The organism is Huaxiibacter chinensis (assembly GCF_022171985.1).
GTDB classification, from domain to species: Bacteria; Pseudomonadota; Gammaproteobacteria; order Enterobacterales; family Enterobacteriaceae; genus Enterobacter; species Enterobacter chinensis_A.
In genome coordinates this window covers 1,026,550-1,141,892 of record NZ_JAJVHF010000001.1, presented here as the reverse complement: position 1 = coordinate 1,141,892, position 115,343 = coordinate 1,026,550, and the positions used below count along the sequence as shown (strand labels likewise).

General features: G+C 54.6%; 104 protein-coding genes, 1 other RNA gene and 2 pseudogenes (2 of these 107 only partly in view). 62 read left to right on the top strand and 45 right to left on the bottom strand.

Annotated features, from left to right (window positions below; translation table 11 throughout):
* The 3 genes from yaiA to ppnP form a co-directional block, all read left to right on the top strand.
* Positions 1-74 carry the 3' portion of a protein YaiA gene (yaiA, locus tag LZP96_RS05475; protein ID WP_064324994.1) on the top strand. 118 nt of this gene lie to the left of the window's left edge, so 74 of the gene's 192 nt are visible here — the last part of the coding sequence; the start codon falls outside the window, past its left edge; its stop codon occupies positions 72-74.
* A gap of 239 nt (positions 75-313) precedes the next feature.
* Complete coding sequence (locus tag LZP96_RS05470; RefSeq protein ID WP_064324995.1) at positions 314-991, top strand: AroM family protein; 678 nt, start codon at positions 314-316, stop codon at positions 989-991.
* Positions 992-1,062: 71 nt separating this feature from the next.
* Positions 1,063-1,353 carry a pyrimidine/purine nucleoside phosphorylase gene (gene ppnP, locus LZP96_RS05465; protein ID WP_064324996.1) on the top strand — a complete coding sequence of 97 codons (291 nt, stop codon included), beginning with the start codon at positions 1,063-1,065 and terminating at the stop codon, positions 1,351-1,353.
* 43 nt (positions 1,354-1,396) lie between these two features.
* On the opposite strand, the gene rdgC is transcribed toward ppnP, so the two are convergent.
* The gene (gene rdgC / locus LZP96_RS05460) at positions 1,397-2,308 is read right to left on the bottom strand and encodes a recombination-associated protein RdgC (RefSeq protein ID WP_064324997.1); all 912 of its coding nucleotides are present in this window, start codon (positions 2,306-2,308) and stop codon (positions 1,397-1,399) included.
* Positions 2,309-2,431: 123 nt separating this feature from the next.
* On the opposite strand from rdgC, the gene mak reads away from it, so the two are divergent.
* Positions 2,432-3,337, top strand: coding sequence for a fructokinase (gene mak / locus LZP96_RS05455; protein ID WP_064324998.1), 906 nt, complete (start codon positions 2,432-2,434; stop codon positions 3,335-3,337).
* 166 nt (positions 3,338-3,503) lie between these two features.
* Here the strand turns inward: mak and sbcC are convergent, their stop codons facing one another.
* Positions 3,504-6,635, bottom strand: coding sequence for an exonuclease subunit SbcC (sbcC, locus tag LZP96_RS05450; RefSeq protein ID WP_258925723.1), 3,132 nt, complete (start codon positions 6,633-6,635; stop codon positions 3,504-3,506).
* Entirely contained in the window at positions 6,632-7,837 is a 1,206-nt protein-coding gene (gene sbcD / locus LZP96_RS05445; protein ID WP_064325000.1) for an exonuclease subunit SbcD, read from the bottom strand. The genes sbcC and sbcD overlap by 4 nt, the downstream gene beginning before the upstream one ends.
* A 182-nt stretch (positions 7,838-8,019) precedes the next feature.
* Between sbcD and phoB the strand changes: the two genes are divergently transcribed.
* The 8 genes from phoB to LZP96_RS05405 all read left to right on the top strand — a co-directional run bounded on the left by phoB (position 8,020) and on the right by LZP96_RS05405 (position 18,491).
* Positions 8,020-8,709, top strand: coding sequence for a phosphate response regulator transcription factor PhoB (gene phoB, locus LZP96_RS05440; protein ID WP_006176854.1), 690 nt, complete (start codon positions 8,020-8,022; stop codon positions 8,707-8,709).
* Between the two features lie 21 nt (positions 8,710-8,730).
* A complete protein-coding gene (gene phoR / locus LZP96_RS05435; RefSeq protein WP_064325001.1) occupies positions 8,731-10,026 on the top strand; it encodes a phosphate regulon sensor histidine kinase PhoR in 1,296 nt (431 codons plus the stop codon).
* A gap of 409 nt (positions 10,027-10,435) precedes the next feature.
* A complete protein-coding gene (gene brnQ / locus LZP96_RS05430) occupies positions 10,436-11,755 on the top strand; it encodes a branched-chain amino acid transporter carrier protein BrnQ (RefSeq protein WP_064325002.1) in 1,320 nt (439 codons plus the stop codon).
* Positions 11,756-11,834: 79 nt separating this feature from the next.
* Entirely contained in the window at positions 11,835-13,208 is a 1,374-nt protein-coding gene (proY, locus tag LZP96_RS05425) for a proline-specific permease ProY (protein ID WP_064325003.1), read from the top strand.
* A 139-nt stretch (positions 13,209-13,347) separates the two neighbouring features.
* Positions 13,348-15,165 carry a maltodextrin glucosidase gene (gene malZ, locus LZP96_RS05420; protein ID WP_064325004.1) on the top strand — a complete coding sequence of 606 codons (1,818 nt, stop codon included), beginning with the start codon at positions 13,348-13,350 and terminating at the stop codon, positions 15,163-15,165.
* Positions 15,166-15,365: 200 nt separating this feature from the next.
* Positions 15,366-16,007, top strand: coding sequence for a hydrolase (locus LZP96_RS05415; protein WP_064325005.1), 642 nt, complete (start codon positions 15,366-15,368; stop codon positions 16,005-16,007).
* Positions 16,008-16,054: 47 nt separating this feature from the next.
* Positions 16,055-16,600 (top strand): antibiotic biosynthesis monooxygenase, encoded by a 546-nt coding sequence (locus LZP96_RS05410; protein WP_064325006.1) that lies wholly within the window; start codon positions 16,055-16,057, stop codon positions 16,598-16,600.
* A 22-nt stretch (positions 16,601-16,622) separates the two neighbouring features.
* Positions 16,623-18,491, top strand: a complete 1,869-nt coding sequence (locus tag LZP96_RS05405; protein WP_258925722.1) for an amidohydrolase — start codon at positions 16,623-16,625, stop codon at positions 18,489-18,491.
* Positions 18,492-18,556: 65 nt separating this feature from the next.
* On the opposite strand, the gene LZP96_RS05400 is transcribed toward LZP96_RS05405, so the two are convergent.
* On the bottom strand, positions 18,557-19,159 hold the full coding sequence (locus tag LZP96_RS05400) for a peroxiredoxin C (RefSeq protein ID WP_064325008.1): 603 nt from the start codon (positions 19,157-19,159) through the stop codon (positions 18,557-18,559).
* Positions 19,160-19,286: 127 nt separating this feature from the next.
* A complete protein-coding gene (gene acpH, locus LZP96_RS05395; protein ID WP_064325009.1) occupies positions 19,287-19,868 on the bottom strand; it encodes an ACP phosphodiesterase in 582 nt (193 codons plus the stop codon).
* Between the two features lie 91 nt (positions 19,869-19,959).
* Between acpH and queA the strand changes: the two genes are divergently transcribed.
* From queA to LZP96_RS05360, 7 genes are all read left to right on the top strand, one after another.
* On the top strand, positions 19,960-21,030 hold the full coding sequence (gene queA, locus LZP96_RS05390; RefSeq protein ID WP_064325010.1) for a tRNA preQ1(34) S-adenosylmethionine ribosyltransferase-isomerase QueA: 1,071 nt from the start codon (positions 19,960-19,962) through the stop codon (positions 21,028-21,030).
* A gap of 55 nt (positions 21,031-21,085) precedes the next feature.
* Positions 21,086-22,213, top strand: a complete 1,128-nt coding sequence (gene tgt, locus LZP96_RS05385; protein WP_064325011.1) for a tRNA guanosine(34) transglycosylase Tgt — start codon at positions 21,086-21,088, stop codon at positions 22,211-22,213.
* A gap of 22 nt (positions 22,214-22,235) precedes the next feature.
* The gene (gene yajC / locus LZP96_RS05380) at positions 22,236-22,568 is read left to right on the top strand and encodes a preprotein translocase subunit YajC (protein WP_064325012.1); all 333 of its coding nucleotides are present in this window, start codon (positions 22,236-22,238) and stop codon (positions 22,566-22,568) included.
* 27 nt (positions 22,569-22,595) lie between these two features.
* Positions 22,596-24,443, top strand: a complete 1,848-nt coding sequence (gene secD, locus LZP96_RS05375) for a protein translocase subunit SecD (protein WP_258925721.1) — start codon at positions 22,596-22,598, stop codon at positions 24,441-24,443.
* A 10-nt stretch (positions 24,444-24,453) separates the two neighbouring features.
* Complete coding sequence (secF, locus tag LZP96_RS05370) at positions 24,454-25,425, top strand: protein translocase subunit SecF (protein ID WP_064325014.1); 972 nt, start codon at positions 24,454-24,456, stop codon at positions 25,423-25,425.
* A gap of 142 nt (positions 25,426-25,567) precedes the next feature.
* A complete protein-coding gene (locus tag LZP96_RS05365) occupies positions 25,568-25,933 on the top strand; it encodes a VOC family protein (protein WP_064325015.1) in 366 nt (121 codons plus the stop codon).
* Positions 25,934-25,947: 14 nt separating this feature from the next.
* Complete coding sequence (locus tag LZP96_RS05360; RefSeq protein WP_064325016.1) at positions 25,948-26,628, top strand: helix-turn-helix transcriptional regulator; 681 nt, start codon at positions 25,948-25,950, stop codon at positions 26,626-26,628.
* A 120-nt stretch (positions 26,629-26,748) separates the two neighbouring features.
* On the opposite strand, the gene LZP96_RS05355 is transcribed toward LZP96_RS05360, so the two are convergent.
* Both LZP96_RS05355 and LZP96_RS05350 read right to left on the bottom strand, forming a co-directional pair.
* Positions 26,749-27,633 (bottom strand): nucleoside-specific channel-forming protein Tsx, encoded by an 885-nt coding sequence (locus LZP96_RS05355; RefSeq protein ID WP_064328072.1) that lies wholly within the window; start codon positions 27,631-27,633, stop codon positions 26,749-26,751.
* A 265-nt stretch (positions 27,634-27,898) separates the two neighbouring features.
* Positions 27,899-28,438, bottom strand: coding sequence for a SadB/YajI family lipoprotein (locus tag LZP96_RS05350; protein WP_064325017.1), 540 nt, complete (start codon positions 28,436-28,438; stop codon positions 27,899-27,901).
* 153 nt (positions 28,439-28,591) lie between these two features.
* Between LZP96_RS05350 and nrdR the strand changes: the two genes are divergently transcribed.
* The 5 genes from nrdR to thiL all read left to right on the top strand — a co-directional run bounded on the left by nrdR (position 28,592) and on the right by thiL (position 32,197).
* The gene (gene nrdR, locus LZP96_RS05345) at positions 28,592-29,041 is read left to right on the top strand and encodes a transcriptional regulator NrdR (RefSeq protein WP_064325018.1); all 450 of its coding nucleotides are present in this window, start codon (positions 28,592-28,594) and stop codon (positions 29,039-29,041) included.
* Positions 29,042-29,045: 4 nt separating this feature from the next.
* Positions 29,046-30,149, top strand: a complete 1,104-nt coding sequence (gene ribD, locus LZP96_RS05340) for a bifunctional diaminohydroxyphosphoribosylaminopyrimidine deaminase/5-amino-6-(5-phosphoribosylamino)uracil reductase RibD (protein ID WP_064325019.1) — start codon at positions 29,046-29,048, stop codon at positions 30,147-30,149.
* An 87-nt stretch (positions 30,150-30,236) separates the two neighbouring features.
* On the top strand, positions 30,237-30,707 hold the full coding sequence (gene ribH, locus LZP96_RS05335) for a 6,7-dimethyl-8-ribityllumazine synthase (protein ID WP_064325020.1): 471 nt from the start codon (positions 30,237-30,239) through the stop codon (positions 30,705-30,707).
* 20 nt (positions 30,708-30,727) lie between these two features.
* On the top strand, positions 30,728-31,147 hold the full coding sequence (nusB, locus tag LZP96_RS05330) for a transcription antitermination factor NusB (protein WP_064325021.1): 420 nt from the start codon (positions 30,728-30,730) through the stop codon (positions 31,145-31,147).
* 78 nt (positions 31,148-31,225) lie between these two features.
* A complete protein-coding gene (thiL, locus tag LZP96_RS05325) occupies positions 31,226-32,197 on the top strand; it encodes a thiamine-phosphate kinase (RefSeq protein WP_064325022.1) in 972 nt (323 codons plus the stop codon).
* Between the two features lie 115 nt (positions 32,198-32,312).
* Here thiL and LZP96_RS05320 read toward each other — a convergent pair whose 3' ends face one another.
* The 4 genes from LZP96_RS05320 to xseB form a co-directional block, all read right to left on the bottom strand.
* Complete coding sequence (locus tag LZP96_RS05320; RefSeq protein WP_064325023.1) at positions 32,313-33,287, bottom strand: aldo/keto reductase; 975 nt, start codon at positions 33,285-33,287, stop codon at positions 32,313-32,315.
* Positions 33,288-33,352: 65 nt separating this feature from the next.
* Entirely contained in the window at positions 33,353-35,215 is a 1,863-nt protein-coding gene (dxs, locus tag LZP96_RS05315; RefSeq protein WP_064325024.1) for a 1-deoxy-D-xylulose-5-phosphate synthase, read from the bottom strand.
* Between the two features lie 23 nt (positions 35,216-35,238).
* Positions 35,239-36,138 carry a (2E,6E)-farnesyl diphosphate synthase gene (gene ispA / locus LZP96_RS05310; RefSeq protein WP_064325025.1) on the bottom strand — a complete coding sequence of 300 codons (900 nt, stop codon included), beginning with the start codon at positions 36,136-36,138 and terminating at the stop codon, positions 35,239-35,241.
* 1 nt (position 36,139) lies between these two features.
* A complete protein-coding gene (xseB, locus tag LZP96_RS05305) occupies positions 36,140-36,382 on the bottom strand; it encodes an exodeoxyribonuclease VII small subunit (protein ID WP_064325026.1) in 243 nt (80 codons plus the stop codon).
* Positions 36,383-36,577: 195 nt separating this feature from the next.
* On the opposite strand from xseB, the gene thiI reads away from it, so the two are divergent.
* Positions 36,578-38,026 (top strand): tRNA uracil 4-sulfurtransferase ThiI, encoded by a 1,449-nt coding sequence (thiI, locus tag LZP96_RS05300; protein WP_064325027.1) that lies wholly within the window; start codon positions 36,578-36,580, stop codon positions 38,024-38,026.
* A 108-nt stretch (positions 38,027-38,134) separates the two neighbouring features.
* Positions 38,135-38,869 carry a GntR family transcriptional regulator gene (locus LZP96_RS05295; RefSeq protein WP_064325028.1) on the top strand — a complete coding sequence of 245 codons (735 nt, stop codon included), beginning with the start codon at positions 38,135-38,137 and terminating at the stop codon, positions 38,867-38,869.
* Positions 38,870-38,896: 27 nt separating this feature from the next.
* Here LZP96_RS05295 and LZP96_RS05290 read toward each other — a convergent pair whose 3' ends face one another.
* The 5 genes from LZP96_RS05290 to panE all read right to left on the bottom strand — a co-directional run bounded on the left by LZP96_RS05290 (position 38,897) and on the right by panE (position 43,998).
* Positions 38,897-39,619 (bottom strand): glucosamine-6-phosphate deaminase, encoded by a 723-nt coding sequence (locus LZP96_RS05290; protein WP_064325029.1) that lies wholly within the window; start codon positions 39,617-39,619, stop codon positions 38,897-38,899.
* 9 nt (positions 39,620-39,628) lie between these two features.
* The gene (locus tag LZP96_RS05285; RefSeq protein WP_258925720.1) at positions 39,629-40,942 is read right to left on the bottom strand and encodes a 6-phospho-beta-glucosidase; all 1,314 of its coding nucleotides are present in this window, start codon (positions 40,940-40,942) and stop codon (positions 39,629-39,631) included.
* A gap of 11 nt (positions 40,943-40,953) precedes the next feature.
* Positions 40,954-42,219, bottom strand: a complete 1,266-nt coding sequence (locus LZP96_RS05280) for a PTS sugar transporter subunit IIC (protein WP_258925731.1) — start codon at positions 42,217-42,219, stop codon at positions 40,954-40,956.
* A 311-nt stretch (positions 42,220-42,530) separates the two neighbouring features.
* Entirely contained in the window at positions 42,531-43,124 is a 594-nt protein-coding gene (gene yajL, locus LZP96_RS05275) for a protein deglycase YajL (RefSeq protein ID WP_230352400.1), read from the bottom strand.
* Positions 43,087-43,998: a 2-dehydropantoate 2-reductase gene (panE, locus tag LZP96_RS05270; protein ID WP_064325033.1), complete on the bottom strand. Its 912-nt coding sequence runs from the start codon at positions 43,996-43,998 to the stop codon at positions 43,087-43,089. Before panE ends, yajL begins: the two co-directional genes overlap by 38 nt.
* A 127-nt stretch (positions 43,999-44,125) precedes the next feature.
* Here panE and LZP96_RS05265 point away from each other — a divergent pair, with 127 nt between their 5' ends.
* The gene (locus LZP96_RS05265) at positions 44,126-44,617 is read left to right on the top strand and encodes a YajQ family cyclic di-GMP-binding protein (RefSeq protein ID WP_064325034.1); all 492 of its coding nucleotides are present in this window, start codon (positions 44,126-44,128) and stop codon (positions 44,615-44,617) included.
* Positions 44,618-44,648: 31 nt separating this feature from the next.
* On the opposite strand, the gene LZP96_RS05260 is transcribed toward LZP96_RS05265, so the two are convergent.
* Entirely contained in the window at positions 44,649-46,010 is a 1,362-nt protein-coding gene (locus tag LZP96_RS05260) for an MFS transporter (RefSeq protein ID WP_258925719.1), read from the bottom strand.
* A 379-nt stretch (positions 46,011-46,389) separates the two neighbouring features.
* Here LZP96_RS05260 and LZP96_RS05255 point away from each other — a divergent pair, with 379 nt between their 5' ends.
* Positions 46,390-47,721: a glycoside hydrolase family 172 protein gene (locus tag LZP96_RS05255; protein ID WP_258925718.1), complete on the top strand. Its 1,332-nt coding sequence runs from the start codon at positions 46,390-46,392 to the stop codon at positions 47,719-47,721.
* Positions 47,722-47,779: 58 nt separating this feature from the next.
* Positions 47,780-49,123 carry an MFS transporter gene (locus LZP96_RS05250; RefSeq protein WP_258925717.1) on the top strand — a complete coding sequence of 448 codons (1,344 nt, stop codon included), beginning with the start codon at positions 47,780-47,782 and terminating at the stop codon, positions 49,121-49,123.
* A gap of 53 nt (positions 49,124-49,176) precedes the next feature.
* Here LZP96_RS05250 and fucA read toward each other — a convergent pair whose 3' ends face one another.
* The 6 genes and pseudogenes from fucA to LZP96_RS05220 form a co-directional block, all read right to left on the bottom strand.
* Positions 49,177-49,824 (bottom strand): L-fuculose-phosphate aldolase, encoded by a 648-nt coding sequence (gene fucA / locus LZP96_RS05245; RefSeq protein WP_064325038.1) that lies wholly within the window; start codon positions 49,822-49,824, stop codon positions 49,177-49,179.
* A 27-nt stretch (positions 49,825-49,851) separates the two neighbouring features.
* Entirely contained in the window at positions 49,852-50,847 is a 996-nt protein-coding gene (locus tag LZP96_RS05240) for a LacI family DNA-binding transcriptional regulator (protein WP_258925716.1), read from the bottom strand.
* A 61-nt stretch (positions 50,848-50,908) separates the two neighbouring features.
* A complete protein-coding gene (locus LZP96_RS05235) occupies positions 50,909-52,498 on the bottom strand; it encodes an FGGY-family carbohydrate kinase (protein ID WP_258925715.1) in 1,590 nt (529 codons plus the stop codon).
* Between the two features lie 11 nt (positions 52,499-52,509).
* The gene (locus LZP96_RS05230) at positions 52,510-53,460 is read right to left on the bottom strand and encodes an ABC transporter substrate-binding protein (protein ID WP_064325041.1); all 951 of its coding nucleotides are present in this window, start codon (positions 53,458-53,460) and stop codon (positions 52,510-52,512) included.
* Positions 53,461-53,506: 46 nt separating this feature from the next.
* Positions 53,507-54,489 (bottom strand): annotated as a pseudogene (locus LZP96_RS05225) (ABC transporter permease).
* A 2-nt stretch (positions 54,490-54,491) separates the two neighbouring features.
* On the bottom strand, positions 54,492-55,991 hold the full coding sequence (locus LZP96_RS05220; protein WP_064325043.1) for a sugar ABC transporter ATP-binding protein: 1,500 nt from the start codon (positions 55,989-55,991) through the stop codon (positions 54,492-54,494).
* Between the two features lie 409 nt (positions 55,992-56,400).
* Between LZP96_RS05220 and fucI the strand changes: the two genes are divergently transcribed.
* The 3 genes from fucI to fucU are packed head-to-tail and all read left to right on the top strand — an operon-like array spanning position 56,401 to position 60,052.
* A complete protein-coding gene (gene fucI, locus LZP96_RS05215) occupies positions 56,401-58,179 on the top strand; it encodes an L-fucose isomerase (RefSeq protein ID WP_064325044.1) in 1,779 nt (592 codons plus the stop codon).
* Positions 58,180-58,227: 48 nt separating this feature from the next.
* Positions 58,228-59,631: an L-fuculokinase gene (gene fucK, locus LZP96_RS05210; protein ID WP_064325045.1), complete on the top strand. Its 1,404-nt coding sequence runs from the start codon at positions 58,228-58,230 to the stop codon at positions 59,629-59,631.
* Positions 59,624-60,052 (top strand): L-fucose mutarotase, encoded by a 429-nt coding sequence (gene fucU, locus LZP96_RS05205; protein WP_064325046.1) that lies wholly within the window; start codon positions 59,624-59,626, stop codon positions 60,050-60,052. Before fucK ends, fucU begins: the two co-directional genes overlap by 8 nt.
* A 39-nt stretch (positions 60,053-60,091) precedes the next feature.
* Here fucU and cyoE read toward each other — a convergent pair whose 3' ends face one another.
* The 7 genes from cyoE to LZP96_RS05170 all read right to left on the bottom strand — a co-directional run bounded on the left by cyoE (position 60,092) and on the right by LZP96_RS05170 (position 67,458).
* Positions 60,092-60,979 carry a heme o synthase gene (cyoE, locus tag LZP96_RS05200; RefSeq protein WP_064325047.1) on the bottom strand — a complete coding sequence of 296 codons (888 nt, stop codon included), beginning with the start codon at positions 60,977-60,979 and terminating at the stop codon, positions 60,092-60,094.
* A gap of 11 nt (positions 60,980-60,990) precedes the next feature.
* Positions 60,991-61,317, bottom strand: a complete 327-nt coding sequence (locus LZP96_RS05195; protein WP_064325048.1) for a cytochrome o ubiquinol oxidase subunit IV — start codon at positions 61,315-61,317, stop codon at positions 60,991-60,993.
* Complete coding sequence (locus LZP96_RS05190) at positions 61,317-61,934, bottom strand: cytochrome o ubiquinol oxidase subunit III (RefSeq protein ID WP_064325049.1); 618 nt, start codon at positions 61,932-61,934, stop codon at positions 61,317-61,319. Before LZP96_RS05190 ends, LZP96_RS05195 begins: the two co-directional genes overlap by 1 nt.
* Positions 61,924-63,915: a cytochrome o ubiquinol oxidase subunit I gene (cyoB, locus tag LZP96_RS05185; RefSeq protein WP_064325050.1), complete on the bottom strand. Its 1,992-nt coding sequence runs from the start codon at positions 63,913-63,915 to the stop codon at positions 61,924-61,926. The genes LZP96_RS05190 and cyoB overlap by 11 nt, the downstream gene beginning before the upstream one ends.
* Positions 63,916-63,931: 16 nt before the next feature.
* The gene (cyoA, locus tag LZP96_RS05180) at positions 63,932-64,879 is read right to left on the bottom strand and encodes a cytochrome o ubiquinol oxidase subunit II (protein ID WP_064325051.1); all 948 of its coding nucleotides are present in this window, start codon (positions 64,877-64,879) and stop codon (positions 63,932-63,934) included.
* Positions 64,880-65,352: 473 nt separating this feature from the next.
* A complete protein-coding gene (gene ampG / locus LZP96_RS05175) occupies positions 65,353-66,834 on the bottom strand; it encodes a muropeptide MFS transporter AmpG (RefSeq protein WP_064325052.1) in 1,482 nt (493 codons plus the stop codon).
* 45 nt (positions 66,835-66,879) lie between these two features.
* Positions 66,880-67,458, bottom strand: a complete 579-nt coding sequence (locus tag LZP96_RS05170) for a lipoprotein (RefSeq protein WP_064325053.1) — start codon at positions 67,456-67,458, stop codon at positions 66,880-66,882.
* 304 nt (positions 67,459-67,762) lie between these two features.
* Between LZP96_RS05170 and bolA the strand changes: the two genes are divergently transcribed.
* The 9 genes from bolA to LZP96_RS05125 all read left to right on the top strand — a co-directional run bounded on the left by bolA (position 67,763) and on the right by LZP96_RS05125 (position 78,131).
* On the top strand, positions 67,763-68,080 hold the full coding sequence (bolA, locus tag LZP96_RS05165; protein WP_064325054.1) for a transcriptional regulator BolA: 318 nt from the start codon (positions 67,763-67,765) through the stop codon (positions 68,078-68,080).
* A gap of 331 nt (positions 68,081-68,411) precedes the next feature.
* Positions 68,412-69,710, top strand: a complete 1,299-nt coding sequence (gene tig / locus LZP96_RS05160; protein ID WP_064325055.1) for a trigger factor — start codon at positions 68,412-68,414, stop codon at positions 69,708-69,710.
* Between the two features lie 260 nt (positions 69,711-69,970).
* Positions 69,971-70,594, top strand: a complete 624-nt coding sequence (clpP, locus tag LZP96_RS05155) for an ATP-dependent Clp endopeptidase proteolytic subunit ClpP (protein ID WP_064325056.1) — start codon at positions 69,971-69,973, stop codon at positions 70,592-70,594.
* Positions 70,595-70,721: 127 nt separating this feature from the next.
* Positions 70,722-71,996 carry an ATP-dependent protease ATP-binding subunit ClpX gene (gene clpX / locus LZP96_RS05150; RefSeq protein ID WP_064325057.1) on the top strand — a complete coding sequence of 425 codons (1,275 nt, stop codon included), beginning with the start codon at positions 70,722-70,724 and terminating at the stop codon, positions 71,994-71,996.
* A 183-nt stretch (positions 71,997-72,179) separates the two neighbouring features.
* A complete protein-coding gene (gene lon / locus LZP96_RS05145; protein WP_064325058.1) occupies positions 72,180-74,534 on the top strand; it encodes an endopeptidase La in 2,355 nt (784 codons plus the stop codon).
* Positions 74,535-74,744: 210 nt separating this feature from the next.
* Positions 74,745-75,017 carry a nucleoid-associated protein HU-beta gene (hupB, locus tag LZP96_RS05140; protein ID WP_064325059.1) on the top strand — a complete coding sequence of 91 codons (273 nt, stop codon included), beginning with the start codon at positions 74,745-74,747 and terminating at the stop codon, positions 75,015-75,017.
* Between the two features lie 212 nt (positions 75,018-75,229).
* On the top strand, positions 75,230-77,104 hold the full coding sequence (gene ppiD / locus LZP96_RS05135; RefSeq protein ID WP_064325060.1) for a peptidylprolyl isomerase: 1,875 nt from the start codon (positions 75,230-75,232) through the stop codon (positions 77,102-77,104).
* 148 nt (positions 77,105-77,252) lie between these two features.
* Positions 77,253-77,633: a helix-hairpin-helix domain-containing protein gene (locus LZP96_RS05130; RefSeq protein WP_064325061.1), complete on the top strand. Its 381-nt coding sequence runs from the start codon at positions 77,253-77,255 to the stop codon at positions 77,631-77,633.
* A 99-nt stretch (positions 77,634-77,732) separates the two neighbouring features.
* Positions 77,733-78,131, top strand: coding sequence for a YbgC/FadM family acyl-CoA thioesterase (locus LZP96_RS05125; RefSeq protein WP_064325062.1), 399 nt, complete (start codon positions 77,733-77,735; stop codon positions 78,129-78,131).
* Between the two features lie 83 nt (positions 78,132-78,214).
* On the opposite strand, the gene queC is transcribed toward LZP96_RS05125, so the two are convergent.
* Both queC and LZP96_RS05115 read right to left on the bottom strand, forming a co-directional pair.
* The gene (gene queC / locus LZP96_RS05120) at positions 78,215-78,910 is read right to left on the bottom strand and encodes a 7-cyano-7-deazaguanine synthase QueC (RefSeq protein WP_064325063.1); all 696 of its coding nucleotides are present in this window, start codon (positions 78,908-78,910) and stop codon (positions 78,215-78,217) included.
* A gap of 65 nt (positions 78,911-78,975) precedes the next feature.
* Positions 78,976-80,675: pseudogene (locus tag LZP96_RS05115) on the bottom strand (SgrR family transcriptional regulator).
* 101 nt (positions 80,676-80,776) lie between these two features.
* Here LZP96_RS05115 and cof point away from each other — a divergent pair.
* Positions 80,777-81,595 (top strand): HMP-PP phosphatase, encoded by an 819-nt coding sequence (cof, locus tag LZP96_RS05110; protein ID WP_064325065.1) that lies wholly within the window; start codon positions 80,777-80,779, stop codon positions 81,593-81,595.
* Positions 81,596-81,635: 40 nt separating this feature from the next.
* On the opposite strand, the gene LZP96_RS05105 is transcribed toward cof, so the two are convergent.
* Positions 81,636-82,682, bottom strand: coding sequence for a PLP-dependent cysteine synthase family protein (locus tag LZP96_RS05105; protein WP_064325066.1), 1,047 nt, complete (start codon positions 82,680-82,682; stop codon positions 81,636-81,638).
* Between the two features lie 115 nt (positions 82,683-82,797).
* Between LZP96_RS05105 and LZP96_RS05100 the strand changes: the two genes are divergently transcribed.
* The 5 genes from LZP96_RS05100 (at position 82,798) to amtB (ending at position 88,728) form a co-directional block, all read left to right on the top strand.
* Complete coding sequence (locus LZP96_RS05100) at positions 82,798-83,256, top strand: Lrp/AsnC family transcriptional regulator (protein WP_064325067.1); 459 nt, start codon at positions 82,798-82,800, stop codon at positions 83,254-83,256.
* Between the two features lie 42 nt (positions 83,257-83,298).
* Positions 83,299-85,071 (top strand): SmdA family multidrug ABC transporter permease/ATP-binding protein, encoded by a 1,773-nt coding sequence (locus LZP96_RS05095; protein WP_064325068.1) that lies wholly within the window; start codon positions 83,299-83,301, stop codon positions 85,069-85,071.
* On the top strand, positions 85,064-86,845 hold the full coding sequence (locus LZP96_RS05090) for a SmdB family multidrug efflux ABC transporter permease/ATP-binding protein (RefSeq protein ID WP_064325069.1): 1,782 nt from the start codon (positions 85,064-85,066) through the stop codon (positions 86,843-86,845). The genes LZP96_RS05095 and LZP96_RS05090 overlap by 8 nt, the downstream gene beginning before the upstream one ends.
* A 222-nt stretch (positions 86,846-87,067) precedes the next feature.
* Positions 87,068-87,406: a P-II family nitrogen regulator gene (gene glnK / locus LZP96_RS05085; protein WP_064325070.1), complete on the top strand. Its 339-nt coding sequence runs from the start codon at positions 87,068-87,070 to the stop codon at positions 87,404-87,406.
* A gap of 35 nt (positions 87,407-87,441) precedes the next feature.
* Positions 87,442-88,728 (top strand): ammonium transporter AmtB, encoded by a 1,287-nt coding sequence (gene amtB / locus LZP96_RS05080; RefSeq protein ID WP_064325071.1) that lies wholly within the window; start codon positions 87,442-87,444, stop codon positions 88,726-88,728.
* A gap of 87 nt (positions 88,729-88,815) precedes the next feature.
* On the opposite strand, the gene tesB is transcribed toward amtB, so the two are convergent.
* Positions 88,816-89,676, bottom strand: a complete 861-nt coding sequence (tesB, locus tag LZP96_RS05075) for an acyl-CoA thioesterase II (protein WP_064325072.1) — start codon at positions 89,674-89,676, stop codon at positions 88,816-88,818.
* A gap of 203 nt (positions 89,677-89,879) precedes the next feature.
* Here tesB and LZP96_RS05070 point away from each other — a divergent pair, with 203 nt between their 5' ends.
* Positions 89,880-90,446, top strand: a complete 567-nt coding sequence (locus LZP96_RS05070; RefSeq protein WP_064325073.1) for a YbaY family lipoprotein — start codon at positions 89,880-89,882, stop codon at positions 90,444-90,446.
* 33 nt (positions 90,447-90,479) lie between these two features.
* Here LZP96_RS05070 and LZP96_RS05065 read toward each other — a convergent pair whose 3' ends face one another.
* Positions 90,480-90,791 carry an MGMT family protein gene (locus tag LZP96_RS05065; protein WP_258925714.1) on the bottom strand — a complete coding sequence of 104 codons (312 nt, stop codon included), beginning with the start codon at positions 90,789-90,791 and terminating at the stop codon, positions 90,480-90,482.
* 230 nt (positions 90,792-91,021) lie between these two features.
* Here LZP96_RS05065 and ffs point away from each other — a divergent pair.
* The 3 genes from ffs (at position 91,022) to LZP96_RS05050 (ending at position 91,863) form a co-directional block, all read left to right on the top strand.
* Positions 91,022-91,118: signal recognition particle sRNA small type (gene ffs, locus LZP96_RS05060), an RNA gene on the top strand.
* A gap of 281 nt (positions 91,119-91,399) precedes the next feature.
* Positions 91,400-91,651 carry a hypothetical protein gene (locus tag LZP96_RS05055; protein WP_258925713.1) on the top strand — a complete coding sequence of 84 codons (252 nt, stop codon included), beginning with the start codon at positions 91,400-91,402 and terminating at the stop codon, positions 91,649-91,651.
* A complete protein-coding gene (locus LZP96_RS05050; RefSeq protein WP_064325076.1) occupies positions 91,648-91,863 on the top strand; it encodes a hypothetical protein in 216 nt (71 codons plus the stop codon). Before LZP96_RS05055 ends, LZP96_RS05050 begins: the two co-directional genes overlap by 4 nt.
* A gap of 52 nt (positions 91,864-91,915) precedes the next feature.
* On the opposite strand, the gene yczR is transcribed toward LZP96_RS05050, so the two are convergent.
* Positions 91,916-93,337, bottom strand: a complete 1,422-nt coding sequence (gene yczR / locus LZP96_RS05045) for a MocR-like transcription factor YczR (RefSeq protein ID WP_258925712.1) — start codon at positions 93,335-93,337, stop codon at positions 91,916-91,918.
* An 84-nt stretch (positions 93,338-93,421) separates the two neighbouring features.
* Between yczR and yczE the strand changes: the two genes are divergently transcribed.
* The 4 genes from yczE to LZP96_RS05025 all read left to right on the top strand — a co-directional run bounded on the left by yczE (position 93,422) and on the right by LZP96_RS05025 (position 98,784).
* Positions 93,422-94,033, top strand: coding sequence for a membrane protein YczE (yczE, locus tag LZP96_RS05040; RefSeq protein WP_258925711.1), 612 nt, complete (start codon positions 93,422-93,424; stop codon positions 94,031-94,033).
* Positions 94,034-94,109: 76 nt separating this feature from the next.
* The gene (locus LZP96_RS05035; RefSeq protein WP_064325079.1) at positions 94,110-95,180 is read left to right on the top strand and encodes a LacI family DNA-binding transcriptional regulator; all 1,071 of its coding nucleotides are present in this window, start codon (positions 94,110-94,112) and stop codon (positions 95,178-95,180) included.
* Positions 95,181-95,283: 103 nt separating this feature from the next.
* Positions 95,284-98,370: a beta-galactosidase gene (locus LZP96_RS05030; protein ID WP_064325080.1), complete on the top strand. Its 3,087-nt coding sequence runs from the start codon at positions 95,284-95,286 to the stop codon at positions 98,368-98,370.
* Between the two features lie 60 nt (positions 98,371-98,430).
* Positions 98,431-98,784, top strand: a complete 354-nt coding sequence (locus tag LZP96_RS05025) for a DUF1428 domain-containing protein (RefSeq protein ID WP_064325081.1) — start codon at positions 98,431-98,433, stop codon at positions 98,782-98,784.
* Positions 98,785-98,819: 35 nt separating this feature from the next.
* Here the strand turns inward: LZP96_RS05025 and pdeB are convergent, their stop codons facing one another.
* Positions 98,820-100,379 (bottom strand): cyclic di-3',5'-guanosine monophosphate phosphodiesterase PdeB, encoded by a 1,560-nt coding sequence (gene pdeB / locus LZP96_RS05020; RefSeq protein WP_064325082.1) that lies wholly within the window; start codon positions 100,377-100,379, stop codon positions 98,820-98,822.
* A 93-nt stretch (positions 100,380-100,472) separates the two neighbouring features.
* Between pdeB and LZP96_RS05015 the strand changes: the two genes are divergently transcribed.
* Positions 100,473-101,192, top strand: coding sequence for a GntR family transcriptional regulator (locus LZP96_RS05015; RefSeq protein ID WP_064325083.1), 720 nt, complete (start codon positions 100,473-100,475; stop codon positions 101,190-101,192).
* Here LZP96_RS05015 and LZP96_RS05010 read toward each other — a convergent pair.
* On the bottom strand, positions 101,180-102,379 hold the full coding sequence (locus LZP96_RS05010) for an enolase C-terminal domain-like protein (RefSeq protein ID WP_064325084.1): 1,200 nt from the start codon (positions 102,377-102,379) through the stop codon (positions 101,180-101,182). The genes LZP96_RS05015 and LZP96_RS05010 overlap by 13 nt on opposite strands.
* A gap of 278 nt (positions 102,380-102,657) precedes the next feature.
* Here LZP96_RS05010 and LZP96_RS05005 point away from each other — a divergent pair, with 278 nt between their 5' ends.
* The 3 genes from LZP96_RS05005 (at position 102,658) to ykgO (ending at position 104,530) form a co-directional block, all read left to right on the top strand.
* On the top strand, positions 102,658-104,034 hold the full coding sequence (locus tag LZP96_RS05005) for a PTS transporter subunit EIIC (protein WP_064325085.1): 1,377 nt from the start codon (positions 102,658-102,660) through the stop codon (positions 104,032-104,034).
* A gap of 92 nt (positions 104,035-104,126) precedes the next feature.
* Positions 104,127-104,387: a type B 50S ribosomal protein L31 gene (locus LZP96_RS05000; protein ID WP_064325086.1), complete on the top strand. Its 261-nt coding sequence runs from the start codon at positions 104,127-104,129 to the stop codon at positions 104,385-104,387.
* A 2-nt stretch (positions 104,388-104,389) separates the two neighbouring features.
* A complete protein-coding gene (ykgO, locus tag LZP96_RS04995; protein WP_003859006.1) occupies positions 104,390-104,530 on the top strand; it encodes a type B 50S ribosomal protein L36 in 141 nt (46 codons plus the stop codon).
* On the opposite strand, the gene LZP96_RS04990 is transcribed toward ykgO, so the two are convergent.
* Entirely contained in the window at positions 104,527-105,237 is a 711-nt protein-coding gene (locus LZP96_RS04990; protein WP_064325087.1) for a GNAT family N-acetyltransferase, read from the bottom strand. The two genes, ykgO and LZP96_RS04990, sit on opposite strands and share 4 nt — an antisense overlap.
* A gap of 100 nt (positions 105,238-105,337) precedes the next feature.
* On the opposite strand from LZP96_RS04990, the gene pdxR reads away from it, so the two are divergent.
* Positions 105,338-106,798, top strand: a complete 1,461-nt coding sequence (pdxR, locus tag LZP96_RS04985) for a MocR-like pyridoxine biosynthesis transcription factor PdxR (RefSeq protein WP_064325088.1) — start codon at positions 105,338-105,340, stop codon at positions 106,796-106,798.
* Here pdxR and LZP96_RS04980 read toward each other — a convergent pair.
* The 6 genes from LZP96_RS04980 to acrA all read right to left on the bottom strand — a co-directional run bounded on the left by LZP96_RS04980 (position 106,770) and on the right by acrA (position 113,494).
* Positions 106,770-107,237 carry a YlaC family protein gene (locus LZP96_RS04980; protein ID WP_064325089.1) on the bottom strand — a complete coding sequence of 156 codons (468 nt, stop codon included), beginning with the start codon at positions 107,235-107,237 and terminating at the stop codon, positions 106,770-106,772. The genes pdxR and LZP96_RS04980 overlap by 29 nt on opposite strands.
* A gap of 117 nt (positions 107,238-107,354) precedes the next feature.
* Entirely contained in the window at positions 107,355-107,906 is a 552-nt protein-coding gene (gene maa / locus LZP96_RS04975) for a maltose O-acetyltransferase (RefSeq protein WP_064325090.1), read from the bottom strand.
* A 92-nt stretch (positions 107,907-107,998) separates the two neighbouring features.
* On the bottom strand, positions 107,999-108,217 hold the full coding sequence (gene hha / locus LZP96_RS04970; RefSeq protein WP_064325091.1) for a hemolysin expression-modulating protein Hha: 219 nt from the start codon (positions 108,215-108,217) through the stop codon (positions 107,999-108,001).
* A 26-nt stretch (positions 108,218-108,243) separates the two neighbouring features.
* Positions 108,244-108,618, bottom strand: a complete 375-nt coding sequence (tomB, locus tag LZP96_RS04965; protein ID WP_064325092.1) for an Hha toxicity modulator TomB — start codon at positions 108,616-108,618, stop codon at positions 108,244-108,246.
* A 507-nt stretch (positions 108,619-109,125) separates the two neighbouring features.
* Positions 109,126-112,275, bottom strand: coding sequence for a multidrug efflux RND transporter permease subunit AcrB (acrB, locus tag LZP96_RS04960; protein ID WP_064325093.1), 3,150 nt, complete (start codon positions 112,273-112,275; stop codon positions 109,126-109,128).
* 22 nt (positions 112,276-112,297) lie between these two features.
* Complete coding sequence (gene acrA, locus LZP96_RS04955; RefSeq protein WP_064325094.1) at positions 112,298-113,494, bottom strand: multidrug efflux RND transporter periplasmic adaptor subunit AcrA; 1,197 nt, start codon at positions 113,492-113,494, stop codon at positions 112,298-112,300.
* Positions 113,495-113,635: 141 nt separating this feature from the next.
* On the opposite strand from acrA, the gene acrR reads away from it, so the two are divergent.
* Complete coding sequence (gene acrR / locus LZP96_RS04950; protein WP_064325095.1) at positions 113,636-114,283, top strand: multidrug efflux transporter transcriptional repressor AcrR; 648 nt, start codon at positions 113,636-113,638, stop codon at positions 114,281-114,283.
* A gap of 103 nt (positions 114,284-114,386) precedes the next feature.
* Positions 114,387-115,343, top strand: partial view of a mechanosensitive channel MscK gene (gene mscK / locus LZP96_RS04945; RefSeq protein WP_087892568.1) — the 5' end (the start) only. Its footprint extends 2,406 nt past the window's final position; 957 of the gene's 3,363 nt are visible here — the first part of the coding sequence; its start codon is at positions 114,387-114,389; its stop codon lies off the right edge, out of view.

Sequence of the window (115,343 nt, the reverse complement as noted above, 5' to 3'; positions counted from 1 at the left end):
TGATCAGCGAACATGAAACCGAGCAAGAAGCGCTGGATGCGAAAAAGCGTTACGAAGACCCTGATAAGTCCTAATAAAAATCTTAAACCCGCCATAATCGTGCCGATATCACACTTTTCATTCATCAGGAATGTTAAGCAAGAGTTAATATTTAGTGATTACAGGCAGTTTCAAAAAGACCGCCAGATCTTTACATTTCGGTGTAGAGATCTGCTGCTAGGCTTTTGTGCTGTTTAACCTAAAACAAGAGCCGCACAGCGCAATTTGCCTGTGTTTATGTGAATGCAGTGGCAGTGATTGAAGGCGATAAACGATGAAGGCGACATTGGCGATCCTCACCATTGGGGTGGTTCCTGTAAGCGAAGTGTTACCGCTCTTAACTGAGCATATCTCTGAACAACAAATCACCCATCTCAGCCTGCTGGGAAAGATGGGCCGGGCAGAGGTCATGGAAGACTACGCGATTGAGGAAGGCGATACGCCCCTGCCGACATTATTAAGCGACGGTGAAATTGCCCACGTCTCACATCAGAAGATTGAGCGCGCCCTGCAGGGCGTGATTGAAGTGCTCGATAATCAAGGATATGACGTTATTTTACTGATGAGCACCGCATCCCTAAGCGGTCTGCATGCCCGTAATGCCATATTACTTGAGCCCACGAGGATCATTCCGCCGCTGGTCGCGTCGATTGTGGATGGTCATCAGGTTGGGGTGATAGTGCCCATTGAAGAGCTGATCGGCAATCAAATCGTCAAATGGAAGGATCTGCCCAAATCGCCGCTGTTTACGCTGGCGAATCCCATTTGGGACAGCGAATCTACGCTGATTGAAGCAGGCCGGGAACTGATTGAAAAAGGGGCGGATGTGCTCATGCTCGACTGCCTTGGTTTTCATCAGCATCATCGCGATTTATTGCAAAAAGCGCTGGATGTTCCTGTCCTGTTATCCAACGTTCTGGTGGCGCGCCTGGCATCCGAATTACTGGTGTAATGATTTTGCGTGACAGGCACCGAGGATGGCCCATATAGTGGATTTTTATCGACAAATATAAGGGCCACCCCATGCTACAGAGTAATGAATACTTTTCCGGTAAAGTGAAATCCATTGGTTTTACCAGCAGCATTACTGGCCGCGCCAGTGTCGGCGTTATGGCGGAAGGGGAATACACCTTTGGCACAGCGGAGCCAGAAGAGATGACGGTGGTGAGCGGGGCGTTAAACGTTCTTTTACCGGGTGAGACCGAGTGGAAGGTGTATACGGACGGACAAACCTTTAACGTACCGGGCCACAGTGAATTCCACCTGCAGGTGGCTGAGCCAACCTCTTACCTGTGTCGTTACCTGAAAGATTAATTCTCCTCCCCCGAACCGGGAGAGGAAAAGGGCGGGCGCGGCGTTAACGCTGCGCTTCGCCGCCTAAGCCTTCAACCAGATTCTTAATCAGCGCCGCCAGCTCACCTGTCATCAGGATAAAGTCGGCATCAAATCGCTGCGCATAATCTTCCCGGTCGATGTCCTCGTTCTGATCGCGTAATTCATCACAGAATTTAAGACGTTTAATCGAACCATCGTCGCACATCACAAACTGAATACGTTGCTGCCAGTCGAGCGCGAGTTTAGTAACCAGCTTTCCGGCTTCGATGTGGACGGCAATTTCATCACAGACCAGATCTTGTTTCTTCGCGCGGATCACGCCGCCGTCTTCGAGCATCGCTTTCAGTTCCGCTTCGTCCAGCAGCTGGAAACCCTGTGCGGCACTACCGCTGCGGACCCATTCGGTTAACGTTAGCTCAATCGGATTTTCCATTGCCAGTGGCACAACCGGCAGCGATCCCAGGCTTTTACGCAGCAGGGCCAGCGTATCTTCGGCCTTTTTCGCACTGGCGCAGTCGACCATGATGAGATCGTTAACGGTATCGATCCACATCATCGTCTGGTTAAAACGGCTAAAAGCACGCGGCAGCAGGGAGTGCAGCACTTCATCTTTCAGCGAATCTTTTTCGGTCTTTTTCAGCTTGCGGCCCTGTTCGGCCTCCAGCTTAAAGATTTTTGCTTCGAGTGCCTGCTTGACCACCGGAGTTGGCAGGATCTTCTCTTCCTTGCGGGCACAGAGGATGATTTGACCATTGGTGGTGTGGGTCAGAGCATCGCTTTGCGAACCCATCGGAGAAACCCAACCGGTTTTCGCCATATCCTGGCTTCCGCAAGGGCTAAAGGTATAAGCGGCTAACTGTTTTTCCATCTCTTCCGCACGCAGCGAAACGTCGCGGCTGAGACGGTAAACCATCAAATTTTTGAACCACAGCATGATAATTTCCACGGCCTTGTCGTTAAATCAGCGGGCATGATAACGAATTGTCGCAATGCTTGCATTGCTAATCGGAAAGCGTGCTTCTACTCTGTTGATAATCAAAAAAAAGAGGAGTGTCCTGTGCGTATTGGTATTGATTTGGGCGGCACCAAAACAGAAGTCATTGCGCTGAGCGAGCAGGGGGAGCAGCTGTTTCGCCACCGTCTGCCCACCCCGCGTGATGACTACTCGCAAACCATAGAGACCATCGCGTCTCTGGTCGGGATGGCTGAACACGCGACGGGGCAGACCGGCACCGTCGGGATGGGGATCCCTGGCTCCCTCTCCCCCTACACCGGCGTTGTCAAAAATGCGAACTCCACCTGGCTCAACGGCCAGCCGTTCGACAGGGATTTAAGCACGCGTCTTAATCGTGAAGTGCGGCTGGCAAACGATGCCAATTGCCTGGCTGTTTCGGAGGCCATAGATGGCGCCGCAGCCGGCGCACAGACGGTTTTTGCCGTGATTATCGGCACAGGCTGCGGGGCTGGCGTGGCCTTTGGTGGACGCGCCCACATTGGAGGCAACGGGACGGCGGGCGAGTGGGGCCACAATCCGCTGCCGTGGATGGATGAAGACGAACTCAAATACCGCGCCGAAGTGCCGTGCTACTGCGGTAAGCAGGGCTGTATCGAGACGTTTATCTCCGGCACCGGTTTTGCGACTGATTATCATCGTTTAAGCGGACAGCCCCTGAAAGGCAATGAGATTATGCGCCTGGTTGAAGCGCAGGACCCGGTGGCGGAGCTGGCGCTCAGTCGCTATGAAATGCGCCTGGCAAAATCACTGGCACACGTGGTGAATATTCTGGATCCGGACGTGATCGTGCTGGGTGGTGGAATGAGCAACGTTGATCGTCTCTATGCCACGGTGCCCAACCTGGTGAAGCAATGGGTCTTCGGCGGCGAATGCGAAACGCCAATCCGCAAAGCGGTGCACGGCGATTCCAGCGGCGTACGCGGCGCAGCGTGGCTTTGGCCGCAGTAGCGATTTTTTCCCTCTCCCTGTGGGAGAGGATATGTCACCGCAGTAGCGATTTTTCCCCCTCTCCCAGTGGGAGAGGGTATGTCAGCGCAGTAGCGGTTTTTCTCCCTCTCCCTGTGGGAGAGGGCCGGGGTGAGGGCATCAGAGCGCACTCACCCACCCAAAAACCTCACTCCACCGCGAACGCCCGGTCCAGCTTGCTGTACCCCAGCCCGTTGATCTTTTTCACCTTGATCTGGACCGGAATCCGTTCTTTCATCGCTTCAACGTGGCTGATAACCCCGATTGTTTTGCCGGTCGCATTCAGCGCATCCAGGGCATCCAGCGCCGTGTCCAGAGTCTCGCTGTCCAGCGTGCCAAACCCTTCGTCAAGGAACAGGGAATCAATGCGCGTTTTATGGCTTACCAGGTCAGAAAGCGCCAGCGCCAGTGCCAGGCTCACCAGGAAGCTCTCCCCGCCCGAAAGTGTCCGCGTATCGCGCACGGCATCCGCCTGCCAGGTATCCACCACTTCTAACTCCAGCGCGTCGCTGGCTTTGCGTTGCAGCAAATAACGCCCGTGCAGGCGATTAAGCTGCTGATTCGCCAGCCAGACCAGATTATCGAGCGTTAACCCCTGGGCAAATTTACGGAAGCGGTCACCTGTGCTTGAACCAATCAGCGAATTCAGATATCCCCAGTCCTCAGCCTGACGGCTCGCCTCTTCAATTTGCTGCATCAATGCCTGCTGATGCTGACGGTTATCGCTGTCCTGCTTAAGCTGCTGACGGATTTCACCCTGACGAGTGGTGTTCTCACGCAGACGCTGTCCCACGCTTTCAAGCTGGGCTTGCAGGGTGACTGCATCTGATTCCAGACCTTCTGGCCGACGCTGCATATGCGCGCTCTGCTGCTGCATCGCCTGTTCGCAAAGTGCCGCGGTTTGTTGTATCCGCGTCTCCAGGGTTTGTTTCAACTGCTCCAGACGCTGGAGGGTGGCCTCGTCCAGCAGGGCCGCCAGAAACGCCTCATCTGTGCTAAAGACGCTGGCGTTCAGCGCCGTGGCCCACTGGGTCTGTAACTCCTGCATACGCGCGTTCTCCAGGCTTTCCTGCTGTTGCAGGGTAGCGAGCTGGCTTTGCAGGGAAACGCATTCATTATGGATCTCACGCCAGTTATCCGGGATAGCGGGTTCTGCCTCCGCGCTGTCTGCTTCAGGCAGCGTATCGAGCAGCGGCGTCAGCGCGTTGATACGTTCCTGTAAAAGCCCTTGCTGGGTCTGCTTTTCCTGCCAGCGCAATACCTCGGCTTCACGTTCGGTAAGCCAGGCGCTTTCGCTGCCCGCTTCAGGCACCGTGAGCGCCTGCGTCGTCAGGGCGTTTTCCAGCGCCAGGCGCGTGGCGGCAAGCTGCTGCTGAGTCTGTTTGACCTGGGTTTCCTGCTCGTTGATCTGGCCTTGTAGCGTCAGGCGCTGGCTGTACTGATACAGCTGACGCTCATATTGTTCCTGCTCGCTCAGCCAGGGGGCGATATCGTCCTGAATGTTCAGACTGACGTTCAGTGAGGCACACACCGTCGTCCACTCTGAGGTGAGCGCTTGCTCTTCCTGAGAGAGCGTCGTTGCCTCGTCTGACTCACGCTGGATCTGGCTGGTCAGCGCATTCACCTGCCCCAGGACTAACAAACCCTCATCTTTTAGCGCAGCGACCTCTTTCGCTAGCCGATCGCGACGACGCTGATTCTCGCTCAGTTCAAGCGCCTGGTAAGCGGAAATGGCCGGATGGGAAGGGGAACCGCACAGCGGACACGGCTGCCCGGCCTGCAGTTGCGCCCGTTCGGCCTCCAGACTTTTGATTTTCTCTTCCTGTTTGCACAGGGTTTCCAGGTCGAGGTAATGCTGATTTTTCTCTTTAAACTGTTGTCGGCGAAGGACAAGCGTTTCGTTGAGCCGGGCCTGTTCTGCCTGGGCTTTTTTGACGCTTTCGCTATTCTGTACCTGCCGCTTTTGCAAAGGCTGATAGCGGGCATGAAGCGTGGTCAGGCGCTGGCGGGCGGCCCGAGCCTGTGTTTGCGACTCCATTGCTGCCACCACGTCTTCCGCGCTGAGCGTTAACGTCGTCTCAGGCAGGCCCGCAAACTTTTGGCGTAATTCCGCCAGGCGGGCGTTTTGCGTCGCGAGCAGGTGGTTATCGCGCGTAAGCTGGGCAAAGTGCGCTCGCCATCCCGCAATTTCTTGCCCCCACTGGCGAACGCGATCGTGGCGGGCAAGCCACTGGGTCAGCGTGGCCAGTTCGGTTTGCCACCGATCGCGAATGCGCAGGGCGCCACAACGAATACGTGCGCGCTGGGCGAGCCTGGACTGTAAGCGAGTATTCACATCCAGCACGTGTTGCCGGGTTTGTGCCAGGCGCGTGGTCTGTTCCTGATGACGTTCCCGAAGCGGGCGGAGAAGCGCGGCGGGCTGAGCCAGCTGGAGCTTTTCCAGCTCGGGCGTGGCGTCCACCAGCGCCTGTTTTGCCTGCTCTTGTGCGGTGATGGCGCGTTGCTGTTCCCGCTGCAGCTCATCATGACGCGTCAGCCACTGAAGTTCGTTCTGATAACGCTGCTGAGCGATGAGCACCGTTTTTTCTTCGTCAGTAAGTACCTGCAAACCTTGATGCAACTGCTGCTGTTGCTCTTCAGTTAGCAGCACTACGCCTGCGATTTGTGCTTCGCGTTTTTCCAGCTCATGGCGAGCCGCTTTGTGCTTCTCAAACACCATGGCCGAAATCTGACCGTAAATTTCAGTTCCGGTCAGTTCTTCGAGAAGTTCGGCGCGATCGCTGGGTCTGGCATTCAGGAAGGCCGCAAACTGTCCCTGAGACAGGAGCATAGAGCGGGTAAACCGACCATAGTCCAGCCCGGTGAGGGTGGCCGTCTGTTCGAGCTTGTCCGTGACTTTATCCGCCAGGATTTTACCGTCTTCACAGCGCGCCAGCTCGACGCGCGGCGCCTGCAGGTTACCGTCCGGCTGATTGCGGGCGCGGTTCTGGCTCCAGAAAGCGCGATAGGCGACGCCTTTCACCTCAAACTCCACCTCGGCCAGGCACTCTGCGGTGTCGCGCGTCATCAGATCGTTTTGCGCCTGCGAGACCTTCTGCAGGCGGGGCGTTTCGTGATACAGGGCCAGACAAATGGCGTCCAGAAGCGTGGTTTTACCCGCGCCGGTTGCGCCGGTAATAGCAAAAAGACCATTGCTGGCAAAAGGCTCGGCGGTGAAATCGATTTTCCATTCACCCTTTAGCGAGTTGAGGTTTTTCAGACGCAAACTCAAAATTTTCATGCGTTTTCCTCTTCATCATTCAGCGCATGTAACGTCTGGCTAAATAGGGTATTCAGGCGGGCGCGTTTCTCCTCGTCGATCTCTTCATGGGCCAGACGGCGGGCAAACACCTCTTCTACACTGAGCTCGCTGAGGGTTTCACGCTGTGCGCCGAGGAGGATTTTCTCGCGCTGTTCGCGGCTACGGCGCACCAGCAAAACCTCAACGGGTAAATCCTCGGTCAGGGCCTGAATTTTACGCTGCATATCCTGGAGATAATCGTCGGTGGTGATTTCGATATCCAGCCAGACGGGCGGGTGTTGCTCTTGCCCGCGCCACTGTTCAAGCTGATCGGTGATGTCGGCCAGGTGGCCTTTCAGCACAGCCAGCGGCTGAGTCACGGGCACTTCCAGCGTCTCGACCGCACTGAGGACGCCGTCGGCGAAAGTCACCAGATGCACGCCCTTGGCTTTGCCCGTCTCGTCAAAACTGAGCGGAATTGGCGAGCCGCAGTAGCGAATATGCTCACAGCCGCCAATAATTTGTGCACGATGAATGTGGCCAAGGGCAATGTAATCGGCAGGCGGGAAGTTCTGTGCCGGGAAGGCATCCAGCGTGCCGATATAGATGTCACGTACCGCGTCACTCTTACTGGCTCCGACGGTCGTCAGATGGCCTGTAGCAATCACCGGCAGGGCATTGTCGCCCCGAAGCGCGCACGCATCTGCATATTGCTGTTGGTAATAATCAGTGATGGCCTGCAACAGATGCTGCTGTTTTTCACCGCCGGATAATCCCGCCTGACTTTGAACGATGTCGCGCGGACGTAAAAAGGGAATAGGGCAAAGCACCGCGCCGGGCGTGCCGTCGCGTTTGGTCAGGATCTGCGGCGCATGACCGGCGCTCGCCACCACGGTCGTATTCAGAAAGGCCAGAATATCGCGGGATTCGTTAAGCGTGGCGACAGAGTCATGGTTGCCCGCCACAATCACCAGATGGCAGCCCGTTTGCTGTAAATTCACGACGAAACGGTTATATAACTCACGCGCATAGCTGGGAGGTGAACCCGTATCAAAGATATCCCCCGCCACGATAATTGCGTCCACCTCGTGCGTCCGTGCGGCGTCAAGCAGCCAGTGGAGAAAGGCCTCGTGTTCCGTTGCGCGGCTCTTGCTGTAAAAATTTTGACCCAGATGCCAGTCCGAAGTATGAAGTATGCGCATAACAGATCCGTGGCGGAAAAAGATGAAGGGGATTATAAACGTTCATGACAGCGAACATAACCGCTGTCATAAAACAACAGTTTGCCATTGATGGTGGTAATGTTTTTCATAAATCTGTCATAAATCTGACGCATAATGGCGCCGCATTACAATCATGTAACTTAATTAAGACAGGGCAAAGTATGGCGAGACGTATTCTGGTCGTAGAAGATGAAGCTCCGATCCGTGAAATGGTGTGCTTCGTGCTCGAACAAAATGGCTTCCAGCCGATTGAAGCGGAAGATTATGACAGTGCGGTGAACCAGTTGAATGAACCCTGGCCCGACTTGATTCTGCTTGACTGGATGCTACCCGGTGGCTCTGGACTGCAATTTATTAAACATATCAAACGCGAAGCCATGACCCGGGATATTCCCGTCGTCATGTTGACCGCACGAGGCGAAGAAGAAGATCGCGTTCGCGGGCTGGAAACCGGGGCCGATGATTACATCACCAAGCCATTCTCCCCAAAAGAGCTGGTGGCGCGTATCAAAGCCGTGATGCGACGCATCTCGCCCATGGCGGTTGAAGAGGTGATTGAGATGCAGGGACTGAGTCTGGATCCCACGTCACACCGCGTCATGACCGGCGAAAATCCGCTGGACATGGGGCCGACCGAATTCAAACTTTTGCACTTCTTTATGACCCATCCGGAACGCGTCTACAGCCGCGAGCAGTTGCTGAATAACGTCTGGGGAACTAACGTCTATGTCGAAGACAGGACGGTCGATGTTCATATTCGCCGCCTGAGAAAAGCGCTGGAACTGAGCGGTCACGATCGTATGGTGCAGACCGTTCGCGGCACGGGTTATCGTTTCTCAACCCGTTTCTGAACAATGACAGGAGTGTGACGCGTGCTGGAACGTCTGTCATGGAAAAGGCTCGTATTTGAACTGATTTTATGTTGTCTTCCGGCCCTCATTTTGGGGGCTATTTTTGGCTATCTTCCCTGGTTTTTACTGGCGGCAGTGACCGGGCTACTCGTTTGGCATTTCTGGAATTTACTCCGTCTTTCCTGGTGGTTATGGGTTGATCGCAGCATGACGCCGCCACCGGGCAGCGGCAGCTGGGAACCCCTGCTCTACGGCCTGCACCAGATGCAGATGCGCAATAAAAAGCGCCGCCGCGAACTGGGTAGCCTGATTAAACGCTTTCGAAGTGGGGCGGAGTCGCTGCCCGACGCGGTGATCCTCACCACCGAAGAAGGCACCATCTTCTGGTGTAACGGACTGGCGCAACAGCTGCTGGGATTACGCTGGCCCGATGACAACGGGCAAAACATTCTTAACCTCCTTCGCTATCCTGAATTCACCCACTACCTGAAAAAACGTGACTTTACCCGCCCGCATAACCTGGTGCTGAACAACGGTCGTCATCTGGAGATCCGCGTTATGCCTTACAGCGATCAGCAGTGGTTAATGGTGGCGCGCGACGTCACCCAGATGCACCAGCTCGAAGGCGCACGCCGCAACTTCTTTGCCAACGTCAGCCATGAACTTCGCACACCGCTGACGGTGCTGCAGGGGTATCTGGAGATGATGCAGGAGCAAACGCTGGAAGGAGCTCCCCGTGAGAAAGCGCTCCATACCATGCGGGAGCAAACGCATCGCATGGAAGGGCTGGTAAAGCAGCTTCTGACGCTGTCAAAAATTGAAGCGGCGCCGACCCTGGCGCTCAACGAGACCATTGACGTGCCGATGATGCTGCGGGTCGTCGAGCGTGAAGCGCAAACGCTGAGCCACCAAAAGCATACGCTGGCCTTTGAGGTGGATAACGCCCTGAAAGTCCTGGGCAGTGAAGACCAGCTACGCAGCGCGATGTCGAACCTGGTGTATAACGCGGTGAATCATACCCCGGAAGGCACCCATGTTCGTGTGCGCTGGCAGCGCACTCCAACCGGGGCGGAGTTCAGCGTGGAGGATAACGGCCCGGGCATTGCTGCCGAGCACATTCCCCGCCTGACCGAGCGCTTCTACCGGGTGGATAAAGCGCGATCGCGTCAGACGGGCGGAAGCGGGCTGGGGCTGGCCATTGTGAAGCACGCCGTTCAGCATCATGAAAGCCGGCTCGATATTCAGAGCGCTCCGGGCCAGGGAACCCGTTTCAGCTTCGTTATCCCGGAACGTTTAATTGCCAAAAAAAGCGCCTGACAGCCGCCTTGTCAGCGTGACGTTACACAGGCCAGCGTAAGCTGGCCTGTTTGCTTTGCAGTCAAGCGAAACGCGAGTGAATATTATACGGTTGCTGCATTTTTGTTCGCATGATTAGCCATGGGTTTTTCTTATACTTAGCGGTTTGTGCTGGTCGTGTTTTTCATGCTGGCATATTGTTCTGGTTTTACGATCCCACCTTGCCTTTAAACGTTATAAGCGTTTAAATTGCCCCCCATATACTGTCAGACCGACTGTATTTGCGTGGTAAATCGAAAAACTATTCTTCGCCACGTCAGCTGGGGAGCATATCCCGCTGAAATTGAGTAAATTTTCCGCTCTATTGTCCCGTTTGGGATGGCGAAAATTTCAACGTTTTCAACACCACATCCACAGGCAGTAAGGTTCTATGACCCATCATTTAAAATCGCGTGACATCATCGCACTGGGCTTTATGACTTTTGCGTTGTTCGTTGGCGCAGGTAACATCATTTTTCCGCCAATGGTTGGTTTGCAGGCGGGTGAACACGTCTGGACAGCCGCATTTGGCTTCCTGATCACCGCGGTGGGCCTGCCGGTTCTGACCGTTATTGCGCTGGCGAAAGTCGGTGGTGGTGTGGACAGCCTGAGCACGCCGATTGGTAAAGTCGCGGGCGTGCTGCTGGCGACCGTCTGCTATCTCGCCGTCGGTCCGCTGTTTGCCACGCCGCGTACCGCAACCGTCTCTTTTGAAGTGGGGATTGCCCCGCTGACCGGTGACGGTGCGATGCCGCTGTTTATCTACAGCCTGGTTTACTTCGCGATTGTTATCCTGGTCTCTCTCTATCCGGGCAAACTGCTGGATACCGTCGGCAACTTCCTGGCGCCGATGAAAATCGTGGCGCTGGTGGTTCTGGCCGTTGCCGCCATTGTCTGGCCAGCCGGCCCTATCAGTGACGCGATGGACGCTTATAAAAATGCGGCGTTTTCGAACGGCTTTGTGAACGGCTATCTGACGATGGATACGCTGGGTGCGATGGTCTTCGGTATCGTGATTGTTAACGCGGCTCGCTCTCGTGGCGTGACGGAAGCCCGTCTGCTGACGCGCTACACCATCTGGGCAGGTTTGATGGCGGGTGTCGGCCTGACGCTGCTCTATCTGGCGCTGTTCCGTCTGGGCTCCGACAGTGCGACCCTGGTCGATCAGAATGCCAACGGTGCGGCTATCCTGCATGCATACGTTCAGCACACCTTCGGTGGTGCGGGCAGTATGTTGCTGGCGGTGCTGATTTTCCTGGCGTGTCTGGTCACGGCTGTTGGCCTGACCTGTGCCTGTGCGGAGTTCTTTGCTCAATATCTTCCGCTCTCTTACCGCTCGCTGGTCTTTATCCTCGGCGGCTTCTCCATGGCGGTGTCGAACCTGGGTCTGAGCCACCTGATTCAGATCTCCATTCCGGTGCTGACGGCCATCTATCCGCCGTGTATTGTGCTGGTGGTGCTGAGCTTTACCCGTCCGTGGTGGAATAATTCGTCGCGAATTATTGCTCCGGCGATGTTTATCAGCCTGCTTTTTGGTATCCTTGACGGGATTAAAGCGTCGGCATTTGGTGGCATCCTCCCCGCCTGGACACAGCGTTTGCCGCTGTCCGAGCAAGGGCTGGCCTGGTTGATGCCAACCGTTGTAGCGCTGGTTCTGGCAATTATCTGGGACCGTGCAGCAGGGCGTCAGGTTACGTCCAGCGCGCATTAATCAACGACAAAATTGTTTAACCACGGGGCTTAAGGCCCCGTGGTTTTTTGTTTTTTTTGAGTTGAATGGCAAGACGTAAATGGAAAGCACTAACAAACTAAAACGTGGACTGAGCACGCGCCACATTCGCTTTATGGCGCTCGGCTCCGCTATCGGTACCGGGCTTTTTTACGGCTCGGCTGATGCGATTAAAATGGCAGGGCCAAGCGTTCTTCTGGCCTATATCATCGGCGGCGCGGCGGCCTACATCATAATGCGTGCGCTGGGGGAAATGTCCGTACATAACCCTTCTGCCAGCTCCTTCTCCCGCTATGCCCAGGAAAACTTAGGCCCGCTCGCAGGCTATATCACCGGCTGGACCTACTGCTTCGAAATTCTCATTGTTGCCATTGCCGATGTCACGGCATTCGGTATCTACATGGGCGTCTGGTTCCCGCTGGTGCCGCACTGGATATGGGTGCTGAGCGTGGTGCTCATTATTTGCGCCGTGAATTTGATGAGCGTGAAGGTCTTTGGGGAGCTGGAATTCTGGTTCTCATTCTTTAAGGTCGCCACCATCATCATTATGATTGCGGCAGGCTTTGGCATCATTATCTGGGGCATTGGCAACGGCGGGCAACCGACCGGCATCCATAACCTGTGGACAAACGGCGGCTTCTTCAGCCACGGCTGGCTCGGCATGGTGATGTCTTTGCAGATGGTGATGTTCGCCTACGGCGGGATTGAAATTATCGGCATCACCGCTGGCGAAGCGAAAGACCCGGAAAAATCCATTCCTCGCGCCATTAACTCCGTGCCGATGCGTATTCTGGTGTTTTACGTGGGCACACTGTTTGTGATCATGTCCATCTATCCCTGGAACCAGGTGGGCACCAACGGCAGTCCGTTTGTTCTGACCTTCCAGCATATGGGCATCGCCTTTGCGGCGAGCATTCTCAACTTTGTGGTGCTGACGGCCTCCTTCTCCGCGATCAACAGCGATGTCTTCGGCGTGGGCCGTATGCTGCACGGTATGGCGGAGCAGGGGAACGCACCCAAAATCTTCGCCAAAACCTCGCGTCGCGGCACGCCGTGGGTGACGGTGATGGTGATGACGGTTGCCTTGCTGTTCTCGGTCTACCTCAACTACATCATGCCGGAAAACGTCTTCCTGGTGATTGCCTCGCTGGCGACCTTTGCAACGGTATGGGTGTGGATCATGATCCTGCTCTCCCAGATTGGTTTCCGTCGCCGTCTGCCGCCGGAAGAGGTGAAAGCGCTGAAGTTTAAAGTGCCGGGCGGGGTGGCGACGACCGTTGTCGGACTGCTGTTCCTGGTCTTCATCATCGGCCTGATTGGTTATCATCCGGATACCCGAATTTCGCTCTACGTCGGTTTTGCCTGGATCATTTTGCTTCTGATTGGCTGGGCGTTTAAGCGCCGTCGCGAGCGTCAGCTGGCACAAATGCAGTAAAATAACAGGCCCTCTCCGTATCGTGAGAGGGCCTGCTTGCTCCTCCCCCGTCCTCCTCCCCCAATAAACCTTTTCATGATGAGTGATCCTCCACTACGCTGTGGCAAGGTGGCCTCAAATTCATCAAAGGGGATTCGTGATGTTGAACGCCTGGCACCTACCGGTTGCCCCATTTGTTAAGCAAAACAAAGATAAACTTGTCATTTCGCTGTGGCTCACCGGGGAAAATCCACCCGAACGCCTCACGCTGCGGGCGGAAGTGGATAACGAAGAAACCACGCTGAAGATGCATAAACAGCGGAGCCAGCCACAGCCTGGCGTCACGGTGTGGCGGGCAACGATTGATTTGAACAGCGGGCAGCCCCGCCGTCGCTACAGCTTCAAGCTGTTATGGAATAACCGCCAGCTCTGGTTCACCCCTCAGGGTTTGAGTCGTTTTCCACCGGCACGGCTGGAACAGTTTGCCGTCGATTTTCCGGACAACGGCCCGCAGTGGGTCAACGATCAGGTCTTCTATCAAATATTCCCGGATCGTTTTGCCCGCAGCGCGTCGCGGTCGGCTGAGCAGGATCGGGTCTATTACCACCATGCAGCAGGGCACGACATCCTTCGCAAGGAGTGGCACGAGCCGGTGACCGCTCAGGCCGGAGGATCAACCTTCTACGGCGGCGATCTGGACGGCATCAGTGAGAAATTACCCTGGTTAAAAGCGCTGGGCGTGACGGCGCTGTATCTGAACCCGATATTCAAAGCGCCGAGCGTGCATAAGTACGACACCGAAGATTATCGCCACGTTGACCCCCAGTTTGGCGGTGACGAGGCGCTGTTGCGTCTGCGTGAGAAGACGAAAAAGGCCGGTATGCGGCTGATTCTGGACGGTGTGTTCAACCATAGCGGCGATTCCCACGCCTGGTTTGACCGCCATAATCAGTGGATGGGCGGGGCCTGCCATAATCCTGAATCCACGCAACGGGACTGGTACAGCTTTAACGACGACGGTCAGGCGCTGGACTGGTTAGGCTACGCCAGTCTGCCAAAACTCGATTTTCAGTCGCCTTCGCTGGTGGAGGAAATCTACGGGGGTGAAGACAGTATCGTGCGCCACTGGCTGAATCCGCCGTGGAACATGGACGGCTGGCGGCTGGACGTGGTGCATATGCTCGGTGAAGCGGGCGGGGCGCGTAACAACCTGCAGCACGTGGCGGGTATTACGCGTTCGGCGAAAGCCGCGCGGCCGGACGCCTTTGTCTTTGGCGAGCACTTTGGTGATGCGCGACAATGGCTGCAGGCCGATGCGGAAGATGCATCGATGAACTATCGCGGCTTCACGTTCCCGCTCTGGGGATTTCTGGCCAATACCGATATCTCCTACGATCCGCAGCTGATTGATGCGCAAACCTGCATGGCGTGGATGGAGAACTACCGCGCCGGCCTGTCGCATCAACAACAGCTGAGAATGTTTAATCAGCTCGACAGCCATGATACGGCGCGCTTCAAGTCGTTATTAGGCAAAGATGTCGCCCGCTTGCCGCTGGCGGTGACCTGGCTCTTTACCTGGCCCGGCGTGCCGTGCATTTACTACGGGGATGAAGTCGGCCTTGACGGTAACAACGACCCGTTCTGCCGCAAAACCTTCCCCTGGGAAGATGAGCGCCAGGACAAGGTCTTGCTGAGTCTGTATCAGCGCCTGGCGACGCTGCGTAAACAAAACCAGGCGCTGCGCTACGGCGGTTGTCAGGTAATGTACGCCCATGACAACGTGGTGGTGTTTGCCAGAGTGTATAATCAGCAGCGGGTGCTGGTGGCCATCAACCGTGGCGAGGCGTGCGAAGTGGTGCTGGATGACTCCCCGCTGCTTAACGTCGAACGCTGGCAGTTAAAAGAGGGCAAAGGCGACATACAGGACGGAATACTCTCTTTACCCGCTCTTTCTGCATCCATCTGGTTCGGTCAATAATTCTTCTCTTCAACGGGTCAGGGATGACCCGTTGCACTATTATTTTCAAAGTCGTTCGGTTTAATTCAACAGAGCAGACAAATATCTTAACTATCTCCTCACGCCATTCTCGCTATACTCAAATTGCTTTATCAGTCAGGGCCCTTTCTCATATAGCACACAATGAAAATTATTTTAACCTGTTGATTAAAGGTGCATTTATGTCTATTCGTGAATTGATTGATCCGTCTAACTCCACGTTGATTTTTATCGATCACCAGCCGCAAATGTCATTCGGCGTGGCCAATATTGACCGCCAGTTATTGAAGAATAATACGGTTGCGCTGGCGAAAGCAGGCAAAATTTTTGATGTACCTGTTATCTACACATCCGTAGAGACAAAAAGTTTTAGTGGCTATATCTGGCCGGAATTACTGGCCGTCCACCCTGATGTAAAACCCATTGAACGTACCTCGATGAACTCCTGGGAAGATGAGGCGTTTGTTGCGGCAGTTAAAGCGACGGGCCGCAAGAAACTCATTATCTCTGCCCTGTGGACGGAAGTTTGCCTCACCTTCCCGGCGTTGATGGCGCTGGATGAAGGCTTTGAAGTGTATGTAGTGACCGATACCTCTGGCGGCACGTCGGTTGATGCCCACGAACGCGCGATCGATCGTATGGTGCAGGCGGGGGCCGTTCCGGTGACCTGGCAGCAGGTCCTTCTTGAATACCAGCGCGACTGGTCACGTAAAGAGACCTACGATCCGGTCATGGATCTGGTTCGCGAGCACAGCGGAGCCTATGGTATGGGCGTCGATTACGCCTACACGCTGGTCCATGGCGCACCTGAGCGCAAGGCATAAATTGTTTCGGGCGGGACGTCCCGCCCAATCACGTTTGGGAAACTGTTATGCCGCAACATTCACATGTCACGCTGGTGATCACCCATACGCTGCTGGCCGGGCAGGCAGAGCGATATGAGCAGTGGCTGGGCAAAATTATGCCCGTCGCTGCTGACTTTCCCGGTCATCTGGGCGCAAACGTCATTCGCCCTTCTGCAGGGCAAGATCTGTGGACGGTAATTATCCGGTTCGATTCGCTGGACCATCTGTACGCCTGGACGCAGTCCGATACCCGCAACCAGCTGGTCAAAGAGATTGAGCCCTTACTGGCAGAAGGGGACAAAACCGAGGTCCGGACCGATGCGGCCTTCTGGTTTACGCCACCTGAACCGCATGTGCGCAAGCCTAAATCGTGGAAACAGTTCCTGCTGACCCTGCTGGTGATCTTCCCCAGCACCAACATAGTGCCGCTGGTGACCGGCCTGTTGTTGCCCGGGCTGAAAGGAACCCTGTTACTGCATTTTATTAACGATGCCTGTGTGGTCGCGCTGGTGGTCTGGTTATGGATGCCCATCGTGACACGACTGTTTGCCGGATGGCTGAAAAAAGCCTGATCGGGCTTCAAGGAGTTACGTTATGTCTCACACTGCCACACTGATCTTAACCAAAGGTAAGATCCATACGCTCGATCGTGAAAACCCGCAAACTGAAGCGGTAGCGATCGCGGATGGCAAAATTCTCGCGACCGGGACGCACGATCGCATCATGAGCTATGCGACCGAAGGCACGCAAATAGTCGATCTCAAAGGAAGTACGGTGATTCCTGGTCTTAACGATTCACACCTTCATTTGATTCGCGGCGGCCTGAACTACAACCTGGAGCTGCGCTGGGAAGGGGTTCCTTCGCTTGCCGATGCGCTGCGTATGCTGAAAGACCAGGCCGATCGCACCCCAACGCCGCAGTGGGTTCGCGTCGTCGGGGGCTGGAGTGAATTCCAGTTTGCCGAGCGCCGTATGCCGACGATTGAGGAGTTAAACGAGGCGGCACCGGACACCCCGGTATTTGTCCTGCATCTGTACGATCGCGCGCTGCTTAACCGCGCAGCCCTGAAGGCCGTGGGCTACACCAAAGAGACGCCAAACCCGCCGGGGGGCGAGATCGTGCGGGATAACAACGGCAACCCGACCGGGATGCTGGTGGCGAAACCCAATGCCATGATCCTCTATTCCACTCTGGCAAAAGGACCGAAACTGCCGCTGGAGCAGCAGGTGAACTCCACCCGTCAGTTTATGCGCGAGCTTAATCGTCTTGGGCTGACCAGCGCCATTGATGCGGGCGGGGGTTTCCAGAACTACCCGGAAGATTACGAAATTATCGAAGAGCTGCATGCTAAAGAGCAGATGACGATCCGCATCGCCTACAACCTCTTTACCCAGCGCCCTAAGCAGGAGCTGGAGGATTTCGAGCGCTGGACCGATATGCTTAAGCCGGGGCAGGGGACGGATTTCTACCGCGCAAATGGGGCAGGGGAGATGCTGGTCTTCTCGGCGGCGGATTTCGAAGATTTCCTGCAGCCGCGTCCCGATCTGCCGGAAGGCATGGAGGATGAGCTGGAGCGCGTGGTGCGTCATCTGGTGAAGAATCGCTGGCCGTTCCGCCTGCACGCCACTTACGACGAATCCATTAGCCGGATGCTGGACGTTTTCGAGAAGGTCAATCGCGACATTCCGTTCAACGGTCTGCACTGGTTCTTCGATCACGCCGAAACCATTACCGAACGCAATATCGAACGCGTGAAAGCATTGGGCGGGGGAATCGCGGTTCAGCACCGCATGGCGTTCCAGGGCGAATATTTCGTCGATCGTTATGGCAAAGATGCGGTGAAACATACCCCTCCTGTCGCGAAAATGCTGGAACTGGAGGTGCCGGTGGGATTAGGTACCGATGCGACCCGCGTGGCGAGTTACAACCCGTGGACGGCGCTCTACTGGCTGGTTTCGGGACGGACCGTGGGCGGGATGGCGATGTATGACGACAGCAATCGTCTGCCGCGCGACGTGGCGCTGGAACTCTGGACGGCGGGCAGCGCCTGGTTCTCCAGCGAGCAGGGCAAGAAAGGGCGCATTGTGGCCGGGCAGTTGGCCGATCTGGTGGTACTGTCAAAAGACTATTTCAGCGTGGCGGAAGACGAGATAAAAGGGATTGAATCTGTGCTGACGGTGGTCGATGGCAAAGTGGTTTACGCGGCTGGCTATTTTAGCCCGTTCTCACCGCCGCCGATCCCGGTATTGCCAGAGTGGTCACCGGTGGTGAAAGTGCCTGGCCATTATCGTTCTGCACCGCCGGTTGCGGCTAACGCAGGTGCAGTGGTGCAAATGCACCAGTGTATTGGCAGCTGTGGCGTCCATGGTCATCAGCACGGCATTGCGCGCCATGCGGGGATCCCGGTGTCGGATGATGGAGCGTTCTGGGGCGTGCTCGGGTGTTCATGCTTCGCGTTTTAATCTGCGTGGAACAGGCACAAAAACAAAAAGGCCCGCATCAGCGGGCCTTGTGTTATCCAGACCTGTTACAGGTTGGTCACGTTTTCAGACAGGTACTTAGCAACGCCGTCCGGAGACGCGTTCATGCCTTCTTTGCCTTTTTCCCACTGAGCCGGGCACACTTCGCCGTGCTCTTCGTGGAACTGCAGCGCGTCAACCATGCGCAGCATTTCGTCGATGTTACGGCCCAGCGGCAGATCGTTCACCACCTGGTGACGCACGATGCCGTTCGCGTCGATCAGGAAAGAACCGCGCAGCGCAACGCCAGCGTCCGGATGTTCGATACCGTAAGCCTGCTGGATTTCGCGTTTGATGTCCGCAACCATCGCGTATTTCACTGCACCGATGCCGCCTTTGTCGACAGGGGTGTTACGCCATGCGTTGTGGACAAATTCAGAGTCGAAAGAGACGCCAACCACTTCCACGCCACGTTTCTGGAATTCTTCGTAACGTTTGTCGAACGCGATCAGTTCTGAAGGGCAAACGAAGGTGAAGTCCATTGGCCAGAAGAACAGAACGGTAGCTTTACCGTTGGTGTGCTGTTTGAAGTTGAAGTTTTCAACGATTTCACCGTTGCCCAGAACTGCTGCAGCTGTAAAATCCGGAGCCGGACGAGTGACCAGAACCATGTGATTCTCCTGTAGTGACTAAGGTTATTTGGAACGCAACGCGGGCCAGTATAGAGAGTGTTCGTCCTTAACACAAAGAGGCGCGAACAATCGTTCAGCCAGCTTTTACCTATCAATCGCAGCGCGATTAAAGCTGTTTACTTTTCGCCTGTGCCATCATGCGCGGATAAAACTGCCAGAAACGGCTCTCCAGCGCATCGTAGTGCGTATCGAGGTCTTGCCAGGAGTCGCGCAGCGCGTCCAGGCGGGGCCGTCGGCTCGCCATGCCGTTAAGCACATTCTGGATAAAAGCCATCTCGCGATAGCGCTCCAGCCACCGTTCTGACCACAGATAGTCGTTAAGATTCACAAAACGCGGCGGCGAGTCCGGAAGGATGGTGGCAACTTGCGCTTGTGCATAACGCACGAAGTCCGGCAAGGGCATATCGGGCGAAAGCTGCGCCCAGTGGCGCGACAAAAAGTGATCCCACATGACGTCGAGCGTAATGGGCGCGACGCGCCGCGTCTCGGGCCGAAACCACGCTTTGGCCTCTTTCACTTCGGGCAAATTATCGGTTAAGACATCGATACGACGATGCATAAAGATCCCTTCTACCACCTCGGCGGCGTACTCCTCTGCCGGGTTGCCGCGCACAAAATCAGCGAGCAGGTTACCCGACAGAGAGCTTTCCGCGAGATGGGCAAGGTGCAGGTGAGCGAGAAAATTCATGCGTTTTGATATCCGACGTCGGCTAGTTGTTGCAGCAAAGTGGTGTGAGCACTAGACTAAGCCGCCTGTTTTTAAGTCACGAGTATAAGTCATGCGCGTCGCCGATTTCTCCTTTGAATTACCTGAATCCCTGATTGCCCACTATCCCATGCCGGAGCGCAGTAGCTGTCGTTTACTGTCACTGGACGGGCCGACGGGCGCGCTGACGCACGGTACTTTCACCGATTTGCTCGACAAGCTCAACCCTGGCGATCTGCTGGTCTTTAATAATACCCGCGTGATCCCGGCACGTCTGTTTGGCCGTAAAGCCAGCGGCGGTAAGATTGAAGTCCTTGTCGAACGTATGCTTGATGATAAACGTATTCTGGCACACATTCGCGCCTCGAAAGCGCCGAAGCCGGGCGCAGAGCTGCTGCTGGGCGATGACGAAAGCATTAAGGCGACCATGACCGCCCGTCACGATGCGCTGTTTGAAGTGGCGTTCAACGACGAGCGCACCGTGCTTGATATCCTGAACGCCATTGGCCATATGCCTCTGCCGCCGTATATCGATCGCCCGGATGAAGATGCCGACCGCGAACTTTATCAGACCGTTTACAGCCAGAAGCCGGGCGCGGTTGCGGCCCCCACGGCGGGCCTGCATTTTGACGATCCCCTGCTGGCGGCCTTGCGTGAGAAAGGCGTTGAGATGGCCTTTGTGACGCTGCACGTTGGGGCAGGGACCTTCCAGCCCGTTCGCGTCGACAGCATTGAAGACCACATCATGCACTCCGAATATGCCGAAGTGCCGCAGGACGTTGTAGACGCGGTACTGGCGGCGAAAGCCCGCGGCAGCCGCGTTATCGCCGTGGGTACCACCTCGGTACGCTCGCTGGAGAGCGCCGCGCAGGCGGCAACATCCGATCTTATCGAGCCATTCTTTGGCGATACGCAGATCTTTATCTACCCAGGTTATCAGTACAAAGTGATCGATGCGCTGGTGACCAACTTCCATCTGCCTGAATCGACATTGATTATGCTGGTGTCCGCGTTTGCGGGTTATCAGCACACCATGGCGGCTTACAAGTCTGCGGTAGAACAAAAATATCGCTTTTTTAGCTACGGGGACGCGATGTTTATCACGTACAATCCGCAGGCTTTGAATGAGCGTGTCGGGGAATAAGTCCGCGGCACCAGAATAATGTGTTGGACTGTTTTTCTGGCACAGAGGAATAAAAATGAAATTTGAACTCGATACCACCGATGGACGCGCGCGCCGCGGCCGCCTGGTGTTTGATCGCGGCGTGGTCGAAACCCCCGCGTTTATGCCTGTGGGCACTTACGGCACCGTAAAAGGGATGACGCCGGAAGAAGTCGAAGCCACTGGCGCACAAATTATCCTCGGTAACACCTTCCACCTGTGGCTGCGTCCGGGTCAGGAAGTGATGAAACTGCACGGCGATCTGCATGATTTCATGCAGTGGAAAGGCCCAATCCTGACCGACTCCGGCGGTTTCCAGGTCTTTAGCCTGGGTGATATTCGTAAAATCACCGAAAAAGGCGTTCATTTCCGCAACCCTATCAACGGCGATCCGATCTTCCTCGATCCTGAAAAATCGATGGAGATTCAGTACGATCTCGGTTCCGACATCGTAATGATCTTCGACGAATGTACGCCATACCCGGCTGACTGGGATTACGCGAAACGCTCCATGGAGATGTCCCTGCGCTGGGCAAAGCGCAGCCGCGACCGTTTTGACTCCCTTGAGAATAAAAATGCGCTGTTCGGCATTATTCAGGGCAGCGTTTACGAAGATTTACGTGATATCTCCGTTAAAGGTCTGGTAGAGATAGGTTTTGATGGCTACGCTGTCGGCGGTTTGGCTGTAGGTGAGCCTAAGGAAGACATGCACCGTATTCTGGAGCACGTCTGCCCGCAAATCCCTGCGGATAAGCCACGGTACCTGATGGGCGTGGGCAAACCAGAAGATCTGGTAGAAGGCGTACGTCGCGGTATTGATATGTTTGACTGCGTCATGCCTACCCGTAACGCACGTAACGGCCATCTGTTCGTGACCGACGGTGTGGTGAAAATCCGTAACGCGAAGCATAAAAACGACACCAGCACGCTCGATGCCGAGTGTGATTGCTATACCTGTCGTCATTATTCTCGCGCATACCTTTATCATCTCGATCGCTGCAATGAGATTTTAGGGGCGCGTCTCAATACCATTCATAATCTTCGTTATTATCAGCGCTTAATGGCTGGTTTACGTAAGGCTATTGAAGAGGGTAAATTAGAGAGCTTCGTGACCGATTTTTACCAGCGTCAGGGTCGTGATGTACCACCTTTGAACGTTGACTAATTTTAATAATGAGGGAATTTGAATGAGCTTTTTTATTTCTGATGCGGTAGCAGCAACCGGCGCGCCATCTCAGGGCAGCCCGATGTCTCTGATTCTGATGCTGGTGGTGTTTGGTCTGATCTTCTATTTCATGATCCTGCGCCCACAGCAGAAGCGTACCAAAGAGCACAAAAACCTGATGAACTCCATTGCGAAAGGCGATGAAGTCCTGACCAATGGCGGTCTGGTGGGTCGCGTGACGAAAGTGGCTGAAACTGGCTATATCTCTATCGCGCTGAACGATACCACTGAAGTGGTTATCAAACGTGACTTCGTAGCTGCCGTTCTGCCTAAAGGCACCATGAAGGCGCTGTAATCCCAACTTTTCCCAAAGGGAACTGCCGTGTTAAACCGTTATCCTTTGTGGAAGTACATCATGCTGGTCGTCGTGCTTATCGTCGGCCTGCTGTACGCGCTTCCCAACCTGTATGGTGAGGATCCGGCCGTTCAAATCACTGGCGCGCGCGGTGTCGCCGCCAGTGAGCAAACGCTGATCCAGGTCCAGAAAACGTTACAAGAAGAAAAAATTACCGCTAAGTCTGTGGCACTGGAAGAGGGCGCAATTCTTGCTCGCTTCGACACCACCGACACGCAGCTGCGCGCCCGTGAAGCGCTGCTGAGCGTGCTGGGTGACAAATATGTCGTGGCGTTGAACCTTGCTCCTGCTACCCCGCGTTGGTTAGCCGCGATTAACGCAGAGCCGATGAAACTCGGTCTCGATCTGCGTGGCGGTGTGCACTTCCTGATGGAAGTGGATATGGATACCGCGCTCGGTAAACTGCAGGAACAGAATATCGACAGCCTGCGTAGCGACCTGCGCGAAAAAGGCATTCCTTACACCACCGTGCGTAAGGAAGATAACTACGGATTAAGCATTACCTTCCGTGACGGTACGGCACGTGACCAGGCGATTGATTACCTGACTGCACGCCACCGCGATATGGTGCTTTCACGCCAGGGCAGCAACCAGCTGCGCGCCGTGATGACCGATACGCGTCTGAGCGAAGCGCGTGAATACGCGGTGCAGCAGAACATTAACATTCTGCGTAACCGTGTGAACCAGTTAGGTGTTGCTGAGCCTCTGGTGCAGCGTCAGGGTGCTGACCGTATCGTTGTTGAATTACCGGGTATCCAGGATACCGCGCGCGCTAAAGAAATTCTGGGCGCAACGGCAACGCTGGAATTCCGTCTGGTGAATACCAACGTTGATCAGTCGGCAGCCGCTTCAGGGCGTGTTCCGGGCGATTCAGAAGTGAAACAGACCCGTGAAGGCCAGCCGGTTGTGCTGTACAAACGTGTGATTCTGACCGGCGACCATATTACCGATTCAACCTCTAACCAGGATGAATACAACCAGCCGCAGGTGAACATTTCGCTGGATAGCGCGGGTGGTAACATCATGTCTAACTTCACCAAGGACAACATCGGCAAACCGATGGCGACCCTGTTCGTGGAGTACAAAGACAGCGGTAAGAAAGATGCCAACGGTCGTTCGGTTCTGGTGAAAGAGGAAGAGGTGATTAACATCGCCAATATCCAGTCTCGCCTGGGCAACAGCTTCCGTATCACCGGTATCAGCAACCCGAATGAAGCACGTCAGCTTTCACTGCTGCTGCGCGCGGGTACGTTGATCGCGCCAATTCAGATTGTTGAAGAGCGTACCATTGGTCCAACGCTGGGGATGCAAAACATCACGCAGGGTCTGGAAGCATGTCTGGCAGGTCTGGCGGTCTCTATCCTGTTCATGCTGTTCTTCTATAAGAAGTTTGGCATGATTGCGACCACTGCGCTGCTTGCAAACCTGGTGATGATTATCGGCATTATGTCCCTGCTGCCTGGCGCAACGCTGACGATGCCGGGTATCGCGGGTATCGTGCTGACCCTTGCGGTGGCGGTCGATGCCAACGTACTGATAAATGAACGTATTAAAGAAGAACTGAGCAACGGTCGCTCCGTACAACAGGCGATCGATGAAGGCTATAAAGGCGCTTTCAGCTCCATCTTCGATGCGAACATTACAACACTGATTAAGGTACTAATCCTGTATGCAGTGGGTACTGGCGCGATTAAAGGCTTTGCTATCACCACCGGTATCGGTGTGGCAACGTCGATGTTTACTGCTATTATCGGCACCCGTGCCATCGTGAACCTGCTGTACGGCGGCAAGCGCGTCAAAAAGCTGTCTATCTGAGGAGTGCGTTGTGGCACAGGAATATACTGTTGAACAATTGAACCACGGCCGTAAAGTCTGGGACTTTATGCGCTGGGACTACTGGGCTTTCGGCATTTCAGGTTTACTGCTGATCCTCTCCCTTATCGTCATGGGCGTGAAAGGCTTTAACTGGGGACTTGATTTCACCGGTGGTACGGTAATTGAGATCTCCCTGGAAAAACCGGTCGATATGGACCAGATGCGCCAGTCTCTGCAGAAAGCGGGCTTTGAAGAGCCGCTGCTGCAGAACTTCGGCAGCAGCCGGGACATCATGGTACGTATGCCGCCGGTGCACGATGCCAATGGCAGCCAGGAGCTGGGCAGCAAAGTTGTTAACGTGATTAACGAAACAACCAGCCAGAATGCGGCGGTTAAGCGTATCGAGTTCGTCGGGCCAAGCGTTGGTGCTGACCTGGCGCAAAATGGTGCGATGGCGCTGCTGGTGGCGCTGATCTCCATTCTGGTTTACGTCGGTTTCCGCTTTGAGTGGCGTCTGGCGGCGGGGGTTGTTATCGCTCTGGCGCACGACGTGGTGATCACCATGGGCATACTGTCTCTGTTCCACATTGAGATTGACCTGACAATCGTGGCATCCCTGATGTCCGTTATCGGTTACTCACTGAACGACAGTATCGTGGTATCTGACCGTATTCGTGAAAACTTCCGTAAGATCCGTCGCGGCACGCCGTACGAAATCTTTAACGTGTCGTTGACCCAGACGCTGCATCGTACGTTGATCACATCCGGAACCACCTTGATGGTGATCCTGATGCTGTTCCTCTTCGGTGGCCCGGTACTGGAAGGCTTCTCGCTGACCATGCTGATCGGCGTCTCCATCGGTACGGCTTCGTCTATCTACGTCGCTTCCGCACTGGCACTGAAACTCGGCATGAAGCGCGAGCATCTGATCCAGCAGAAGGTCGAGAAGGAAGGGGCGGACCAGCCGTCAATTCTTCCGTAAGGCGACGTCGCGTTCGCTCCCGAAATCCCGGTCTGTTGACCGGGATTTTTTTTATCTGCTCCTGGCAAACACTCCTGACAGTATGGTGTCAGGAGCCCTGTCGTAGACTCCTTCTGAACCCAAACAACAGTCAGGAGTCTCTATGAAAAGCGTCATTAACTGGTTTGAAATTCCCGTGGCCGATATGGATCGCGCTATCACATTTTATGAGCCTGTGATGCAGGTACAGCTGAGACGAGAGAAGATGGATGTGGCTGAGTTAGCCATATTCCCGCATGACGATCCGGCCACCGGCGGCGCGCTGGCAAAATTTGAGGGCATTACACCGTCCGTGCAGGGGGCTATTATTTATCTGCATACGGACAACCTGACGGCGACGCTCGAACGCGTGTCCTCTGCGGGCGGCGAGTGCGTGTTTGGCCCGCTGGAATTGCCGCGAGGCATCGGCACTATAGCCTTGTTCACCGACAGCGAAGGTAACCGCGTCGGCCTCCATCAACCTGCCTGAGAGCTCAATACGATATGACCCGACGCGCTGACCGTTTGTTTCAGATTGTGCAGATCCTGCGGGGCAGGCGTCTGACAACGGCAGCGCATCTGGCGGACAGATTGAGCGTGTCGGAACGGACCGTATACCGCGATATCCGCGACCTGTCGCTTTCCGGCGTCCCGGTGGAAGGGGAGGCGGGAAGCGGATACCGGCTGATGGCGGGTTTCGACTTACCGCCGCTGATGCTCACGAACAAAGAATCTGAAGCGCTCATGGTCGCTATCCGTCTGCTTAAAACCTGGGGAGGCGACTCGCTCTCGCGTGAGCTTGAGTCGGCGCAGGAAAAGGTGCTGGCGATCCTGCCCGAGGAGAGCCGACGCAAGGCGGAGCAGACGCGGATATATGCACCGGATATTGCGCTTCAGCCGTATTCGCGCAGCGATTTCGATGTTATTCATCAGGCTATTTCTGCCCAGTGCGTTCTGGCGCTGCATTATCGTGATGAAGCCGGGCATCTGACATGGCGCGACATTCAGCCGCTGGGGCTGTTCTTCTGGGGAGAACACTGGCTGCTGGCCGCATGGTGTGAACGGCGTGATGACTACCGCTGTTTCCGGCTCGACCGGTGTCTCAATATTGTGATGACGGAGAGGCGATTTAGCGAGAGTACGGACAGATCGCTGGCGGATTTTCTGCGCAAGGTTAAGCAGTAAAAAGCCGGGCGGCGAGGTAAAAGCAAAACGGCAACGTGTGTTGCCGTTTTTAGTGTTTGTTCCCTCTCCCTGTGGGAGAGGGTCAGGGTGAGGGCATCAGCCCGCACAATCCCGCACAGATTAGAAGTTGTAACCGACGACCAGGTAACCACCCCAGCCGGTAGAACGCACGCTAAAGTCGCCATTGCCGAAGTTCAGGCTCGCGTCGTCGTTCCACTGGCCACCGTTGTGCCAGTAACGTGCCACCACAGAGTAGTGCCAGTGATCGTAGTTCAGCGCCAGGATGTGGCTGGACGCGATGGAGTCGTTGGTACGCGCTTTCTTACCGTTCAGGTCACGGAAGTCGTTGTCGCCCAGGTCTGAACCCCAGTCAAAGTTGGTGAAACCGATGTAGCTCAGGTTACCGCCCCACAGCTGGGTGATTGGCACAAAGTATTTCACTTTGAAACGGTAGCCGTCCCATTCGTTCTCGTTCGCTGCGCCATAGTTCTGCCACTGGTATTTGGCGTACACGTTCAGGGACAGGCTCATTGGCAGGCCCGTGTCGATGTCGGTACCCAGACCCATATACCAGGTGCTCTGACGACCGGACTTATTGCGGCCCATATCGTAGATGTAGTTGTTGGCAACGTACCACTCTTTAAACGGACCAAAGCTCAGGTCTGCGCCCGTCAGCTTGTCGATAGAGAAGCGAGGCTCGATTTCCATGAAGAGAGGAGAGCCGTGGTTCCAGATACCTTTTGCATCGGTGTTACCGCCGAAGAAGACCGGGGCATCCATGTAACCATAGAAATCAAACCAGTCTTTTTTAGCGAAAGCTTCATATTCCAGGTAGGTATCGTTGCGGATTTGTGGTCCAAAACGGGTGTGGTAGCTGCCTACCACGTTGACGCTCTGATGCCACCAGTCAGACACAAATTCTGGTTTGGTATTTTCGGCTGCGCTGACAGCGAAAGACGAAGAGAGGGCCAGAACTGCACCGGCTGCTAATAATGTTTTTTTCATAATCATGCCACTGATTGAAATTCCCTTCCGGGAGTGAAAAATGCGCGAATTGCGTTTCTAAATATTTCGTGTTTCTGCGGAGCCTATTATAGGAATCCCTGCTCACAAAAATATGTGTTGTTTCACATATCTCTCATACGCGTAATCGATTGCGTTCACGTTTGCGTACTTTAAACGGCGGGGATTGTAACGGCAAACATTTATGTTGCCAATCTTTGCGGGAAGTAAGAGGAGCGGAACGAATGAAACGTTCCGCTAAAGAAGATTACTGCGCGACGGGTTGAATATCGTGGATACGGACAAAGCCTAACTGCTCAGGTGTCACGCCGTTCAACTGTAACGGGATATCCACATCACTGGGGGCAAGCACGCTGGCCGGGGCGTTGATCAGCTGCTGCTGTACGTTCACTTCCTGGTAAGAATCGGTCGTGCCCTGAATCTGGCCCCACTCAACGGTACCGCTAAAGGCCGGCAGAGGATCGTTTGATTCGCCCTGAATGCGCAACGTTGCACGCGTGCCCCCGGCGTTCGGCGCAAGGTTCACCAGTGACATCTTTAGCGTCCCGATTTGGCTGTTCAAACGCGCAGGGGTATTTGCGCCGGGTAACAGATACACGCCGCTTGTTGATTTCGCATTGAGCGCGTTTTGCTGGGTAATCTTCACGGTTTCCTGATTCAGTTTGCTCATCGCGGTGTTCAGCGTACTGACGCTTTCTTTCATCTCGCGAACTTCAGTTTGCTGTGCACAGGCGTTAAGGGTGAAGAGACTTCCCACCAGCAGAATTCTTAGGTAACGTCTTGTCATTGCGTTTATTTCCTTCAACTATCGGATCGCTTTAATGGTAGACAGCCAATGGCGCCCTGGTATAGATCCTTTGTCTCAAAAACGCTCTTCCTTTGTTGTCAGCCCAGTTCAGGGTAAAATGAAAGTCAGTTAACCAGATAGTCAGGACACCGTATGCATTGCCCATTCTGTTCCGCTGTGGATACCAAAGTAATCGACTCTCGTCTTGTGGGTGAAGGCTCTTCCGTACGCCGCCGTCGGCAGTGTCTGGTCTGCAATGAACGTTTCACCACCTTTGAGGTGGCAGAGCTTGTGATGCCCCGCGTGGTGAAAAGCAATGATGTACGTGAGCCTTTTAATGAAGAAAAACTGCGTCGCGGGATGCTTAAAGCACTGGAAAAACGGCCAGTGAGCGCAGATGACGTCGAAATGGCGTTGAATCACATTAAATCACACCTGCGCGGCACCGGTGAGCGCGAGGTGCCCAGCAAAATGATCGGTAACCTCGTCATGGAGCAACTCAAAAAGCTCGATAAAGTTGCTTACATCCGCTTCGCCTCTGTGTACCGCAGTTTCGAAGATATCAAAGAGTTTGGCGAAGAGATCGCCCGCCTACAGGATTAAGCCCATGCAGGATGAGATATACATGGCGCGTGCGCTCAAACTGGCGCAGCGCGGGCGTTTCACCACGCACCCTAATCCCAATGTGGGCTGCGTGATCGTCAAAGATGGCGAAATAGTTGGTGAAGGTTTTCACTATCGTGCGGGCGAACCGCATGCTGAAGTCCACGCCCTGCGAATGGCCGGGGAGAAGGCGCGCGGCGCCACGGCCTATGTCACCTTAGAGCCTTGCAGCCATCATGGCCGTACGCCGCCATGCTGTGAAGCGCTGATTAACGCAGGCGTTGCCCGGGTGGTCGCGGCGATGCAGGATCCTAATCCTCAGGTCGCCGGACGTGGCTTATATCGTTTGCAGCAGGAAGGCATCGACGTCAGCCATGGCCTGATGATGCAGGAGACCGAAGCGCTGAATAAGGGCTTCCTCAAGCGGATGCGCACCGGCTTTCCGTATATTCAGCTCAAACTCGGCGCTTCGCTTGATGGCCGTACGGCGATGGCGAACGGCGAAAGTCAGTGGATAACCTCGCCGCAAGCAAGGCGCGATGTGCAACGTCTGCGCGCGCAAAGCCATGCTATTCTCACCAGCAGTGAGACGGTGCTTGCCGACGATCCGGCGATGACCGTCCGTTGGGATGAACTGAACGCCGAGACTCAGGCGCTCTATCCGCGGGAAAACCTGCGTCAGCCGCTCCGTATCGTGATTGACAGCCAGAACCGCGTGACGCCCGAGCACCGTATTGTGCAGCAACCCGGTGAAACCTGGTTTGCCCGCACGCAGGACGATACGCGTAAATGGCCGGAGAGCGTCCGCACTGTTCGGGTGCCCGAGCACAACGGACACCTCGATCTGGTGGTGTTGATGATGCTGCTCGGGAAGCAGCAGGTGAACAGCATCTGGGTCGAAGCCGGTCCTACGCTCGCAGGCGCGCTGCTGCAGGCGGGCCTGGTGGATGAGCTGGTGGTTTACATGGCGCCTAAATTATTAGGCACCGACGCTCGCGGTCTGTTTGTGTTGCCCGGTCTTGAGAATCTGGCCGATGCACCGCAACTTACGTTTAGCGAGATCCGTCAGGTTGGACCGGATGTGTGCCTGCATTTAACGTCAGCGTAAGGCTTTCTGAAATAGGGAAGCAGTACGCAAAGTATTATGATAAAATCCGCCCCCCTGCGGGGCCAAATGAACCCGTAAAGGAAGAGTATGAACATTATTGAAGCTGCTGTAGCTACCCCGGACGCTCGCGTCGCCATCACCATTGCGCGTTTCAACAACTTCATCAACGATAGCCTGCTGGACGGTGCGATTGACGCCCTGAAACGTATTGGCCAGGTGAAAGATGACAATATTACCGTTGTTTGGGTTCCAGGTGCTTATGAACTGCCTCTGGCAGCGGGCGCACTGGCGAAAACCGGTAAATATGACGCGGTGATCGCACTGGGTACCGTTATTCGTGGCGGCACTGCCCACTTTGAATATGTGGCGGGCGGTGCAAGCAATGGTCTGGCGCACGTTGCACAGGATGCTGAAATTCCTGTCGCGTTTGGCGTGTTGACCACCGAAAGTATTGAACAAGCCATCGAACGTGCTGGCACCAAAGCCGGTAACAAAGGTGCAGAAGCTGCACTGACCGCGCTTGAAATGATCAATGTATTGAAAGCCATCAAGGCCTGATTTTTTGTAAGGGGAAATCCGTGAAACCTGCTGCTCGTCGCCGCGCCCGTGAATGTGCCGTCCAGGCACTTTACTCCTGGCAGTTGTCCCAGAACGACATCGCTGATGTTGAATATCAGTTCCTGGCGGAGCAAGACGTCAAAGACGTTGACGTTCTGTACTTCCGTGAACTGCTGTCGGGAGTGGCGACTAATAGCGCGTATCTCGACGGTTTAATGAAACCGTACCTGTCCCGTCTGCTCGAAGAGCTGGGCCAGGTTGAGAAAGCAGTGCTGCGCATTGCGCTGTTCGAGCTGTCTAAACGTGATGATGTGCCGTACAAAGTGGCCATCAACGAAGCGATCGAACTGGCGAAAACCTTCGGTGCTGAAGACAGCCATAAGTTTGTTAACGGCGTGCTGGATAAAGCAGCCCCTGCGATCCGTCCCCGCAAAAAGTGATCCGCTAACCGGAGTTCTGCGCGGCCCTGTTTGCCGCGCAGGCTCCGGTTTTTTATTTTCTTTGCTGAGGCATAACGTATGGCTTGCGGCGAATTCTCCCTGATTGCCCGTTATTTTGACCGCGTACGATCCTCTCGTCTTGATGTCGAAACCGGCATTGGCGACGACTGCGCGTTGCTCAATATCCCTGAAAAACAGACGCTGGCGATCAGTACTGATACCCTGGTCTGCGGTCGTCACTTTCTGCCGGATATCGATCCTGCCGATCTGGCCTATAAAGCGCTGGCGGTAAACGTGAGCGATCTGGCGGCCATGGGCGCAGATCCGGCCTGGCTGACGCTGGCGCTGACCCTCCCGTCCGTCGATGAGGCCTGGCTTGAAGCCTTCAGCGACGCGCTCTTTGAGCAGCTCAATTACTATGATATGCAGCTGATCGGTGGCGATACTACGGCGGGTCCGCTGTCGATGACGCTGGCTATCCACGGCTATGTTCCGGTTGGCCGGGCGCTGAAACGCTCGGGCGCAAAACCGGGCGACTGGATCTATGTGACGGGAACCCCGGGCGACAGCGCGGCAGGCTTAGCGATTCTTCAGGCGCGTTTAGCCGTCGCAGATGCGCAGGATAGCGCGTATCTGGTTAAACGCCATTTGCGCCCGACGCCGCGTATTTTACAAGGCCAGGCGTTGCGCGACCGCGCAAGCTCGGCGATTGACCTCTCTGACGGGCTTATTTCCGATCTCGGCCATATTCTGAAGGCCAGCGGCGTGGGAGCACGGATTGACCTCGATCTCTTCCCGCTTTCAGAGCAGATCCTCCGCCACGTTGAACCCGAGCAGGCGTTGCGCTGGGCGCTGTCTGGCGGTGAAGATTACGAACTCTGCTTTACCGTCCCCGAGCTTAACCGTGGGACGATTGACGTGGCGCTCGGCCATCTGGGCGCGCGGTTTACCTGCATAGGGCAGATCATGCCAGAGAGCGAAGGGCTGCAGTTTGTGAAAGAGGGCGCGCCTGTAACGCTAGACTGGAAAGGCTACGATCACTTCGGGTGACCGACCTGGGCGGGTATTTCAGCTTGCCCAGTCCCGTCTCCTTGTGGGAGACCGCACCGCCCCAGTCCCCTCTCCCCGTGGGAGAGGGTTAGGGTGAGGGCACCAGACCGCACCATTATTTAAACCCCACCACTGGATGAGCCTGATAAGGCGTCTCCAGCTCGGCAATCTGGTCCGGCGTTAGCGTTAAATCCACCGCATTCAACAGTTCATCCAGCTGCTCTTCCCGCGATGTGCCAATAATGGGCGCTGCCACACCGCGCTTGCTGAGCAGCCAGGCGAGCGCTACCTGCGCTCGTGTTGCGCCAATATCTTCCGCAATGGCTGCCAGACGCTCGGCGATTCGGGCGTCACTCTCTTGCGTCTCGTCATAGAGTTTTTTACCTACCTCGTCCGACACCAGGCGCGCCGTGGTCTCCCCCCACGGGCGGGTCAGGCGACCCCGTGCCAGCGGGCTCCAGGGGATCACCGCAACGCCTTCCTGGTAGCACAGCGGCAGCATCTCGCGCTCTTCTTCGCGATAAATCAGGTTATAGTGATCCTGCATGGTCACAAAGCGTGCCCAGCCCTCTTTCTTTTGTAATTCCAGCGCGTCGGCAAACTGCGTCGCGTGCATTGACGATGCGCCGATATAGCGCGCCTTGCCGGCTTTCACCACGTCGTTTAGCGCTTCCAGCGTCTCTTCAATCGGCGTGTTGTAATCCCAGCGGTGGATTTGCAGGAGGTCAACGTAATCCATATTCAGGCGCGAAAGACTGGCATCAATGGATTTCAGAATCTGTGCGCGGGAAAGACCTTCGGTAAGATCCCCGGACGGGTAATAGACCTTTGTGGCGACCACGACCTCGTCGCGGCGAGCAAAGTCGCGCAGGGCGCGTCCCACAATCTCTTCGCTGCTGCCATCAGAGTAGCTATTAGCCGTATCAAAAAAGTTAATTCCGCCATCAATAGCATGCTTGATGATGAGGCGGCTGCTCTCTTCGGGTAGTGTCCAGGCGTGATTACCCCGATCGGGTTCGCCAAATGTCATACAGCCCAGACAAAGACGGGAAACCTTAAGATCCGTTTTTCCTAATGTGTTGTATTGCATGCTTCCACTCCTGCTGATTGCTTAAAATCGTCCTTTAAGCATAGCAGGAGCGGAAAGGGGAGGGATTAGGCCAGCCAGCTGTGGATTTTGGCTTCAATGCCAGCCGCGTCAAGACCAATATCCGCGCGGGCTTCGTCCTGGGTTCCTTGCGGAATAAAGTAATCCGGCAGACCCAGGTTTAACACAGGAACGACCTGACGATGCGCCATCAGCACTTCGTTCACGCCGCTGCCAGCCCCGCCCATAATGGCGTTTTCTTCCAGGGTGATCAGCGCATCGTGACGCGCGGCCAGATCCAGAATCAGGGTTTCATCCAGCGGTTTCACGAAACGCATGTCTACCAGCGTTGCGTTGAGCGATTCCGCGACTTTCGCCGCCTCTGGCATCAGGGTGCCAAAGTTCAGGATCGCCAGCTTTTCACCTTCACGTTTCACCACGCCTTTACCTAACGGCAGTTTTTCCAGAGGCGTCAGTTCCACGCCCACCGCATTCCCACGCGGATAACGTACGGCGCTTGGGCCATCCTGATAGTGATAGCCGGTATACAACATCTGGCGACACTCGTTTTCATCACTTGGCGTCATGATCACCATGCCTGGCACACAGCGCAGGAAGGAGATATCGAACGCTCCCTGATGCGTCTGGCCGTCAGCGCCCACAATACCGGCGCGGTCGATGGCAAACAGCACCGGCAGTTTCTGAATCGCGACGTCATGGATCACCTGATCGTAGGCGCGTTGCAGGAAGGTGGAGTAGATAGCAACGATGGGCTTATAGCCGCCAATCGCCAGACCCGCCGCGAACGTCACCGCGTGCTGTTCGGCAATCGCCACGTCGAAATACTGGTCGGGATATTTTTTTGAAAACTCAACCATGCCCGAGCCTTCGCGCATCGCAGGCGTTACCGCCATCAGCTTGCTGTCTTTGGCCGCCGTTTCACACAGCCAGTCACCAAAGATTTTGGAATAGCTCGGCATGCCGCCGCTGCTTTTTGGCAGACAACCGCTGGTGGGGTCAAATTTGGGCACGGCGTGGAAAGTAATAGGATCTTTTTCCGCTGGCTCGTAGCCGCGCCCTTTTTTGGTCATGATGTGCAGGAACTGCGGACCTTTCAGATCGCGCATATTCTTCAGCGTGGTGACCAGCCCCAGTACATCGTGTCCGTCTACCGGGCCGATATAGTTAAAGCCCAGCTCTTCGAATAACGTGCCCGGAACGACCATGCCTTTGATATGTTCTTCGGTGCGTTTGAGCAACTCTTTAATCGGCGGCACGCCGGAGAAGACCTTTTTGCCACCTTCACGCAGGGTAGAGTAGAGCTTGCCGGAAAGCAGCTGTGCCAGATGGTTATTGAGCGCACCAACGTTTTCGGAGATCGACATTTCATTGTCGTTAAGGACCACCAGCATATCCGGCTTAATATCACCCGCGTGGTTCATGGCCTCAAACGCCATGCCGGCGGTGATGGCGCCATCGCCAATGACACAAACGGTACGGCGCTGTTTGTTCTCTTTTTCAGCCGCCACGGCAATGCCGATTCCGGCAGAGATAGAGGTAGAGGAGTGGCCGACGCTTAAGACGTCGTATTCACTTTCACCGCGCCACGGGAACGGGTGCAGGCCCCCTTTCTGGCGAATGGTGCCAATTTTATCCCGACGGCCCGTAAGAATTTTGTGTGGATATGCCTGATGCCCGACATCCCAGATCAGCTGATCGAATGGAGTGTTATAGACGTAGTGCAGCGCAACCGTCAGCTCAACCGTGCCAAGCCCGGAGGCGAAATGTCCGCTGGATCGGCTCACGCTGTCGAGCAGATAACGACGCAGTTCGTCGCACAGCTTCGGCAGGCTCTCTTTTGGCAACAGACGTAACTCCTGGGTGGAGTCGACCAACGCCAGCGTCGGGTATTTGGCAATATCAAAACTCATCAAAGGCTCATCGAGATAGTGTGTTATTTATCACGCTGGATTATATAGTCCGCTAGCGCTTCCAGTGCCGAGGTATCCAGTGAGTGCGCCGCCAGCTGATTTAGTGACTGGCGGGCATCATCAATCAGATCCCGGGCTTTACGTTGGGCTTGCTCAAGGCCCAGCAGTGCGGGGTAGGTACTTTTGCCAAGCTGCTGATCCGCACCCTGACGTTTTCCCAATGTTGCAGTATCGCCCACCACATCCAGAATGTCATCCTGAACCTGGAATGCCAGACCAATACTGTCGGCATATCTGTCAAGGATCGGCAGCGCATTGCGCCCGCGCTCGCCCGCGCTCAGCGCGCCCAGACGGACGGCGGCACGGATTAAGGCACCGGTTTTATGCCGGTGGATCCGTTCCAGCTGTTCCAGATTAACCTGACGGCCTTCGGCCTCCAGATCCAGCGCCTGGCCCCCGCACATACCGGCAACGCCACTGGCCATTGCCAGCTCGGAGACCATTGCCAGACGATCGCGGTCGGCCACCTCAGTCATTGGCGCATCGCTTAAGATGGAGAACGCCAGCGTCTGCAATGCGTCGCCCGCCAGAATGGCATTGGCTTCGCCAAACTTGATGTGACAGGTCGGCTGTCCGCGACGCAGATCGTCATCGTCCATCGCCGGTAAATCATCATGGATCAACGAGTAGGCGTGGATACACTCCACGGCCGCTGCCGGCGCGTCCAGCGTGGTGTCACTGATGCCAAACATATTACCCGTGGCATAGACCAGAAACGGCCGCAGACGCTTTCCACCTAAGAGTGCGCCATAATGCATCGCTTCAACCAGTGGAGTGTTCTGAAAAGGCTGCGGTTCAATAAAACGGCGCAATGCCTCGTTGGCGCGTTCAACGCGCGCCTGAAGCGCGTGGGTAAAGTCCATGTTACTCGGCGTCCGGCGTGAAGGGCGTAGTGGCTGCGGTTTCGCTATCGGAGAGCAGGATCTGCACGCGTTGTTCAGCCTGTTGCAGTTTTACCTGACCCTGCCGCGCAAGCTGCACGCCGCGTTCGAATTCGTTGAGCGCATCTTCCAGTGGCAGATCGCCACTTTCGAGGCGCGTCACAATGTTCTCCAGTTCACTCAGCGCAGTTTCGAAGCTGGCCGGTGCATCATTTTTCTTTGGCATAGTGAATGTCGACTCTCATATATTCAGCCCGGATATGGTAACGGACTCGGGACAATTAGCAAATAACGCGCAATGTGCACAGGAGCGCCACGATGGTGGTATACTTCCGCGCCTGGATGCAGCCTGGTGGATATGCAGGCTGCTGTACTCTTCCATTACAAGCCTTAACGGGCTTGCCAAAGAAATATTGCCGCCATGAAGTTTATCATTAAATTGTTCCCGGAAATCACCATCAAAAGCCAATCTGTGCGGTTGCGCTTTATTAAAATATTGACCGGAAACATTCGTAACGTATTAAAAGAATACGAAGAAACGCTCGCCATTGTTCGCCACTGGGATCACATCGAGGTCCGTGCTAAAGACGAAAGCCAGCGTCTGGATATCCGCGATGCGCTCACGCGTATTCCTGGGATCCATCATATTCTCGATGTCGAAGATGTGCCATTTACCTCGCTTCACGATATTTTCGAAAAAGCGCTGGAACAGTTCCGCCCGGAAGTTGAAGGGAAATCGTTCTGCGTTCGCGTTAAGCGTCGCGGCAAGCATGAGTTCACCTCTATTGAAGCCGAACGCTACATCGGCGGCGGTTTCAATCAGCACATTGCGTCAGCGCACGTTAAGCTGACGCGCCCGGATGTCACCGTTAATCTTGAGATCGAAAACGATCGATTACTGCTGGTGAAAGGCCGCTACGAAGGTATCGGCGGTTATCCGATTGGGACCCAGGAAGATGTCTTGTCGCTCATCTCGGGCGGTTTCGACTCTGGCGTGTCCAGCTATATGCTGATGCGTCGCGGCTGCCGTGTACACTACTGCTTCTTTAACCTGGGCGGCGCCGCGCATGAGATTGGCGTTCGTCAGGTGGCGCATTATCTGTGGAAACGTTTTGGCAGCTCCCACCGCGTCCGCTTCGTGGCCATCAACTTTGAGCCTGTCGTGGGCGAAATTCTTGAGAAAGTCGACGACGGTCAGATGGGCGTGGTGTTAAAACGTATGATGGTGCGTGCGGCCTCTCAGGTTGCTGAACGCTACGGCGTTCAGGCGCTGGTCACCGGTGAAGCGCTGGGGCAGGTCTCCAGCCAGACGCTGACCAACCTGCGTCTTATCGACAACGTATCGGACACGCTGATTCTGCGTCCGCTGATTTCCCACGATAAAGAGCACATCATCGATATCGCGCGGGCAATCGGCACCGAAGATTTTGCCCGTACCATGCCGGAATACTGCGGTGTGATCTCGAAAAGCCCAACCGTAAAAGCGGTGAAGGCGAAGATCGAAGCGGAAGAGCAAAACTTTGATTTCGCGATTCTGGATAAAGTGGTGGCGGAAGCCAACAACGTCGATATCCGTGAAATCGCTCAGCAGACCGCTGAAGAGGTGGTTGAAGTCGAGACGGTGAACGGTTTTGGCGCCAACGATGCCATTCTCGATATTCGTTCTGTCGACGAACAGGAAGCAAACCCTCTGAATGTAGACGGCGTCGAGGTTATTTCATTGCCGTTCTACAAGCTGAGCACCAAATTTGGCGATCTCGATCAGAGTAAAACCTGGCTGCTGTGGTGTGAACGCGGCGTAATGAGCCGTCTGCAGGCGCTCTATTTACGCGAGCAGGGCTTCACCAACGTGAAAGTGTATCGCCCCTAGTTAAGCGAGCGGTATCAGAGCCGGGTCGGCGTAGCCACCCGGCTTTTTTATTTTCAAATTTAAGAGAAGTGGTAAAGTATCGACACCAGCCCGGAGCGCGAGGACAGGATGCAAATCAGGCACAAGTATTGGGAAATTAAAGAGAAAATTAAACACGATATTCTCGAGCAAAAGTACCAAAAAGGGGAGAGCATTCCTTCCGAACGCGAACTGGCGAGCCTGTATCAGGTGACCCGCGTAACGGTGCAAAAAGCGATGGCTAACCTGGTGCAGGAAGGGTACATCGAGCGTATTCACGGTAAGGGCATGTTTGTGCTCAAGAATACGGCCAGTAATATCTATATTCTCAATAATGAAAAGAGCGACAGTATCCTCGGCTTTTCCCGCGAGTTTCAGGGGCGGGTCAAGGTCTCCAGCCGCTTAATCACCCTGACGACCCTTCAGGCCGATGCTACGCTTGCCCGACATCTTGAGATAAAGCCTGGCGACGAGGTCTATTTTATCCGCCGCGTCCGCCTGCTGGACGGTCAGCCTGTGCTGGTCGAAGACAGCAATATCCCGCTGCAGGTGATTCCGGATATTCCGCCACGGGTGCTGGAGCAGGGATCGCTGTACGAATACATCGAAACCACCACCGGCAGAAAAATAAACGATGCAGACTCGCTGATTGAAGCCGCGCTGTTTGACGATGAGATGGCATCGCTGCTCGATATTGTCCCCGGCCAGGCAATGCTTAAAATTACCGAAGTGACCCGTCTCGATGACAAGCGCGTGTTTAACTACTCTACAAGCTATAATCGCGCCGATATTTTTCGTGTGAAGAATATGCGCATTGAAAGATAACAGGCGCGCCTGCGCCTGTGTGATGCCTTAAAGACGCGATGCCGCCGGTTTATCCACCACCACCTGCAAACGGGGGTGCGACTTAAGCAGGGTGGCAGGGATGGCGGGCGTTGCCGGCTCGCGAACGGTTTGCGCCACAATAGCCGCTTTCTTCTCACCGCTTGCCATCAGAATGACCGAGTTTGCCTCAAGGATCGTTTTCATCCCAAGCGTAATGCCCTGCTTCACCTGACGCGGTTGATCGAAATATTTCGCCGAAACGGACTGGGTGACCGCATCCAGATCCACGATATGGCAATAGGTGTCCGTGGCCGCGCCAGGCTCGTTAAAGCCGATATGACCGTTCATGCCGATCCCGAGTACGACCAGGCTGATACCGCCGCGATCGGAAATAAAACGGTCGACGCGCCGACACTCTTCGGCGGGGGCCGCCGTTCTGCCGTCAAAAAAACATATCTGTTCTTCGCGCAGCGTCAAATGATCGAAAAAGTGTCCCCAGACCATTTCACGGCAGCTGCCTTTATCGGCTTTGCTCAGCCCCAGCCATTCGTCCAGGCCAACAAATGCGGCCTGCGTTAAATCGACATCACCTTTGCGGCTGGCGTCCACCAGCGCGCTGAACACCCCCAGCGGCGTATCACCCCCGGCTATGCAAATCAGCGCGTCCGGCTTTTCCTTCACGGTTTTAATAATGCGCTGCGCAACGGTCGCGCTTAGCGCCTGATAATCGTCGACAATTTCCACGTTCATTGCAGCTCCTTAGCGTTTGGCATACTGAGGTAAGTAGAGATGATTGGCATCCAGATAGTCGTTGAGGATTTGTTCGGCCACGGCTGCTGACGGCACAATCGGGTTGATGCTGAGCGCCATCAGCGCGGTATCGTAATCCCCGGTGACCGCCGCCTCCACCGTCAGCTCTTCATAGGCTTTTACGCTTTGGATCAGCCCGCGAATTTTGACCGGCAGACGACCGTAGGCCAGAGGATGCGCGCCGTGTCTGTCGATCATGGCATTGGTTTCCAGCGTCACGCGATCGGGCAGATCCGGCGTGGTGCCATTGTTGACCGTGTTCACAACGTGGATCTCTTTTTTATCGTTATAAACAGAGCTGATGATCGAGCAGGCGGTGTCGGAATACCAGGCGCCGCCGCGCTGCTCCAGCTCTTTCGGCTTATGCTTCAACGCCGGATCCTGGTACATGGCGAACAGTCTTTTTTCTATTTCACGGGTTTGCTCCCCGCGGGTTCCTTTGTGCTGACTGTCCTGAAGGGCGGCGTCGGTCATTTCCCGGGTGAGGAAGTAATACTTGAGATAGGAGATGGGGTACATATGTAGCGCGCGGGCAAAGCGGGAAGAGAAGCCAATGTCAGGGATATTTTTCAGGGTGTTGTCCGCGCTGCCGTGGGCCAGCTTGTCGATAAAATCGTCGGTCATCTCCTCGCCTTTAACGTAAATCTTATCGGCGAAGATCAGATGGTTAAGACCAATAATCCGGGCGTATACCTCTGACTTGCTGCAGGCGTAGGCTTTCGCGATATCCATCATCATGCTGTTGGCACCGCTGCAAATCCCGATGGTTTTTATCGCACTGTGCCGCGTAATTGCCTCGGTCACAATTCCCGCCGGGTTGGTGAAATTGATCAGCCAGGCGTCAGGACACCATTTTTCCATATCACGGCAAATATCCAGCAGCACAGGAATGGTTCGCTGGGCTTTCATAAATCCGCCGGGGCCGGTGGTTTCTTGCCCCAGCACGCCATATTTCAGCGGGATTTTTTCATCCTGGATCCGCGCGTCGAGAAAGCCTACGCGCAGCTGCGTGGTGACGAAATCCGCGTCTTTCAGCGCCGCTTTTCTGTCGAGCGTCAGGTGGATTTTCATGGGAAGGCCCGCCTCGGCCACCATACGCTGGGCGAGCTTGCCGACAATCTCCAGCTTCTCACGACCTTCTTCAATGTCCAGCAGGTAGTAATCGGTAACAGGAAGTTCAGCGTAACGCTTGATAAATCCGTCAATCAGTTCCGGGGTGTAACTTGATCCCCCGCCAATCGTGACAATTTTGAGCTTTTTCATCATGGATCCTTTTACAGGGTAGATCGGGAAAGCGATTCCGCGTCGTCGTGCTGCCTCTCTTCGGCTGCTTCTGTTTGCAGTTGACGACGTTCAGCGAGTTTGAAAAAGGGCAGCCAGACGAGGGCTGATATCACCAGGGTACAAACGGACCACAGCACGGCGGGGATATTGCCACCGGTGACAAACCAGGCGGCGAAAATGGGCGGCATCGTCCAGGGAATTTGTAAAACCGGACGCCCGATAATATCGAAATACATCAGGGTGTAGGTGGCGGTACACAGGATCATCGGCGTCAGGGTGAAGGGGATCATCAGCAGCGGGTTAAAGACGATGGGACAGCCAAATATCACCGGCTCGTTAATACAAAAAAGAGCCGAGGGCAGAGAGAGCTTGCCGACCGATTTATACAGCTTACTGCGCGAGCGCAACATCGCCATGACCAGGCCCATTGTGGCGCCCGTGCCACCCAGGCACATAAACACAATGTAAAAGCCATCTGCGGTGATATGGGGAACAGGCTGGTGGTGTAACCAGGCCTGGGTGTTTTCCGCGATGTACTTAAGAAAAATAGGGCTGGTGATACCCGAGAGCACGTTATCGCCATGAATGCCGCAGCACCAGAGCAGCGAGATCAAAAAGATAAGGACCAGCATGCCGGGCAGGGAGCCTAAGCCGGTCACCAGTGGGCTGAAGAGCAGCGTAAAGAAATGGTTGATATCAAAGTTAAGAATCACCCTGACGAACCAGATAAGCGTAATGGCGACGGCCGCAGGGATCAGGCTGGCAAACGACTGGGCGACGGCCGGGGGAACGCCGTCCGGGAGCGTAATGACCACGTTATGTTGAATAAAAAAACGCACAATGTGCACGGTGATAATAGCCAGAATAATGGCGGAAAACAGTCCCGCCGCGCCGAGATTATCCGTATTCAGCTGATAGTTTTCGTTGAGCTGGGCCAGTAAAAACACCACCAGCGTGACGATGCAGCAGGTGATTGCGTTGAGCTGATACGCCTTCGCCAGGTTATAGCTGATACCAATCGCGGAAATCAGCCCAATTGCGCCAAACGTAACGGCCACCGGCGCGCTGAGCTTTTCCGCAAACGGGCCGAGCCACTCCGTCCAGCCGGGGATGGGTAAATTGGCCAGGATCAGGAAGACGCTGCCGGTAATGGTAAAAGACAAGGTCAGGGCGATGCCGTTACGCACCGCGACCAGCATTTTATTTTCCCCTACGCGAATCAGGACAGGAATGACGCTGTTCTCAAGAAATGTCATCACATTGCTTACTCCAGAAGAGATTGCTGTGCTCCGCCATGCGTGATGCGCAGACAAAATAGCGGCGTATTTTTCAACTGGTATATGCCAGTTGAGGTGAGTTTTTCATGGATATATTTTTCTGTCAAACAGAGGGGTGACTCAGAGGCGTCAGAAATTTTTCATTCTAATCAATGAGTAATGTGGATTTTCTGTAAGGGGCGTGGCGCAGAAGGCCAAAGAAAGATGAGAAGTGTGATGGCGCACGCACTCTGTTCAGGAGGGGGGAGCGGCTGGCCTAAGCGCCAGCCTGATGCATGCGTCAGTTAAAATCAGGCCTCGTAATAGTTGAAGATGCCTGCGGCAATGACCAGCGAAGAGGCGACCTCATGGGCCTTTTCACGGCCTGCCAGAAGATCGATGAGCTTCAGGGCAAAATCGATAGAGGTGCCGGGCCCCTGGCTGGTCAGCAGATTGACGCGCGGGTCCCACACGACGCGTTTATCCACCCATTGCGCTTCAGGTATGGTCTCTTTCAGCGCCGGGAAGCCGGTCATATTGCCAATCGGGAAAAGATTGTGCGGGACCAGCACCGTGCCAGCCGCGGCACAGATCGCCGCAACGAGCCGCCCGGAGAGGTGAAACTGCCGAACGGTTTCCACCAGCAGCGGACTGTCGCGAAAACATTCCGCCCCTTTCAGACCGCCGGGCAGAACGATAACGTCATAATCACCGTCGGCCACTTCGACCAGCGGGGCGTCCGCCATAATCTTGACCCCGCGCGAGCAGGTGATGAGCCGATCGCCATCGCTGGCGACGCTGGCGGTGGTGACCTGGATGCCTGCGCGCACCAGCAGATCGATAGTCGTGACCGCTTCGGTCTCTTCGCTACCAGGGGCGAGGCAAATCAGTGCCGACACGCTCATATTCACTCTCCTTACGTTTTACTCGGTCATACAGACGGGCGTTTTCCGGCACGTTGATCCCGTGGGCCCGGGCGCGCTTTAACAGATAGCCGGTGATATAGTCGATTTCGGTATGGCGCTGTGCACGCACGTCCTGCAACATTGATGAGATATTTTCTGCCGTGCTATCGATGACCTGATCGACAAAATAACGGACATCTTCGACAGAGGAGTGTAAGCCCTCACGCTGGATAACGGCCGCCACTTCTTCGCACAGCGCGGCGATCTCCTGCGGATGATTTTTCAGTTCACCATTAGGACAATCCCACAGAGCCGTTAGCGGATTGATCACGCAATTCACCGCCAGCTTACGCCACAGCTGCGGGCGGATATTATTGTGCCAGGCCACATCCGGCAGGACATGCTGCAAAATATCCGCCAGATAACTGTAATCAGCGTCCTGCGTTTTCGCCGGACCAATATGGGTAATACCGCTGGCGACGTGAATGATGATGTTACCGTCACGTCTGGCTGCATGGGTTGTGGTTGCCATCAGCAGCGGGTGATCACTATTTTTTAGCTCATCGATGGTCCCCATGCCGTTATGCAACAGGATTATCGGCGAGGTTTTCGGGAGCGTGGCGGTCAGGGCTTTTACCGCATCTGACACCTGCCAGGCCTTTAATGTCACCAGCAGCAGGTCGCTTTGCGCCAGGAAATCGGGATCGTTGGCAATGAGGGACTCATTAAAGATTGTGCCATCTTCCTCGATTAAGTTGACGCTGCAATAGGGCTGCGGAACGCGCAACCAGCCTTGAACCTCGTGTCCCTGCTTTCGAAGAGCAGTCAGCCAGAGCTGACCGAGCGCGCCGCATCCGAGCACGGTAATTTTCATGATTCCTCCTCACCTGAAACTGCGCAGGTGTTACGGCCTAAGTATAGCGCCGTCAGCTAAGCTACTGTTGAGTTATGCCTCGTTGCGGGTATTATGCAACGCAACAAATGTGAAGGGAGAAGAAAAGATGCCATCTTTCGATATTGTTTCCGAAGTTGATATCCAGGAAGTGCGTAACGGCGTAGACAACGCCAGCCGTGAAGTTGAGTCACGCTTCGATTTTCGTGGCGTAGAGGCCAGTTTTGAACTGAACGACGCAAATAAGACCATCAAGGTTTTAAGCGAATCTGATTTCCAGGTCAATCAGCTGCTGGACATCTTGCGCGCTAAGCTGCTCAAGCGCGGCATTGAAGGCGCTTCACTCGACGTGCCTGACGAATTTGTTCACAGCGGCAAAACCTGGTTTGTTGAAGCCAAACTGAAGCAGGGTATTGATAGCGCGATGCAGAAAAAGGTCGTCAAGCTCATCAAAGACAGCAAGCTGAAGGTACAGGCGCAGATTCAGGGCGAAGAGATTCGCGTGACCGGTAAATCCCGCGACGATCTCCAGGGCGTAATGGCGCTGGTGCGCGGCGGCGATCTGGGTCAGCCGTTCCAGTTTAAAAACTTCCGCGATTAAATTAAAAAAGCCCGGTTTCCCGGGCTTTTTCTCAGGCGCGTATCGCCTCTTCGACCTCAAAGCGGTTTGTCACTTTACTGTCGATTTTCACGTAGGCACTGCGCTCTTGCGGCACTATCAGCACTTCGCTGATGCCGTCTTTCGCTTCAAGCCGTTGTTTAAGCGCCTCGCTCATCTCCACGCCGTCCGGAATTTCAACGCGCAGGCTACTTACATAGCGCGGCTCTTTCATCGTACTGGCGACCAGAAGCCAGACCATGGCCAATAACGCGCCTGCCAGAAAAACGGTTTGTGAGTCGAAAAAGCCATCCACCCAACCGCCCAGCGATCCGCCAATGGCGACGCCTAAAAACTGGCTGGTGGAATAGATGCCCATCGCCGTGCCTTTGTAACCTGCGGGCGACTCTTTGCTGATAAGGGAGGGCAATAATGCTTCCATCAGGTTGAAGGCCAGGAAGAAGAGCTGCACGCCCACGACCAGCTCCCAGAAGTGCGGGCCGGAACCCCACAGCACGATTTCAGCAATCAGCAGGATGACAACGCAGGTGACGAATACCCGCTTCATGCGGCGCTTCACTTCGGCGTAAATGATAAAAGGCACAACCGAAACGAACGAGATAAGCATCGTCACCAGATAGATTTTCCAGTGTTCCGCCGCAGGGAAACCCGCCGCTGCCAGCTGGCCCGGCAGGGCGACAAAGGTGGACATCAGCAAAATATGCAGGCACATGATGCCAAAATTCAGCTTCAACAGGCGCGGTTCTATGAGGACCTTGCTGAAGCAGCCTTTCACCATCCCGGACTCACGGTTCAGCACATGGTTTTTACTGTCCGGCACCACCCAAATCGTCAGCGCGATGCCAATGCTGGCAAGGATAGCAATCATCCAGAACAGCGCGTTCAACCCCAGCGCGTGGGTAATAATGGGACCGAGCACCATGGCGATCGCAAACGTTACCCCGAAGCTCACGCCAATAAAGGCCATCGCTTTGGTGCGATTCTGCTCGCGGGTTAAATCGGACAGCAGCGCCATAACGGCGGCGGCAATCGCGCCGGAGCCTTGTAAGGCGCGACCCAGAATAATGCCCCAGATTGAGTGGGAGAGAGCAGCGATGATGCTGCCAAGCACAAATACCAGCAGTCCGCCGACAATCAGCGGCTTGCGGCCAATGCGGTCAGAGAGCAGGCCAAACGGAATCTGAAACACAGCCTGCGCCAGACCATAGATACCAATCGCCAGGCCAATGAGCGCTTCGCTGGCCCCCTGGAGCGCCATACCGTATGTGGTCAGAACAGGCAGGACCATAAACATGCCAAGCATACGTAGTGAGAAAACAGTCCCTAAACCCCAGGTTGCGCGCAGTTCACCTGGCGTCATTTTATAGTCGTTCATTACCACCTCTGACAAAAAGCAGGCCATAGTTTAGGCGGCAACCGAGGGAGGGTAAACAGTTAACGCAGGCATTACATTGTAAAAATATAATTCACATGACTTATATATTATTGCGTTGTCATTCTGTTTTATATTCTCGGGATTATAATATTCATTATGAAAATATTCTCTCCCGTCTTGTTAATCAATAAGATGCGATATTTTAAATGACCCTAATCACAGTCTCCTGGAAATAATATTGCGTTGAAATAATAAAAAAACTATTTTGCTAACTCGACTTAGCATTGAATTTTTATATTTCTGTCTTCCTGTCAGGGCGATAGAGCTGTGCGCAAATGGCGGGTCGCATCTTCTGTTTTAACACGCAAAGGAGAGCAACATGTCAGAGTCTCACCAGGGGTTTCTACATACTCTGTCTCATATTAAAAATGCCCGAAGCGGGCGGCTGTCGAGCTGGGATCAAAGCGGCAGAAATCAGGACTACTGGATGATCCCGCCCGGCGAAACCATACGGCTGGCCGATATCTCGGGGAGTGGCTGCATTACGCACATCTGGATGACGCAGTTTTGCCGCCGTCTTCTGGGGCCGGGACTGATAGATCCAACGCTTGGGCAATACGTTGCGCCCATTAATGAAATCAATAACGCGCTGGGGGTGAGCTGGGAAGATCACGACGAGGCCTATTACCGCAAAGTGGTGTTAAAGATGTACTGGGATAATCAGACGGTTCCCTCGGTGATTGTGCCGCTGGGGGATTTTTTCTGTCTGGGTCACAGCATTCCCGCGAATTTTCACTCGCTGCCGTTCAGCGTCTCTGTCAGACCCGAGGAGTGTTTTAAACCCGGGGGAACCGCCGCGCTCAATTGTTATCTGCCTATGCCCTTTAACGAGCGGGCGATAATCGAAGTTGAAAATCAAAACGATGTGCCTTACGGGCAGTATTTTAATATTGATTATGAGCTCTATCCCCAACCGCATGGGGATAATATTGCTCGCTTTCACGCCTGGTGGAAGCGAGAAAATCCGTGCAAAGGCTGGGCGCCGGAATTACAGGTGAACAGCCCGGAGGTGAATATTACCGAGCTGAACGGCAATAATAATTATGTGCTGATGGACGTGGCGGGCGAGGGGCATTATATCGGTTGTAATTTATCGGTGCGCCATCGCCAGTCTACCTGGTGGGGCGAAGGCGATGAGATGATCTTTATCGATGATGACGCTCCCTGGCCGCCACGCATTCACGGCACGGGAACGGAAGATTATTTTAACCACGCGTGGGGAATGCAGGATAACGCGGGTTTATTTAACGGATCGTCCTTGCACGACTCTCATGTGAAAGGATTTCAGACCAGCTACCGTTTTCACCTCACCGATCCCGTTCATTTCAAAAAGCGCATCCGCGTGACGATGGAACATGGACATGCGAACCATCTCGCGGATGACTGGTCCTCGACGGTTTACTGGTATCAAAAGCTTCCTTCGCCCCACTTAGCGCTTCAGCCAGTGGAAACGCGCATACCGGGCCGACCCGGCGACGCGTTCCCGCCGTTTCAGGACGTGGAACTGAATGCGGAGATGGTGGCACAAAAAGCGCGGGCCCAGGCCCGGTTTGAGCATTGGTCTGCGTTGCGCCAGCGGGAGATTGATAAAAAGATCCTCGCGACCCGTGAAAAATCTCAACGGAATGTGGATAACGGCTCAGGCTCCTGATCAACCCCTCTGGCGCTTTCGGGTGTGCTCAACGGGGGCGCCTTTATAAGACGATAAAATGATGAATACACGTCTGTCCATATTCGAAAAAAGCGCTTACGGCGCCGGGGATATGGGGCTGACTATCTCTATTATTTCAGCCTCTATATTAATCTATGCCTTTTTAATTCAGGTTGTCGGTCTGACACCCGTCGATGCTGGCTGGATATTAATGATTGTCAGAACCATCGACGCTTTTTCCGATCCGCTCATGGGTATTTTGACGAATAAAGTTAAAACCCGCTATGGTCGCTATCGGCACTGGCTCATTATTGGCGCGCTGCCGTTTGGTGTGTCGCTCTGGCTATTATTTACCACGGTAGGGGAAACCTACAGTGCCAAAATGGCGTGGTCGACCGGCGCTTATATCTTTAACAGCCTGGCCTTTACGGTGCTGGCCATTCCGTATATTTCGTTGATTGGGGTTATTACTACCGATCCTCAGGAACGGCTGAATGCCAACGCGTTTCGTTTTCCGATGGCCAAAGTGGCGACGCTCATTGTGTCGACCTTTGTGCCGTACTGGGTGACGGAAGGGGGGAATGCGGAGAGTCGCTATGCGATAGCCTTTGCCGTGGTAGGGGCGGTGAGCGTGGCGATCATGCTCTTTTGCGCCTTTAACGTGAAGGAGAGGGTGCGCCAGACGGCACCCGCCGAACCCCTGCCGCGGCAGATAAGGGGATTGTGTCAAAACGATCAGTGGCTGCGGATGAGCATGGTGATGGTGGTGCTGTTTATCGGTTTTCTGGTCAATGGCAGCGTGGCTATCATGTACGGAAAAGCGTACGCGCATGCGACGGATGGCTATGGCATCGCACTGTTTATGAGCGTCGGCTCGGTGGGGGGAATTGTGGGTCCGCTGATATCCACGGCGTTAACCCGGTACTATTGCAAAGTGAAGGTGTTTCGCTACTCCATGTATGCCTCGGCGCTGGCCTCCGTTCTGGCATGGTGGTGGATTGACGAGGGTAACTTCATTGGCGCCACGCTGTTCTATCTCCTTTGCTCGACGGTTTCGCAGATTAATACGCCCATTCTCTGGTCGTCTATTACCGAAGCGGCGGAGTATGGTTATTACAAAACAGGCATTGACGCCTCGGGACTGGGGATAGGAATGATTTCGTTCTGCCAGAAGCTGGGCATGGGCATTGCCGGGCCGATTACCGGTTATCTTCTGGATTATGTGGGCTATCAGGCGCAGGGTGACGTCTCTGCAACTGCCGTTCAGGGCCTTTCAACCATTATGCTGCTGGTACCGGCGCTGTTTTATCTGCTGACCGGATGGATTTTGAAGGGCTATTTTATTAACAACGCCTACTACGTTGAGATGGTGTCGACAAAACGCTTGCCCGGCACAGTGTGAACCTCTGCGCTACGCTGAAAAAGGCCCCTCTGAGAAGATCAGAGGGGCCTTTTTTACGCCTCGACGCGCAGGCCGTAGCTTTTGAATTTCTCCAGAACGACGGCGATCTCCTCGTTACTTAATACCGGCACGGGATCCACAATTGCCAGCGTCTTCAGGTACAGTTTTGCCAGGACTTCGACTTCCTGCGCCAGCCACAAGGCTTTTTCAAGATTGTCTTCACAGGTGATGAGCCCGTGATGCTGCAATAACGTGGCCTTACGATCGCGCAGCGCGACCGCAACATGTTCCGACAGCGCCCGGGTGCCAAAGGTGGCGTACGGGGCGCAGGGAATGGAGTTTCCCCCTGCGGCGGCAATCATGTAATGAATGGCTGGAATGGGGCGATTCAGAATCGAGACTGCCGTGCAGTTCACCGCATGGTTATGGATGACGGCATGGGCATCCGGGCGGGTGTGGTACACGACCTGATGAAAACGCCATTCGCTCGACGGGAGTTTCCCCGCTTCGTGATGCCCCTGTGCATCAACAAAAACGATGCTCTCTTCGGTGAGGCGCTCATACGGGATGCCGGTAGGCGTAATGAGCATACCGTCACGGTAGCGCACGCTGACGTTTCCGGCGGTGCCCTGATTTAAACCCAGGTGGGTCATCTCAAGGCAGGTATCAATAATGTCTCTGGCTAAACGGGCTCGTTCCATTTTTATTCTCCGGGTACAGTTTTAATTTTACTGACGGGAACGTTTGACCAGCTTCATATCGACTTTCGCCGTCTCGTTGACCGCTTCGCCATCGATGGCTCGCTGCATCAGTTCAAACGCTTTTTCCGCCCAGGTATCCTCATCCTGCTGCATCGACCAGACGCTGTTCGGCAGAAATCCCAGCATGGGGTGTTCATCGAAGGTACCGATATTGATCTCCCTCGGCACCGAACCGGTACGTGTGCGCAAGGCTTCAATTGCGCCTTCAAGAACCGGCAAGGACGAGGCGATAAAGGCCTGCGGGAGCCCGCGACTGTCGATAAGCGTATTCATCAGGGCGTAGCCGCCCTGGGGCGTATTGTCAGGCCCTTCAATGACCCAGTCGCGATGGTCAATGCCCGCCGCGTGCAGCGCGTGCAGATAGCCGTTTAAACGGTCGGTGATGCTGGGAAGGGCGGTATCGCCGACCAGAAACCAGAGCGGCGTTGGACCCTCGCTCAGCATACTGCGGGTCAGTTCATCGCCCCCGGCTTCGTTATGACTTTCGACCAGCGCGTTGTCGGTAAAGCCAAAATCCCGGTCAAGCAGTACCAGCGGCTTATGGATCTGGCGAAGATGGTGCTGCTGGTTTTCCAGCGTGGACGGGACGATAAACAGACCGTCCACATTGCGCGCCATTAAGGCTTTGACCAGTTTATTCTCGTAATCCACGTCGTTGTAGGTACAGCTAATCATCAGCTGATAGCCCGAACGACGGCAGCGCAATTCCAGTTTTTCGGCGAGCGTGGCGAAGAATACGTTGGAAATATTGGGCACGATAAGGCCCAGCGTTTCGGTTTTATTCAGCTTCAGACTGCGGGCCGAGTGGTTCAGGGTGTAGCCGTAGCGCTCGACATGCTCATTAATTCTGGCCTGCGTTTTCACGCTGATCCGGTACTGTTCGGCTTTTCCGCTCAGCACCAGACGCACGGTGGTCACGGATAAATTCAAATCCTTCGCTATTTGTTCAACTGTTTTGGCCATCGCTACGCCTCAATCCTTTCCATATGTGAAAAACTGCAGATAAAGCATACGCATCCTGCCATTACATTTCCTGTTGCATCAGTTGATTCAACGCCTGTTGCTGCGTCCACAGAGTCAGGTATACCTGATACTTACGCTGATGAAACGCCACGGTGTCCGGGCGATGCGGGATGACGTCGCCGGTTTTTACCATGGCCCGTGCGGCCTGCGTCAGGGTTGACCAGGCGCCGCCGGCCACAGCGCCGCACATCGCCGCGCCCAGCGTGACTGCATCCTCCTCGGTTAAAAGATGAAGATCGCAGCCTGTGGCATCGGCGTATTCCCGCAGCCAGAGCCGGTTATGCGTGGCTCCCCCGCAGATGACAATGCGCGCCGGCACATGCCCCTGTGCCTGCAGGGCCTCAATAATATGCCGTGTGCCGTAAGCGATAGCCTGTAGCGTTGCCAGATAGAGCCTGGCCAGCGCGCGTTCGCCCGTTTCCAGAGTCAGGCCCACCACGCTGCCCCGTGCATCGGGACGCGATCGCGGTGAGCGATTACCATGATGATCGGCCAGAACATGCAGATCCCGCGTGGGATACGCCTCTTCCTGCTCCAGGGCCGCCACCCAGTCATTGATCAGCGAAACCGGATGCCGCTGTGCGGCGTCGGCTTTCGCCTGCAATTCTGCGCCGGCGAGGTGTTCGCGCAGCGTCCAGTCAACCAGTGCGCCGGCGGCGCTCTGTCCGCCTTCGGTCAGCCAGTAACCGGGCAACATGGCTCCCCAGTAAGGCCCCCAGACGCCGGGGGTGTGGATCTCATTCCGGGTTACGAGCATATGACAGTTTGAGGTCCCGCTGATGAGCGCCAGCGTGCCCTCCGGCTGCGCCGCGGTTAATGCCACGCCGCCTGCATGGGCGTCGATCATCCCGCTGGCGACAACCACCGTATCGGGCAGACCCAGCTCTTGCGCCGCCTGAGGCGTTAAGGTTCCGGCACGGCTGGCGACCGGCAGGATGCGAGCAGGGATTTTATCCAGTAATCGCCGAAGCCCCACCGCGTCAAGCAGCGAGTCGCTAAAGCGCGCCTCGTGCGCAAGGTAATTCCACTTGCAGGTGAGGGTACACAGGCTGGCGACATCCTGCCCGGTGGCCTTCCAGACGAGAAAATCGGCCAGGTCTAAAAAACGCGCGGCCTGGCGCCAGGTCTCCGGATGGTGGCGCTGTAACCACAACAGCTTGGGCAGCGCCATCTCAATGCTGACTTCGCCCCCGACGTAGCGCAGGGCAGGATCGCGCGTGGCATTAATCTGTGCGGTTTCCGCCCGGGCGCGATGGTCCATCCACATAATCGTATCCTGCGTCACCGGGCTGTCGGGGGAGACGCTCAGGCCTTGCCCTTTGTCATCCAGCGCCACCAGCGAGCAGGTGGCGTCGAAACCCAGCGAGCGGATGCGCGTGGCCGAGTGGCCCGATAACGCGACGGCTTCCCGTACGACCACGCAAACCTGCTGCCAGATCTCCGTGGACGACTGCTCAACGCGCTCGTTACTGGCGCGAAACTGCGATATCGGTCGGGTCGCAAAGCTCAGCCGCTCACCCTCTGCAGAGTAAAGCCCTGCCCGGACGCTGGCTGAACCGACGTCAACGCCGAGGAAATAGCCGTCACTCATCCTGAACTCCCTTATTTTTTTCCGAACGGATGCAGAAGTTTATCAATTTCAGGCGTGTTGATATTCTGCGCATTGACATATTTCACAGGAATATCAATTTCTTTAGCCACAGTTTGTCCAGAGATGACCGCATTTAGCGTTTTAATGCCCTGATAGCCAATCTGCCAGGCATCCTGAACCACAAATCCCTGGATCACCCCGTTGTTAAGGAAGTTAATAATGGCTTCGGTACTGTCAAAGCCGATAACTTTCACTTTGCCTTTCAGATTCTGGCTGTCGATGGCGTTGGCCACGCCCAGCGTTGCGCCTTCATTCGTGGCGTAAATCCCGGCAATATCCGGATTGGCCTGAACCATATCAATGGTTTTATCCATCGCTTTTTGCGGGTCGCCGTCGCTGTACTGTACCGGCAGCACCTGAATGTTCGGGTATTTCGCTTTCATCTGCTCGCTAAAACCTTCCGAGCGTTCTATTGCAGAGGTGGTGCCGGCGACGTGCGCAATAATGCCGACTTTTCCTTTCTGACCAACTTGTTCAGCCAGCGCATCGGCTGCCTGCGCGCCCGCCTTACGGTTATTGGTGGCAACGAAGCTGGCCGGAATAGAGGAGTTTACGCCTGAGTCGAAGGTCACCACCTTGATGCCGCGACTGTTGGCCGTTTCGACCAGCGGGGCGAGGGCATTCGCATCCAGCGCCGCCAGCAGCAGACCGTCTGGTTTTTGCGCCATAGTGTTTTCGACCAGCTGGATCTGCTCGGCAATTTGCGTTTCATCTGCCGGGCCGACATAGCTGGTTTTATCGCCCAGCTCTTTCGCGGCGGCTTCCGTTCCCAGCTTCACCGTTTGCCAGAATTCATGCTGGTAACCTTTACTGACGACCGGCAGGTTTAACTCTTTCGCCAGCGCGCTGCTGGTCATGATTGCAATGAGCGACAGCGCGCTCAGAAGATGACGGGTTTTCATTATTGTGCTCCGTAGTAGGGTTTGCAGGGCATGTAGTTTTGTGTACCTAACGCATTTTTTTACGTAACGTGTCCAGATAAACGGCGGCAATGACCACAACCCCCATCGCGACCATCTGCCAGAACTGAGAGACACCCATTAAATTGAGACCGTTTTTCAGCACGCTCATGATGAACGCACCAATGATGGTGCCGCCGATGGTGCCCACGCCGCCCATCAGGCTGGTGCCGCCGATCACCACGGCCGCTATGGCTTCCAGCTCGTATCCGACACCACGGTGGGCTGGCCCGAGTTGAGCCGTGAGGCGAGGATCACCCCGGCAATACCCGTTAACAGACCGCAGAAGGCATAAACGAAGACTTTCACCCGCTGCACTTTGATTCCTGACAGGTGGGCTGCCGTTTCATTGCTGCCGACGGCGTAGATATAGCGGCCCATCACCGTTTTTTTCAGGATCCACATCGCCACCAGGGCCACCAGAACCAGATAGAAGACCGGATAGGGCAGGACGTCGAACAATCGTCCCTGCGCCAGGGTTTTAAACATCGGATAATCAGAGAAATAAATCGCGCGGCCGTCGGTCATAACCATGTTAATGCCCCGCACGGACATCATCAGGCCGAGGGTGGCAATAAACGGTGGGATCGTCATCCTGGTCACCAGAAAAGCGTTCATATAGCCGCAGGCGCCGCCAGCCAGCACGCCTGCCAGAATACAGACCGGCAGCGGCAGCCCAAACCCTGCGGCGATGCCAACCGCCACGCCCGAGAACGCGACGACCGAACCGAGCGACAGGTCAATCCCGGCGGTAATAATCACAAACGTTACGCCAATCGCCATAATTCCAATCACCGCCGTTTGCAGGGCGATGGTCATGATGTTTTCCGTATTAAAAAAGAAGGGTGAGCTGAAGCTAAAGAACAGAATTAATAACACCAGGCTAAACAGCGGTGCCAGGCGCATCAGGAGTGCTTTATTTATTTTCATCGAATGATTCCCGCTTTGCGGCGAGGGGACGGTGACAGACATGATTAATCCTCCAGCGTGGCGTATTGCATGATTTTTTCCTGGGTGGCGTGCTCAGCCTCTATTTCGCCGGCTATACGACCGCTGCGCATTACAATAATGCGGTCGCACATACCTAAGACTTCCGGCAATTCGGATGAAATCATGATGATTGATTTGCCTTTCGCGACAAGGCGGTTCATTAACTCATATATTTCCAGCTTGGCGCCGACATCAATGCCCCGTGTTGGCTCATCGAAAATTAAAATATCGGTGTCTTTACAGACCCAGCGAGCGATAATAATTTTTTGCTGATTTCCGCCGCTCAAATTGAGCGCAGCCTGCTCCAGATGCGGCGTCTTGATGCGTAACGTCTCCACCAGTTTCTGGCTGGATTCGCGGCAACGTTTTTCATCAACCTGGCCCATACTCCCCGAGAATTCCGGGTAATTGCCGAGCATGATATTCATCTCTACCGAGAGACCGAGCGCCAGTCCCTCTTTTTTGCGATCTTCGGTTAAGTAGCTAATGCCTTTATCGATGGCGTCAGCGACATCTTTAATACGGGTGGGTTTACCGTGCAGCGTCAGGGTTCCTGCGTCGATCGGATCGGCGCCAAAGAGCGCGCGGCCAAGTTCAGTTCGACCTGCGCCCATAAGCCCCGCCAGGCCCAGGATTTCACCGCGCCAGAGCGTGAGATCGATATCCTCCAGCACGCCGTTGCGCGTCAGGCCGTTAACTTCCAGCACCTTTTCCGTGCGCTGGTGAACCGGGCGTTTAGGGTAGATATTGTCCAGATTACGGCCCACCATCAAGGCGATGAGCTCGCCTATTTTCACCGTCTCGTAATCGACGGTAGCAATATAGTGTCCGTCCCGCATAACGGTGGCACGGTCGGCAATAAGCGCCAGCTCTTCCAGACGATGAGAAATATAAACAATGCCCGTTCCCTGGGCTTTTAACATGCGGGTGACGTCAAACAGACTCTCGATTTCGCTTTCGGTCAGCGCCGCGGTCGGTTCGTCCATAATTAACACTTTGGCGTTAACGGAAATGGCTTTGGCGATTTCCACCATCTGCTGCTGGGCGACGGTTAAATCACTGACGCGCGCATCCGGCGCTATTTTTAAATTCAGGGTTTGCAGGATGTTTTCTACCGCCTGGCGTTGCGCACGTTTATCCAGCTGCCAGCGGCTCTTTTTACAAAACTCACGGCCTATATAGATATTCTCCTCGACGGTTAAATCGGGGAAGAGATTAAATTCCTGATGGATGATAGTAATTCCCACACGCTGAGCGCTCAGCGGATCGCAAAATGAGACCGGCTCGCCTGCAAAAAGAATCTCCCCGGCGTCGGGCTGGTATACCCCGGATAATATTTTCATCAGCGTCGATTTACCGGCACCGTTTTCACCAAGAAGCGCATGCACTTCTCCGGAGCGTAAATCGAAATCAACCTGATTTAGCGCCAGCACGCCGGGAAAGCGTTTAGTCATGCGCCTCATCTCAATAAGAGTCTCTGACATTGCAAAATTCCTGTGTTGGAAAGGCAATGAATCAATAGCCACATAGATTCTGTTTGTAAGCTAACTCGACTTAGCTTGCGTCCTTAAAAGCTATTTTAGGGTGCAATTTTAGCCAAATCATTTGTATTCAAATTGTGACGCTGTGCAAAGGTAATTTCATAAGCAATTGATTATTAATAATTTGAACGGTTTTTGCTGAATCGTAATACCTGACGCTGATCGAATTTTGACCTCTCATCGTGAAAGTGCTCACAGATTTTAGATAATTATGTTGTTCAATAATTGCTATCAATCCTAAGCTAATTCGAGTTAGCAAATTTATACACTTTCTGCTTCCGGTGCTGTGGATGCGCTTTAGGCATGGCGATGCCCCACGAAGCGGATAGGTTAACCAACGTGAGGAAGGGCTATGAAAACGAAAAAAGCGTTACCCCGTATTGGCATACGACCTGTCATCGATGGCCGCCGGATGGGAGTACGTGAATCTCTGGAAGAGCAGACCATGAACATGGCGAAAGCCACGGCCGCGCTGCTGAGTGAAAAATTACGCCACCCCTGCGGAACGCCGGTGGAATGCGTGATTGCCGAGAGCTGCATAGCCGGAATGGCGGAATCCGCGGCCTGCGAAGAGATGTTCAGTACGTCGCACGTTGGCCTGACCATCACCGTCACGCCGTGCTGGTGTTACGGCAGCGAAACCATCGATATGGATCCGCTTCGTCCCAAAGCGATCTGGGGCTTTAACGGCACTGAACGTCCCGGTGCGGTCTATCTAGCCGCCGCGCTGGCCGCCCATAACCAGAAAGGCATCCCGGCCTTTTCAATTTATGGTCACGACGTTCAGGACGCGGGTGATGAGGTCATCCCGACGGACGTTGAAGAAAAACTCCTGCGTTTCGCCCGGGCGGGTCTGGCGGTGGCCAGTATGAAGGGTAAAAGTTATCTGTCGGTCGGCGGCGTTTCAATGGGGATTGCGGGTTCGATCGTCGATCACCACTTCTTTGAAGCCTGGCTTGGCATGAAGGTTCAGGCGGTGGACATGACCGAGCTGCGCCGTCGTATCGATCATCAGATTTACGACGAGCAGGAACTGGAGCTGGCGCTGGGCTGGGCGAAGGCCCATTTCCGTTTCGGTGAGGATAAAAATGCCCAGCAGTATCGCCGTAATGAGGAGCAGAATGCGGAGATCCTGCGAGAAAGCGTGCTGATGGCGATGTGCATTCGCGACATGATGCAGGGTAACCCTAAACTTGCCGATATGGGTCGTGTGGAAGAGTCGCTGGGCTATAACGCGATTGCGTCTGGCTTCCAGGGGCAGCGTCACTGGACGGATCATTATCCAAACGGCGATACCGCCGAGGCCTTGCTGAACAGCTCCTTCGACTGGAACGGTATCCGTCAGCCTTACGTTGTCGCCACCGAAAATGACAGCCTCAACGGCGTGGCAATGCTGTTTGGTCATCTGATGACGGGCACCGCGCAAATCTTTGCCGATGTCCGTACCTTCTGGTCGCCGGAGTCGGTGCTGCGCGTTACCGGGCAGAAACTTACCGGACGGGCGGAACACGGCATTATTCACCTGATCAACTCCGGCTCAGCGGCGCTGGACGGTACGGCGGAGCAGAAAGATGCCCAGGGCAATCCGACGCTGAAGCCACACTGGGAAATCAGTGAACAGGAGGCGGAGGCCTGCCTGGCTGCAACACAGTGGTGTCCTGCGGTGCATGAGTATTTTCGTGGCGGCGGCTTCTCATCAAACTTTCTCACCCGCGGCGGCGTGCCGTTTACGATGACCCGCGTCAACATCATTAAGGGGATTGGTCCGGTACTGCAAATTGCGGAGGGCTGGAGCATAGAACTGCCGGAGGAGGTGCATGACGTGCTGAACAAACGTACCGATTCCAGCTGGCCGACGACCTGGTTTGCGCCTCGACTCACCGGGAAAGGGCCTTTCAGCGATGTCTATTCAGTGATGGCAAACTGGGGCGCAAACCATGGTGTGTTAACGGTGGGGCATGTGGGGGCTGATTTTATTACGCTGGCCTCCATGCTGCGTATCCCTGTCTGTATGCATAACGTGCCGGAAGAGCAGATCTATCGCCCGACGGCGTGGGGCGCCTACGGCATGGACGTCGAAGGCCAGGATTATCGCGCCTGTGAAACCTACGGACCGCTGTATAAACGTTGAGTCTGGCTGCCAGCCTGCTCAGGCGGGCTGGCGGCAAAGGGGACCGTCATGAAAAAATGTATTCTGGTTCTCGACTGCGGGGCGACCAACGTGCGTGCGATAGCGCTCGATCCTGAAGGGAACATTGTGGCGAGGGCCGCCGTGGCGAACGCCAGCGAGCGGGCCGATGAAAACCCTGCATGGCATCAGTGGTCGCTTGAGGCCATCATGGATCGATTTACCCACTGTTGTCAGGAGATTAGCCCCACGCTGCGCGAATACAAATTATGCGGGATTTGCGTGACCACCTTTGGGGTGGATGGCGCGCTGGTGGATGAACGCGGCGCGCTGCTTTACCCCATCATCAGCTGGAAGTGTCCGCGCACCGTACCGGTGATGGCCGATATTGCCAGCACGATCTCCCCGCTGGCGCTCCAGCGCATAACCGGAATCGGGCAGTTCAGTTTTAATACGCTGTATAAATTACGCTGGCTGCAGCAAAACTATCCCGATCGCCTGCAGCGCGCCCATGCCTGGCTTTTTATCTCTTCCCTCATTAATCATCGCCTGACCGGCACGATGTCGACCGATCTCACCATGGCCGGTACCAGTCAGTTGTTCGATCTTCATCAACGCCAGTTCAGCGAAACGATCCTTAACAAGACAGGGTTATCACCCGCGCTGTTTCCTCCGCTGGTTTCGCCGGGGGACGTCACGGGAGAGTTACTGCCTGACGTGGCGACCCGGTTAGGCTTGCCGGCCGGCGTGCCGGTCATCTCAGCCGGACATGATACCCAGTTTGCGCTGTTTGGTGCGGGGGCGGGGATAAACGAAGCGGTGCTCTCTTCAGGGACCTGGGAGATCCTGATGGCGCGGACATCGCAGGTGAATACCGCTGCGCTGATGCACTATGGCGGCGCTACCTGTGAACTGGACAGCCAGCCGGAAAGGTTTAATCCCGGAATACAATACCTGGCCTCCGGCGTGCTGGAGTGGCTCCGCGCACTGTTCTGGTCCCCCGAGACTGACTGGGAGACCATAATTGCGCAGGCAGCGGCCATTCCGAAGGGCACGGATGGCGTGACGATGAACACCCGACTGCTTGATTCTCCGCTTGCCGGCTGGCAGGGGGTGACGCTGAACGCCACGCCCGCCCATTTCTATCGCGCGGCGCTTGAAGGATTAACGGCACGGCTGAAAGAGAATCTTACCGCGCTTGAAGATATCGCACAGTTTAAGGCGCGTGAGCTGCTGCTGGTTGGCGGCGGAAGTCGCAATGCGCTGTGGAATCAGTTGAAAGCCGATGCGCTCGGTTTGCCGGTAAAAGTGCTGGATGACAGTGAAACGACGGTACTGGGGGCTTCATTTTTTGGCTGGTGGGGCGCGGGAGAAACGGTGAGCGCAGAGGCAGCGCGCGACCGGGTGCAATACCGCTATCGTTATTTTTATCCAGAGGGAAAAAACCATGCTTAAAACGATTTCGCCCCTGATTTCGCCTGTGCTGTTGAAGACGCTGGCGGAGATGGGGCACGGTGATGAAATTATCTTTTCGGATGCACATTTTCCCGCCCACAGCCTGGGGCCTGTGGTGATTCGTGCCGATGGCCTGAGCGTAAGCGATTTACTGGCGGCGGTGATCCCGCTCTTTGAGCTCGACAGTTATGCGCCTGCGCTGGTGATGATGGCCCCGGTTGAAGGCGATACGCTGGATACAAGCGTGGAAGCACGTTACCGCCAGGCATTGTTTGGCGAGGAAGAAGGGGAGGGGATAGTCCGCATCGATCGTTACGCTTTCTATGCGCGCGCGCAAAAGGCTTTTGCCATTGTGGTGACAGGGGAAACGGCCAAATACGGCAACATCTTACTGAAGAAAGGGGTGACGCCAGGGCAATAAAAAAGCCGGGTTAAACCCGGCTTTTTTCTTAAGGTCTGCTTACCAGACGTACGTCAGCAGATTATGCGATTCAGGCACCATGAAATCCACGGACATCATCACGGATAAGGAGGTGATGGCGACAATCGAGAACACAAACAGTTTGCGCGCCCAGACTTTGTCATCTTCAACCTTATAGCCCCGCAGAGCCATACCGAGCCACCAGACGCTCACCGCCGCAGCAACCACCAGGTATTTGTACCCGGCGTAACCGCCCAGAGAGAGCATCAGCGTTGCCACGGCAAAGGCGATGATATAAACCGTGATGTGATTCTTGGCGACTGAAATGCCTTTCACGACCGGCAGAACCGGAATGTTCGCTGCCTGATAATCCTTAAAGCGGAAAATCGCAATGGCATAGGAGTGCGGCATCTGCCACAGGCTAAAGATAGCCAGCAGAATCAGCGCACCGCTGTCGAACTCGTTCGTGACGGCGCAGTAACCAATCACCGGCGGCGCCGCGCCGGAGAGAGAACCAATCAGCGTACCGTAGACGGAGTGACGTTTCATATACAGGCTGTAGATGCCCACATACACCACGAACCCCATCACGCCCAGCCAGCAGGCCAGCGGATTAGCACCAAACCACAGCAGCATAAAGCCAGCAATACCCAGCAAGGTGGCGTACACCAGCGAGACGGAAGGAGAAATCAGGCCCTTAACAAGCACCCGGTTCTTGGTCCTTTCCATCTTCCTGTCGATATCCATGTCGATGTAGTTGTTAAATACACAACCGGACGCAACCACTAAGGAGACGCCAATCAGCGTGGAGGCAAAGAGGGCGTAATCAATGCTGCCTTTTGAGGCCAGCAAGAACCCTCCGATCACGGAGATTAGGTTGCCAAAGATGATGCCTGGTTTCGTAACTTGCAGGTATTGCTTAAACATACTCGCCGCTCTTAGTGAACCATCATGTTGTAGTTGAGGTTCCACATAATCCAGATGGAACCCACTACCAGGATAGCGATGATAATCACGGTAAAGACAAAGGCCGTCATGTTCCAGCCCTCATCGGATTTGGTGTTCATGTGCAGGAAGCAAACCAGATGCACCAGAATCTGTACCACAGCAGAGATCAGGACAGTGCCCAGAATCACCGTGTGAGACGCCGTTCCGCTCATCACCATCCAGAACGGGATCGCCGTCAGGATGATCGACAGGATAAAACCTGTCATGTAGGTTTTGACGCTACCGTGGGAAGCGCCATGATCGTTAGTATGACTCATTACATCGCCCCCATCAGATAGACAACCGAGAACACACAGATCCACACCACGTCAAGGAAGTGCCAGAACAAGCTCAGGCACATGATACGGGTGCGGTTAGTATTGGTCAGGCCACGACGATACACCTGGAACATCAGCACAGCCATCCAGATTAAACCGGAGGTCACGTGCAGACCGTGAGTGCCGACCAGCGCAAAGAACGCAGACAGGAAGCCACTGCGATCCGGCCCAAAGCCTTCAACAATCAGGTGATGGAATTCATAGAGTTCCATCCCGATAAATCCAGCACCAAACAGCCAGGTCAACGCCAGCCAGGAGACAACCTGGCTTTTGTTGTTCTTGTACATGGCGATAGCCGCCATGCCGTAGGTGATGGAGCTGAACAGCAGCAGAGCCGTTTCGACCAGAACGAACGGCAGTTCAAAAATGTCCTTACCGGTCGGGCCGCCCGCTGTGCCGTTCACCAGAACGGCATAGGTCGCGAACAGACAGCAGAACAGAATGCAGTCGCTCATCAGGTAGATCCAGAAGCCGAAGACTTTCATCGGCCCTGTATCGTGGTGCGCGTGGTCATCATGCGCATGGGCGGTTGGGTGCGCCAAAGTATCAGTTGCCATTTTTCAGCCCCGCTTTAGAAATCTCGTCGAAATGCTGGTTTTCCAGTTTTTCAACTTCACGGACTGGTACGTAGTAGTCCACGTCCTCGTCAAAGCTCTTCACAATCCAGCTGATGATCACGCCAGCGAAGCTCGCGATAGCCAGCCACCAGATGTGCCAGATCATGGCGAAGCCAAATACCGTTGCGAACGCAGCAATAACAATGCCTGCACCGCTGTTTTTCGGCATGTGGATCTCTTCGTAATGTTCAGGTTGCTTGTACGCTTCGCCTTTCTCTTTCATTTCCCAGAATGCATCGCGCTCATGGATCTGCGGCACTACGGCAAAGTTATAGAAAGGAGGCGGAGAAGAGGTTGCCCACTCCAGCGTACGGCCACCCCAAGGATCGCCGGTCAGGTCACGGTTCTGTTCGCGGTCGCGAATAGAGACGTAGAACTGAATCAGCTGTGAGGCAATACCACAGGCAATCAGTACCGCACCGCCTGCTGCAATCATCAGCATTGGGTGGAACTGCGGATCGATCTGCTGGCTCAGGCGACGGGTCATACCCATGAAGCCCAGCACGTACAGCGGCATAAACGCCACGAAGAAGCCGATGATCCAGAACCAGAATGCGCGTTTACCCCATTTTTCGTTCAGGGTGAAACCGAACGCTTTTGGCCACCAGTACGTTACGCCTGCGAAGCAGCCGAAGACCACACCACCGATGATAACGTTATGGAAGTGCGCAATCAGGAACAGACTGTTGTGCAATACGAAGTCAGCGCCCGGTACGGCCAGCAGTACGCCGGTCATCCCACCTACGGAGAAGGTGACGATGAAGCCGATGGTCCACAGCATTGCTGAGTGGAACACGATACGGCCCTGGTACATAGTGAACAGCCAGTTGAAGATCTTCACCCCGGTAGGGATGGCGATAATCATGGTGGTAATACCGAAGAAGGCGTTTACGTTCGCGCCGGCACCCATGGTGAAGAAGTGGTGCAGCCAAACGATGAACGACAGGACGGTAATACACACGGTTGCCCACACCAGAGAGGTGTAACCAAACAGGCGTTTACGTGAGAACGTTGCCGCGATTTCTGAGAACACACCAAAGACAGGCAGAACCAGAATGTACACTTCCGGGTGACCCCAGGCCCAAATCAGGTTGATGTACATCATCATGTTGCCGCCCATATCATTCGTGAAGAAATGGGTGCCCAGATAACGATCCAGGGTCAGCAACGCGACGGTAACCGTCAGAATTGGGAAGGAGGCGATAATCAGGATGTTGGCGCACAGAGAAGCCCAGGTAAAGACAGGCATCTTGAACATCGTCATGCCAGGGGCACGCATCTTGATAATGGTCACGAAGAAGTTAATACCGGTCAGCGTTGTACCGATACCGGAGAGCTGAATCGCCCAAATCCAGTAATCGACGCCTACGCCCGGACTGTACTCAATTCCCGAGAGCGGTGGATAAGCCAGCCAGCCGGTCTGTGCGAATTCGCCCACACCCAGTGACAGGTTAACCAGAATAACGCCGACAACCGTGAACCAGAAGCTCAGGTTGTTCAGGAACGGGAACGCCACGTCGCGCGCGCCGATTTGCAGCGGCACAACCACGTTCATCAGACCGATAACCAGCGGCATCGCCACGAAGAAGATCATGATAACGCCGTGAGCGGTAAAGATCTGGTCGTAGTGGTGCGGCGGCAGGAAGCCGGCTTCACCCGCCGAAGCGAGAGCCTGCTGGCTACGCATCATGATTGCATCGGCAAAGCCACGAATTAACATGACGATACCGACAACGCAGTACATGATACCGAGTTTTTTGTGGTCAACCGAAGTCAGCCACTCTTTCCACAGGTAGCTCCACTTACCGAAGTAAGTGATCAGGCCCACTAAGGCCGCACCACCAATGATAATTGCAGCGAGCGTAACCACGATAATCGGTTCATGGTACGGCACTGCATCCAGTGTCAATTTTCCGAACATTTTCTTCCTCGGCCCCTTAGTGAGAGGTTTCCGCGTGGCTCATGTCCATGCCTTCCATACCTTCATGCGAGCTGTGCTCACCTTCTGGCTGGGTCACGTTCATGCTCTTGCCGTGGTCCATAAATTTGCCAATAACATCTTTAAACAAATCTGGTTTCACGTTAGAGAAGTATTCCACCTTGTTGTATTCGCTAGGTGTAGCCACTTTTTCGAACGCCGCCATGTCAGACATAGCATTAGGAGACTGTTTAGCTTTAGCGACCCACTGGTCGAAAGCGGCACGGTCTGGCGTTGCGATAGCTTTGAACTTCATACCTGAGAAGCCCGGGCCACTATAGCTGGCGGAGATACCATCGTAGGTGCCTGCTTCATTCGCGATCAGATGCAGGTTAGTCTGCATACCGGCCATCGCGTAGATCTGGCTGCCCAGACGCGGAATAAAGAAGGAGTTCATCACGGAGTTGGAGGTCACTTTGAACTGAACCGGAGTGTTCGCCGGGAAGGCGATTTCATTCACGGTAGCAATGCCTTGTTCCGGATAGATGAAGAACCATTTCCAGTCCATGGAGACCACTTCAATGGTAATCGGTTTTTCATCGTGAACCAGCGGCTTGCTCGGCTCAAGTGCGTGAGTGGTTTTCCAGGTCAGCACGGCAAGGAACAGGATGATCAGAATAGGAACCGTCCAGACCACAGCTTCAACTTTGTTGGAGTGTGACCAGTTAGGGCTATACTTCGCATCTTTATTGCTCGCACGGTACTTCCAGGCGAAACCAACAGCCATCAAAATGGCGGGAATAACGACAATCATCATCAGGCCGAAGGCCGTCAGAATCAGTGAGCGTTGCTCCAGTCCAATCTGTCCTTTGGGGTCAAGTAGCGCAGAATCACAGCCACTGAGTAAAACAGTGCCTGCAAATAACGACAACCATCCCAAACTTTTATTGTATTTCCTAAGTGTCATTTAACGACCTCAATTCCACGGGGACCTGGTGGCGTTTAAAGTGTGTGGGCATTTTACGGGAAGGTTACATTACTGTAAACATCATTAGTCCTGTGTCAGGAAGGTGTTACCGGGTTCTGCCGCACGTGTCACATGTGTTGCAAAATGTGACTACTTTTAAGCCAAAAGCCGCACTACATGGGTGTTATAACGAAAGCACTAATGAGAATAGCCTAAAAGGGGTAATTGGTATAACCATTAGCAAAAATAAACAATTAATTAACAATTAGGCATCATTTAAAAGACAAATAAAATACTTAAATTCAATCTTTCATCGGCTGAATCGTTTAATGAAAAATAGCGCGTTCTTTAAAGCTCCCATAATTTCCAGATGCTATCCCTCACGAAACAACAAATATTTTTTTGACCGAAGGAAGGTTATTTCTCCGTTATAATTCCGCAGCGTGATTGCAACGGGAAATAACCTTTCGGCTTTATCTGATGCTGAAGGGGGTTTTCCGTATCGCCAGAAAATCGAGGAAGCCCCCGGTGAGGATACCGATGACGGCCAGCAGTCCGCCGATATCCAGCAAAAGCGCCTCAAAGGGCAGCTGGAGCGGGGTCACCGCATTGATAATGATTACCCCTAACCACAGGGCAAGCAGAAGGCAACCGGCCATTAACAGGCGCAATGCAAAACGGTAGGCGCGAGGATAATCCGTTCGCGGCATAAAATGGTCGTTTTGCTGGGTATATTCCAGCGTCTGACGACAAACCAGCAGCAATAATATGCCCGGTACGGCGGCTACGACCGAGAAAAGATAAAATGCGGGCCAGCCATGCGCTTCGACAAACCAGCCTGCGATAGGGCCAACGTAGACCCGTCCGACGGCAGAAAGCGCTGAAAGCAGGGCGAACTGGGTTGCCGAGAAGGATTTATTACACAGCGTCATGAGTAACGCCACAAAGGCCGCCGTTCCCATCCCGCCGCAGAGATTTTCAAAGAAGACGGCCGCCGCCATGCTGAACATGTGTTTGTCGGTTACGGCCAGTAACCAGTAGCCGGCGTTAGAGATCCCCTGAAGAATGCCAAAGATCAGCAGTGCGCGGAACAGCGTCAGGCGCTGCATCAACACGCCACCATAAAGCGCACCGACAATAGTCGCCAGTAAGCCCAGCGTTTTATTCACCACGCCGACTTCGCCCGCATCAAACCCGACGCCGCGAATCAGAAATGTGGTGGTCAGGCTCATGGCAAAGGCATCGCCAAGCTTATAAAGGACGATGAGCAGCAGGATCAGCCAGGCGTTGTTACGGCCAAAAAAGTCGCGGAGCGGCTCGGCCACCGCCTGCTCCAGAGAGCGAGGAACGGGGATAACGTCGCTGGGTTCGGGGGCAAGTAAGGTGGCGATGATGCAGGGGATTAAGAGTATGGCCATCAGCCAGTACATTCCCTGCCAGCCTAAATAGCGATCGGCCAGCCAGAGCGCCAGCCCGCCAGAGACCAGCATCCCCAGCCGATAGCCCAGCACGCTAATTGCCGCCCCGGCGCCGCGCTCTTCGGCGGAGAGAACATCCGTTTTCCAGGCATCGAACACGATATCCTGCGAGGCGGAGCAAAAGGCAATGACCACGGCAAGCGCCGCCATCCAGCGCAGCTGAGACGCCGGTTCAAGGAAGCCCATGGCGGCGATAGCCAGCAAAAGCAGCACTTGCGTAATGACTAACCAGCCACGGCGACGTCCGAGGAACGGCGGCGTATAGCGGTCCATCACCGGTGACCATAAAAATTTAAAGACATAAGCCTGGCCCACCAGCGAGAAGAATCCGATGGTTTTAAGATCGATATTCTCCACGGTCATCCACGCCTGAAGCGTGCCGGAGGTGAGGGCCAGGGGTAAACCGGAGGCGAAGCCAAGGATCAGCAGAATGGCTGATTTGGGTTGCTGGAAGATGCGTAAGTAATTATTCGACATGAGGATATCGCACTGGCCCGACGGCACGTCGGGCCAGTGGCGGCATTAACGTGCGTTCTGCTTGATGAAGTCGTGAATACTGGTGTCCTGCGCCATATCAGCGATGGTGTCCGTCAGCACGCTGTTCACCGCATTAGCGATATTTTTGTTGGTGGCCTGGAATGCGCCTTCAACAGAGTAGCTGGCACGATAGTTTTTGGTCATCTTGTTGCCCGTCTTCGCGGTGGCGATGATCGCGATATCGGCTTTCGTGGAGATGTTGTAGCGCACGTTGCCCTGAGACACGTCTGCGTACAGGTTGTTCACGATGATTTGCAGATCAACCGCGCCGCTTGGCCCCACCATGTATCCGCGTGACGTCATTTGCTTCTCCAGCACTTCCTGCAGCAGGAAGCGCAGATCGCGAGAGGCCGTCAGCGTGACTTGCTGGTTGTCACGGGTGACTTTGGCCAGTGCCTGATCCTGACGCTGATCGGCACCGTTAATGCTCACGGTGATACCCATCAGGCTTGGATCCTGCTGCGGCAGGGTCATTTTAGGGGAGACATCAATGGTGGTTGGCGGAGTCGCACACCCAGCCAGCATGAAGAGAGCGACCAACGGGAAAAATAATTTTTTTAACATTTCAGGTTCTCAACGGATCGTAAGCATAGAGAGAGGAAAATTGCCGTCATCATAACATCGCCAACGGTAAGGGGAAGTGGTCAACGCATGTAAATTCATCGCCTTGTCTGAAATCTGACCACTCGCCAATTTTCTTTTCGCTCTCCGGGACAAAACGGATGAGGTTCTTAGTGAACTTCATCCATTTGAATGAGAAAATCAGACGAAAGCTAAATATTTGTTGCCTGGATGTAATGGAAGCGGCAAAAGCGGCTAACATTTAAAGGGATGGGTGAACTATCAGCGTTGTCGGAGGAGTAATGTCATGATGATACGTGAACAAATCGAAGAAAAACTAAGGACAGCGTTTAACCCCGTGTTCCTCGAAGTCGTTGACGAGAGCTACCGTCACAACGTGCCGGCGGGTTCTGAAAGCCATTTCAAAGTCGTGCTGGTCAGCGATCGTTTTACCGGAGAACGTTTTCTCAATCGTCACCGTATGATCTACGGTACGCTAACGGAAGAGCTATCTACCACCGTACATGCGCTGGCCCTACACACCTACACCATTAAGGAGTGGGAAGGGTTGCAGGATACGATATTTGCCTCTCCGCCGTGTCGGGGTGCAGGCAGCATCGCCTAAACAATCCGGGTTGCAACGACGGGAGTTTTTCCAGTATGTTGCATACAGATTATGTCAAAACGGCCTGCGGGCCGTTTTGTTTTGTCTGAGTTTTGAGCGCCTGGGGCAGAATTTAAGCCAAAATTAGCCTTAAATTGTGAAAAAAGCCGCAGCTAGAGGCCCCAACCGTTCTCGACTCACTCAGGTGATGCCGCTATAATGCCGCGTCTTAATGAATGTCTTCGGGATGATTCTGGCGACAGGGAATGTGAATCTGCTAAAAGTGAGCATCCCGGTACGGCGAGACGAATTCAGAGTTGACCGAGCACCGTGATTTTTTTGAGGTAACAAGATGCAAGTTTCAGTTGAAACCACTCAAGGCCTTGGCCGCCGTGTAACGATTACCATCGCTGCTGACAGCATCGAAACTGCTGTGAAAAGCGAGCTGGTCAACGTAGCAAAAAAAGTACGTATTGACGGCTTCCGCAAGGGTAAAGTACCGATGAATGTTGTTGCTCAGCGTTATGGCGCTTCCGTGCGTCAGGATGTGCTGGGTGAACTGATGAGCCGCAACTTTATTGATGCGATCATCAAAGAAAAAATTAATCCGGCCGGTGCGCCGAATTACGTTCCAGGCGAATACAAACAGGGCGAAGACTTCACCTACTCCGTAGAGTTCGAAGTGTACCCGGAAGTTGAGCTGAAAGGTCTGGAATCTATCGAAGTTGAAAAACCAGTTGTTTCCGTGACTGACGAAGACGTAGACGGCATGCTGGATACCCTGCGCAAGCAGCAGGCGAACTGGAAAGACAAAGACGGCGCCGTTGACGCTGAAGACCGTGTAACCATCGACTTCTCCGGCTCTGTAGACGGCGAAGAGTTCGAAGGCGGCAAAGCGTCTGACTTCGTACTGGCAATGGGCCAGGGTCGTATGATCCCAGGCTTTGAAGACGGTATCAAAGGCCACAAAGCGGGCGAAGAGTTCACCATCGACGTGACCTTCCCGGAAGAATACCACGCTGAAAACCTGAAAGGGAAAGCAGCGAAGTTCGTCATCAACCTGAAGAAAGTTGAAGAGCGCGAACTGCCAGAACTGACCGAAGAGTTCATCAAGCGTTTCGGCGTGGAAGATGGTTCAGTTGCCGGTCTGCGTGCTGAAGTGCGTAAGAACATGGAACGTGAGCTGAACGGCGCTGTACGCAACCGCGTGAAGTCTCAGGCGATCGAAGGTCTGGTAAAAGCGAACGAAATCGACGTGCCAGCTGCGCTGATCGACAGCGAAATCGACGTACTGCGTCGTCAGGCTGCACAGCGTTTCGGTGGCAACCAGCAGCAAGCGCTGGAACTGCCTCGTGAGCTGTTCGAAGAGCAGGCTAAACGCCGCGTAATTGTTGGCCTTCTGCTGGGCGAAGTGATTCGTACCCACGAACTGAAAGCTGACGAAGATCGCGTTAAAGGCCTGATCGAAGAGATGGCGTCTGCGTATGAAGATCCACGTGAAGTGGTTGAGTTCTACGGCAGCAACAAAGAGCTGATGGACAACATGCGTAACGTAGCACTGGAAGAACAGGCTGTTGAAGCAGTTCTGGCCAAAGCTAAAGTGTCTGAAAAAGCCACTTCTTTCAACGAACTGATGAACCAGCAGGCGTAATTCTGCCCGAACGGTTTAAAGTTTGAACAAAAGCCCGTTACCTTCTGGTGACGGGTTTTTTTTATCGCAGTAATAGTCCAGGAAGAGTGCTAAAACGCCCTTTCAGTGTTAGCGTAACACCAAAATATTGTTATGCTTGAAATATGGCGATGCTGTCCCCATAAGTGTGTAAGCGCGATGATTGAGACTGGCTGATAATCCGTCCGTAAGGTTACAATCAGTACAGCAGGTATTTTCCAATTTTTATCCAGGAGACGGAAATGTCATACAGTGGCGAACGAGATAACTTAGCACCCCATATGGCTCTGGTGCCGATGGTCATCGAACAGACCTCACGTGGTGAGCGTTCTTTTGATATCTATTCCCGTCTGCTCAAGGAGCGCGTTATCTTTCTGACAGGCCAGGTCGAAGACCATATGGCTAACCTGATCGTGGCGCAGATGCTGTTTCTGGAAGCTGAAAACCCGGAAAAAGACATATACCTGTACATTAACTCCCCTGGCGGCGTAATCACTGCGGGGATGTCAATTTATGACACCATGCAATTCATCAAGCCAGATGTAAGCACAATCTGCATGGGTCAGGCGGCTTCCATGGGCGCCTTCCTGCTGACTGCAGGGGCCAAAGGCAAACGCTTCTGTCTGCCAAATTCTCGCGTGATGATCCACCAGCCGCTGGGCGGTTATCAGGGTCAGGCGACAGATATTGAAATTCATGCCCGTGAAATCCTGAAGGTGAAAGGGCGCATGAATGAACTTATGGCTCACCATACGGGTCAATCTTTAGAGCAGATCGAGCGTGATACCGAGCGCGATCGCTTCCTCTCCGCATCAGAGGCAGTAGAGTACGGCTTAGTCGACTCCATTTTGACCCATCGTAATTGATGCCCACGGCGCGAGTGTGCCGCTATACTAAGGTAGGGCGGCATCCTGCTTACGAGCGGCTTGCGTCTGAAAATGGCATTTGCGTCGTCATGTGCGGCACAAAGAACTTAAAAAGAGGTTTGGACTCATGACAGATAAACGCAAAGATGGTTCGGGCAAATTGCTGTACTGCTCTTTTTGCGGCAAAAGCCAGCATGAAGTGCGTAAACTGATTGCCGGTCCATCCGTGTATATCTGCGATGAATGTGTCGATCTGTGTAACGACATCATTCGCGAAGAGATTAAAGAAGTTGCGCCGCACCGCGAGCGCAGCGCGTTGCCGACTCCGCACGAGATCCGTCATCATCTTGATGACTACGTCATTGGCCAGGAACAGGCTAAAAAAGTGCTGGCAGTGGCCGTTTACAACCACTACAAACGTCTGCGTAACGGCGATACCAGCAATGGTGTTGAGCTTGGCAAGAGTAACATCCTGCTGATCGGGCCTACCGGTTCCGGTAAAACGCTCCTCGCTGAAACGCTGGCGCGTCTGCTGGACGTTCCGTTTACGATGGCTGATGCCACCACGCTGACCGAAGCCGGTTACGTGGGTGAAGATGTTGAAAACATCATCCAGAAATTGCTGCAGAAGTGTGATTACGATGTGCAGAAAGCGCAGCGCGGTATCGTTTATATCGATGAGATTGACAAGATTTCGCGTAAATCGGACAACCCTTCTATAACCCGTGATGTTTCAGGGGAAGGTGTCCAGCAGGCGCTGCTGAAACTGATCGAAGGCACCGTTGCTGCCGTTCCACCGCAGGGTGGGCGTAAACATCCTCAGCAGGAGTTCCTGCAGGTTGATACCTCCAAGATTCTGTTCATCTGTGGTGGTGCGTTTGCGGGACTCGACAAGGTCATTTCTCACCGTGTTGAAACCGGCTCCGGCATTGGTTTTGGCGCAACGGTAAAAGCGACCTCCGAGAAACCGAACGAAGGCGAGCTGCTTTCTCAGGTTGAGCCTGAAGATTTGATCAAATTTGGTCTGATCCCAGAATTCATTGGTCGTCTGCCGGTTGTGGCTACGCTCAACGAACTGAGTGAAGACGCGCTGATTCAGATCCTGAAAGAGCCGAAAAATGCCCTGACTAAACAGTATCAGGCATTGTTCAACCTTGAAGGTGTGGATCTGGAATTCCGTGACGAAGCGCTGGACGCGATTGCCAAGAAAGCGATGGCGCGCAAAACCGGCGCACGTGGCCTGCGTTCAATCGTAGAAGCGGCACTTCTCGACACCATGTACGATTTACCGTCCATGGAAGATGTCGAAAAAGTGGTGATCGACGAGTCTGTGATCGGCGGCCAGTCTAAGCCATTGCTGATCTACGGCAAGCCGGAAGCGCAGCAGGCATCTGGCGAATAATTAGCCAAATCATACAAGCAGTTAATCAAAAAGGGGGGATTTTATCTCCCCTTTTATTTTTCCGTATTCATGGCGTTGAATGTGTGGGAAACATCCCCATATACTGGTTACATGTTAATGGTTGTGTAAAGCACAGATGCAGAACCAGTTTACCTGGCGGACACTAAACTAAGAGAGAGCTCTATGAATCCTGAGCGTTCTGAACGCATTGAAATCCCCGTATTGCCGTTGCGCGATGTGGTGGTTTATCCGCACATGGTCATACCCTTATTTGTAGGGCGGGAAAAATCTATCCGTTGCCTTGAAGCCGCCATGGATCATGATAAAAAAATCATGCTGGTTGCGCAGAAAGAAGCATCAACGGATGAGCCGGGTGTAAACGATCTTTTCACCGTCGGGACCGTGGCCTCTATTTTACAAATGCTCAAGCTGCCTGATGGTACCGTAAAGGTGCTGGTAGAAGGCTTGCAGCGTGCGCGTATTACTACCCTTTCTGACGATGGCGAACACTTCTCTGCGAAAGCAGAGTACCTCGAATCACCGCAGCTTGATGAGCGCGAGCAGGAAGTTCTGGTGCGCACCGCAATTAGCCAGTTTGAAGGCTATATCAAGCTGAACAAGAAAATCCCACCAGAAGTGCTTACGTCGCTGAACAGCATCGACGATCCGGCACGTCTGGCGGATACCATCGCTGCACATATGCCGCTGAAGCTGGCTGACAAACAGTCTGTGCTGGAAATGTCTGACGTCAATGAACGTCTGGAATATCTGATGGCGATGATGGAATCCGAAATCGATCTGCTGCAGGTTGAGAAACGCATTCGCAACCGCGTCAAAAAGCAGATGGAGAAATCTCAGCGCGAGTACTATCTGAACGAGCAAATGAAAGCGATTCAGAAAGAGCTCGGTGAGATGGACGACGCGCCGGACGAAAACGAAGCGCTGAAGCGTAAGATCGACGCGGCGAAGATGCCGAAAGAGGCAAAAGAAAAAGCCGAAGCCGAGCTGCAGAAGCTGAAAATGATGTCTCCAATGTCGGCCGAAGCGACCGTCGTGCGCGGGTATATCGAATGGATGGTTCAGGTTCCGTGGAACGCCCGCAGCAAGGTCAAAAAAGATCTGCGTCAGGCACAGGAGATTCTGGATACCGACCATTACGGTCTGGAACGTGTGAAAGATCGTATTCTGGAGTACCTCGCGGTTCAAAGCCGTGTGAATAAACTCAAAGGGCCTATTCTGTGCCTGGTCGGGCCGCCGGGGGTGGGTAAAACCTCTCTGGGGCAGTCCATCGCGAAAGCGACCGGTCGTAAATACATTCGTATGGCGCTGGGCGGCGTACGGGATGAAGCCGAAATTCGCGGTCACCGTCGCACTTACATCGGCTCAATGCCGGGTAAATTAATCCAGAAAATGGCGAAAGTGGGCGTTAAAAACCCGCTGTTCCTGCTGGATGAAATCGACAAAATGTCATCTGACATGCGTGGCGATCCGGCTTCTGCACTGCTTGAGGTCCTGGATCCTGAGCAGAACGTGGCCTTCAGCGATCACTATCTGGAAGTGGACTACGATCTCAGCGATGTGATGTTCGTAGCGACCTCCAACTCCATGAATATTCCGGCTCCGCTGCTGGATCGTATGGAAGTGATTCGTCTCTCCGGTTATACCGAAGACGAAAAGCTGAACATTGCTAAACGCCACCTGTTATCCAAACAGATTGAACGTAATGCATTGAAAGAGAGCGAAATTACTGTCGAAGACAGCGCAATCATCAGCATTATCCGTTACTACACCCGCGAAGCGGGCGTGCGTAGCCTGGAACGTGAAATCTCTAAACTGTGCCGTAAAGCAGTGAAACAGCTTCTGCTGGATAAATCGCTCAAGCACATTGTGATTAACGGTGACAACCTGCACGAGTACCTCGGCGTACAGCGCTTCGACTACGGTCGTGCTGACAACGAGAACCGCGTAGGGCAGGTGACCGGCCTGGCGTGGACCGAAGTGGGCGGCGATCTGCTGACCATCGAAACGGCCTGCGTACCGGGTAAAGGCAAACTGACCTATACCGGCTCGTTAGGTGAAGTCATGCAGGAATCCATTCAGGCAGCGTTGACCGTGGTACGTGCGCGTGCGGAAAAACTGGGTATCAACCCTGATTTCTACGAAAAACGCGACATCCACGTTCACGTTCCGGAAGGGGCGACGCCAAAAGATGGCCCAAGTGCAGGTATTGCAATGTGTACCGCGCTGGTCTCTTGCCTGACAGGGAACCCTGTCCGCGCTGACGTGGCCATGACCGGTGAAATCACCCTGCGTGGTTTGGTTCTGCCAATCGGCGGCCTGAAAGAAAAACTGCTGGCTGCGCACCGCGGTGGGATCAAAACCGTACTCATTCCACATGAGAACAAACGCGATCTGGAAGAGATTCCGGACAATGTGATTGCCGATCTGGACATCCATCCGGTGAAACGCATTGAAGAAGTGTTGACCCTCGCGCTGCAGAATGAACCTTCAGGAATGCAGGTTGTAACGGCAAAATAGTGACCTTGCGCAAAGAGCGTCAATAAAAACAAGGCTGGTAAGTGATTTCGTACTTGCCAGCCTTTTTTTGTATAGCTAATTTAGATTGCTGATTGGCTTAGCCATCAACAACGGGTGTTGTAAGGTTATGGCAGGCCTGTTATAAATGCTGCGCGGTCGCGTTGTGAAGGATTCATGCGCGATATAAATTATAAAGAGAGGAAGAGAAGAGTGAATAAATCTCAACTGATTGACAAAATTGCTGCGGGTGCTGATATTTCTAAAGCTGCGGCTGGACGTGCGTTAGATGCATTAATTGCTTCTGTTACTGAATCTCTGCAGGAAGGGGATGACGTTGCGCTGGTAGGCTTCGGTACTTTTGCTGTTAAAGAGCGTGCTGCCCGTACTGGCCGCAACCCTCAGACCGGTAAAGAGATCACCATTGCTGCCGCTAAAGTGCCTGGTTTCCGTGCAGGTAAAGCACTGAAAGACGCAGTAAACTGATCGCTTTCCCGCTAAAGGGAAGCCGAAAAGTACAAGGGCGCATCATTTGATGTGCCTTTTTTATTTGTCCAGCACGACTTTATGTGAGTTTATACGAGTTGTGGGCTGACAATTGCCCCGGTTTCTTGTCACAATACGACTTTACGCGCTTGCGGTCAGGATTTCTGCCAGCGTCAGGTCACCAGTCACCTACAGCGGAGTGTGGTTACACCATGATGGACAGCTTACGCACGGCTGCTAACAGTCTCGTGCTCAAGATTATTTTCGGTATCATTATCCTGTCGTTCATTTTGACCGGCGTAAGCGGATACTTGATTGGCGGTAGCAGCAACTACGCCGCAAAAGTGAATGGCCAGGAAATTAGCCGCGGGCAATTTGAAAACGCCTTTGCGGGCGAACGCAATCGCATGCAGCAACAGCTGGGCGATCAGTTCTCTGAGCTGGCGGCGAATGAAGGCTACATGAAAACCCTGCGCCAGCAGACGGTCAACCGTTTGATCGACGAAGCGCTGCTCGACCAGTATGCAAAACATCTGGGTCTGGGTATCAGCGATGAACAGGTTAAAAACGCGATCCTCTCTACGCAGGCATTCCAGTCTAACGGCAAATTCGATAACGCCCGTTATAACTCCATCATCAATCAGATGGGCATGACGGCCGATCAGTATGCGCAGGCATTGCGTAACCAGTTGACCACGCAGCAGCTGATTAACGCCGTTGTGGGTACCGATTTTATGCTCAAGGGCGAAACCGACGAGCTGGCCGCGCTGGTGGCTCAGCAGCGCGTGGTGCGTGAAGCCATCATCGATGTTAATGCGCTGGCCGCGAAGCAGCAGGTTAGCGACGAAGAGGTCAAAGCGTATTACGAGCAGAATAAAAACAACTTCACCGCACCAGAACAGTTCCGTGTAAGTTACATCAAGCTGGACGCTGCAGCGATGCAGGAAACCGCTTCTGATGCGGAAATTCAGTCTTACTACGATCAGCATCAGGATCAGTTCACTCAGGCGCAGCGTAACCGCTACAGCGTGATTCAGACCAAAACGGAAGCTGACGCGAAGGCAGTGGTTGACGAGCTCAGCAAAGGCGCTGATTTTGCGACGGTCGCTAAAGCGAAGTCCACGGACATCATCTCCGCGAAAAACGGCGGTGATATGGGCTGGCTGGAAGACGCCACCACACCGGATGAGCTGAAAAACGCCGGCCTGAAAGAAAAAGGCCAGCTGTCTGGCGTGATCAAATCTTCCGTGGGTTACCTGGTGGCGCGTCTGGACGATGTTCAGCCGGCAAAAACCAAGCCGCTGACCGAGGTGCGTGATGATATCGCCGCTAAAGTGAAGCAGGAGAAAGCCCTGGATGCTTACTACGCCCTGCAGCAGAAAGTCAGCGACGCGGCAAGCAACGATAACGAATCTCTGGCGGGTGCAGAGCAGGCCGCGGGTGTGAAAGCGGTTGAGACCGGCTGGTTTGGTCACGATAACCTGCCAGAAGAGCTGAACTTCAAGCCGGTATCAGACGCTATCTTCAACGGTGGCCTGGTGGGTGAGAACGGTACGCCGGGCAGCAACTCTGACATCATCACCGTGGAAGGCGATCGTGCGTTTGTTCTGCGTGTGGCTGAGCATAAAGCGGAATCCATTAAACCTCTGGATGCCGTTAAAGATCAGATTGTCGCGCAGGTGAAGCACACGAAAGCTGAGCAGCAGGCGAAGGTCGATGCAGAAAAACTGCTGGCTGAGCTGAAAGCAGGCAAAGGCGATGCGGCGATGAAAGCGGCGGGTCTGAGCTTTGGTGAAGCCAAAACGCTGAGCCGTACCGGTCAGGATCCTGTAAGCCAGGCAGCCTTCAGCCTTGCCTTACCGGCGAAAGACAAGCCAGGTTACGGCACCACGTCTGATATGCAGGGCAACGTCGTCCTGCTGGCGCTGGATGAAGTGAAAGCAGGGACCCTGCCAGATGAGCAGAAAAAAGCGATGGTTCAGGGGATTACCCAGAACAACGCCCAGATTGCTTTCGAAGCGCTGATGAGTAACCTGCGTAAAGAAGCCAAAATCAAGCTGGGTGACATCATCACGCAGCAGCAGTAATTACGCTACTGCTCGCAGATTTTCGCAACGTACTGCAATAATTAAAGGCCGCTTTCGCGGCCTTTTCCATTTCTGACAATGGCTGTTTGTTCTTGTTTTGATGGGTGGTTATTGTTCACTCGCTGTCAACAAACAAGGAGATAACAGCATGAAACGTGGAATCAAAGCCCTGCTAATCACCGTAGCCATTGCCACGACCGGAGTGAGCTTTGGCGCACAGGCCGCCGCGCCCGCAACGAAAACGCAGGCGGTACAAAACAAAGCGGACGCCAGCGCGCAAGCGCCTGCACAAACCAAAGCAACAGAAGGGAGTAAAAGTGCCGATGAGGAGGGTACCCGGGTCAGCATCAACACGGCGTCAGCCGAGGATCTCGCCCAGGCCATGAACGGTGTCGGGCTGAAAAAAGCCCAGGCCATCGTGAGCTACCGCGACGAGTACGGTCCTTTCAAAACCCTGGAAGATTTGAAACAGGTACCCGGCATGGGTAGCGCGCTGGTTGAGCGTAACCTCGCACACCTGACGCTGTAATCGCACAATTACTTGCACTGCGGCAAAAATTTGCCAGGATAAAGAGGTCATACCAGTTATGACCTCTTACCCTATAACAAAAGTGAAGGTTATTGCGCTATGCAGACAAAAATTAAGGTTCGCGGTTATCACATTGATATCTACCAGCACGTGAACAATGCCCGCTATCTGGAGTTTCTTGAAGAGGCTCGCTGGGACGGGCTTGAGAACAGCGAAAGCTTCAAATGGCTTACGGCGAAAAACATCGCGTTTATCGTCGCGAATATCAACATTAATTACCGCCGTCCGGCCGTCCTGGGCGACGTGTTGACCGTGACCAGCCAGTTGCAGCAGCTTAACGGGAAAAGCGGCGTGTTAAGCCAGGTGGTGACGCTGGATCCCGAAGGGCAGGTGGTGGCCGACGCGCTGATCACCTTTGTCTGCATCGATCTCAAAACGCAGAAAGCGCTCCCGCTGGAAGGGGAACTGCGCGAAAAGCTGGACCTGCTGATTGGCTAAGCGGGGCGTGCACCGGTGAAAACAGGCGCAGGTTAAATGACCCGTGCTGCCGACAGGATGAACCGGCAGCACGGTGACAGGGCTTATTTCAGCCCGGTTTTCTGCTTCATTGCGGCCATGATGGCAGGCTTATCCGCAAGATAATGATTCAGGCCATTTGCCCGCAGATGGCAGGCGGCACATTCGCCACAGCCATCACCTTTAATGCCGTTGTAGCAGGTCAAGGTTTCAGCGCGAACGAGATCCAGTTTGCCCCAGTAATCCGCCAGCGCCCAGGTCTCGGCTTTGTCGAGCCACATCAGCGGCGTCTCGAAGCGCGTCTCTTTCGCCATGCCCAGATCCACCGCGTGATTAAGCGCCTTAACGAATTCATCCCGACAGTCCGGATAGCCGGAGAAATCCGTCTCGCAAACGCCCGTAATCACGGCCTCGGCTTTGACCTGATAAGCATAAATCGCGGTGAGCGTCAGGAAGAGAATGTTACGCCCTGGCACAAAGGTGTTAGGGATCCCGCTGGCATCCGGTTCGTAGTCCGGTACCGGAATGCTGTCACGGGTCAGGCTGCTGACCGCAAGCTCGTTTAATAATGTCACGTCCAGCACCTTGTGCGCTCGGGCACCCAGTTTCAGGGCCAGTTCACGCGCGACGTCGATCTCTGCACGATGGCGCTGCCCATAATCGAACGTGACACAATGCACTTCATCATACTGATGCAGGGCCTGAATCAGACAGGTGGTGGAATCTTGTCCTCCGCTAAATACAACCACGGCACGTTTCATAAATAGTCTCGCCAGTAACAATAAAAAGTTATGTTACCGCCTCGATTCGGCGGCGACCAGCTTCTTCACGCTTTCGGTGCCGGGATCCAGGCTTCGGTGAAGTCGAACCAGCCTCGGGTATTGAGGCGGATACCGTTCACCCCTGGCGGGGCGCTGATACGATACTGGTAGTTAAAGAGGGGGGTGAGCACGGCGTTCTCCATCAGCCGGGCGTAAATGGCTTTCAGCCCTGCGCGGCGGGAAGGTTCATCCGGCTGCATCTGGACTGCATCCAGCGTGGCCTGTAAATGGGCATACTGCGCAGCGGTAAGGACATGCGGCCACAGCGTGTCGCAGCGTAGCCACTGTTCGAGCGCATATTCCGGTGCTTCGCCTATCAGCCTGTCTCCCATCAGCATATCCGCCTGGGTAAGGGCGTCGCAGTCGTCCCAGGTTTTGGCATCATGGAATATTATTTTAAGCTGGCAACCTTCGCGGGCAAGCCAGTCTTTAAGCTGCTCAGCCATCGTGTGCAATTCAACAGGAAGGTGGTAGGCCAGCGTCAGTTTCGCCGGCAGCGCGACGTTTTTCAGTTCGGACCATTGCGGAAGCGTCCAGCCAGGTAAAAGCGCCTGCGTCGGGGTAATCAGATTTTCATCCAGCGGCAAGGTGTGCATCAACGACGTGTGATGGATGATATTCACCAGCTTGCGGGCCTGCATGTCACTAAGCTGCGCGCTCTGCCTGAATGCCAGGTAACAAAAACCCAGGCTGATGCTGTGGCTCACCATGCGAAGGTTTGCCAGCTGAGCAGGTTCGCCGATGGCAATTTGCACCGGATGACGGCAGCTTGTCCCCAGGCCCTGCTCAAACAGTTGGGGCGTGATCCAGTACTCCACGGCCTTCAGCAAGGGATGGCTGAGATGGTACTGTTCGTGGCACTCAAGGCGCACCAGATCCGGTTCGTATATCGCCAGGCGAAAGGGACCGCTGCCCACCAGCGGGTGTTCCGGGTGGGCCAGGCGACTGGCGTAATTCGCCAGTCGATGCGCCAGCCAGTAATCCGGCTGATGAAGAATAAAGGTAAGGCACTGCGGGTGAGTCACCTCAATGCGCAACACGCTATGAAACAGCCTGCGCAGGGCGGGCAGACCAAAAAGCGCCGTCAGGCTGGTTTGCAGATGCGCGGTATCGATTTTATCGCCGTTGTGCCAGTGCAGCGTCGAGCGAATATAAAAATCCCAGCGCAGACCGTCCCCGGAGACCGACCAGTGATGAGCAAGATCGCCGGTTGGCTGGTGGGAGGCCCCCTGAAATGGGTCAGGCCAGAGAAAACCTGCCCCACCAGGTGCTGCTCCGCACGACCCGGCAGAAAGCCGGGCTTTAGGGGATCCAGCGAACGGTAGTAAGGAATACGTAACGTCGGCGTATCGTTCTGCCAGAGACCGCCAAGATAGGGATGCAGCAGCGCACGCAGATCCGCCGGGGCAAGCTGGGCCAACTCCAGCGCGTTATGCTGATGCCCACTTTTCAGCGCCTCCTCCATCATTCTGTTGCGAAGCGTCTCCGGCGACACGTGAAAGGTCAGCTCGCCGCGTTTACCCCGGCCGGATTGCGATTGCCAGCTCAGCCAGCCCGCATCCTGCGCCTGACGCAGTAAGGTGCGCACGTGACGTTCGCTGCAAAAGCAGCGGCTGGCCAGCTCCGCGACGGTGACGTGCTGTGCTGCACCCAGTGAGGGTTGCCAAAGGCGTTGGTACTGATTAAGGCGGTTAAGCTGGCGCATCATAAACCCGGAACAATATTTATCATCTATTCACTATTACTTCCGTATATCCCACGCGATACTGAAGCACAAGTTAACCTCATCACATTTCGGGAGCGATCATGGCTCGGCTTGCTGCATTTGATATGGACGGCACGTTATTAATGCCGGATCACCGTTTAGGTGAGAAGACCTTAGGCGTGCTTAAGCGGCTGCGCGACCATGAAATTACCCTGACGTTTGCCACCGGACGACATGTGCTGGAGATGCGCCATCTGTTAGGCGCGTTATCCATGGAAGCGTTTTTAATTACCGGCAACGGCACGCGGATCCACTCGGTGGAAGGCGAGGTCTTGCATCGTCAGGACCTGGATCCTGCGGTGGCGGAGCGGGTGCTGCATTCAACCTGGGATACGCGGGCGAGCATCCACGTCTTCAACGACACGGGCTGGCTCACGAACCGGGAAATCCCCGAGCTTCTGCATGCGCATGTTTATAGCGGTTTCAAATACCAGTTAACCGATCTGCGTCGGATCCCGGCCGGTGCGGTGACCAAAATCTGTTTCTGCGGCGATCATGACGATCTCTGTCGCCTGCGCGTTCAGCTTAATGAGGCGTTGGGCGATCGCGCCCATCTGACGTTCTCGGCGGTGGATTGCCTCGAAGTGTTACCGGTCGGGTGTAATAAAGGCTCGGCGCTGGCGGTACTCAGCCATCACCTGGGGCTGACCATGCAGGACTGTATGGCGTTTGGCGACGCCATGAATGACCGCGAGATGCTGGGCAGCGTCGGGCGCGGGTTGATCATGGGGAATGCCATGCCGCAGCTTATGGCGGAACTTCCCCATTTACCGGTTATCGGACACTGCCGCAACGAAGCCGTGTCCCATTTTTTGACGCATTGGCTGGATAACAACACCCTCCCTTATTCCCCCGAATAGTGAGATCCTTCCAGCAAGCCAGACTGCGGTCTGGCTTTTTTTATTTCACGGTCTGCGCAATCTGCTCACGCCAGGCGGTGATATCACCAAAGGTGTTGTAGACCCATTCCGGATTGTAATACGTCTCAAGGTAACGGTCGCCGCTATCGCACAGCAGCGTCACAATCGAGCCGGTACGGCCTTCATCGCGCATGCGTGAAGCCACCTGTAATACGCCCCACATATTGGTGCCGGTAGAGGCGCCGACCTTACGACCGAGCTGCGTTTCCAGCCAGTGGGCAGTGGCAATGCTTGCCGCATCGGGCACGCGCAGCATCTCGTCCACCACGTCCGGGATAAAGGATGGTTCCACGCGCGGACGCCCGATGCCTTCAATTTTGCTGCCCGTGGCGCTTTGCAGGGTGGCATCACGGTTTTGCCAGTAATCCATAAACACCGAGTTTTCCGGGTCTACCACCAACAGCTTTGTCTCATAGCCCTGGCAGCGAATGTAGCGGCCAATGGTGGCTGAGGTCCCGCCCGTACCGGCGCTCATGACGATGTACGCAGGTTCGGGATGCGGTTCGTTATTCATCTGCCGGAAGATGCTGTCGGCAATGTTGTTATTGCCGCGCCAGTCGGTGGCGCGTTCGGCAAAGGTGAACTGGTCCATGTAATGGCCGTTCAGCTCCCGCGCCAGCATCTCTGAGGCGGCGTAAATCTCGCAGGCGCTCTCCACAAAGTGGCAGCGTCCGCCATAAAACTCGATCTGTTCAACTTTGCGTTTCGCCGTGCAGGAGGGCATCACGGCGATAAATGGCAAGCCCAGCAAGCGCGCAAAGTAGGCTTCGGAGACGGCCGTTGAGCCAGACGATGACTCAATAATGGGGGTGCCTTCTTTAATCCAGCCGTTACACAGGCCATATAAAAATAGCGAACGCGCCAGACGATGCTTCAGGCTACCGGTGGGGTGAGTGCTCTCATCTTTCAGATAGAGTTGAATCCCCTTAAAACCCGGCAGCGTGAGACGAATCAGGTGCGTATCGGCCGAGCGCTGATAGTCGGCGTTAATTTCACTGATTGCATGTTTGACCCATGAACTATTCATCGTAATTATCCGTTTGTCATTTTGTGCCCAGCATAGCGAATAGCACAGAAAAAATTGTTGCTATATGGCCTTTAAAATAGAATGTAGGGAGAAAAATATTCTCTGCGAGGTGGGTATGATAGACAAAATTGACCGCAAGCTGCTCTCGTTGCTGCAAAACGACTGCACCCTCTCTTTGCAGGCTCTGGCAGATGCCGTTAATCTGACCACCACACCTTGCTGGAAACGCCTTAAACGTCTGGAAGATGACGGCATCCTGCTGGGGCGCGTGGCGCTGCTCGATCCCGAAAAACTGGGGCTTGGTTTGACCGCGTTTGTTCTGATAAAAACGCAGCACCACAGCAGCGAATGGTATTGCCGCTTTGTCACCCAGGTTTCTGATATGCCTGAGGTGCTCGGATTCTGGCGAATGGCGGGCGAGTACGACTATCTGATGCGCGTTCAGGTGGCGGACATGAAGCGCTACGATGATTTTTATAAACGCCTGGTGAACAGCGTGCCAGGGTTATCGGACGTCACGTCGAGCTTTGCCATGGAACAGATTAAATACACCACAGCGTTACCCATTGAATAACTTCCCGGCCAGGCCGGAAACAGACCTTCAGGAATTTACCGCGTGCGATTATTTGCTCAATTAAGCTGGTACTTTCGCCGGGAGTGGCGACGCTATCTCGGTGCAGTGGCCCTGCTTATCATCATTGCTATTCTGCAACTGATCCCGCCCAAAGTGGTGGGCTACGTCGTGGATGGCGTTACGGAACAGCACTACACTGCCGCACGCATCATGATGTGGGTCGCGACGCTGGTGCTGACCGCGGTGGTGGTCTATTTGCTGCGCTACGTCTGGCGCGTGCTGCTGTTCGGTGCGTCCTATCAGCTCGCCGTGGAACTTCGCGAAGATTTTTATCGTCAGCTTAGTCGTCAGCACCCTGAATTTTACCTCCGTCACCGCACCGGGGATTTAATTGCCCGCGCCACGAACGACGTCGACCGGGTGGTCTTTGCCGCCGGTGAGGGCGTGTTAACCCTGGTGGATTCGCTGGTGATGGGCTGCGCGGTATTGATCGTTATGTCCACGCAAATCAGCTGGCAGTTGACCTTGCTGGCGCTGCTGCCGATGCCGATTATGGCGCTGGCGATTAAACGCTACGGCGACCAGCTGCACGAACGCTTTAAGCTGGCGCAGGCCGCCTTCTCGTCGTTGAACGACAGAACCCAGGAGAGCATGACCAGCATTCGCATGATCAAGGCATTTGGCCTGGAAGATCGCCAGTCAGCGCTGTTTGCGGCCGATGCGGCAGACACCGGGGCAAAAAACCTGCGCGTGGCGCAGATAGATGCCCGCTTTGATCCCACCATCTATATTGCCATCGGCACGGCGAACCTGCTGGCGATTGGCGGCGGCAGCTGGATGGTGATTAACGGTACGCTGACGCTGGGCCAGTTGACCAGTTTCGCCATGTACCTTGGGCTGATGATCTGGCCGATGCTGGCGCTGGCGTGGATGTTCAATATCGTGGAGCGCGGCAGTGCGGCCTACAGTCGCATTCGTTCCATGCTTGCCGAAGCCCCGGTGGTGAATGATGGACACGAACCCGTACCCGAAGGTCGCGGTGTGTTAGACGTTGCCGTAGAGAGCTTCCGCTATCCCCAGACCGACCATGCGGTGCTGGAGAAAGTCCATTTTTCCTTGCAGCCAGGCCAAATGCTGGGCATTTGTGGGCCTACGGGTGCCGGAAAAAGCACTATCTTGTCGCTCATTCAACGTCATTTTGACGTCACTGAAGGCGATATTCAGTTCCACGGAATCCCGCTTACGCGCTTACAGCTGGACGCCTGGCGAAGCCGCCTGGCGGTCGTCAGCCAGACGCCGTTTTTATTCTCCGATACGGTGGCTAACAATATTGCGCTGGGTCATCCGGAGGCCACGCAGGAAGAGATTGAGCAGGTGGCGCGGTTGGCCAGCGTGCATGACGATATTCTGCGCCTGCCGCAGGGCTATGACACCGAAGTGGGCGAGCGCGGGGTCATGCTTTCGGGTGGGCAGAAACAGCGTCTCTCCATTGCGCGCGCGTTATTGCTGAATGCGGAAATCCTCATTCTGGATGATGCACTTTCGGCGGTGGATGGGCGCACCGAGCATCAAATCCTGCATAACCTGCGTCAGTGGGGAGAAGGGCGTACGGTTATTATCAGTGCGCATCGTCTCTCGGCGCTGACGGAGGCCAGTGAAATTCTGGTTCTGCAGCATGGGCATATTGCCCAGCGCGGGGCACACGATAGCCTGGCGGATCGGCCAGGATGGTATCGGGATATGTATCGCTATCAACAGCTGGAAGCTGCGTTGATTGATGGGCCGGATCTGAGCGAGGAGACCACGCATGCGTAAATCTGCCCATTTGTGGCCCACGCTGAAACGTCTGCTGGGCTACAGTTCCCCGTGGCGAAAACCGCTGACGATTGCGGTCGTGATGCTCTGGGTGGCGGCGATTGCCGAAGTCAGCGGTCCTCTGCTGATTAGCTATTTTATCGACAATATGGTTGCCAAAAACAGTCTGCCCCTCAAGCTGGTGGCCGGGCTGGCCGCAGCCTATATTGGGCTGCAATTGCTCGCTGCTTCGCTGCATTATGTACAGTCAATCCTGTTTAATCAGGCCGCGGTAGGGGTAGTACAAAAACTGCGTACCGATGTGATGGACGCTGCGCTCCGTCAACCCTTGAGCGAGTTTGATGTTCAGCCCGTCGGTCAGGTGATTTCCCGGGTGACGAACGATACTGAGGTGATTCGCGATCTTTACGTGACGGTGGTCGCCACGGTGCTGCGTAGCGCAGCCCTGATCGGCGCTATGCTGGTGGCGATGTTTAGCCTTAACTGGCGCATGGCGCTGGTGGCGATCGCTATTTTCCCGGCTGTTCTTATCGTGATGGTTATCTACCAGCGGTTTAGCACGCCGATTGTGCGTCGACTTCGCGCCTACCTTGCGGATATTAACGACGGCTTTAACGAAGTCATCAATGGGATGAGCGTTATCCAGCAGTTCCGCCAGCAGGCGCGCTTTGGCGAACGGATGGGGGAAGCCAGCCGATCGCACTATATGGCGCGCATGCAAACCCTGCGTCTCGATGGTTTCCTGCTGCGTCCGTTGCTGAGCCTCTTTTCGGCGCTGATTTTATGCGGCCTGTTGATGGTGTTTGGTTTTACCTCTGTGGGCACGATTGAAGTCGGGGTTCTGTATGCTTTTATCAGCTATCTGGGCCGTCTGAACGAGCCTTTAATTGAACTGACGACCCAGCAATCCATCCTGCAGCAGGCGGTGGTGGCCGGCGAGCGTGTGTTCGAACTGATGGACCGCCCGCGTCAGACCTATGGCAGTGACGATCGTCCGTTGCAGAGCGGCGCTATCCGCTTTGATAACGTCTCCTTCGCCTACCGTGACGACCGTCTGGTGCTGAAGGACATCACGCTCGACGTCCCTTCACGCAGTTTTATCGCCCTGGTAGGGCACACCGGCAGCGGCAAAAGCACCCTCGCCAGCCTGATGATGGGTTACTACCCGTTAACGAAAGGGGAGATCCTTCTGGACGGGCGGCCGCTTCCGACGTTGAGCCACAACGCGTTGCGTAAAGGGGTGGCAATGGTGCAACAGGACCCGGTTGTGATGGCGGACTCCTTTTTTGCCAACGTCACGCTTGGGCGTCCGTTTAGCGAGGAGCAGGTCTGGCAGGTGCTCGAGAAGGTGCAGCTGGCAGAACTGGCGCGCGGAATGAGCGACGGGATCCATACCCGATTGGGCGAGCAGGGTAACAATCTCTCCGTCGGGCAAAAACAGCTCCTGGCAATGGCCCGGGTGCTGATTGATACGCCACAGATTTTGATCCTCGATGAAGCCACGGCGAGCATTGACTCCGGTACCGAACAGGCGATCCAGCAGGCACTGGCGGCGGTGCGCAAACAGACCACGCTGGTGGTGATTGCCCACCGCCTGTCGACCATTGTGGAGGCCGACACTATCCTCGTGCTGCATCGCGGTCAGGCCGTTGAACGAGGCACCCACCGCGAACTCCTCGAAGCGAAAGGGCGTTACTGGCAGATGTATCAGCTTCAGCTGGCGGGAGAAGAGTTGGCTGCCAGCGTGCGTGAAGAGGGTACGCTTACCTCCTGATGCACTAAATTCACGCATCGCGCTAACAGCAGAAACTGTTGGTGCAAAAATGAAACGCACCCTGCACTGTCATGGTGCGTTTTTTTTCATCCGTTCCGCCCGTTCCCCTTTCGTACGCGCTTTGAGACCCCTTTTTCCACGCTTTTCAAATCTGGCACAGCGCTTGCAATAATTTCTGTGTGTTAGCTGCGGCCATTACTGAATTCTGACTGGAGAGGAACTATGAAGCTGGTTACGGTGGTAATTAAACCATTCAAACTCGAAGACGTGCGTGAAGCCTTGTCTTCAATGGGTATTCAGGGGCTGACGGTGACCGAGGTCAAAGGCTTTGGCCGTCAGAAAGGGCACGCAGAGCTTTATCGCGGCGCGGAGTACAGCGTGAACTTTCTGCCCAAAGTAAAAATTGATGTGGCTATTGCTGACGATCAGCTTGATGAGGTGATCGACATCGTCAGCAAAGCCGCCTATACCGGCAAAATTGGTGACGGCAAAATTTTCGTTGCCGAGTTGCAGCGCGTCATTCGCATCCGTACGGGCGAAGCTGACGAAGCCGCATTGTAAGTGACGCCAGGCACACAGTGAAAGGGATCGAGAAAATGAAGAAATCAACAATCAAATTGGGTCTGGGGTCGCTGGCACTGCTGCCGGGACTGGCAATGGCTGCCCCTGCCGTGGCGGATAAAGCCGACAACGCCTTTATGATGATCTGCACCGCGCTGGTGCTGTTCATGACCATTCCGGGGATCGCGCTCTTTTATGGTGGTTTGATCCGCGGTAAAAACGTGCTTTCCATGCTCACTCAGGTGGCCGTCACCTTTGCGCTCGTCTGCGTGTTGTGGGTGGTGTATGGCTACTCGCTGGCCTTCGGGGAAGGAAACGCCTTCTTCGGCAACTTTAACTGGGTGATGCTGAAAAATATCGAGCTGACCGCAGTGATGGGCAGCTTCTATCAATATATTCACGTTGCGTTCCAGGGGTCGTTTGCCGCCATTACCGTTGGGCTGATTGTCGGCGCTCTGGCGGAACGTATTCGCTTCTCTGCCGTGCTGATTTTCGTCGTGGTCTGGATGACGCTCTCTTACGTGCCGATTGCGCATATGGTCTGGGGCGGCGGTATGCTGGCCTCTCACGGCGCGCTGGATTTTGCCGGCGGTACAGTTGTGCACATCAACGCGGCAGTGGCGGGTCTGGTTGGCGCCTATCTGATTGGCAAACGCGTGGGCTTTGGCAAAGAAGCCTTTAAGCCACATAACCTGCCGATGGTCTTTATGGGCACCGCGATCCTCTATTTTGGCTGGTTCGGTTTCAACGCCGGTTCGGCAAGCGCGGCTAACGAGATCGCTGCGCTGGCCTTTGTGAACACGGTGGTGGCAACGGCGGGCGCGATCCTCTCCTGGATCTTTGGCGAGTGGGTGGTACGCGGAAAACCGTCCTTGCTGGGTGCGTGCTCCGGTGCGATTGCGGGCCTGGTCGGTATTACGCCAGCCTGTGGTTTCGTAGGCGTCGGTGGCGCGTTGCTGGTTGGTCTGGTGTCGGGTCTGGCGGGCCTGTGGGGCGTAACGGCGCTGAAACGCATTCTGCGCGTGGACGATCCCTGTGACGTCTTCGGAGTGCACGGCGTGTGCGGCATCGTGGGTTGCATCATGACCGGTATTTTTGCCTCAACCTCACTGGGTGGTGTGGGTTATGCAGAAGGCGTGACCATGGGCCATCAGGTACTGGTACAGCTGGAAAGCATCGGTATCACCCTCGTCTGGTCAGGTGTAGTGGCCTTCATTGCGTACAAGCTTGCTGATATGACCGTTGGTCTGCGCGTGCCGGAAGAGCAGGAACGCGAAGGGCTGGACGTGAACAGCCATGGCGAGAACGCCTATAACGCCTGATAAAAAAACGGCAACGCACGTTGCCGTTATGAATGCCATGCCCTCCCCGGGTGCAAAAAGCAGGGGAGGGCAACAGGTCACAGAACCTTATCCCCGATTACGCATCACCCCTTCCTGCACCGTTGACGCCACCAGAACGCCGTCCTGAGTATAAAACTCACCGCGCACAAAACCACGGGCGCTGGAGGCCGAGGTACTCTCCACGCTATAGAGCAACCAGTCATTCAAATCGAACGGACGATGGAACCACATCGAATGGTCGATGGTGGCAACCTGCATGCCTTTTTCAAGGAAGCCGACGCCGTGAGGTTGTAATGCCACGGGCAGGAAGTTAAAGTCCGAGGCGTAACCCAACAGATACTGATGAACGCGCAGATCGGCCGGAACCGTCCCGTTTGCGCGCATCCAGACCTGACGCGTTGGCTCCGCCGTATGGCCTTTCATCGGATTGTGGAATTCGACCGGGCGGATCTCCAGCGGTTTATCGCAAAGGAATTTTTCTTTCACCTGCGGTGGCAGCAGATGTGAGAGCGCACGGGCGATCTCCGTCTCCGATTTTAAGTCATCCGGGGCCGGAGCGGGTGGCATGGTTTTCTGATGCTCATAGCCCGGTTCTGGCGCCTGGAAAGAGGCGGTCATATAGAAGATGGGTTTACCATGTTGCACCGCCGCTACGCGTCGCGCGCTGAAACTGTTTCCGTCACGCAACACTTCAACGTCATACACGATCGGTTTTGCGCTGTCCCCGGGGCGTAAAAAGTAGCTGTGGAATGAATGCACCAGACGGTCTGCGGGCACGGTCTCTTTTGCGGCATACAGCGCTTGTCCCACGACCTGACCGCCAAATACCTGGCGTAAGCCCAGATCTTCGCTTTGTCCGCGGAAGAGTCCTTCCTCGATTTTTTCCAGATTCAGTAATGTCAGCAGATTGTTCAGTGCTTGACTCATAGTGGTCCTCAATATACGCCCTGGCGAAAGATACGCTGATTATAACGCAGAAATGCAAGTGGTCCGATGGGTGCAATAATCTGAATAACAGGTTGAAACCAGGCAAATATCTGTGACTTGTGCCAGACTTAGTCCGTTATGTGAATGTTAACGTTATCGGCTGGGATCGATCCCGTTGACGCATTGATGATAAGGAGACTTCAATGAAATTCGTACACATGTTGAGTGGCGTCGCGTTAGCTGTCAGTTTGTCCGCCTGTGCGGATAAGAGCGCCGATATCCAAACCCCTGCGCCAAATCCAAGTGCCGCGGGTGCAACCACGCAGCCGACCATGCAGCAGCCTAATGTTTCTGGTACGGTATGGATCCGTCAGAAAGTGGCCTTACCGCCAGACGCAGTCTTAACTGTGACGCTTTCTGATGCTTCTATGGCGGATGCGCCGTCAAAAGTCCTGTCTCAGAAAGCCGTTCGTACGGAAGGTAAGCAAGCGCCATTCAGCTTCGTGCTGCCATTTAAGCCGGCAGACATCCAGCCTAATGCGCGTATTTTGCTGAGTGCGGCCATTACCGTGAAGGATAAACTGGTCTTTATCACCGATACGGTGCAGCCGGTTATCAATCAGGGTGGGACGAAAGCCGATCTGACGCTGGTGCCTGTGCAGCAGACCGCTGTGCCTGTACAGCAGAACGGTGCGACAACCACAGTGCCCTCTACCTCGCCAACGCAGGTGAATCCGTCTTCAGCCGTACCTGCACCAACTCAGTATTAATCTTCTCGTACCCTCTCCATTCGGGGAGGGTATTTAATATCTCCAGCGATACGTCCCCAGATCGATTTCCCCTTTCCCGGAGACGATAACGCCTTCAGACAAAAGTGCCTGCCGCTGCCGTTGCAAATCCGGTCCGGTGAGCGAAATAACCCCCTGACGATTGACGACACGATGCCACGGCAGGGTACTGCCTTCCGGCAGCCGCTTTAGCACGCCGCCAACCTGCCGTGCTGCACGCGGTGACCCTGCCATCCGCGCGACCTCGCCGTAAGTGGTGACCGTGCCTTCGGGAATGGAAGCGACAATCTGCCACACGCGCTGTGGAAAAGAGTCGTGTTGGTCCATTTTTACTCCTGTGGGTATGTCTTAAACCGATTTTCGCCCAAATCGCCTCTGGAAAAAGCGTCTGCGTCGTCCCTGTTGTGCGTAAACACCGCAGAAAAGGGGGATAATACCTGATTAAAGGCCTGCTTTGCGCAATAAACCATCATCCGGTTGGTGTTAACTTGCAATTGCGATCCCGTGCAGGGATAATGCGCCTGCGCGTTGGTTATCAACGCTCTCAATGGGGGCTCTGTTGGTTCTCCCGCAACGCTACTCTGTTCACCAGGTCAGGTCCGGAAGGAAGCAGCCAGGGCAGACGACGTGTGTGCCGGGATGTAGCTGGCAGGGCCCCCACCCAATTCTGCTTTACCCTTTCCCGATTCGCTCATCCACACCGGCATCGTCCAACATCTTTCTACGCGACTACTGCGCTAAACCCTTATTAACCTCAGGGTTGTGTAATATATTCTTCATCAGGGTGAAATAATATTGTCATAAACCTGTAATAATAGACTGTCATTTTATTATCTGGCGTTTTTTTAATGTTATAAACAAAAAATATAAATCTGGATCAGATTGTTAACTTCGTGTATTAAATAAAGTACTTATATCGAAGGGAAGTGACAAACATGGCCACTGCGGTATTAAACGTAAAAATTGATGAAGCGTTGAAAGAGAGACTTCGCCACTATGCTGAAGTCAACAATGAGAATCTTAGCGTCACCACTGAAAAACTGCTGCAGCTTGCCTTTGAAGCCGTTGCAGAGGCGGGAGTAACGGAAGAGGATATTGATAATCAGCATACGGAAGAAGAGAGCGTTACGCCATTTACTCCTAAGGAAATCAAGGCACTACGTAAAATTCTGAAGAAGAGAAAATGAAACAACAACTGTCAACCGCCAGCGACTACAAAGAGGCCTGCGACATGCTTCGCTCAGGCTATGTTAAACATGTTCGTCTGGGCTGGAATGTTGGAAGTGATGAGTTTTTTCGAATTGCATCAGACTGGTGTGATACCGGTGCAAAAATAAAAAAACAGGGAGAAGATTTTGTTATTTCCCTTAAAGGCTTCCCTATTCCTCCGCAACACTAAATCGTTTCTGTGAAAACTGCTGACTGCATTCGTTGCAGCCAGCAGTTTTTATTTATATCACCCTTCGTTTCTGCGTGTTCTCGTTTTTAATCAGCGTTTGCCAGAGCGGTTTAATTCGCGTCAGGGCATCTTCCAGCACCTCTGGCTCCAGCGAAAAAGGCATGCGCAGATAGCGGTCGAAGGCCCCGGCCAGGCCGAAACGCGTCCCGGTGCCCAGGTGAATTCCCTGTGTTTCAGCAAGTGCCGCAAGCTGGGTTGCCAGTCTGTCGGGCAGTTCCACCCAGTAAGAAAGGCCCCCTTCGGGCGTCTGAAAGTGCCACGTCGGAAAATGTTTCCGCAACAGCTCACCACAGCGGTCGCGGCGTTCTGCAAGCATCCTGCGACGCGCCGGGAGGAATGTCGGGCCGTTCTCAATTAACCATTGCGTGGCCAGCTGCTCTAACAGGGGTGAACCTAAATCAAGGGTGTCGCGCGTTTGGGTAAGCGCCGCAATGGTGCGGGAAGAGGCCCGAATCCATCCCAGCCGCAGGCCGCCCCAGAAGCTTTTCCCCGCTGACCCCAGGGTAATGACCGAGGCTTGCGCGTTAAATGCAGCCAGCGGCGCAGGTGGCGGCGTATCAAACCACAGATCGACCATCGTTTCGTCGACCACCAGCGTGGTGCGGGTTTGCGCCGCGATATCGGCAAGGGTTTGACGGGTAGCGCTATCCATACACCGCCCCGTCGGGTTGTGAAAATCAGGCATCAGATAGGCCAGGCGGGGGGCCGTTTGCGCCAGCGTAGCGGCAAAACCATCGGTATCCCATCCCGATTCCGGCAGCGAGACGCCCACGGGCCGACAGGATGCCCCCTGAATTGCCGCGATCGCCAGCGGGTACGTCGGATGATCGACCACCACCCGATCGCCCGGCCCGGTTAACATTCTTAGCACTAAAGCCAGGCCGCTGACCGCACCATTCACCACCATGACTTCGTCTGCGCGGGTGGGCAGACCGCGCGCGGTATAACGTTCGGCGAGGGTTTCACGCAGCGTCAGCAATCCTGACTGATCGTAACCGGTCTGCGACAGGTGCTGCGTCATGGCGGTAAGCGCGTGGGAATAGGCCTGATGAATTTCCGGCCCGGCACTCAGTGCGGCCGTGGAGAGATCAAGGGCCGCGGTGGTAGACGATAAACCGGGAATGGCATGATTTTCCGGCAGGATCACGCGTGAACCGCTGCCGTGACGGCTTTCCAGAAATCCTGCCTCTCGCAGATGTCCTAACGCGCTGCTGATGGTGGTACGACTGACATCCAGCGCAGTCGCCAGCTCGCGTTCGCCGGGCAGGCGCGTATCCAGCACGAGCCGTCCATCCAGAATGAGCAAACGCAACGCATCCGCAAGCTGTCGCCAGAGCGGGGTACGGGATGTCTGTTGTTGCCAGTGCCCTAACAGGCGCGCCAGCGATTGGCTTCCAAAACGACGAGGCGACATAAGCAGTCCACTATTCTAAAACTGGATATTAATCATAAGGCCATTTGCGGGGAAGATAAAAGCCTGACCATCAGGAGAGAAAAGATGCCGCGTCGTTTATTACAACTTTATATCGGGCTTGTGCTCTACGGTGTTTCTACCGCGATGTTTGTGCGTGCCGACCTGGGTGCCGACCCCTGGAATGTGTTTCATATTGGCGTGGCCAAACATCTGTCGCTTGATATCGGTACGGTGATGATCCTGACCGGCGTCGTGGTGCTGCTATTCTGGATCCCACTGCGGCAGCGTCCGGGACTGGGCACGATCAGCAATGTGATCGTGCTGGGGCTGGCCGCCGATGCGTCGCTTATGTTAATGCCAGAATTGAGTGCGCTGCCCGCACGAGTCGCTCTGCTGATTGCCGCGGTGATCGTGAATGCCATCGCTACCGGGATGTACATTGGCGCAGGCTTTGGTTCTGGTCCGCGTGACGGGCTGATGACGGGTATCCATGCCCGAACGGGCTGGTCGGTGCGGGGGGTACGTACGGCGATTGAGGTCTCGGTCCTGTTGACTGGCTGGGCGCTCGGCGGAACCATTGGAGTGGGGACCGTCCTGTACGCCCTGGCAATTGGCCCGCTGATCCAGATCTGCCTGCCCTGGTTTCGTCAAAAGCCCACGTTAACGAGCACGCCACAAACGGCCAAAATTGTTTAATACGACGAAGCGCTCACATGCTTTGCGCACGCTGCTGTGACACAATAGGGCCCTTACCCGTTACCCTGCGCAGAGTATGAAAGCGATAACCTTATATGATGTGGCCCGCCTGGCGGGCGTCTCTTATCAAACCGTCTCACGCGTGATTAACGATGCGGAGCATGTCTCCGCGCGGACGCGGGAAAAGGTGCAGCGGGCGATGGCGGAACTGCACTATGTCCCCAATCGTGGTGCTCAACAGCTGGCCGGAAAACGCACGCGCACGTTGGGGCTGATCACCACCGACCTGGCGTTACACGCCCCCTCCCAGATTGCCTCAGCCGTCAAATCCCACGCGGGTGCGCGCGGTGCCAGCGTGCTGATTTCCATGGTTGAACACATTTCCCAGTGTCAGGACGCGCTCCAGGAACTTTTGGCCCAGCGTGTGGAAGGGCTGATAGTGAACGTGCCGCTGGATGACGCAGACGCAGAACGGCTTCGCGCCATGGCTTCACCGGTTCCGGTACTTTTTCTGGATGTGTCAGAAAAGGCTCAGGTTCATCGTCTGGCGTTCGATGCGCTGCAGGGCGCGACGCTGGGGGTAGAACATCTGCTTGAGCTGGGTCACCAGCACATTGCACTCCTTAATGGCCCGCCAAGTTCCGTCTCCGCCCGCATGCGCCAGGCGGGATGGCTGGCCCGGCTGGCGGCGGATAACCTTGCGCCCATAGCCCAGGCATATGGTGACTGGAGCGCGGCATCCGGTTATGAGAAAGGGCATGTTCTGCTGGCAGGCGCCACGCTTCCGGATGCGATCCTGGTCGCGAACGATCAGATGGCATTGGGGGTGATGCGGGCGTGCGCCGAGAAGGGCGTTGCCATACCCGGACAACTGTCTCTTGTCGGCTTCGACGATACCGCCGACAGCGCCTGGTTTTCACCGCCGCTGACTACCATCCGCCAGGCCTTTCGTGATGCGGGTGAGCGCAGCGTCGAGTGGCTACTCGAGGGCGAAAAATCATCCCCGTTCTGGCAGGCGCTACTGCCGGTTTCGCTGGTGGCGCGGCTTTCCAGCGCACCACGCACTGAACAGCAGCTTCAGCATGAACAGCTTGCGAAGCAGTTAAAAGAGCTCGCGCTCATGGCCGAACAGCTGGCGAGACGGTGACTATTTTGTGATCTCACTCGCTTGCTGACAGCGAGTGACTTTACCGCACTCTTTTGCCAGGGCATGGTAAGTAAAATTGTGAGCGCTTCGCAAAGAGGTTTATATGTCTCAAAAATTGCCGCAAACCCTTAACGCACTGCTGGCGCGTCGCGACTGGGAAAACCCGGTTGTTACGCAGTGGAACCGTCTGCCTGCCCATGCTCCCTTTCACAGCTGGCGGGATGAAACCCAGGCACGTGATGAGGCGCTTGCGGCCTGTAAACGCTCGCTCAACGGCGAGTGGCAGTTTAGCTACTATGCTTCTCCTGAGCTGGTTCCCGACGCCTGGGTGACGGAGGATAATGCGGATGCCATCGCCACCCCCGTGCCGTCTAACTGGCAAATGCAGGGGTTTGATACCCCGATTTACACCAACGTTACCTATCCCATTCCGGTCACGCCGCCACAGGTGCCTGCTGATAACCCGACCGGTTGTTACTCGCTCACATTCGAAGCGGATGAGCAGTGGCTTGAGAGCGGCCAAACGCGCATTGTGTTTGATGGGGTCAACTCCGCTTTTTATTTGTGGTGTAACGGCCACTGGATCGGTTATTCCCAGGACAGCAGGTTGCCTGCGGAGTTTGATTTAACCGATGCCCTGCGCCCGGGGCAGAACCGTCTGGCGGTGCTGGTTTTACGCTGGTGCGATGGCAGCTACCTTGAAGATCAGGATATGTGGCGTATGAGCGGTATCTTCCGCGATGTGTCGTTGCTGCATAAACCGCACACCCATATCGCAGATTATCACGCGGTGACCGAACTGAACGCAGAGTACGATCGCGCCAGCCTGCGCGTAGAGGTCTCCCTGTCTGGCGCTCAGCTGTCCGGGTATGATGTCGCAGTGACGTTGTGGCGTGGTCAGGACGCTGTCGCCTGCACCCGTTCGCGCGCGGGAAGCGCGATTGTGGATGAGCGGGGGGCCTGGGCCGAACGTCTGAGCGTATCCCTGGCGGTTGATAAGCCTCTGTTATGGAGTGCCGAATCGCCAGAACTCTACCGTCTGACCATTGCCCTGCACGACGGAGAGGGTCAGGTGCTGGAAGTCGAGGCGTGCGACGTCGGTTTTCGACGCGTTGAAATCAGTAACGGACTGTTAAAGCTCAATGGTCAACCGTTGCTGATCCGCGGCGTTAACCGCCATGAGCATCATCCCGAACAGGGGCAGGTGATGGACGAAGCGACAATGCGTCGCGATATCGAACTGATGAAGCAGCACAATTTCAACGCCGTGCGCTGCTCGCATTATCCCAATCATCCTCTCTGGTACACCCTTTGCGATCGCTATGGCCTGTATGTGGTTGATGAGGCCAATATCGAAACGCACGGTATGGTGCCGATGAGCCGATTAGCTGACGATCCTCTCTGGCTGCCCGCCATGAGTGAGCGGGTGACACGCATGGTACTGCGCGATCGTAACCACCCGTCTGTCATTATCTGGTCGCTGGGCAATGAGTCGGGCCACGGGGCTAACCACGACGCGCTCTATCGTTGGGTCAAAACCACCGATCCTACGCGCCCTGTGCAGTACGAAGGCGGCGGAGCGAACACCGCCGCGACCGATATCGTCTGTCCAATGTATGCCCGCGTTGACCAGGATCAGCCGTTCCCGGCCGTGCCAAAATGGTCGATCAAAAAGTGGATCGGCATGCCGGACGAGACGCGCCCGCTTATCCTTTGCGAATATGCGCATGCGATGGGAAATAGTTTTGGCGGCTTCGCCAAATACTGGCAGGCCTTTCGCGATCACCCCCGCTTACAGGGGGGCTTCGTCTGGGACTGGGTTGATCAGGCCCTGACGCGTAAAGATGCCAACGGCACGCCGTACTGGGCCTACGGCGGCGATTTTGGCGATACGCCAAACGATCGCCAGTTCTGTCTGAACGGGTTGGTTTTCCCGGATCGCACACCGCATCCGGCACTGTATGAAGCTCAGCGTGCGCAGCAATTTTTCACCTTCACGCGGGTGAGCACCTCGCCGCTTGTCATCGATGTGAAAAGCGATTACCTCTTCCGCGAAACGGATAACGAATCTTTGTGCTGGAGCCTCACGCGCGATGGCGAGGTGCTGGCAACGGGGGACGTGGTGTTATCTCTTCCTCCTCAGGGCACCCAGCGGATCGAAATCACCCTGCCAGTGCTTGAGGCCGCGGCAGGTGACGTCTGGCTGAATGTGGATGTTTTCCAGCGGGATGCCACGCCGTGGTCGCCTGAAAATCATCGCTGCGCCTGGGACCAGTGGAGGCTTCCGGCACCGCTGTTTATTGCGCCCGTTCAGGCGCAGGATACCCCTCCCGCCTTAGAGGAGAGCGCTACCCGACTTGAGGTGAGCCATAAAGGGCAGCGCTGGGAGTTCAGCCGCGAAACCGGCCATCTGACACAGTGGTGGAAGGACGGCGTGGAAACGCTGCTCTCACCGCTTACCGATAATTTCACGCGCGCGCCGCTGGACAACGATATTGGCGTCAGTGAAGCGACCCGCATCGATCCTAACGCCTGGGTCGAACGCTGGAAGGCGGTGGGGATGTATGACCTGACATCGCGCCTGCTGCACTGCAAAAGCGAACAACGTGCCCATGCGGTGGTCATCACGACCCGTCACGTCTGGGAAGCGAAAGGGAAAACGCTGTTTCTGAGCGAAAAAACCTGGAATATTGACAGCCATGGCGTGCTCCATGCTGATATCCAGATTCAGGTGGCGGCTGATATACCGGAACCGGCGCGGATTGGCGTAAGCGCGCAGCTTGCCGACGTGTCTTCGTCCGCCAGCTGGCTGGGGCTGGGGCCGCATGAAAATTATCCGGACAGAAAGCTCGCCGCCCGTCAGGGGCGCTGGACATTACCGCTCCAGGCGCTGCATACGCCGTATATCTTCCCGACGGAAAATGGTCTGCGCTGTGATACGCGGCAGCTCTCCTTTGGTCCGCATCACCTGTCGGGATTTTTCCACTTCTCCCTGAGTCGTTATAGCCAGCAACAGCTTCGTGAAACCACGCACCACCCTCTGCTGAAAGAGGAGCCGGGCTGCTGGCTCAGTCTGGACGCTTTCCATATGGGCGTTGGCGGCGACGACTCCTGGAGCCCGAGTGTCTCTCCTGAGTTCCTCCTGCAAGGGAAGGCGTTACGTTACACGTTTAGCTGGCGTCAGGACTAAACTTAATCGTCTGTTGCGGCTACATCAGGTAGCCGCACGCCCACTTCGGAGGTTTGACTCATGAAGTATGTCGATGGTTTTGTCGTGGCCGTCCCGGCGAAAAATAAGGAGGCGTATCGCGAGATGGCTGCGAAAGCTGCCCCCCTGTTTAAAGAGTTCGGTGCCACGCGGGTGGTGGAGTGTTGGGCTGATGACGTTCCGGACGGTAAGCAAACGGATTTTCGGATGGCGGTAAAAGCGGAAGAGGGCGAAGAGATCGTCTTCAGCTGGATTGAATACCCCTCGAAAGAGATTCGCGACGCGGCAAATCAAAAGCTGATGGCCGACCCGCGGATGAAAGAGTTTGGTGATTCGATGCCCTTCGACGGTAAACGGATGATCTACGGCGGGTTTGCCCCGCTGCTCGATGAGTGATCGTCGGTGCCCGGCCAGCGTGTTGGCCGGGTGATTCACTCTGGATCGAGATTATTTTCCGCCCACTGGATAAACTCCAGTTTGGGAAGCGCCTTACTGTACAACCAGCCTTGACCGTACTGGACGCCATGGCGACGCAGCCACTCCAGCTGTCCTTCTGTTTCGATCCCTTCTGCCACCATGGCGAGTTTCAGCGATTTTGCCATTTCAATGATGTGCGGCGTGACGTGCTTGAACTCCAGCGCATCAACAAACGACTTGTCTAACTTGAGAATGTCGACGTCGAGATCCTGCAGATAGCTCAGGCTTGAATAGCCCGTGCCAAAATCATCAATATAGACGGCATGTCCGCTAAGGCGGTACGCGGCAATAGCCGGTGCGCTAATCTTTGGATCGGCAAATCCGCGCTCGGTTAACTCCAGGGCGATCTGTTGTGGCTGGAGCTGCGCATGATTCAGCAAGCGACTGAGTAACCGGGGCAGTTCATTTGAAATCAAATCTTCCGGCGCAATATTGACCGAAATGTGGAGTTCCGGATGGTGCTTCAGCCATTCGCCCAGGTCGTCGAACACTTTTTCGACGACCACTTTCGTCAGCTGCGAGGTCAGGCCGCTCTGTTCTGCCAGCGGGATGAAAACGTCAGGAGAGAGCAGGCTGCCATCCGGCTGCGGCCAACGCACCAGCGCCTCGGCGCCGACAATTTTTCCACTGCTTAAGGCCACGATCGGCTGAAAGTGAACGACGAACGCCCGTGCGCGAATGGCATCCAGTAACCGGTTACGCGGAGATTGTAACCGCTTCAGAATGCGCACCATAAAGGTGGCCGCGGCCAGGCTGAATAAAATGCCAAAGGGGAGCCAGAAGACAAGCTGTTGATACCAGTCCTCTTTCAGCGGTTTTAATGAGGTCCATGCAATAATGGTGAAGCGTAGTTCAGGGACCTCTTTCACCACGTACATCGCGCCATGGTATTGCAGAGGGGCATAATTCTGCCGCTGGAGTTGTTTCAGGACGTTAGGGTCGAGGGCGGCGCTTTGGGCAAAAACAATATTACTGTCATTGCCGATAAGCGCGGTATCCATTGGCAAGGCACCAAAAGGAATGACATCGATTAAGGACTCAGGGTCGATCATCACCACATGGTTTTGATTTCCCAGGGCCGCCATAAAGCGATCGATACCCAAATCATTTTGCTTTGTCAGCCAGGCATCGTAGCCGTCCGGTGTCATTCGCATCGGCGGCGGAAAGGCAGGCGAAAGGCTGTTTAACTCCAGGGAAGAACAGACGGGCTTACGGTCTACGACATAGAGGACTTCCTGTACATACCGCAATGAGAAGGCCACACGACGCATGGCCAGAAGATGCGCACGGCTACACGGGGTGCCCTGATACCGCTCGGTCAGCGTTAACGCGGTTTTAGCCTGTTCGGTGACAAGGTTGGCGCGGATCAATACGCGGGAGGCGTAGCGGTTGAGATCGTCAACGAACTTGTCTTCCGCCTGACGATGCGCCAGCCAAACGCTCAGGCAGATGGGAAGCAGAATAGAAAAGATAAGCACACCAGTCACCAGGCTGACAAGATGTCGGGTCGTCATGCTGCGGATTCCTTGGCTGTACTGAATTCTTTCGTCATGAAATGATAATGTTATAGCACGCGACGACAATTAACGTCATTCAGGCAAAGGTTAATGAAAAAAAAAGAGTTTGTGACCCAGGATCTGCTGAGCAAAATTTATCAGGACACGACCCCCGGACCGCGAAAACTGGCGCCTGAAAGACAGCTCGCCGCCGAGTATGGCGTCTCGCGTTTTACGATTCGCCAGGCCCTGGAGAAGTTGGTCAGCATCGGCGTGGTCAGAATCATACAAGGCTCGGGGATCTGGATTAACGAGCAGGCTCGCAATAATCCGCTGATTTATAATTCGATCACCGAGAAGCGGTTTGATCAGATCCGCTACAGGATGATCAGCCTGCATAAGACGCGCCCCGATCGGGCGGCGCAGCAGATCTTTGGCCTGAATGACGACAGTTTTATCTGGCACTTCTGCCGCCTTCGGTTTGTCGATGATGTTCCCGTGCAGCTGGAGGTGTCGCGCATGCCGGTGGCCGATTTCCCCGACCTGACGCAGCAGGCGATTGAACGTTCGATCCAGCAATATGTGCTCAGCAAAGGATTCACCATTTCGCATATGCTGACCACCTATCGTGCGGTTAGCGTCGGCCGCGAACAGGCGGTGATCCTGGGCTGTAAAAAAGGCAGCCCGGCCATGCACATCAATAACCGTGGGATTCTGGAAGGCGGCAGGGTATTTGAAGTGAGCGATATTATCGACATCAACTACACCTGCACCTATGTGATCCCCTATAACCGGGATAATTTAACCTGGCGACAAAATCAGGGCGTATGAATCGTGCCATCCGGCAGGCGGCTTTGCGTCCATTCATGTGGACGATAGACCACTGGCCAGGCCGCCGCCTCGTCCTCCTCAAAACCTACGCCAATACCGGTTCCTGACGGCGGGTAGACAAAGCCCTCTTTAACCACGGGCGCGCCGGGGAATACGCGGTCGGTGGTCCCGGACCGCGGGATAAATTCCTGGATTGCGGCATTGTGCAGGTGAATATTCAGATGGGTATTTACCGCTACGCCAAGGGGGGTCATATCGCCGGGACCATGCCAGGCAAGACGCACGCCAAAGGCCTGGCACAGGTGTGCCAGCTTGATGGCAGGGGTAATACCGCCTATCTGCGAGACGTGACAGCGAATAAAATCGATACGGCGGTTTACAATGAGATCGTGCCATTCCGCGGGGTTATTAAACAGCTCTCCCATCGCCAGAGGAACGCAGCTTTGCTGACGGATCTGCTCAAGCCACGCGCTCTGCTGCGGCGGTAAAATATCCTCAATAAAATAGGGCTGGTAAGGTTCAAGCTGTTTTGCCAGCTGGACGGCCTGTTGCGGGAAGAGACGTTCATGAACATCGTGCAAAATATGCAGCTTCCAGCCATATTTCTCGCGCAGTGCACGGAACATCTCGACCGTGTTCGCCATATATTCCTGTTGATCGAACCAGGCGCCGGAGGTCGGATTTTCCGGCGCGTGCAGCGCCGACGGCGTGCCCCCATAAAAACCGAGCTGGCAGCGAACGTGCCGATAGCCCTGGGCCACTAAACTGTCCACCGAGGCGAATAACTGTTCGAGCGTTTCCCCGCTGGCGTGGCTGTAAGCGGGGATGGCGTCGCGGGCTTTTCCGCCCCACAGCTGATAAAGCGGCATGCCCGCCAGCTGGCCTTTAATATCCCACAGCGCCATGTCCACGCCGGAGATGGCGTTGTTCATGATGGGGCCGTTACGCCAGTAGGCATTAACGTTCATCATCTGCCAGAGATCTTCAATGTTGTTGGCGTCGCGGCCCGTCAGCAGCGGTTTAAGATACTCGTCAACCAGCGTTTTCACCGCCAGAGGGCGCTGCTGAAACGTGGCGCACCCGTGCCCGGTTACCCCCTGGTTTGTGGTGACACGCACCGTCACCAGATTGTGCCGGTCGGGGCGGGTAATAAAACACTCGATATTATTGATAATCACAGGCGTCACGTAATAACTCCTTTGCTGCGCTGTGGGAATAGACAATGAGGAATATCATCGCCCTAAAAATGTTGACGGGTAAACCGTTTTTTTCATATTTATTTTGGTCAGTTATTTGCAGTTAAAACCAATAAAAAACGGACCAATTATGCGCTTAATGGCGATTTGTACGCTGCAAAGTGGCTAAGTGTGAGCTGCGTCCAGTTTTATTGGTTTGTTTTGTATTGAGCGTTTACTTATCCTTGAAGGCATCATTAAAACGACAACAACATCCGGCAGGAGTTTTTATGGGGACGCAAGAAGCCATCAATAATATTATTCGTCTGGTCGGTGGCCAGGGGAATATTAATAAAGTCTGGCACTGCATGACGCGATTGCGCTTTGATCTCATCGACGATAATAAAGTGGATCAAACGGAGATAAAAAAGCTGCCCGGCGTGTTGGGCGCGCAGCTTCAAAGCGACCAGTTTCAGGTCATTGTTGGTCCAAAAGTAAACAGCTGGTATGAACAGATGCTGAGCGTGCTCGGCAACCAGGCGGATGCGCCACCGGCCACGGCGAAGGGCCGTAAAAGTCTGGTGTCGCTGTTTATGGATACCGTCTCCGGCGTGTTTGGCCCGATTGTGCCCGCCATCGCCGGGGCCGGGATGATCAAAGGACTGCTGGCGGGGCTCATTGCGCTGAAGGTTGTCTCGGCGAAAAGCGACACCGTGATGGTTATCGACCTGATTGCCAGCGGCGTCTTCTACTTCCTGCCGTTTTTCCTGGCCGTGTCGGCGGCAAAAATATTTAAAACCAATGAGTACCTGGCCGCGGCCGTGGCGGCTTGTTTAATGTATCCGTCACTGATCGATGCGGCAAAAGCGCTGGCGGCCCATCAGGAGGGTGCGGTAAGCGCCCTGTGGCTGATGAATATGATCCCCATATCGGTGTTTAACTATGCCTCAAGCGTTATTCCGGTCATTTTCTCTGTGCTGGCGCTGAGCTATATCCACCGCTGGGTGGACAGCATCATGCCTGACGTGTTGAAAACCGTATTTACCCCGACACTGACGCTCTTTTTGGGCGCACTGGCCGCGCTGGTGGTTATCGGGCCGATCGGCATCTGGCTCGGGAAAGGGCTGGCGCTGTTTATCGAAGGGCTCTTCGGCGTCTCGGCGAGTTTTGCCGGCCTGATCGTCGGGGCGATTCGTCCGGTAGCGATTTTGACCGGGATGCACCATGCCATGACGCCCATTGCGCTGCAAAACTTCAGCGACCGTGGGTATGACATGCTGATGCCCATGATGTTTATGGCCAATATGGCCATTGCCGGGGCGACATTTGCCATCTGGCGGTTGAGCCGTGACAGGCAGGAGAGAACCGTCACGCTCTCAGCGGCCATTTCCGCACTGCTCGGTATCACGGAGCCAGCACTCTTTGGCGTTCTGACTCGCTACAAAAAAGCCTTTATCGCGGCGACCGTCGCCAGTTCGCTGGCCTCGGCCTTTATCGCCTTCTTTGGCGTGCGGTTGTACGGCTACATCCTGTCGAGCATCTTTAGCTTACCGGCGTATATCGGCCCGTATTTCATCTTTGCCCTTTCCGGGGTGGTGATGGCGCTGGTCCTGTCGTTTGTGATGACCACCGTGCTGGTAGGCAGAGAGCAAGCGGCGGAAAAATAGTGAGATCCCCCGCCCGGGAGGGCGGGGGTTGTTTTTACAACCAGACTCGGATATCATTTTGTTATGTTATAACAAAACACAAAGAGTCTACTATGAAAGCTAATATCCATCCCGCGTATCGTACCGTGGTGTTCCACGACACCAGCGTGGACGAGTATTTCAAAGTCGGTTCCACCATCAAAACCGACCGTGAAATCGATCTGGACGGCGTGAAATATCCTTATGTCACGCTGGATGTGTCCTCTAAGTCGCACCCGTACTACACTGGCAAGCAGAAAAACTTCTCCAGTGAAGGCAGTACGGCGCGTTTCCGCCAGCGTTTTGGCGGTTTCCTTAATGCGAAACGGAGCTAAGCATGCAGGTTCTTAACTCACTTCGCAGCGCCAAACAGCGCCATCCCGATTGCCAGATCGTCAAACGCAAGGGACGCCTGTATGTGATATGCAAATCGAATCCACGTTTTAAAGCGGTCCAGGGGCGGAAGAAAAGGCGCTAGTTTGACTTTTCACGCCAGCTTTCCAGCGATCGTATCTGCTCGCCGCCGTCGGTAAAATTGTCGGCGGCGAGCCATTTCTGAAAGGCCTTCGCCGCAGCAGGCCACTCGCTATCCAGAAGCGAGAACCAGTCGGTATCGCGATTACGCCCTTTGATCACCAGCGCCTGGCGAAAGCGCCCCTCATATGTAAACCCCAGTCGCAGCGCGGCACGGCGGGAAGGCGCGTTCAGGCTGTTACACTTCCACTCATAGCGGCGATAGCCCAGCTCATCAAAGACGTAACGCATCAGTAAGTATTGCGCTTCGGTGGACATGGGCGTGCGGCTGAGCAAGGGGGAGAAATGGACGTGGCCGACCTCAATCACCCCATTTGCCGGATCGATCCGCATCAGCGCCAGCGTCCCGACTGGCCGCTCGGTCTGATTGTCGATCACCGTGAAGTGCACAGGATCGGCAAGCTGGCACACGCTGACCACCCAGGCAGTAAACGCCTCCACGCTGGCGTCCGGCTCACGCAGAAGCCATGTCCAGCTACGGGTATCGGGCGCGTGCTGATAAGCATCGAACAGCGCTTCGGCGTGGTCTGCACACAGCGGCTCAAGCCGACAATACGTCCCCGTTAACACCTGCCGCTCGGGAGGCTGGCGTGGCTGCCAGTCGAGGAGTGCGTCGCCAACGGGCTGACCAAACTGATTGTGTTGCGTCATGCTGTTTTCCCTGTTTGTGAGTAGAAATCCAGATTAGGGAAATTATGGTTCCGTAAAAAGCGCCACTGTATTATGTTTTGGTGGTACCACGGAGGCGGTCATGAATATACCGGGCGATGATTTTTACGCATTACTGAACGCGGCGCTGCGACAGCGCGGGAATGATACTTTGCAGCGCGCCGTGTATCGGGCATTACGCGAGGCAATTTTACACGGGCGATTACAGGCAGAATGCCGCCTGCCGGGTTCCCGTATGATTGCCGAAGAGTTGAAACTCTCGCGTAATACCGTCAACGCCGCGCTGGAACAACTCACCCTTGAAGGCTATTTGCAAAGAAACCGCCAGGGCACCCGCGTGGCAAAACTGACCCATCGCGACGTGGCGCATTCCGTGCAGCAACCTGCGGTGACGCTTGCCCCACGGCTGAAGCGCTTGCCGGAACCCACACCACGCGAGACGCCGGTTCCGGCGTTTACCCCGGGTACGCCTGCGATCAATTACTTTCCCTTACCTTTATGGCGTCGCTTGTACGATCGTGTCCTGCGCGAAGAGGGGAGCTCGCTCCTCGGTTACGGCGATCCGGCAGGGGAGTTGAGCTTACGAGAAGCGATCGCCCGCCATCTGGCGCTGTCGCGGGGCATTGATTGCGATGCCTCGCAGATTGTGATCACCGAAGGGGCGCTGGAGGGGGTGAGTTTATGCACTCAACTTCTGAGCGAGCCGGAGGAGATCGCCTGGATGGAAAATCCGGGCTACGCGGGCGCGAAGAGCGCCTTTACCAAAGCGGGTTTGCGTATTATCGGAATGCCGGTTGATGAGGAGGGGTTACGCTGCGAGACAGTAGAAGGGCCTCCCCCCACGCTCATTTTCACCTCGCCATCGCATCAGTTTCCGTGTGGGTGTGTGCTGAGCGCCAGCCGTCGGTTAGCGCTGCTGGAATTTGCCCGCCAGCACGGCGCCTGGATCATTGAGGACGACTATGACAGCGAATTCCGTTACAGCGGCGAGCCTGTGCCCGCCATGCTGGGGATGATGAAAAATGCCCCGGTTGTCTATCTGGGGACGTTCAGCAAAACCTTATTCCCCTCGCTGCGCACCGGATTTATGGTTTTGCCCAGGGCGTTAGCTCAGGCGGCAAAACCGGCAATAGGATCTTTGCTTCGTGGCGGTCACCGGATTGAACAACGAACGCTGGCGCTGTTTATCGAAGAGGGGCATTACGCACGGCATCTGGCGGCGATGCGACGGCTTTATCGTAAGCGCTATCGTCAGCTGCGTGAGGCCCTGAACAGCGAGTTGCATACACCACACCGGGTGCTGGCCGGAGAAGGGGGAATGCATTTGACGGTCGCTATCGAGGGCATTGACGATCGTGCTGTGGTCCGGCAGGCCAGCCGGTTTAACCTGGCCCCGGCGGCCTTAAGCGGATACTACCTTGCGGGGTCGGACGGGCAAACGGGGCTGGTTTTGGGTTATGGCAATACGTCTGCTTCACAGTTCGCGCCTGCGATCAGGCGCGTACAGTCCATTATTACGCAGTTGCAGGGCGGGAAAGGGTGAAGACGTCGTAAAAGGACAACTCACCTTTGGTGGAGATCATCTTCTGCAATTTTGCCTTTTGCACGTCATCAACCTTCGGCGAGTGCAAAATCGCCTTGATAAGCTCAGGGGGAACGTAACGGGTGTTATACCATTCACCGTTATAACAGACGCGAAAATCGAGCACGTCGATATCTTCATAACGATACCGCGGGTTAACGTCGAAGAAGAAAAACGCGTTGAAAACCACGAAGAGCACCACCAGGAGCCAGACTGAGTCTATCAACGTCTCGGAAAGCAGCATAACGGCGAGCGTTGCCAGCAGGGCGGCGTACATGGCAAGAAATAAGCCCGGATGCTTACGGATAAAACTGATGCTGAAACGCGGGCGATTGTCGCGTTTTTCACGGATATTAAGATCGTCGATGGTTTCTGAGAGCAGGCGCTGTATCTCTGTCATTTATAGCCTTCATGAATATTGCAAAATACAGGGGAACAGCCTAGTTTAGGGGAGGGGGTTGGTTGAAAAAAGTAACAGTTATGCAGGGAAAAACCATAACAGTTACTCACATCCGATCTACAGCGTTTTAATAATTCTGGCCGGATTGCCACCCACCACAACATTGTCGGGAACGTTTTTCGTCACCACCGCCCCTGACGCAACCACCACATTATCGCCAATCGTAACACCGGGATTGATAATGGCACGTCCGCCAATCCAGACGTTATCGCCAATCGTCACAGGTTTGCCATATTCGGCACCGCTGTTACGCTCTGTTGCATCCAGAGGATGGGTTGCCGTGTAGATATGAACGCCCGGTGCGAGCATACAGTTGTCACCGATCTGAATCGGGCAGACATCCAGCATCACGCAGTCGAAGTTCGCATAAAACGATTTTCCCAGCGAGATGTTATAGCCATAGTCACAGCGGAACGTGGGTTCGATATAGGCGTCTTCACCTTTTCCGAGCAGCTCGGATAAGATTGCCCGCCGCTCAGCTTTTTCATCGGGATGGGAATGGTTGTAACGGTGGATCAAATGACGTGCGTGAAGGCGGTCGGCCCGCAGGGTTTCATCTCCAGGATGATAAAGCTCCCCTGCAATCATCTTCTGTTTTTCCTGGCTCATGAAATGTCCGGTCGAGAGAAATCGTAACGTCACGAAGAATTCAGCCTAACAATGTGTGCGTCAATATACAAAACAAATCAGAGTGGATTTGATTAACGCACGAATTTCCACACAGAGGTTGGGATTTTATCGTAGAGCTTATTCATCGTCAGTTCAGCAAGGCGATGATCGGCTGCCGAATAAAAGACCGCCAGTTCATTGTCTGAAAGCTCGTATTTATTTTTCTCAATCACGCGTTCCAGCGTATCGAGGGACTGACAACGTCGCAAACGCATCAAATAATCAAATTTGGTTAATGGTTTATCTGACATATATTCACCTGGAAATTGTAATAATTTTAACAAGACAGACTAACAGGGTTAGCTCTGCTCACGTTGACGAAACAGCGAAATAGTCGATTGCCCGATTTACGCCACTTTTGCAAATCTTGTGCGTTAATGCCGTAACCGCTGAACAACATAAAGGTGTCGTCCAGGTATTCGTCAATTTGCTCTATCAGCTTATTATCTTCATTGTACTTAATTTTATAATTAAGTGCGAAGGTCGCGATATGCTCAATCAGTTCATTGAGCTGTAAATTGATTTCAGAGGTTGGGTCATTCACCCACCCATGATTGCTGTCATTAAGGTTGGCAAGGCAGTCATGGTACAGGTTTTCACAGAGAAATTTCAACTGCGCGATATCATGCCTTTTTGGCGAGTACTCGTCCATAGCGCATCCCCTTTTGAGTGATTTTTTACTCACCGAACATCAGTGTCGGGGTGGATACTACTTACTTAGCCGCAACGGTGCTGTTTTCCTGATGTCTTAACTATAAGCCACTCTGATCAAGATTTCACCGCGCTATTACGAAAAATTACAATTAATGAGCCTCGCCGTCAGACATAGCGCAAACATACACGTTTAATGCGGTCATTCTTCCCACAGCACGAAAACATTCTTTTTGCGTCCTTATGTTTCATCACGTTACATAAAACCTTAAGAAAAGCTTAACGCCCGGCATAGGTTAAAAATGGCGTTGTCCAGGAATACTCCTAATAAATACATGAGAAAATGAATAGCGATATCTGAGGGTGAAAACCCGATTTAAAAAATAAGCCTTACTCCCTATACATAAATTAAATAGATCGACAATAAGACGGAATGACGAATTTACCTGTTTAACAAAAGCAAAGAAAAAGGCCGCTAATGCGGCCTTTTTATCATGTGAAACCGGTATCAGTGATGTTCTACGTGATGCGTCTGTTCCACCTCTTCATTTTTACGGCCAAAGCGGCGGCGAACCACCACAAAGAAGACCGGAACGAAGAAGATAGCGAGCACGGTTGCGGTCACCATCCCACCCATTACGCCTGTACCGACGGCATTCTGTGCGCCGGAACCTGCACCGGTGCTGATCACCAGCGGCATAACGCCGAGGATGAACGCCAGGGAGGTCATCAGGATAGGACGCAGGCGCATACGAACCGCTTCCAGCGTGGCTTCAATCAGACCTTTGCCTTCTTTATCCATCAGGTCCTTGGCGAATTCCACGATAAGAATCGCGTTCTTCGCCGACAAGCCAATGGTTGTCAACAGGCCCACCTGGAAGTAAACGTCATTGGTCAGGCCACGGAAGGTGGCTGCAAGCAGCGCACCGATGACCCCAAGCGGTACCACCAGCATAACGGAGAACGGAATAGACCAGCTCTCGTACAATGCGGCCAGACACAAGAAGACCACAATCAGCGATATCGCGTACAGGGCAGGGGCCTGGTTACCGGACAGACGTTCCTGATAGGACATGCCCGTCCAGTCATAGCCAATGCCTGCAGGCAACTTGCCGGCCAGCTCTTCCATCATGTTCATGGCTTCACCGGTACTCTTGCCCGGCGCTGCCTGACCAAGGATCTCCATGGATGGCAGACCGTTGTAACGCTCCAGACGAGGTGAGCCGTATTCCCAGTGCGAGGTAGAGAACGCAGAGAAAGGCACCATCTGACCGTTACTACCGCGAACGTACCAGTTATTGATATCGTTTGGCAGCATACGGTATTGCGCTTCAGACATGACGTACACTTTCTTCACACGACCGCGGTCGATGAAGTCATTGACGTAGCTTCCGCCCCAGGCGGCACCCAGCGTGGTGTTAATGTCGGTAATTGACACGCCCAGCGCCTGTGCTTTTTCCTGATCGATATCGATTTTGTACTGCGGCGTATCTTCCAGACCGTTAGGACGCACGCCGACCAGCAGATCAGGGTGTTTCGCCACTTCACCGAATAACTGGTTACGCGCCTGTGTCAGTTTTTCATGACCCAGACCGCCCTGGTCAATCAGCTGGAAGTCGAAGCCGGTTGCGGTACCCAGATCAACGATAGCGGGCAGGTTGAAGGCAAACACCATCGCATCTTTAATCTGAGAGAAGGTGCCCATGGCGCGGCCTGTAATCGCCTCGACCTTGTTCTCTTCGCCCGGACGTTCGCCCCAGTCTTTCAGGGAGACGAAGGCAATACCGGTGTTCTGTCCACGACCTGCAAAGCCGAAGCCGTTAACCGCAAACACCGATTCAACGTTGGCTTTCTCTTTGGTCAGGTAATAGTCGGTCACTTCATCCAGCACCTTTTGCGTACGCTCTTGCGAGGCGCCCGCAGGCAGCTGGGCCATCGTCAGGAAGACCCCCTGGTCTTCTTCTGGCAGGAATGAACTTGGCAGACGAACAAACAGGAAGGCCATCCCGACCACGATGATGATATAGAGCAGCAGGTAACGACCCGTGCTACGCAGGATCCCACCCACACTGTCGGTGTAGTGGTGCGTGCTCTTATCAAACATGCGGTTAAACCAGCCGAAGAACCCTTTCTTATTATCGCCGTGGTCGCCCTTGGCGATAGGTTTCAGCATGGTGGCGCAAAGCGCAGGCGTCAGGATCAATGCCACCAGTACCGACAACGCCATCGCAGAAACGATAGTGATTGAGAACTGACGATAAATTGCCCCGGTTGAGCCGCCGAAGAAGGCCATCGGGATAAATACCGCCGAGAGCACCATCGCAATCCCCACCAGTGCGCCCTGAATCTGGCCCATGGATTTGCGGGTGGCTTCTTTCGGCGGAAGTCCTTCTTCTGCCATAACACGCTCGACGTTTTCGACCACCACGATGGCGTCATCGACGAGCAAGCCTATCGCCAACACCATCCCGAACATCGTCAGGGTGTTTATCGAGAAGCCAAAGGCCGACAGAATAGCAAAGGTCCCGAGCAGAACGACCGGTACGGCGATGGTCGGAATTAACGTCGCACGGAAGTTTTGCAGGAACAGGTACATGACCAGGAAGACCAGAATGATCGCTTCGACCAGCGTTTTCACCACTTCGTGAATCGAGATCTGCACGAACGGGGTCGTGTCATACGGGTAAACGATTTTCAGGCCTGACGGGAAGAAAGGTTCCATTTTCTTCAGTTCAGCACGGATTGCCGCGGCGGTATCCAGGGCGTTTGCGCCGGTCGCCAGCTTAATCCCCAAACCGGAGGCCGGCTGGCCGTTAAACTTCGCGATGACGTCGTAGTTTTCGCCGCCGAGTTCCACCTTCGCCACGTCACGCAGGCGAACCTGCGAACCGTCCGGGTTCACTTTCAGCAGAATTTTACTGAACTCGTCCACAGAGGTCAGACGCGTTTGCGCGATGATCGAGGCGTTAAGCTGTTGCCCTTTCACCGGCGGCGTACCGCCTAACTGACCTGCTGCAACCTGGGCGTTTTGCGCTTTAATCGCGGTGATCACGTCAACAGGGGTCAGCTGGAAGTTGTTCAGTTTGTTCGGATCCATCCAGATACGCATAGCGTACTGGGAACCAAACAGCTGCACGTCACCCACACCGGAAGTACGACTGATGGCGTCCTTCATGTTAGCGCCCACGTAGTCGGAAATATCCTCCTGCGTCATGGTGCCGTTGGTGTTGATGACGCCGACAACCATCAGGAAGCTACTGGATGATTTCTCAACGCTCACGCCCTGCTGTTGAACTTCCTGCGGCAGCAGCGGCATCGCCAGCTGCAGTTTGTTCTGCACCTGAACCTGCGCGATATCTGCGTCCGTACCGGATTCGAAGGTCAGGGTAATCTGAACCGTACCGGTTGAGTCACTGTTGGAGGACATGTACATCAGGTTATCGATACCGTTCATGTTCTGTTCGATAACCTGCGTCACGGTGTCCTGCACCGTTTTCGCATCAGCACCCGGGTAGGTTGCGGAGATTGTCACCGCAGGCGGCGCAATGGTTGGATATTGCGCGACCGGCAGCTTCAGGATCGCAAGTCCCCCGGCTAGCATGATTATTATTGCGATCACCCATGCGAATATGGGGCGATCGATAAAGAAATTAGGCATGTCTTAACGGCTCCTGTTTAAGTTAAGACTTGGTTTGTTCTGACTGCTCGCCGCCAGCTGCGGCTTGTTGTTTCTCGTCAGATTTGACTTCCTGGGCTTTCACCTGCGCGCCAGGACGTACTTTTTGCAAACCAGTAATAATCACGCGATCGCCATCTTTCAGACCTTCCGTCACCAGCCACTTGTCGCCAATCGCCTGTGCTGCGGTGATGTTGCGCATTTCGACTTTGTTATCTGCGCCCACGACCAACGCACTGGCATCACCACGTGGCGTACGGGTCACGCCCTGCTGAGGCACCAGAATAGCGGTTGGGTTAATGCCTTCTTCCAGACGCGCGCGCACGAACATGCCAGGTAACAGCGTGCCATCCGGGTTCGGGAAGATAGCCCGTAAGGTCAGAGAGCCAGTGGTCTGGTCAACGGTGACATCCGAGAATTCCAGCGTACCGGTTTGCGTGAACTTGTTACCGTCATTGGTGACCAGTTCCACTTTCGCTTTACCGTTTTCCTGTTTCAGCTTGCCGTCGGCCAGCTCTTGTTTCAGACGCAGGAAATCGTTGCTGGACTGGGTGACGTCAACGTAGATCGGATCAAGTTGCTGCACCGTTGCCAGCGCATTGGTTTGTCCGTTCTGCACCAGCGCACCTTCCGTGACCGAGGATTTACCAATACGGCCGCTGATTGGCGACGTGACTTTGGTATAAGCCAGGTTGATACGTGCGGTTTCCACTGCGGCTTTGGCAGCCACAACGGCAGCGCTGGTTTGCTGAGCGTCAGCCTGAGCGGTGTCGAAATCTTGCTGACTGATATATTGCGTACCCAGCAGCTTTTTATAGCGATTAAGCGTCACCTGAGAGATACGGGCAGCGGCTTCTGCTTTTGCCAGATCGCCTTTCGCACTTTCGTACGAGGCCTGATAGGTTGCTGGATCAATCTGATACAGAGACTCACCCGCTTTGACATCACCGCCTTCGGTGAAGTTACGTTTCAGGATGATGCCACTCACCTGAGGGCGAACCTCTGCGATGCGATATGCGCTGGTACGTCCTGGTAATTCTGTTGTGATTTGAAGAGGTTCACTTTTGAGCGTCACCACGCCAACTTCTGGCGCTTGCTGTTCTCCTTGTTGAGCCTGTTTCTCATCGCATCCTGTCAGCGCTAATCCGCCTGAGAGCATCAGAACGATCGCCAGAGGCGTTAACCCTCTGTTTTTGTTCATATGTAAACCTCGAGTGTCCGATTTCAAATTGATCAATGGATCAAAAGTCCGCAACCCATTGCTGCGTTTATATTATCGTCGTGCTATGTTACATACATACATAAATGTATGTAAATCTGGCTACTGTAAATTCGCCCAAACATGGCACGAAAAACCAAACAACAAGCACTTGAGACCCGTCAGCACATCCTGGATGTGGCGTTGCGTCTGTTTTCGCAACAGGGGGTCTCATCAACCTCACTGGCGCAGATTGCTCAGGCCGCAGGTGTTACGCGTGGAGCAATCTATTGGCACTTCAAAAATAAGTCAGAATTATTTGGTGAAATCTGGGAGCTTTCAGAATCCAGCATAGGGGATCTTGAGACTGAGTATCGGGCAAAATTCCCTGACGATCCACTCTCAGTTCTCAGAGAAATTCTGGTATATGTTCTTGAGGCAACAGTCAATGAAGAACGCCGCCGCTTGATGATGGAAATCATTTTTCATAAATGTGAGTTCGTTGGCGAAATGGCCGTCGTACAGCAGGCCCAACGAAGCCTGTGCCTGGAAAGCTATGACCGTATTGAGATAACGCTCAATCAGTGTATTCAGGCCAAAATGCTGCCCGCCGATCTGCTTACCCGCCGAACCGCCATTCTGATGCGATCCTGGGTTTCAGGCTTAATGGAAAACTGGCTTTTTGCCCCGCAATCCTTTGATCTTGCAACAGAAGCACGTAGCTATGTCGCGATTCTGATTGAGATGTGCCAGCTGTGCCCAACGCTCCGGGCGGCGCCTGTAACGGGCTGACGCCAGGATTTTTCCTGGAGCTCTGCGTTCTTGCTATTCTGCTTTCAGCTCGCGTGGTATTCTTTGCGCCGACTATTTCCGGTCATCTTCTCATAGCAAGCTCATAACTATGTTGCACTATTCTCGCTCGCAAAACCCTGTTTTTGCCATTATTTTTTCGATGCTCTTCTTCTTTGCGGTTTCCCCGGCAAGCTTTGCCCGTGCGGATAACGGCAGTGATATCCCCACTCGCGCCGATGTACAGTCGCAGTTGGATACGCTCAACAAGCAAAAAGACCTCTCGTCTCAGGACAAACTCGTTCAGCAAGATCTGACCGAAACGATTGAGACAATAGATAAAATTGAGCATATCAAAGCCGAAACTGCTCAGCTCCGTCAGAAGGTGGAGCAGGCCCCGGAAAATATGCGCAAGGCGACCAATGCCCTGAACGCGCTCAGCGACGTGGACAGTGACGAAGAGACGCGCAAAACCCTGGCGACGCTCTCGTTGCGCCAGCTGGAGTCACGTGTGACCCAGTTACTGGATGATTTGCAAACCGCGCAAAACGATCTCTCAACCTACAATAGCCAGCTGGTTTCCCTGCAAACCCAGCCCGAGCGCGTTCAGAACGCGATGTATGCCGCGTCTCAACAGCTTCAGCAGATCCGAACCCGGCTCAACGGCACGTCTGTAGGGGAGAGCGCTCTGCGACCTTCTCAGCAAAACTTACTGCTGACGCAGCAGGTACTGTTAAATGCGCAAATCGAACAGCAGCGTAAGAGCCTGGAAGGGAACACGATTTTGCAGGATACCCTGCAAAAGCAGCGAGACTATGTCACCGCGAATATCAACCGTCTTGAACATCAGCTCCAGCTCCTCCAGGAAGCGGTAAACAGTAAGCGACTGAACCTGACCGAGAAAACCGCGCAGGAAGCGGTATCGCCTGACGAAACGGCCCGTATTCAGGCCAATCCGCTGGTGAAGCAAGAGCTGGATATTAACCAGCAGTTAAGCCAGCGCCTGATTGAAGCGACGCGCGACGGCAGCACGCTGGTCGAGCGAAATATCAAAGTGAAAAAC

Coding starts and splice junctions, on each gene's coding strand:
- yczR (WP_258925712.1), bottom strand. CDS start 93,337: ATGTCGCCTCGTCGTTTTGGAAGCCAATCGCTGGCGCGCCTGTTAGGG.
- LZP96_RS05265 (WP_064325034.1), top strand. CDS start 44,126: ATGCCATCTTTCGATATTGTTTCCGAAGTTGATATCCAGGAAGTGCGT.
- ribH (WP_064325020.1), top strand. CDS start 30,237: ATGAACATTATTGAAGCTGCTGTAGCTACCCCGGACGCTCGCGTCGCC.
- xseB (WP_064325026.1), bottom strand. CDS start 36,382: ATGCCAAAGAAAAATGATGCACCGGCCAGCTTCGAAACTGCGCTGAGT.
- LZP96_RS05285 (WP_258925720.1), bottom strand. CDS start 40,942: ATGAAAAAGCTCAAAATTGTCACGATTGGCGGGGGATCAAGTTACACC.
- phoB (WP_006176854.1), top strand. CDS start 8,020: ATGGCGAGACGTATTCTGGTCGTAGAAGATGAAGCTCCGATCCGTGAA.
- LZP96_RS05130 (WP_064325061.1), top strand. CDS start 77,253: ATGAAACGTGGAATCAAAGCCCTGCTAATCACCGTAGCCATTGCCACG.
- fucK (WP_064325045.1), top strand. CDS start 58,228: ATGAAAAAATGTATTCTGGTTCTCGACTGCGGGGCGACCAACGTGCGT.
- LZP96_RS05235 (WP_258925715.1), bottom strand. CDS start 52,498: ATGAGTGACGGCTATTTCCTCGGCGTTGACGTCGGTTCAGCCAGCGTC.
- fucU (WP_064325046.1), top strand. CDS start 59,624: ATGCTTAAAACGATTTCGCCCCTGATTTCGCCTGTGCTGTTGAAGACG.
- tesB (WP_064325072.1), bottom strand. CDS start 89,676: ATGAGTCAAGCACTGAACAATCTGCTGACATTACTGAATCTGGAAAAA.
- LZP96_RS05190 (WP_064325049.1), bottom strand. CDS start 61,934: ATGGCAACTGATACTTTGGCGCACCCAACCGCCCATGCGCATGATGAC.
- LZP96_RS05220 (WP_064325043.1), bottom strand. CDS start 55,991: ATGTCAGAGACTCTTATTGAGATGAGGCGCATGACTAAACGCTTTCCC.
- cof (WP_064325065.1), top strand. CDS start 80,777: ATGGCTCGGCTTGCTGCATTTGATATGGACGGCACGTTATTAATGCCG.
- tomB (WP_064325092.1), bottom strand. CDS start 108,618: ATGGACGAGTACTCGCCAAAAAGGCATGATATCGCGCAGTTGAAATTT.
- amtB (WP_064325071.1), top strand. CDS start 87,442: ATGAAGAAATCAACAATCAAATTGGGTCTGGGGTCGCTGGCACTGCTG.
- LZP96_RS05035 (WP_064325079.1), top strand. CDS start 94,110: ATGAAAGCGATAACCTTATATGATGTGGCCCGCCTGGCGGGCGTCTCT.
- LZP96_RS05350 (WP_064325017.1), bottom strand. CDS start 28,438: ATGACAAGACGTTACCTAAGAATTCTGCTGGTGGGAAGTCTCTTCACC.
- cyoB (WP_064325050.1), bottom strand. CDS start 63,915: ATGTTCGGAAAATTGACACTGGATGCAGTGCCGTACCATGAACCGATT.
- dxs (WP_064325024.1), bottom strand. CDS start 35,215: ATGAGTTTTGATATTGCCAAATACCCGACGCTGGCGTTGGTCGACTCC.
- yczE (WP_258925711.1), top strand. CDS start 93,422: ATGCCGCGTCGTTTATTACAACTTTATATCGGGCTTGTGCTCTACGGT.
- pdeB (WP_064325082.1), bottom strand. CDS start 100,379: ATGACGACCCGACATCTTGTCAGCCTGGTGACTGGTGTGCTTATCTTT.
- LZP96_RS05250 (WP_258925717.1), top strand. CDS start 47,780: ATGATGAATACACGTCTGTCCATATTCGAAAAAAGCGCTTACGGCGCC.
- clpP (WP_064325056.1), top strand. CDS start 69,971: ATGTCATACAGTGGCGAACGAGATAACTTAGCACCCCATATGGCTCTG.
- acrA (WP_064325094.1), bottom strand. CDS start 113,494: ATGAACAAAAACAGAGGGTTAACGCCTCTGGCGATCGTTCTGATGCTC.
- acpH (WP_064325009.1), bottom strand. CDS start 19,868: ATGAATTTTCTCGCTCACCTGCACCTTGCCCATCTCGCGGAAAGCTCT.
- queC (WP_064325063.1), bottom strand. CDS start 78,910: ATGAAACGTGCCGTGGTTGTATTTAGCGGAGGACAAGATTCCACCACC.
- ispA (WP_064325025.1), bottom strand. CDS start 36,138: ATGGACTTTACCCACGCGCTTCAGGCGCGCGTTGAACGCGCCAACGAG.
- LZP96_RS05255 (WP_258925718.1), top strand. CDS start 46,390: ATGTCAGAGTCTCACCAGGGGTTTCTACATACTCTGTCTCATATTAAA.
- panE (WP_064325033.1), bottom strand. CDS start 43,998: ATGAAAATTACCGTGCTCGGATGCGGCGCGCTCGGTCAGCTCTGGCTG.
- LZP96_RS05100 (WP_064325067.1), top strand. CDS start 82,798: ATGATAGACAAAATTGACCGCAAGCTGCTCTCGTTGCTGCAAAACGAC.
- bolA (WP_064325054.1), top strand. CDS start 67,763: ATGATGATACGTGAACAAATCGAAGAAAAACTAAGGACAGCGTTTAAC.
- LZP96_RS05355 (WP_064328072.1), bottom strand. CDS start 27,633: ATGAAAAAAACATTATTAGCAGCCGGTGCAGTTCTGGCCCTCTCTTCG.
- tig (WP_064325055.1), top strand. CDS start 68,412: ATGCAAGTTTCAGTTGAAACCACTCAAGGCCTTGGCCGCCGTGTAACG.
- cyoE (WP_064325047.1), bottom strand. CDS start 60,979: ATGTTTAAGCAATACCTGCAAGTTACGAAACCAGGCATCATCTTTGGC.
- LZP96_RS05230 (WP_064325041.1), bottom strand. CDS start 53,460: ATGAAAACCCGTCATCTTCTGAGCGCGCTGTCGCTCATTGCAATCATG.
- LZP96_RS05055 (WP_258925713.1), top strand. CDS start 91,400: ATGGCCACTGCGGTATTAAACGTAAAAATTGATGAAGCGTTGAAAGAG.
- rdgC (WP_064324997.1), bottom strand. CDS start 2,308: ATGCTGTGGTTCAAAAATTTGATGGTTTACCGTCTCAGCCGCGACGTT.
- LZP96_RS05070 (WP_064325073.1), top strand. CDS start 89,880: ATGAAATTCGTACACATGTTGAGTGGCGTCGCGTTAGCTGTCAGTTTG.
- LZP96_RS04990 (WP_064325087.1), bottom strand. CDS start 105,237: ATGACGCAACACAATCAGTTTGGTCAGCCCGTTGGCGACGCACTCCTC.
- LZP96_RS05470 (WP_064324995.1), top strand. CDS start 314: ATGAAGGCGACATTGGCGATCCTCACCATTGGGGTGGTTCCTGTAAGC.
- LZP96_RS05195 (WP_064325048.1), bottom strand. CDS start 61,317: ATGAGTCATACTAACGATCATGGCGCTTCCCACGGTAGCGTCAAAACC.
- ppiD (WP_064325060.1), top strand. CDS start 75,230: ATGATGGACAGCTTACGCACGGCTGCTAACAGTCTCGTGCTCAAGATT.
- LZP96_RS05065 (WP_258925714.1), bottom strand. CDS start 90,791: ATGGACCAACACGACTCTTTTCCACAGCGCGTGTGGCAGATTGTCGCT.
- ampG (WP_064325052.1), bottom strand. CDS start 66,834: ATGTCGAATAATTACTTACGCATCTTCCAGCAACCCAAATCAGCCATT.
- LZP96_RS05025 (WP_064325081.1), top strand. CDS start 98,431: ATGAAGTATGTCGATGGTTTTGTCGTGGCCGTCCCGGCGAAAAATAAG.
- LZP96_RS05005 (WP_064325085.1), top strand. CDS start 102,658: ATGGGGACGCAAGAAGCCATCAATAATATTATTCGTCTGGTCGGTGGC.
- LZP96_RS05295 (WP_064325028.1), top strand. CDS start 38,135: ATGCAAATCAGGCACAAGTATTGGGAAATTAAAGAGAAAATTAAACAC.
- clpX (WP_064325057.1), top strand. CDS start 70,722: ATGACAGATAAACGCAAAGATGGTTCGGGCAAATTGCTGTACTGCTCT.
- ykgO (WP_003859006.1), top strand. CDS start 104,390: ATGCAGGTTCTTAACTCACTTCGCAGCGCCAAACAGCGCCATCCCGAT.
- fucI (WP_064325044.1), top strand. CDS start 56,401: ATGAAAACGAAAAAAGCGTTACCCCGTATTGGCATACGACCTGTCATC.
- maa (WP_064325090.1), bottom strand. CDS start 107,906: ATGAGCCAGGAAAAACAGAAGATGATTGCAGGGGAGCTTTATCATCCT.
- proY (WP_064325003.1), top strand. CDS start 11,835: ATGGAAAGCACTAACAAACTAAAACGTGGACTGAGCACGCGCCACATT.
- fucA (WP_064325038.1), bottom strand. CDS start 49,824: ATGGAACGAGCCCGTTTAGCCAGAGACATTATTGATACCTGCCTTGAG.
- LZP96_RS05000 (WP_064325086.1), top strand. CDS start 104,127: ATGAAAGCTAATATCCATCCCGCGTATCGTACCGTGGTGTTCCACGAC.
- acrB (WP_064325093.1), bottom strand. CDS start 112,275: ATGCCTAATTTCTTTATCGATCGCCCCATATTCGCATGGGTGATCGCA.
- LZP96_RS05410 (WP_064325006.1), top strand. CDS start 16,055: ATGCCGCAACATTCACATGTCACGCTGGTGATCACCCATACGCTGCTG.
- LZP96_RS05240 (WP_258925716.1), bottom strand. CDS start 50,847: ATGGCCAAAACAGTTGAACAAATAGCGAAGGATTTGAATTTATCCGTG.
- glnK (WP_064325070.1), top strand. CDS start 87,068: ATGAAGCTGGTTACGGTGGTAATTAAACCATTCAAACTCGAAGACGTG.
- malZ (WP_064325004.1), top strand. CDS start 13,348: ATGTTGAACGCCTGGCACCTACCGGTTGCCCCATTTGTTAAGCAAAAC.
- thiL (WP_064325022.1), top strand. CDS start 31,226: ATGGCTTGCGGCGAATTCTCCCTGATTGCCCGTTATTTTGACCGCGTA.
- LZP96_RS05365 (WP_064325015.1), top strand. CDS start 25,568: ATGAAAAGCGTCATTAACTGGTTTGAAATTCCCGTGGCCGATATGGAT.
- LZP96_RS05360 (WP_064325016.1), top strand. CDS start 25,948: ATGACCCGACGCGCTGACCGTTTGTTTCAGATTGTGCAGATCCTGCGG.
- LZP96_RS05405 (WP_258925722.1), top strand. CDS start 16,623: ATGTCTCACACTGCCACACTGATCTTAACCAAAGGTAAGATCCATACG.
- yajL (WP_230352400.1), bottom strand. CDS start 43,124: ATGAGCGTGTCGGCACTGATTTGCCTCGCCCCTGGTAGCGAAGAGACC.
- sbcD (WP_064325000.1), bottom strand. CDS start 7,837: ATGCGCATACTTCATACTTCGGACTGGCATCTGGGTCAAAATTTTTAC.
- yajC (WP_064325012.1), top strand. CDS start 22,236: ATGAGCTTTTTTATTTCTGATGCGGTAGCAGCAACCGGCGCGCCATCT.
- thiI (WP_064325027.1), top strand. CDS start 36,578: ATGAAGTTTATCATTAAATTGTTCCCGGAAATCACCATCAAAAGCCAA.
- lon (WP_064325058.1), top strand. CDS start 72,180: ATGAATCCTGAGCGTTCTGAACGCATTGAAATCCCCGTATTGCCGTTG.
- LZP96_RS05400 (WP_064325008.1), bottom strand. CDS start 19,159: ATGGTTCTGGTCACTCGTCCGGCTCCGGATTTTACAGCTGCAGCAGTT.
- LZP96_RS05015 (WP_064325083.1), top strand. CDS start 100,473: ATGAAAAAAAAAGAGTTTGTGACCCAGGATCTGCTGAGCAAAATTTAT.
- nrdR (WP_064325018.1), top strand. CDS start 28,592: ATGCATTGCCCATTCTGTTCCGCTGTGGATACCAAAGTAATCGACTCT.
- queA (WP_064325010.1), top strand. CDS start 19,960: ATGCGCGTCGCCGATTTCTCCTTTGAATTACCTGAATCCCTGATTGCC.
- LZP96_RS05260 (WP_258925719.1), bottom strand. CDS start 46,010: ATGAACGACTATAAAATGACGCCAGGTGAACTGCGCGCAACCTGGGGT.
- LZP96_RS05415 (WP_064325005.1), top strand. CDS start 15,366: ATGTCTATTCGTGAATTGATTGATCCGTCTAACTCCACGTTGATTTTT.
- LZP96_RS05125 (WP_064325062.1), top strand. CDS start 77,733: ATGCAGACAAAAATTAAGGTTCGCGGTTATCACATTGATATCTACCAG.
- brnQ (WP_064325002.1), top strand. CDS start 10,436: ATGACCCATCATTTAAAATCGCGTGACATCATCGCACTGGGCTTTATG.
- pdxR (WP_064325088.1), top strand. CDS start 105,338: ATGAATATACCGGGCGATGATTTTTACGCATTACTGAACGCGGCGCTG.
- LZP96_RS05320 (WP_064325023.1), bottom strand. CDS start 33,287: ATGCAATACAACACATTAGGAAAAACGGATCTTAAGGTTTCCCGTCTT.
- LZP96_RS04980 (WP_064325089.1), bottom strand. CDS start 107,237: ATGACAGAGATACAGCGCCTGCTCTCAGAAACCATCGACGATCTTAAT.
- LZP96_RS05105 (WP_064325066.1), bottom strand. CDS start 82,682: ATGAATAGTTCATGGGTCAAACATGCAATCAGTGAAATTAACGCCGAC.
- LZP96_RS05050 (WP_064325076.1), top strand. CDS start 91,648: ATGAAACAACAACTGTCAACCGCCAGCGACTACAAAGAGGCCTGCGAC.
- LZP96_RS05290 (WP_064325029.1), bottom strand. CDS start 39,619: ATGAACGTGGAAATTGTCGACGATTATCAGGCGCTAAGCGCGACCGTT.
- LZP96_RS05030 (WP_064325080.1), top strand. CDS start 95,284: ATGTCTCAAAAATTGCCGCAAACCCTTAACGCACTGCTGGCGCGTCGC.
- sbcC (WP_258925723.1), bottom strand. CDS start 6,635: ATGAAAATTTTGAGTTTGCGTCTGAAAAACCTCAACTCGCTAAAGGGT.
- LZP96_RS05090 (WP_064325069.1), top strand. CDS start 85,064: ATGCGTAAATCTGCCCATTTGTGGCCCACGCTGAAACGTCTGCTGGGC.
- hha (WP_064325091.1), bottom strand. CDS start 108,217: ATGTCAGATAAACCATTAACCAAATTTGATTATTTGATGCGTTTGCGA.
- ppnP (WP_064324996.1), top strand. CDS start 1,063: ATGCTACAGAGTAATGAATACTTTTCCGGTAAAGTGAAATCCATTGGT.
- acrR (WP_064325095.1), top strand. CDS start 113,636: ATGGCACGAAAAACCAAACAACAAGCACTTGAGACCCGTCAGCACATC.
- ribD (WP_064325019.1), top strand. CDS start 29,046: ATGCAGGATGAGATATACATGGCGCGTGCGCTCAAACTGGCGCAGCGC.
- tgt (WP_064325011.1), top strand. CDS start 21,086: ATGAAATTTGAACTCGATACCACCGATGGACGCGCGCGCCGCGGCCGC.
- cyoA (WP_064325051.1), bottom strand. CDS start 64,879: ATGACACTTAGGAAATACAATAAAAGTTTGGGATGGTTGTCGTTATTT.
- LZP96_RS05280 (WP_258925731.1), bottom strand. CDS start 42,219: ATGACATTTCTTGAGAACAGCGTCATTCCTGTCCTGATTCGCGTAGGG.
- LZP96_RS05170 (WP_064325053.1), bottom strand. CDS start 67,458: ATGTTAAAAAAATTATTTTTCCCGTTGGTCGCTCTCTTCATGCTGGCT.